The sequence below is a fragment of the Fundicoccus sp. Sow4_H7 genome (assembly GCF_052115865.1).
GTDB lineage: Bacteria > Bacillota > Bacilli > Lactobacillales > Aerococcaceae > Fundicoccus_A.
This window is the reverse complement of record NZ_JBQKME010000010.1, coordinates 1-95,523: the sequence shown is the minus strand read 5'-3', so window position 1 is coordinate 95,523 and position 95,523 is coordinate 1. Positions and strand designations below refer to the sequence as shown.

Here is a 95,523-nt window from a genome sequence, read left to right as displayed (position 1 = left end):
TGTTAAAGAAGATGGCCTAATAGAACGAACTAAATTATAGTACAAAAATAAGCCAGTATGCTTGAAACATACTGACCTAGTTTTGTTACCAACATCAAAAATTGAAGAACCTTTTTTTGTACATGGGAGAAGTGATAGAGGTATTTGCCTATAGGGTTTTGGTTTTCAGGCCTTTGTTTCTTGTTTATATCTAGCATCTAATCGTAAGTGGGAAGTGACGGGACGTCTAACAATGGCGGATAATCTCGTCGCTTCCCACTTGCATCTCAATGACCCTAAGTTCTTTTGACATCAGTTAGAATTTCATCTCAAATAAGAGAAGTGTAAGAACATCCTGTCACTTCCTGCTTAGCAGATATAATAAGAAACAGACGTTTTCTCCGTTCAAATCGTCAGATTCACCAGTATTTTTCATATCATTCATAATGAGATGTACTTAAGCTTTACATCGAAGACCATGCTGCATGCCAGCCGGAGATGGTTCCTGTAACAAAAGCAGCTGTAATGTTATAGCCACCTGTATAGCCATTAATGTCCAATAACTCGCCACAAAAGAACAAACCAGGCATCAACTTGGATTCCATACTACTCGGTTCAATTTCTTTTGTATTGACGCCACCGCCTGTAACAAAGCCTTTTTCAATTGGTTGCGACCCCGTTGCGCTAATTGGAAAAGCCTTGAGCAATGCCCACAAACCAGCGACTTCTTCCGTATCCAATTGCTTAAATGGCGTTGTGGCAGAGATATTTAGTTGGGAGAGGAGGACTTCCGCCATGCGCTCGGGCATCCATTGTTTGAGGATGGTTAGGACTTGTTTGTCGCGTTGTGATTCAGCTGCCGAATCCAAATCAGCTGCATCCAAATTAGGTTGCAAGTCTATCGTCAGCCGACACCTATCTGCTTTGGACTCGTACAAATACTGGTTTACATGGCCGGAACAGCGTAAAATCGCAGGACCAGAATAGCCAAAATGGGTGAAAATCATGTCCATCAAATGCGAAACAATCGGCTTAGCATTCCCATCCCAAACAGTTACATTCACATCACGCAAAGAAACGCCTTTAAGGATTTTGTTCGTAATAATCTCGTCATCTGAAAGTAAAGGAGCTTCAGTCGCGTACAGACGTGAAATCGTATGACCAGCTTTTTTTGCCCAGGCGTAACCATCACCAGTCGCACCGGTCCGCGGATAAGCTCGACCGCCAACAGCTAGCACAACGGATTTTGCCTCAATAATTTCTTTAGTCGCTAGTTGTACTCCAGCCACTCGACTCTTATCTTCAGTAAAAACCACTTGCTCAACTGGGCTCTCCAATAGAAAATCCACACCGAGGCGATTACAATTATCTAAAAGGGTATCACGAATGGTACGTGCAGAATCGGTCACTGGAAACATCCGTCCATGGTCTTCTTCTTTCAACATCACACCTTGATCTTCAAAAAAGGCAATAATATCTTCTTGGTTAAACTGACTTAAGGCGCTGTACAAAAACTTCCCATTACCTGGAATATGTTTAATCAACTCATCACGCGTTGTTCGATTGGTGACATTACACCGTCCGCCACCTGTTAGGATGAGTTTTCGGCCGGGTCGTTTATTTTTTTCGATAATTAAAACCCGCACACCTTGTTGTGCAGCTTGAATCGCAGACATCAAGCCACTACTTCCAGCGCCAACAACAATAACATCATATTGTGATTCAGTCATGTGCCACCTCCGATTTAGGAATCATCGTTATCAAACCATTTAAATGGTAATTCGCACCCATTTGGCGGGCAGAATGCAGACGATCATCAGTATAAGTCGAAGCTGCTTCAACCTCAATTTGTTCAGGCAGAATCCCAGCTTCAATCAATGATTGATAGTTTGCCTTTTGCATACTCATCAAAAACTTTTCGCCATGAGGATCGAAAATTTCATCACGATAAACAAAGTCCGCAAAAGCCTCATAGACATCTGCTCCTACCTCATAATTCGCCTGGTCAATCGTTGGCCCAACATAGGCATATAAATCCTCCAATTGACAAGCAAAATCATGTAACATACGCTTAATTGCTGACTGACTAATCCGTTGCACCGTCCCTCGCCAACCTGCATGCACCACCGCTTGCACCTTCTTCACCGGATCATAAATCACTACTGGCGTGCAATCCGCATATTTAATCAATAACGCCACACCCGCCTTATCCGTAATTAACCCATCCGTATCCGGAAAATTCCTTCCAATCAAATAAATATCTCCGTTACTACCGTCGGCATATGCTATATTTGCGCTATGGGTTTGAGTAGCCGTATAAATTTCATCAACGGCTGATGGAAGTTGTGCCGCTGCACGTTGGATTTCTTCTACAATACCATCGCCGATAATAGCGTGGCGGAAATTGTAGTCGGATCCTGCTATATAATTAAGTAGTCCTAATTCATTTAAAAGTTTGCTATTCATTCACATTCCTCGCGATCGTTTTCAAGTAATTCTATTGTAAAGATTTTTGGAGGGAATAACAATCTTCTTGGGTTAGGGCAGTGATATTTATTTGAAAAAAGTTCGTTGGATGGATTGACATTTGAAGGAAATACAGGTAAGATAAAGGACGGTATTGTTTGCCCCACTATAGAGCCCCGGAAACTCAATAGTATTGTCAAACAAAAGATTTACAAATGGAGGAAAACAACGTGCGTCAAACATATATGGCTAAGAAAAACGAAGTTGAACGTAACTGGGTGCTTATCGATGCAACAGATGTGCCTTTAGGTCGTCTTTCAACAGTAGTAGCATCAATTTTACGTGGTAAAAATAAACCAACTTACACTCCTCATGTGGATACAGGGGATTTTGTAGTGGTTATCAATGCAGACAAAGTTGCTTTAACAGGAAATAAAGCAGCAGATAAAATGTATCACCGTCACACTGGACATCCAGGTGGATTAAAATCAATTTCAGCGGGTGAATTACGTGATAAAAATCCACGTAAATTGGTTGAGTTATCAATCAAAGGTATGCTACCAGATACTCGTTTAGGTCGTAAACAATTTACTAAATTAAATGTTTATTCAGGTGCAGAGCACAAACATGCTGCTCAACAACCAGTTGCACTTGATATTACAGAAATTATTTAAGGAGGGAACAATCATTGGCTAAAGCACAATACTTAGGTACAGGTCGTCGTAAAAACTCAACAGCTCGTGTACGCTTAGTGCCAGGAACTGGTGTATTCACTATTAATAACAAATCAATCGAAGAATACATTCCTTTCCCTCACTTACACGAAGTTATGAAACAACCATTTGCAGCAACTGAAACATTAGGTTCATACGATGTATTAGTTAACGTTCATGGTGGTGGATTCTCAGGTCAAGCAGGGGCTATTCGTCACGGAATCGCTCGTGCATTATTAACTGTAGATCCAGATTTCCGTCCAGCATTAAAAACTGCAGGACTATTAACGCGTGACCCTCGTATGGTTGAGCGTAAAAAACCAGGTCTTAAAAAAGCTCGTAAAGCATCACAATTCTCAAAACGTTAATTTGTTATTACATCAACGTTTCAAGCACTTTCTGTTATGGCAGAGGGTGTTTTTTTTATTTGTATCTCCGCCATCATTTGTTTTCACCGTCAAATAAGATGTTTTGGCAGTGAAGGAATTTGGTTATCGTCTGTTTAAAAACCATCTCTTTGTTATGTTTTGCTGAATATGTTGACTAATATCTATAGAAATTAGAGAAGGTAAGAACAGTCCTTGGCAACAAAGTCAGAGATTTTAATAGAGTTAACAGAAACGGGTGTCAAAATAGAGGCATACTAAAATATATAAGCTCAAAATTGATAGAAAAGCTTATCTATCAATTTTGAGCTTGTTTCAAATATTTTGAATGAAGTTTACGATTGGCCATCGAATTGGAGATTTTAGGATCTTCTTATAAGGATTATTGTACGTTTTGGTAATAAAAGCATTAATTTATCGAATGCTACTCAACTTTTTTACTAAATAACGATTCCAACCTACACCTGCAAGTGTATAGAATAAGGGAAGAAACTGTATAAGATAGCGAGAACGTCCACCTTCAAAAATAAGTAAATAGAGAAAAGTACCAATAACCACTAATTTTAAAGTCAGAAGGAAAGTGTGTTGTTTCCCTTTAAAAAATGTAAATAAGATGCCCACTAGTGTAATTATCCACATAATTTGCATATAGAAACGTAAATTATTGCTCCGACTTCCTTTTTGATAATAAGTATCTCGTAAGTAATGTTGTAAAGCAGATACGGAAGGAGTTTCGGCTTCTTGTTGGATGCCATCTTTCCCCCAACCAAAATCACCACGGTCTGTATTATTAAAGTGTTTTTGAAGTAGGAATTGACTATACTCCCCATCTTTAAATGAAGTTAATCTTTCGTCAATTATACGAAAGGCTTCTGAAAATTTCTGCTCTCGATCCGGAATAGACACAATATAATTGCTATCATTACTATCATATCCACCATCATCTTTTAGACCCATCATGATAAAAAGTGGGTAAACCTTTTCTTTTGATTCATCGTATGTAACGATCGTTTGATGGTCTAGGTAGTAATTAAAAGAAACAGTTACCGTCAAAAAAGTTAAAATTGCCACACTAGCAGCAATGATATTTATTGGCTTTAAAAAGTATGTATAGCGATGTTTCTCAAAGCTTTTTAGTACGATAATAATAAATATCGCTATCAAAACAATGAGATTGGTCGGCTTAATCAAGAAGCTTATACCAAAAAATAACCCTAACCCCACACTATATAAAGACTTTAAAATTGAATTTTTTGTAGTAAAAGCAAAGGCACCCAGTAATAAAAGAATCGATTGAATAAAAAACGAAAGAATATCTGTGTAGGGAACTAAAATCCAAGGCGATATCATTAAAGATAGACTAGCTAAAGTTGTTGCAAAAAAGGCGGATTCTTCATTAAATATCCGGCGTATGGCCCAAAAAAGACTAATAATACTAAAATCAAGAAGTAATGTATTTATGGTTTGCCAGTAGAGCCAACTTGTCCCTAATCCTGGTGAGAAACTTTCAGCTAAACTCGCTAAGCCATGCATCATAAAGAAGAAAAAAGAATTGTTGGGGTTCATAGAAAGGTACAAATTAGCCGCAGTTGGATCGTTTTTTGTTAGTAAATCGCTGCTTGCTGTAAAAATTCTACCGACATCCCATCCGATGGACGTTGTAATCAGGCGAAGAACGATGAATTGATAAATCATTAATATGATAAAGACGATAGGGCCTATTATTTTTCTTTTAGACCATAAAAATTGGATAGCTTTTAAAGTGAATTTTCGTAATGAATCGATGCTTATTACAAATAATATGGCAACGATAAAAAGTACAAACCATACCCAAACAACATTTGTTAAACTTAATGGATTGGTGAGGGGATGCTTGCTCACACCATATAAAGTAATACTAATAGCGGTTATAAACAAAATATTGATCAGATAATAAAGCATATGGACGATTTTCTCAAACATAAATAGTTCCTCATTCTAAAAGCTTTAAGCTCAAATTGATAAAAAAATTTACTTTATTATACTAAAAAACCCATTGAATAGGGAAGAGTTTTGGTGAAAATTACTAGAGGGTTGTAATTACTGAAATGCGAAATGTTTATTTCATTTTAAAGCTATCTAAAATATTTTAAATAAAAATTATTTATTTCTTTGAAAACTATTGACAATTATAATAAGGTAATATATTCTTTTGACATATAGTAAGCGGTTACTTATTTATAATTAAAAGAAGTACTTATTTTTTTATTCTATATAGTAAGCGGTTACTAAGGTGTGGACAGAGGGAATATTTTTTTACCCAGAATAGTAAGTGGTTACCGCGAAAACGTGGTAATCACTTTTAGAAAGGCACTATTAGTACTTTCTAGGATGCTCATCTAACAGTAAATGCTTAAAAACACAAAATTTGCTATAAAGAAAGGTGGAATAAAACTGTAATGAAAAAAGTTGGATTTTCTTTAATACTAATGTTATTGATATTTTTTCTTTTATCAAATTCTTTGGAAATTGTTTATGGGGATGAAATGGATTTATTTGAATCTCAAGAGCTTATAGAAGAGGTTGAAGAAATACAGCAGCCAATTGAAGTTGAGGAAATACTTACAGAAGAAGATATAATTGATGCTGAAGAAATTGAAGAAGTATTAGGACAGAATAATTATTTAAATTACCTAAGTATACACGAGAATGCAGCTAAACCTAATCTAGAGATAGTAATCGAAGCAGCGGATTATTCTGATTCTAGTGAGAAACTGGAAGTTTTTACTGATTATGAGGGGATGCAAGGTCCTAGTGTTCTTAGTAAAGAAGAAGGATATATTGAATGGGAGTTTGAAGTTGCAGAAGAAGGCCTATATTCAATCGAGTTAGAGTATTATCCCTTTAAAGGAAAAGGTATGAGTATTGCAAGAGAGTTATACATTAACGGTGAGATTCCATTTGATGAAGCAAGTTACATTGCCTTTACTCGAGTTTGGGAAAATGCAACGGATGTGCAAAGAGATGTTAACGATAATGAGAGGCGGCCGTCTCAGATAGAAGCACCTAAATGGTTAACCTATTATATTGAAGACGATATGAAGTATTATGACGATCCATTTTTATTTTATTTTAAAAAAGGAACAAACACGCTTCGTTTTGAATCAGAACAGGATTATATGTTGATTAGACGTTTAACATTAAAGCCTCTTCCAGCATTACCTACTTATGAAGAAAAAGTTCAAGAATACAAAGAACTAGGTTATGTTAAAGTTCAGTTAAAGGATCCAATAAAAATACAGGCTGAAAATGCTCGGTTAAAATCTGATGCAATGTTGTATCCAACTTATGATCGGTCATCCCCGGCAACTGAACCAAGTCATCCTTCAAAAATAAGATTAAATACTATTGGTGGTTCATCTTGGAGTAAAGTTGGTCAATGGTTAACATGGGAAGTTGAGGTTCCAGAAAGTGGTTTGTATCAACTTGGAACTAAATTTTGGCAAAACTTTAAAAGTGGTCGCTATGTGACACGCACTTTGAAAATCAACGATGAAATACCTTTTGAAGAGATGCGAAATATTCAATTTAATCATGATACTTCTTGGGGAAATCTGACTTTTGGTCATACAGAGGAACCATATTTATTCTATCTTAATGAGGGAACGAACACCATTACAATGGAAGTTTCACTTGGGGATTTAGCAGAAACAATTCAAACAGTTGAAGAAAGTGTATTTACTTTAAATTTTGCTTATAGACAAATGTTAATGGTAATCGGCGGTAGTCCGGATATGTTTAGAGATTATCGTTTAGACGTAAGAATGCCAAGTGTGATTGAGTTATTAGGGGAGCAAAGGGATATATTAGAAGAGGTGTCTACTTACCTTTCTCAAACAAGCGGGCAACGTGGTGCAACTACCTCGATGTTAGATACATTAATTGTTCAACTGAATCGTATGTATAATGACCCTGATAGTATCCCTGGTAGCTGGGATGCATTTAGAAATAATATTTCAGCGTTAGGGGCCTGGGTTTTAGAAATGCAAGAACAACCTCTCCAACTCGATTATTTATATGTATTTTCAGAAAACTTACAGGAACCTGAATCTACTGCAGGTTTTGTAGATAATATCAATTATCATGTTAATTCATTTTTTGCTTCATTCACTGAGGATTATTCCAGTGTTGGAGCTCAAGAAGAAGATGCGATTCGAGTTTGGGTAAATAATAGAGATTATGGAAACATTATTAATTCTTTGGTTGAAAATGATTTTAACCTTAATTCTGATGTGAAAGTTAATATCGAAATAGTGAATGGTGCCACATTATTACCAGCTACATTGGCTGGTGAGGGACCAGATATAGCTTTACAAGTAGGGATTCGTGACCCAGTCAATTATGCAATCAGAAATGCGGTTGTTGATTTAAGTCAATTTGATGATTTTACACAAATTAGTGAAAGATTTACTCCAAGTGCTTTAACACCATACCAATTTGAGAATGGAATTTATGCTTTACCTGAGACACAAACTTTCCCAATGCTTTTTTATCGAACAGATATTTTTGAAGAATTAGGGATAGAAGCACCGAATACATGGGATGATGTTTATCAGATAATGCCATATATCCAAAAAAGTAATATGAATATTGGTATACCAATCAATGGTGTAAGTGGTACTGGAAATGTTCAAGGAGTAGATTCTACTTTATCCTCGTATACCATGTTTTTATATCAAAATGATGGATCTCTATATACAGAATTTGGCGAACAATCTCTCTTAGCAGAAGAAGAGGCTGTTCAAGCTTTTCGAGAATGGACATCTCTATATGTTAATTATTCAATTCCAGTCCAATATGATTTTGCTAATAGATTTAGAACGGGAGAAATGCCAATAGGTATTGCAGACTATTCAACTTATAATTATTTGTCAGTTTTTGCGCCTGAATTAAGGGGATTATGGGAAATGATACCTATACCAGGAACTGAATTAAGTAATGGATTAGTCAATAGATCAGCAAGTAGCTCAGGAGTAGCTAGTATAATTTTAGCAACTTCAGATAAACAAGAAGATGCATGGGAATTTTTAAAATGGTGGACCTCAGCCGATGTTCAAACAAGATTTGGTAAAGAATTAGAAAGTGTAATCGGTGTAGCAGCTCGATATGCAACCGCAAATCAGGAAGCTGCTGAACGGATGGGTTGGACAACAAGTGTTTACCGTAATCTACTTGAGCAGTGGAACTGGGTGGTTGGTAATCCAGAAGTTCCAGGTGGTTATTTCACACCACGACATGTAGAAAATGCATTCCGACGTGTTTATAACGAATTAGATGATCCGAGAGAAACAATTCTGGATTATACGGATCTGATTAATTTAGAGATTGAGCATAAGAGACAAGAATTTGGTTTGGATAATTAGAGAAAGGAACTAATAACGATGGAGTTAGAACACGTTCAAAGTACTTACGTGACAAGAAGAAATCGGATGAGCGAACTAATCAAAAATAAGAGTAAGCAACTTATAAAAGATATTCGAAAAAATAAAGTCTCTTATCTATTTTTACTGCCTTTTGGGGTTATATTTTTTGTGTTTTATTTGTTGCCAGTTCTTATATCGTTTTTCTATAGTTTTACTTATTACAATATTTTAGAGTCACCTCAATTTATTGGCTTGCAAAACTATATCAACCTATTTTTGACAGACGATTTGTTCATTCAATCAATATCTACTACATTATTATTTGCCTTAATTACCGGTCCGATAGGCTATTTAGCATCATTTTTCTTTGCATGGTTTATCAATGAGTTACCTAGGCGTATCCGATCAATATTAGTAGTAGTTTTTTATGCACCTACATTATCAGGTCAAGTATTTGTTATTTGGGGGATCATTTTTAGTGGTGATCAATATGGATACATCAATGGATTTTTAATGGAAATAGGGCTTTTATCAGAACCTATCCAATGGTTTTATGATACGGAATTTGTAGTCCCAGCACTCATCATCGTTATCTTATGGACAAGTATTGGATCAGGGTTTTTAGCTTTCGTAGCTGGTATGCAGTCATTAGATAAGACATTGTTTGAAGCGGGTTATATAGAAGGTATCTCGAATCGCTGGCAAGAATTATGGTTTATAACTTTACCACAGATGAAACCACAATTATTATTTGGAGCGGTTATGACAATTACACAGTCATTTGCCATACACGATGTGATTGTACCGTTGGCAGGATTCCCAACGGTAGATTATTCAGCTCATACAGTTGTTTCACATTTAGTAGACTATGGAACTATTCGTTTCGAAATGGGGTATGCATCAGCAATTGCAACTATACTCTTTATCATCATGGTAGGTGGAAATAAGATTATTCAGAAATTAATCGGAAAGGTAGGGACATAGATGGCATCAATTACAAAACGTAGAACTCCTAATCGTTCCAGATTTGGTGATTTCTTAAATATATTTTTCCTATTAATTTTTGCTGCCTTTATGGCACTACCTCTAGTTTTTGCAGTAAATAATGCCTTTAAACCACTTGAAGAACTTTTTCAGTTTCCACCACGTTTTATTGTGCAAAATCCAACTTTAGATAATATACGAGATTTGTATTCATTAATGAACGAATCGTGGGTTCCTTTTACACGATATATTTTTAACACTTTATTTATTACGATTGTAGGGACATTTTTACATATTATTGTAGCTTCTATGGCAGCCTTTGTCCTTGCACTACATGATTTTCCAGGGAAAAATTTGTTTTTCAGTATTGTTATTATGGCTTTAATGTTTTCGCCACATGTGACTGCAATTCCCAATTATCTAATAATGTCAGAAATTGGGTGGGTAAATACTTATTTCTCACTTATTGTGCCTGCTATTGCAGCTCCTATTGGTGTCTTTTTAATGAAGCAATTTATGGAGCAAATCCCTATGGCATTACTCGAGTCAGCAAGGATTGACGGAGCAAGTGAATTTAGAATCTTTTTTACCATCGTTATGCCAATCGTAAAGCCAGCCTGGTTAACCTTACTTATCTTTTCATTCCAAAATCTATGGAATATGAGTGGAGGAACATTTATCTATAATGAAGAATTGAAAACCTTACCAACTGCTCTTCAACAAATTGTTGCAACTGGATTTTCGAGAGCAGGTGCGGCCTCTGCAATTGCTTTGTTTATGATGATTGTTCCACTAACAGTTTTCATTATTAGTCAGAATAATGTACTAGAGACAATGGCTACATCTGGAATAAAGGATTAGGGGAGGCGTGCTATGTATAGTATAGAAAAACGATCGATAGTTTTAACTAGTCTAACTATGATACTTCTTTTAATTTTTAATTTTCCTGTAACTGTTAATGCTCGTGTTGCTTATGAAACATATTCGTATAACTATTGGCTGGATGCTGTTCCAAGTCCTCATGCTTATGTTCCTAGTTCAGTCATTTCAGGAGATAATATTGGAGTCGGAGAATTTAGTAGTCCGCAAGACTTATTTGTGAGTGAAAATGGAAATATTTATATTGCTGATACAGGTAATAATCGAATAGTCTGGTTCGACCAAAATTTTGAATTCGTCGATCAGATTGAGACTTTTGATAATGGGGATACTTTTAGTTCACCACAAGGAATTTTCGTTTCTGAAGAAAATCATCTGTATGTTGCCGATACTGAAAATCAACGTATTTTACATTTTAACGAAGAGAATGAGTTAATTAATACTTTCGATACGCCAGTTACTGACTTGTTAAGTAATACAACAGCTTTTCGTCCAACTAAAATAGCTGTTAATAAAGCAGGACAAATTTACGCCTTAGCTATCGGGGTTAACTCAGGTATTGTTGAAATTAATCCAGATGGCACTTTCCAAGGTTTTCTAGGAGCAACTGAAGTAAGTATTACTCCAACAGAATACTTTTGGCGCAGATTTATCGCTACTGAAGAACAAAGGCAAAGAATGGGACTAATACTCCCAACAGAATATAGTAACATCTTTCTAGATAATGAGGACTTTATTTATGTCAGTAGAGAAAGTGTAAGCTCCAGTAATTACGGTGATGATATTATTCGTCGTTTAAATCCATCTGGGGTCAATGTATTACGTGATTTTGGTTATGGTCCACCTATTGGAGATTATATGACTGGCGGAAGATCTAACATTAGTTTATTTGCTGATGTTACAGTGACCGATTATCACATTTATTCAGCTATTGATAGCAATACTGGGAAAATTTTTACTTATGATTATGATGGGCAACTTCTATATGTATTTGGAAGTAATGGAAATCGCTTTGGGAATTTCCAAAGTCCAGTTGCGATTGGTCATTTTAAGGATTCTTTATTTGTTCTTGATGATTATCATAATTCATTAACAATTTTTGATATGACCGACTATGGAAAATTAATTCACGATGCTAATCGACTGCATTATGAAGGAGATTATGCCCAAGTTGAGCAAAAGTGGCAAGAAGTACTTAAGCTTAATGCCAATGCAGATATAGCTTACACCGGGTTAGGGAAAGCTCAATACCGTAATGGAGAATATCAAGATGCTATGCTAAATTTTCAACTGGCAAATGATCGTGATAATTATACAAAAGCATTTTCACGCTTTAGACGTTATTGGTTAATAGATAATTTCAGTTTAATAGCGGGAGTTATTGCTGTTATTATCGGTCTGTTTTTAGTGTTCAAACTGATAAAGAAAATTCGTAGCTTTAGAACAAAAGAGGAGGTTCGACACATTTGAAATCATATATTGCTGAATTAAAATATAGTCTTCACCTTATCGTACGTCCTTTTGATGGTTTCTGGGATTTACAAAGAGAAAATAGAGGGTCATTGAAAGCAGCCTTGACCATCGTTCTTCTAACTATAATCACATATGTTTTTCGCAGACAATATACTGGTTTTTTGTTTAACTTTAATCAAATCAATAATCTAAATATAATTTTAGAAATAGTTAATATTGCGCTTCCTTTTTTCTTGTGGTGTGTAGCAAATTGGTGTCTAACCACTTTAGCAGATGGGGAAGGTACATTCAGAGAGATTGTGATAGCAACAGGATATGCCCTGACTCCTTTAGTATTGATTAACTTACCATTGATTCCAATGAGTTATTTATTAACAACTCAAGAAAGTTCGTTTTATTACTTTTTTGCTTTTTTATCCGTTTTATGGGCAGGCATACTAATAGCTTTGAGTACAATGGTTACTCATCAATATAGCATAAGTAAAACTTTTTTTACCATTATTGGTATTTTAGTCGGTATGGGAGTAATGGTATTTCTAGGGTTATTATTTACTAGTGTAATTCAACAAATTATTGGCTTCTTTCAAGTTATCTATCGCGAAATTGTTTTTAGAATCTAGAAAGGTGTGATAGAAATGAAGATTAAAGAAAAAGTTTGTATTTTGTTGTTTATACTATGTGGATTAGTTTTCGCAGAACTAAATGCTATACCATTTGCACTAGCTCAAGAAGAAGATGTCGTTACTGAATTAGAGGAGCAAGGTAAGACTATTGTTGTTGAAAACGATACATTAATACTTGCGATTGATGAAAGAAATTATTCTGTTACAATCGCAAATAAAGACAATGGTATAATTTGGTTATCTAACCCAGTAGATCCAAATACAGATGCAATTGCGACAGGTGTTAGTAAAGATAAGCTATCTTCACAATTATCAATATCATACATAAATCTCGCAGGTCAAGTCAGCACTATGAACTCGTATACAGATAGTGTCGAATATGATCAAGTGGTTATGGAAGTTATGAATGATGGTGTTAAAGTTACTTATACATTAGGTGAAGAGATTAGTGGATTTTTAATTCCAGATATCATCTCAAGTGAGCGATTCCAGATGTTTTTAGACCAAATGACAGATGAGGAACGTCGAGCGGTTGAAGATATTTATCGAGCAGATGAGGAAAATGGCATATTCGTATTACGTACAGGTACAGCTGTTTTTATTCAAGAAGAGGCTCAAGAATATTTTGCAAATGCTGGTTATACTGTGGAAGATTATCATGCGGATAACGAAGAACATGCAATTGAAGGTTCTGAAGGTGCGATCTTCGAAATACCTGTTTTATATGAATTAGATGGAGAAGATTTTATTGCATCAATTTTATCTGATGATATAGTCAACAGTGACTCATTTAACTTAACCAATATTTCATTTTTAGAATATTTTGGTACAGCTAGTGTAGAAGATGAAGGATACATCTTTGTTCCTGATGGATCAGGCGCGTTAATCTATTTAAATAATGGGAAGACCAACGCAGCTAGACACGTTGCAGATGTGTACGGCTCAGATGAATCTTTAACTTATATGCAGACAACCAGTCGCGATAAAGAAATGTCAAATCGTTTACCTGTTTTTGGGATGAAGAAGAATGACCAAGCATTTTTAGCAATAATTGAAGATGGGGATGCGTATGGTCGTATTATAGGAGATATCTCAGGAAGAGCTGATTCATTTAACAAAGCTTTTTCAGAATTTCGCTACTTACCTAATGGAAGAGCTTCACTGGATGAAATGACAGGTTCTGGAATCTTACAGCTTTATCAGCAAGAACCTTACTCAGGGAATTTTCAAGTAAGATATCGTTTTTTATACGAGGATGATGCAAATTACAGTGGCATGGTTAATTCTTATCGGGAATACTTACAAAGTAAAAATGAATTTCCTGATGTAAAAGAAAGAGAATCCCTACCATTTTATTTAGGACTAACTGGTGCGATTACTACAGATAAAAGTTTTTTAGGTATTCCTTATCAGGGAACAGAAGTGTTGACATCATATGAACAAGCTCAATTGATTATGAATCAATTATTAAGTGATTCGATTACCAATATTCGTGTGAAATATGCTGGCTGGTTTAATGGTGGCTTAAATCATAGTTATCCTTCCAGTATTAATCCTATAAGGCAATTAAATACAGATGTAAGCTTGGATGAGTTTTTAGCTTTTACTCAGAGTGTCGAAATACCTGTTTACTTTGATGTAGATTTCAGTTATGTATATCAAGATTCCCTCTGGGATGGCTTTTCAATTGAACAACAAGCTAATCGCTATTTAGATAATTCTCTTGTGACCATTCTAGATGATAGTTTAGTCTCAGGTAATGTTGGTCGAGAAACAAGTACGAATTTACCTAAATACCTATTAAATCCATCTCAATATGAATCAGTTATTGAAGATTTTATGAACGATATACCATCGGTAGCGATGGATTCTCTTTCACTTAGAACGTTAACGTCTACTTTGGTCTCTGATTTTTCAAGAAATAATTTTGTAGACCGTCAAAGTAGTCTAGATTTCATAAAAAACAGCATGACTAATTTAAAAGAGAGAACCAGTCGTTTAATGGCAAGTAACGCTAATGTGTATGCCTTAAATTATGTTGATGATATTATTCGAGTACCAATGACTTCAAACAAATATGCAATTACAGATGAGTCGATTCCATTTTACCAAATGTTACTCAGTGGTTATATTGATTTTTCAGGGCAACCATTAAATTTAACAGGTGATTATCAAGAAGAATTACTTAAGAGTATCGAGACAAATGCGGGTATATTTGTAGAATGGATTGCAGAACCAAACTATATTTTAAAAGAAACACAGCATCAAGATCTTTATTCTGTGTATTATGGGAATTGGTATGATCAAATAAAAGATTTGTATCACACTATTAATACCGAATTAGAAGCGGTTCAAGGTCAATCAATAATCTTACACCAAAAGATAGAAAATGATGTTTATGAAGTTACTTATGCGAATGGAGTAAAAGTAATTATCAATTATTCGAATCAACCGTTTCAATATGAAGGTAAAGCAGTTGAGGCCAAAGACTTTTTAGTGATTGAGGAGGTTTAGTGTGAGTAACAACCATCATAAGACAAAAAAACATAAGGCAATAAAAAGAAGAAGATTAACATTAAAACAGCAGCGTTCAATATTAGGATATTTATTTATTAGTCCGTTTATAATTGGTTTTTTATTACTATTTCTCACTCCATTAATCCAATCATTTATTTATAGTATGAACAATTTAACGGTGACTTCTACTGGATATGAATTGGATTACATTAAATGGGAAAATTATAATCAAGTGTTGAGAGTTAATCCCGATTTTGTTCCAGCTTTACTCTCAACTGTGACACAATTAGTATCTAAAGTCCCGGTTGTACTCATATTTAGCTTATTTGCAGCAAGTCTACTTAACGCTAAATTTAAAGGAAGAGCCTTTGCAAGATCCGTATTCTTTTTACCAGTAATCTTAACTTCAGGGATTATTTTAGCGATGGAAAGCTCTGACTTGTTAGTATCTTCTGCCCAATTAATTGCTGAAGATAATATGCAAAGTTCATCAGGTCAATTAATGCAGTTTTTACAATTTAGACGATTATTATATTCTATGAATATTCCACCTGCGATTATTAACTTTTTAGTTTTAGCAGTTGATCAAATTTATGAAATAGTGATAGCTTCTGGGGTTCAGATTTTAATCTTTTTGGCAGCTTTACAATCTATCCCCATAGCTTTATATGAAGCATCAACTATGGATGGAGCGACAGCTTGGGAAAATTTTTGGAAAATAACATTTCCAATGATCAGTCCACTTATCATCGTAAATGCTGTGTATTCAATTATTGATACATTTACACATCCAGATAATGAAATGATGAGTATGATTCAGACCACTATTTTTAGTCAGTCTAATTTTGGTACAGGGTCTGCAATGGCTTGGATTTATTTAGCTACTGTGGCAGTCATGCTAATTATTATGTCAGTTGTGCTAGTTAAATCACTCGCTCGCTATCAATATTAAGAAGGGAGGAACAAAAATATTGGCAGAAAAAGTATTGGAACCATCTAAAAGAAGAACGGAGTTAGATCAAGCGCAAGTCAAAAGTTATTTGCAAAAAACAGGTAATATTTTATGGATGATTGTGAGATATGTCTTGATTTTTGGAATTTGCTTTATCATTCTACATCCTCTGTTCACGAAATTTATGGTCTCTTTAATGTCTGAGGCAGATTTATATGATGCAACAGTGCAATATATACCTAGAGAAATTGGCTTTCATAATTATCTCATTGCATTCGAAGAAATGGATTATGTCGCAACTTTCTTTCGAACATTGTTGTTATCAACTATGGTCAGTCTGTTGCAACTAATTTCTTGTACCTTAGTTGGTTATGGTTTTGCAAGATTCAATTTTCCTTTAAAAAACATTATATTTCTACTTGTAATTTTATGTTTACTAGTTCCTCCACAAGTTATTATGTTGCCTTTGTTTCTACAGTTTCGTTTCTTTGATGTCTTCGGAATCTATGAAGCTTTGACAGGAAACCCAGGTGTTAATTTAATGGATACATTCTGGCCATTTGTGCTGAGCTCGTTACTAACTCAAGGATATAAAAACGGTCTCTATATTTTCCTAATGCGACAATATTTTAGAAATATGCCAAAAGAATTAGAAGAAGCAGCCTATATCGATGGGTGTGGACCATTTAAAACTTTTTATCGTATTATGGTGCCGAGCGCTGTTCCAATGTTAGTAACAGTTTTCCTGTTTGGCTTTGTTTGGCAATGGACAGATAGTTTTTACAGTGGATTATATTTGAATAATTTTAGAGTAATGTCAAATGCTTTAAGTTCGTTAGCTTCAAGTCTGATATCTAGCGAAATGACTTATGTCAGTCCTGCATTAGCATCTATGATGAATAATACAGGTACGATTTTAGTTATTTTACCACTTATTGTTGTTTATCTATTTGCTCAAAAGTACTTTGTAGAGAGTATCGAACGTTCTGGTATCGTTGGGTAATTGAATATACTAAAATAAGCTTTTTTGAAAAAATATTAATAGTAAAAGGTAAATAAAAAAGAATCTTTATCAAAACAGCTTATTTTAATAATTATATTGGAGGTGCATGAAAAAGTCTAAACTGTTGCCGTTGCATAGACATTTAATAAATGGAGGAAGAAAAATGAAAAAAATTTTTAACTGGTTAAAAGTTTTTTCTTTAGCAATGTTGTTATTAACGGTGTTCGATTTAGGAAATATGATATCTGTAGTAGAAGCAACAGAAAATGATACTGAGGATGAAGCTGCACAAGTAGAAGAACTCCCTGATTATGACTTTGGAGGATTAACATTAAAAATTGGTGCACCATGGGACAGAACAATTGATCCTAATGCGAGTGAAAGAAATGAATTATTATACGAACGTGTTCAAATGCTGGAAGAAAAATGGAATTTCAAACTAGAAGCAGTTGAACTAGGTTGGGATAATTATATCGAACAGTATATTACATCGACTTTAGCTGGAGATCCTGTAGCAGATATTGTCTATATCCTGTCACCACAACTATTCCCAAGTTTGATTTCTAATGGGATTATTTATCCAGTCAGTGACTTGGATGTCATTGATTACGATGATATTTATTGGAGTGATATTGCTAAAGATGCCAGTGAATATCAAGGGAAATATTATTCGGTAACACCAAATGGTGCGGATAATAATCGAGGCGGTATTTTTTGGAACAAAACATTATTTGATGAACTGGGATTACCAAATCTATATGAACTTTACGAAAATGGTGAGTGGACTTGGGAAAAAATGATGGAAATTGCAGACCAAGCATCTTCTGATACCGATAATGATGGAGAAATTGATACATTTGGTTTTGCTTCGCAAGATAGTGATTTGGCATGGCAGTTGATGTTTAGTAATGGACATTCTCCAATTATTAAAACTTCAACCGGAATCGAAATGGATATAAGTAGTCCAGAAGCAATAGAAGCTTTAGAATTTTATGAAAGCGTATTTATGAATTATAATCATGCTGTTCGTCAATGGCAAGAAGGTGATGAGTGGAACTATCTCTTTACTGAGTTCGCTAATGGAAATATTGCTATGATTTCTGCAGAGTGGTGGGTATCATGGAATTATTTCACTGATGGTCGTATGCAGGATGAATATGGTATGGTACCTTTCCCTACAGGACCTTCACACGATGAACCAGTGTCCGTAGGTAGAGAAGTAACTTTTGATGTGATGCTTGCAACTGTAGATCAACCTGAAGAAAAATTAATTATTTGGGATGCTATTCAAAACATCGGAACTGATGAAGATTGGGAAAGATGGATTGAAACAGGTATTCAAGGAAATGCTCGAGATAGAGAGACTGTTGAAGTTGTAAAACTATTAAATGAGCATGCTGTGGTTAATTTAATTCTTGGTTTTGGTGACATAAATTCTGCAATGAATGGGTTCTTCCAAGAATTAGCATCTGGAGAAACTTCTGTTCAAAGTGGTTTAGAAGCAATAGATGAACAAGTACAAATTTTAATTGAAGAATTTTCAACTGAAGGTATTGAATTAGACATTGAAGAAGAGTAACCATATCTAGGAGGATTAAAATGAAAAAAGCACTTAAATGGGTAGGTATATCAGCGTTGGTAACATCCTTCTTATTACCTACAGGGATGCAAAAAGTTTATGCTACAGATGATCAGACTGATAGTCAAGAAGTTGTTGAGGAAGATTTACCTGATTATGATTTTGGAGGCTTAACATTAAAAGTGGGGGCGCCTTATGATCGTACTATAGATCCAAACTCAAGCGAAAAAAATGAGCGATTAGCAGAAAGAATAGCATTTCTAGAAGAAGAATGGAATTTTAATTATGAAGTAGTTGAAATTGGCTGGGATGATTATATTGGATCTTATGTAAGATCTACATTAGCTGGTGAGCCAGTAGCCGATATAGTTTACATGTTATCACCACAATTTTATCCAAGTTTGGTTTCGAACGGTATTGTATACCCTGTGAGCCAACATGATATTATTGATTATAGTGAAGCAAAATGGAGTCAAGCATCTTATTTAGCCAGCGAATACCAAGGAGAATATTATTCTCTAACGCCAAATGGTGAATCTATTCGAGACGCAATTTTTTGGAATAAAACACTATTTGATGAACTAGGATTGCCTAATCTATATGAGCTGCATGAAAATGGCGAATGGACTTGGGATAAAATGGTTGAAATTGCAGACCAAGCAACCAGAGATCTTGATAACGATGGTACTACTGATATCTTTGGATTTGCAGGCGAAGATCTTGCATGGAAAGCAATCTATTCTAATGGGTATGAATCCATTATCAAAACGGAAGATGGAATAGATATTGATATGTCAGATGAGAAAGTGGAGGAGGCGTTAGAGTTCTACCAAAACTTTACTTCTAATTATCAACATACCATCAGAGGAATTAACTGGGATGAAGGAGAACCGTGGAACGTTAACTACACTGAATTTGCAAATGGAAATATTGCAATGATATCTGCTGAATGGTGGGTAACATATAATTATTGGACAGATGGACGTATGCAAGGAGAATATGGTATGGTTCCATTCCCTAGTGGACCATCAAATGATGTGCCTATTTCTTACGGCTATGAATCAGTCTACGATGTAATGCTTGCTACAGTAGACCAACCAGAAGAAAAATTAATAATTTGGGACGCAATTCATGATATAGGAACAGATGAAGATTGGGAAAGATGGATTCGTTCAGATATTCAATCGAACGCGATGGATCGTGAAACAGTTGAGTATGCAATGTTATTAAATGAAAATGTACGAATTAACTTAGTCCGTGGGTTCAATGATCTTAATGATACTTTCAATAGTTTCTTTGGACAATTGACTTCAGGAGAATTAACAGTACAAAGTGGATTAGAGTCGATAGAAGAGCAAATCCAAGCAGCACTTGATGATTTTGCAAAAGATGGTATAGAGTTAGAAGTAAGTGAAGAAGCTCCTGAAGATGATGGAGACGAAGCTGACGAAGCAGATGATGCTTCAGAAGAATAAGAATAACTAATACAAAATAATTAATCATATGAGGAGCTGAAAGATAAAACTTTGAGCTCCTTCTAATAAATGAAGGAGTAATTATGAATAAAATTATTAGTTCAGGGAATCTATGGCTCGATCAAAATAACAACCATATTAGTGCTCATGGTGGAGGTATCTTATACTACGATAAGGTATTTTATTGGTATGGGGAAGATAATACACAAGGTTACCTTAATTCAGTCGGCATTAGTTGTTATTCTTCGACAGATTTATATAATTGGAAGCATGAAGGAACTGTATTGAAGCAAGAACAAATGCCCCAAGAATTGCAGGCAAAAAATATGGGGAGAGTCGAACGTCCAAAAGTTATTTACAATGAAAAAACTAAAAAATTTGTGATGTGGATGCATGTTGAACAAAAAGGATATGCTTTATCGAGCGCAGGAGTTGCCATAAGTGATTCGCCGGTAGGTCCATTTGAATTTCTATTTTATGACCGTCCTGTATTGTTTGAACCAAAAGAAGGGTTCGATCAACATACTAATGAAAAAGAACTAGGGAATTCATTTCGAGATATGACATTGTTCGTTGATGATATTGATAGTGATGGAAATGGGTCTTTGGATGCTTATGTTCTATATTCTTCCGAAGGCAATTGGACAATGTATATTGCTCGTTTAAATAGTGATTATACATGGATTGATTTACCGAAAACATCAAATAGAATACGACCACAATACACAATAGATGACTTAGGAGATAAATGGTCTAGACAATTTATTAGAGAAATGCGTGAAGCGCCAACACCTTTTAAATATAAAAATCAATATTATTTAATGACATCTGCATGTACAGGATGGAAACCGAATTTAGCAGAATATGCTGTAGCCAACCACCCACTTGGTCAATTTGAAACAGTAGGTAATCCTTGTGTGGATGATACAAAAGAAACAACATTTGATTCACAGAGTACATTCGTATTACCTATTGATCCTAATAACGGTCAATATATATATATGGGTGATCGTTGGGAACCGGATGATTTAGGGAAATCAACGTATGTATGGTTACCACTGACTGTAGACAATTCAGGTGAAGTATTTATAGAATGGCAAGATGAATGGTCATATGAAAATTATTGGATAAATTAAGTTTTAGTCACAAAGAGGAGGAGTTATTAATGCCAAATCAAAACAAAGATTATACTGAAAGTAAGCTATATCTAATATCCTATTATCTATACAGCGTCATATTAACTAGTTTTTATTTTATTTTGACGAATGTATTGTTTGTAATAACTGTTTTTTTGGCATTAATTTCTTTTCAAGAAAGGTTCTTTACTGTACCGGTAATTCTAACTGCAATTATTATTTCACTTATCCCTATGGGACCTGCTTGGGCTGCAACACTTTTTTCAATGAAGTATATATTAGAGAATCAGTTTTACTCGCTCACTAAAAATTATTTTAAAGCATATAATAAATATTTCAAAAAATCTTTATTGATTTGGCTATCAATTCTATCAATATTGATCTTATCATTCATAAACTATTGGGTCATTTTATCTACTGAAACACTAAATGTTTTAATTTTTCCTTTATTTGCTATAATTTTGATAACAGTTTCTGTAGGGCTATATGTATTTCCGCTTCTAATTGATTATTCGTTAACAAAAATACAACTCTTGAAACTAGCGCTTTATTTTTCTTTTAAAAAAGTATTTTTGACGGCCTTTTTTCTACTTTTTTTAATTGGAATGGTAATACTATTTGTTTATCTTCCTCTTGCGGTAGTTATCATTGGTCCAGGAGGATTTGCTTTATGCTTACAATATTTTTGTAGAAAAGTATTCAAGAAAGTGCATGCGGAAGAAGAGCAGATGTAGTTTCAGATAAAAATACTTAGTGAGTTGTTAAATAATAATCCATTATAGTTTAAAGACTATAAAGTGAAGACGATAGAGAAGGTATAGTATGGATAAAAAAGAAATAACTATTTATGATATTGCAAAAAAAGCAGAGGTATCGACTGCTACTGTATCACGTGTTATAGCAGGGAATTATCCAGTGAGTAAAAAGACACGGGAAAAAGTTTTAAAAGTGATTGAGCTGTATGATTTTCATCCAAATGCTCTTGCTAGAAGTTTAAGTAGTAATAAAGCAAATGTAATAGGATTTATCACACCCGATATAAGAAATCCTTTTTTTTCTCAAATTTTTCTTGAAGTTGAAAGGCATGCGCATAAAGTTGGGTATTCGGTAATGTTATGTAATTCTGAAAATAATAGAGATTTAGAGTCTAAATATATTCGTATGTTGTTGGAACAGAGAACAGAAGCCATTGTGCTTTTAGGAGGTCTAATCAACGACGTTAATCCTGAAAGTGATAGGGTCAGTGAGCTCAATCAGATAGCCAAGAAAACTAAACTAGTCATGATTAATGGGAAAATTAAAGGAATCGATTGTTTTAGTATTCAAACGGATGAAGGAAAAGGGATTGAATTAGTCCTAGATCACTTGATTGAACAAGGACATACTAAATTTGGTCTGATAGGTGGCTTTAAAAGTATTACGACTACCGCAGCGAAATTATATGCTTTTAAATCAACCTTAGAAAAAAGAGGTTTGCTATTTAATCCTAACTGGGTCATATCTAGTCATTTTGATATTGAGTCAGGACAAGAAGCGCTAAAGAAACTAGTAAAAAATAATGAAGACTTGCCAACAGCTTTAATTGGAATCAATGATATGGTTGCGATAGGTATGTTAAAGGAAAATTTTAAAACAAATTTACCACCATTCACAATAGTTGGTTATGACAATACTCAGTTATCGATTGCTTCAAATCCTGAGTTAACAACTGTAGGTCACCCTTATGAAGAGATTGGAGAAAAAGTTATTGACGTAATTGTAGGAAATGAAATAGTTTCTACAGATGAAATTATACTGGAACCAAAGTTAATTATTAGAGAATCTACTCTTCACAAAGTTGATTTAAAAGATTAATAAATCTCACTCTCTTTATGGGGAGGGGTGACATTCATTCGATGAAAAAAACTAGGAAATAAAAATAGTAATTAATCTGAAATGGATAAAACTAATTGTAAACTCTTCATTGTTTGTATATCAACGATTAATACTTTTTTCAGCAGGAGATATTTATTTGTATAGTTATGCCACAAGGATTTTCTTATCTCTACAATTCCCCATCATACTTAGCTATAACTTACCCAATAACTACAACTTATCAAAATACTTCATCATAAATATGATAATATAGATAGTAACGAATAAGGAGGGGATCCTATGGCAGGACATTCCAAATGGAATAATATAAAACAGAGAAAAGGTAAAGAAGATGCCAAACGAGGAAAGATATTTGCGAAACTAGGTCGCTATATTATGGTGGCGGCAAGAGATGGGGGCGGTGATCCAGAATTTAACCCAGCCCTAAGAGCTGCAGTTGAAAAGGCGAAAGCTGCGAATATGCCTAACGATAATATTGATCGTGCCATTAAAAAAGGTACAGGTGACTTAGAAGGCGATAGCTTTGAAGAAATAACTTATGAAGGGTACGGACCTGCTGGAGTAGCTGTTTTTGCTCAATGCTTAACGGATAACAGAAACAGAACAGGATCAGAAATACGTTTTGCATTTGATAGAGGTGGCGGAAATCTAGGGCAACCTGGTTCAGTTTCTTTTATGTTTGATCGAAAAGGGATCATAGCTATTGAAAAAGATGATAACATCGATGAGGAAGAGCTAATGCTGCTTGCTATTGAATTGGGAGCAGAAGATTTTACAGCTGAAGAAGAAGGCTATGAGATTTTGACAGAGCCAACGGATTTTAATCAAGTTCGAGATGGTTTAGCTGATGAAGGTTATGAATTCGCAATGGCAGAAGTCATCTTTATCCCAAAAACAACCGTTGAATTAACCAACGAAGATGATATCAAAAATATGGAACGATTAATTGAATTGCTTGAAGACAACGATGATGTTCAGGAAGTATTTCATAATTGGGAAATGGCAGAAACTGAGTAGGAAATCAAAATTATTATGTAAATATAACCGTCAAAAACATTGTTATTAAAATGTTTATGACGGTTTTTATATTGTGATGAAGATTAAATAATAGAATACGACATTAAAGATAAACTAACAGCCTAATTTTTACAAAGTGTCTAATGTGACATTCGGATTAGACCATTTCTGGTTTCATATTCGTCAGGTCAAGCCGATTAGACAAATCTCGACATCATATCCGTCAGATAGTCCCCCGATTAGACGAATCTCTGCATCATATCCGTCAGATCAAACCCCGATTAGACGAATCTCTGCATCATATCCGTCAGATCAAACCCTGATTAGACGAATCTCTGCATCATATCCGTCAGATAGTCCCTCGATTAGACGAAACTCAGCATCATATCCGTCAGATAGTCCTTCGATTAGACGAAACTCAGCACCATATCCGTCAGGTCAATCCCCGATTAGACGGATCTCGACATCATATCTGTCAGATCAATCTCCGATTAGACGAAACTCAGCATCATATCCGTCAGATCAATCCCCGATTAGACGAAACTCAGCATCATATCCGTCAGATTGCTCTTCGATCAGACGAATCTTGGCATCATATCCGTCAGATAGTCCCTCGATTAGACGAATCTTGGCATCATATCCGTCAGATAGTCCCTCGATTAGACGAATCTCGACATCATATCTGTCAGATCAATCCCCGATTAGACGAAACTCAGCACCATATCCGTCAGATCAAGAAAATACCTAATTTTTTATCCGCTCCGCCTCGTAATCTCCAGAATCATCCGACATGGATTTCCAGCTGCTAACACATTCGTAGGAATATCTTTCATCACCACACTCCCGGCGCCGATAACCGTATTCTCACCAATGGTTACACCGCCAACAGCGGTCACTCATCCAACAAGTCACACATTATCCTCAATCGAAATTGGTAGTGCTTGAACCAAACCTTGATACGTTCCTCAGCATCAAAGGCATGGTTCGGCGTATATAAACTCACATTTAGCCCCAACAAAACATTATCACCAATTGTAATCGTAGCACAATCCAGTAAAGTACAATTCGTATTGGAATAAAAATTATCGCCAATGATTAAATTCGAACCATAGACCCAAATAAATGGTGACTCAATCCATGGATTTATGCCCAACGATGGAATCAACTTCTCAAAAAACATAACTAAATTAAAGCAATATATTATATGCAAAAAACAAATTATGCTATACTAAAACTAACATTAAAAGGAGGATATTTATTATGACAAGTGAACATTTAATTGATCCAAGAACAATGTACTACTCTGGAAAATTTCCAAAACAAGAGGAAATGCATCCTCAAGTTGAAAAAGTGATGGATCCTAAACCGGATTGTGGTGAAACTTCCTATAAAGGAAATAACAAATTAGAAGGACGCAACGCTTTTATTACGGGTGGCGATTCTGGGATTGGACGTGCAGTGGCGATTGCTTTTGCACGTGAAGGGGCCAATGTTGCAATCCAATATTTACCAGGTGAAGAAGCCGATGCAGAAGATGTGAAAAAACTCATTGAAGCAGAAGGTCGTAAAGCCCATATTATTTCAGCCGACTTCCGTGAAGAAGGAGCTGCAAAAAAAGCGTTTGACGAAGTTCTTGAAGCATTCGGGACCGTTGATGCACTAATACTTAACTCAGCCCAACAATTTGCCCGCGACGGTATGGATAAGTTAACTATGGAACAAGTTAAAGATACATTTGACGTTAAAGTCTTTAGTATGTTTGAAATTGTTAAAGCTGCCGAAGACCACTTAGCTCCAGGAAGCACGATTGTGACGACAACGTCAACACAATCTTTTGAACCAAGTCCAGCTTTAATGGATTATGCCTCTGCTAACGGTGCCGTTTCAAACTTAACCGTCAACTTAGCCAGATATTTTGCAGAAAAAGGAGTGCGCGTTAACGGAGTAGCCCCTGGTCCAATTTGGACGGCACTTCAATTGGATGAAGGCCAAGCAGACTCATATGCGGACTTTGGCCAAGATACCTTACTAGGTCGTGCAGGCCAACCGGTTGAACTTGCACCACTTTATGTTTTCCTCAGCTCCAATGACTCAAGTTTTATTACCTCTGAAATCATCGCCATTACAGGCGGAAAATCTTTAACCCTTTAATAAATACCACTGTTAAAATAAGCCTAAGCCCTCGTAATTAAAAGGGATTAGGCTTATTTTGGAGTTATTTATTCATCTGGTTAAGGTATTAACAACGATGGTTGGTTTTTTGAAGATTTCAGGAAGTGGAACATTTGAAATGATTAAATCAAATTCACTTTCGTCTATTTTTGAAAAATCCATTGATGAACCAGCATAGACATTAAATTGTATGTCTTTTACAAGTGACTCTTCAAGATATTCCTTGACCATCTTGGCATGATAGACATCTAAATCACTTAGAATTAAGAGCTTTAGATTGTTGATGGGTTTTAGTAAGGTTTAAATGAAGATTTACCCAATGATACTCGTGTAATTAAGATATAAATCGTAGATGTCTGAAACCATTGTAAGAAAATCGTTAAGTAAGGTTCACTCAAAATGTGATGGGTAGGGTAATTCATCCAGATGTCGTTCTGCAGTAAATTGGATCAGGAAAAAACGAATACCCATTTCATCTCCAGTAAATGAAAATGGCGTACTATCAATGGAAATAGTATAATTCGCTTTTAAAGCCCTTTTAATATTTGGTAACATTCAGTAAATGGTTGAACGACTGATATTTAATTTTTCAATGACTTCAGCCATCGTCAGCGGCCCAGCAAAGAACAGGGCTCCAATAAATCTAAAACTATCAGAGATTGAAAGAATACATATATAAATCGTTTGAATATTTTGGTTCGGTTTGTAGTGGAGGTTGGCTCAAGACAAAGTAAAGCAAACATTAGGCTTTGAAGATATCAAATTGTTCATGCAACTGCTAAGTAGATTAAATCAAATATAAGAAGAAGAAAAGTTATGCCACAAGATAATCGTTATCAAAAAGGGATTGTGAAATTAATGGAGTACATGGCAGATAATAATGCTGCAACATCTACTCATGCTAATATCGAAGAAAACTTAAAGGATATTGCCCCAGATGTGAGCCGTTTTATGATTGAATTTAGTTATGCAGATATTTATTCAGCTTATATCTTATATTGGTTTTCCAAAAGTTCTAAATGCGATTGAAGTAGCTAAAAAGGTTTTTAGTGAACGTGGTATAAGTGTTGATTTAGACCAAAGCAATCAATAAAATAAACCTTTCAGTCAGACTATTTCATCTGATTGAAAGGTTTTTGTTTTAAGGAGAATTAGTTTGCCATATCTTCGAGATCTTTTTCGATTTCTTTAATGCCATCGTAATCACCGATGCTTTCTAATTCTTCGATTAATTCATCTACTTCGATAACAAATGTTTGACCATTGTCTTCTTCGATGATAATTTCTTCTTTGTTTGAATTTGTTTTGATCTTTTCGTCCATCGTTGTACCTCTTTATTATATGATATAAATTAAATATATCATTTTAAAATCATTCTTAATAGAGCAAAGTGCTATGCTTTTATATAATAATTAATTAAAAATTTCTTAAATAAATTAAATGAAATTTAAATGAGTATAGACGATAGTTATTTTACTATAATCTAATCATAAAGCCTGTTTTTAACTGTGTGATTGCAAAGTTAAGATCATTTCAATGGCTTGTAAGACGTTATTTTGAGGAGCCAAGACAACATTAGCGGCGTTTTTTGTTTCTTCAAAAGCGTGATTCATAACAAAACTATAGTCTGCTTCGTTCATCAATTCAACATCATTCATGCCATCACCAAAAACCATTGTTTCGGCTTTATTGACTTCCAGTATTTTTTGCAGTTCTTGGACTGTTGTTCCTTTATGAATACCTTTGTTGGTGATATCAATCCAAGCTGCTTCAGAGGCTACCATATAAGTTTTCTCATTAAAGGCAGTTAATTTTTTGACAGTTTCAAAACAACCTAAGTTTGAATCATAGACGGTAATTTTAACATAATCTTCTTCTATTTCTTGAAAGTCATCCAGTGTTTTTACGACTGCATACGATCCACGAACTTTTTTCGCATTTACTTCGTTCACATCAGACCGGATAAAGGCTGCTGTGGGTGTACAAGCTATGATCACATGATCAGTTGCTATATTTTCTAAAGCCTGGATGATATCTTTACCCGTTTGCTTGTCCAATAGCGATTGGTAAACATATGATCCATTGTATTTAATTCGGGTGGCACTGTCACCTAAAATTCAAAGGTCTTTAGAAAGTTCTTCGCCAAATAATTCTTCTACACGCTCACATTGTTTGCCTGTGCAAACCGCAAAGATTATCTTTTGTGTATCCATCAATTGTTTAAGCTTCTTGTAATGGTCGCGGTCAAAATCACTGCTAACATTTTAAAAAGTCCCATCCAAATCTGAAATAACTAATTTTATCATCGAATCATCGCCTTTATTTTGTCATTTACACTATAAATTAGTTATAGCATATTTACCGATATTAATAAACTTCCTTAATTAAACACCTTTCAATTAATCTAATTTACTTTTTTAACTATCTATACTATATTTAAGTTACATTTAAACACTTATTAAGAGAGGTGAATCGCATGACGCAACAGACCAATATTATCCGCCAACAAAATTTAAATCATTTGCAACAATTTATGTTTACTAAAGACAGTGCATTAAAAGCAGAGATGGCTCAAGAAACAGCCTTAAGTGTGGTGACGATTAATTCCCTGGTCAAGCAACTTCTAGAAGCAAATGTTTTATTAGAAGGCGAAGCCGTTCAACAAACATTGGGGCGACCAGCTATTAAATACCACTTTAACTACGATTTGCAACATGATCTCTTAATTAGTATCCAAGAAGAGAAAAAACAAAACAAGCGTCAGCTAGTGATACATGCCCAAATTCTTAATTTAGAAGCTGAAGTTATATACCAAGAACAACGTGAGTTTTCTGAAGTAACTTTAGATTATTTTATACCTATTATCCAACAATATTTACAAAAAAGTGATAAAATCGCTAGTATCGCTCTTTCGATTCCAGGAAAAGTGTATGAGGGTAAGGTGGTTTCAAGTTGGGAAGATTTATTTGATGGATGGGATTTTGAGCTAGCTTTAGCTGAAATGACAGATGTCCCCGTAAGAATTCAAAACGATGCCCATCTTGTTACCATTGGTTACAGTTTGACAAACGATATTAGTTTAGAAGATACGATTGTTGGTATTTTTCATCCTGAAAATAGCATGCCGGGTATTAGTATTTTTTCAAATGGTCAATTAGTCCAAGGAAGGCAAAATTTAGCAGGGGAAGCAAAATATTTACCTCATTTATTACAAAATTCGCCACCTAATAATCCCGATGAAACCATTGAAAACTTATTAATGATTTTAGCAATTTATAATGCTGTGATTGCTCCCGATGCCTTTATTATCAGCACCCCCCAAGTCCAACTCACTCAAGATCAAATCACACAATCCACCTTACAACTTCAAATAAATACGCCAGATATTTATTTTGTTGATGATTTTCAAGAGTCAATGACGGCTGGCTTGCATTGGTTGGCAATCGAAGATGAGTCGTGGAAAATATAAAATCCAAATTTTTAAGAGGCTCCTTAAAAATTTGGATTTTTTACAAGTTATTTATTCAAATTCAATTAGTAAATCATTACCTTTAATTTGTTCGCCTTCGCCAACGTAAAGGCGTTTGATGACACCGTCTTGAGGTGCTTGCACACTGGCTTCCATTTTCATCGCTTCTGTTATTAATAAGACCTGATTTTGCGTCACTTGAGCCCCAACTTCAACCATCATTTTAACAACTGTTCCTGGCATGGATGCGCCAATATGTTTTGGATTTCCTTTTTCGGCTTTTTTACGAACCATTGTTGAACCTTCAACTTTTCGATCTTGGATTTCGACTTCATAAGGGAGTCCATTTAAATCAAAGTAGACTGTTCTTAAACCATTATCACGTAGTGGTCCGATACTCGTGAGTTCAATTAAGAGCGATTTCCCTGCTTCTAATTCAACGATAACTGCTTCGTTGAGTGATAAGCCATAGAAAAATGTTGCTGAATCTAAAACTTGAATATTATGGAAATCTTCAAAGAAACGCAAATAGTCTTGATATACTTTAGGGTATAAGGCATAACTCAATAAAGATTGGGTCGTTATTTCACGTTCTGGCATGAAATCATTTAAGCTTTGACGGGCAGCCTCAAAATCGTATGGTTCGATATATTTACCTGGACGATCTGTAATAAAATCGCGGCCTTTTAAAACTACTTTTTGTAATGCTTTATTCATGCCGCCTGCCGGTTGACCAATGTGCCCTTGAAAGAAGGAAACAACGGAATCGGGAAAGTCCAAGTTTAGGCTTTCATCTAAAATCGAAACTTCATCAAGACTGTTTTGAACCATAAAGAGTGCCAAGTCACCGACTACTTTTGATGAAGGTGTCACTTTCACAATATCACCTAGCAGACGATTCACTAACTTATAAGCATCCATCACTTCGCTAAAGCGTGAGCCTAAACCTAATGAATTAGCTTGAGCACGTAAATTACTATACTGGCCACCAGGAATTTCATATTCATACACTTGTGTAAAGGTTGTTTTCAAATCAGATTCAAATGGTGCATAGTATTGGCGCGTCGTTTTCCAATACTCAGCCATTTGATCATTGGCATGAAGATTAACCAATACATTTCGATCTTTGCCTTGGCGACTGTAGTATAAGGCGTTCGCATCAGGTTGTGAATTTTGCCCTGCCAAAGCAGCATTGGCTGTATCAACTACATCAACACCCGCATCAATGGCACGCGAATACATACTTAAAGCATTACTACTTGTATCGTGAGTATGTAAATGAATCGGTATATCAATTTCTTCCTTCAACGTTTTAACTAAGAGATAGGCCGCCTCGGGTTTTAAAATCCCCGCCATATCCTTAATCCCCAAGAAATGAACTCCTAAAGCCTGAATTTCTTTAGCCAACTCCACATAATAATCCAAAGTAAATATCACTGATTGTGCTGGATTTAAAATGTCACCGGTATAGCAAATAGTACCCTCGACAATTTTACCAGTTCCCAATGCAGATTCTATCGGTAATTTCATGGTTTCTAGCCAATTTAAGGAATCAAAAATACGAAAAATATCAATCCCACTTTTAGCGGTTGTTTGAATAAATTCTTCAATAACATTATCCGCATAGTTTTTGTAGCCAACAGCATTGGAAGCTCTTAATAACATTTGGAAGGGGATATCAGGAATTAATTGACGTAATGTCTCGAGCCTATGCCAAGGACTTTCACGTAAAAAATTATAGGCCACATCAAATGTCGCTCCACCCCACATTTCAAGCGAAAAATAATCTCGCATCGTATGATTCATATAAGGTGCAATGCGCACCATATCATCTGTTCGTAAACGCGTCGTCAATAATGACTGATGTGCATCACGTAAAGTCGTATCGGTTAATAAAGTATGGTCACTATTTAAAACAGCCTCTGCTACAGCTTTAGGGCCTGACTTATCTAAAATATGTTTAAAAGTAGGTCTTTCCACTGTTTGAGCTAGCGTCTTACGGCTGGCTCTTGGGGTGAATCGTTGGTCAAAAGTAGGTTTTTCGGCAACATCAATCCCTGGAAAGTTGTTGATTGTTACGTCAGCAATATAACGCAATAACTTCATGCCACGGTTTCTAGGTGGAACAAAATCAAAAAGTTCAGGGGTATCTTGAATAAAAGTTGTATCGTAGTCGCCCACATAAAATTTTGGATGATCAATGATATTTTTTAAGAAAGAAATATTCGTTGTCACACCTACAACACGTATTTCATCTAAAGCCCGTTTCATTTTAGAAATTGTTTCATCAATCGTTGACCCATGCGAAGTGATTTTTACGAGCAATGAATCATAGTAAGGGGAAATAACCGAACCACGGAAAGCATCGCCTGCATCTAAACGTAAACCAGGTCCACCGGGAGATTGGTAACCACTAATTTTGCCAGAATCAGGTGCAAAGTTATTTAAAGGATCTTCAGTTGTAATCCGGGACTGAATCGCAAAGCCTCTCACCTTAATATCTTCTTGTGCTGGCAATTGAATAGCATCACCAAATAAAGATTCACCATCTGCAACTAAAATTTGCTTTTTAACAATATCAATTCCTGTTATCGCTTCAGTAATCGTATGCTCAACCTGTATACGAGGATTGACTTCAATAAAATAGAAATCTTCAGCAGAAACTAAAAATTCAACCGTCCCTGCATTAACATATTGAACATCTTCCATTAACTGTAGAGCCGCTTGATGGAGACGATTTCTAAGTGATGGGCTTAAGCTATAAGCAGGAGCTACTTCTACTACTTTTTGATGACGACGTTGCACGGAACAGTCACGCTCATGTAAGTGGACGATATTTCCATAATGGTCGCCTAAAATTTGAACTTCAATATGTTTTGGATGGTCAATATATTTTTCGAGATATAAAAGATCATTTCCAAAAGAATTCATCGCTTCCGATTTTGTGCGATCATAAGCTTCCTGAACTTGGCTATCATCATGAACAATCCGCATCCCTTTACCGCCCCCACCACTGACAGCTTTTACAATAATAGGATAACCATGTTCGCGGCCAAATGCATAAACATCCTCGACTGAATCGATCTTACCATCACTTCCAGGTATAACTTTTAAGCCGGCACTAATCGCTGTTTCGCGAGCACGTGTTTTATTACCAAACATTTCCAAATGCTTTAGTTCGGGACCAATGAAAATAATACCTTCTTCGGCACAGCGCTGCGCAAACTGTTCATTTTCACTTAAAAACCCGTATCCTGGATGAATCGCGTCCACATTTTTAGCCTTAGCTAAAGCAATAATTTCCTCGATATCTAAATAGGCTTGTGTTGGACTCTTATCATCCCCAACCAAGTAAGATTCATTCGCCTTTTGGCGATGCAAAGTCCCAACATCCTCTTTTGAAAAAATGCCGACAGTTTGAATTCCTAATTCATGGCAAGCTCGCATAATTCGAATCGCAATTTCACCACGGTTAGCGACTAAGACCTTTTTAATTTTACGCATAATATCAACTCCAGTTTTAATCTGTCTACCCAATGATTAATCCTATTATATATGAAATGAAAAATGAAAAATACACCTGATAATAATAAATATCACTGCTATATTTATTTTAAAAGAAAAAAATTGTGAACAAAAGCACAATTTAGCTTGATTTTGATTTGTGAATTAGATAACATCTGAGTGTAACATATCACAAGGAGGAAATTTATGAAGGATTACATGGGGAAATGGTCAAAAGTTTTTGTTTTTATAATGTTAGTTGCCGGGATGATTATGCCTTCGGCACAATTTATACAAGCTCAAGAATTCACAGCTGGAAGCTACGAAGGAACTAGCCGAGGTTATGGTGGCGATATTACTGTAGAAGTAACTGTCACAGAAGATCGCATCGTTTCGATTGAAGCTGATGCAGCTGATGAAACACCAGGTATTGGTGATAAAGCGATTGAAACACTTACGAATCAAGTCATAGAAGGACAAACACTCAATCTTGATGTGGTCTCAGGCGCATCAGGTTCATCTAACGGCTTTTTAGCAGCACTAGCACTGGCTTTAGAGGCTGCAGGTGCTGATGTTGATGCCTTAAAAGAAAAAGAAGCTGAAAGTGTTCAAGAAGTTGAAACGATTGAAAGTCAAACCACAGATGTCATTGTGATTGGTGGTGGTGGAGCAGGACTAGCTGCAGCTGTCAGTGCACATGAAAATGGGGCAGATGTTATTTTAGTTGAAAAAATGCCTCGTCTAGGTGGAAATACAATTCTTTCTGGTGCTGCCTATAACTCATTTGATACAGAAAGACAACAACTGATTGAAATGACAGATTTAGAAAGACAAACAGTTGAAAATTTAATTGCAGAAGAACAAGAAGATGAATTAGTCCAATCTTGGCAAGCAACATTAGCTGAAGAATGGGATGCTTATAAAGCATCAGGTGAAACTTATTTATTCGATTCACCTTCACTGCATAAATTGCAAACATATAACGGTGGAGACAAAATGGCGGATCCAGTTTTAGTAGATCAGCTTGGTGAAAAAGCATATGAAGGTATTGAATGGCTAGAATCATTAGGTATGGGCTTTAATGACTACATGTTTACTGTTTTAGGCGGCTTGTGGACACGTGCTCATCAACCATCAGAGCCTCTAGGTACAGGTTATGTTAATGCCTTTACTCGTTATTTCGAAGAAAATTCAGGCAGTATGCAATATTTCCTAAACACTAAAGCGACTGATTTAATAATAGAAGATAATAAAGTTGTTGGTGTTATCGTTGAAAACAATGGTGAGAAAGTTGAATTAAGAGCTAGTTCAGTTATTATTGCAACAGGTGGTTTTGCAGCTAATGTTGATATGCGTGAAGAATACAATGAAAATTGGGCTTCTCTATTAGATATTAAAACAACCAACCACACAGGTGCAACAGGTGATGGTATTGAGCTAGGACAACAAATCAATGCCTCATTAGTTGGAATGAGTGATATCCAATTATTACCAATGGGCGATCCTGAAACAGGAAGTCTATCAGGAAATATTGAGCAAGGGGTACAAGATAGAATCTTTGTTAATTCAGACGGAAATCGATTTGTTAATGAAGGTGAACGTCGTGATGTGATGACGAAAGCATTATTCGAACAAGAAGATGCAATGATGTGGACGATTGTTGACCAACACTCATATCCAACGGGTGATACAACCAATAACTTTAATGAAACTATTGATGAATTAGTTGCTGAAGGTCGTGCGTTTGAAGCCGACACACTAGAAGAATTAGCCGAATTAATCGGTGTCAATCCAGATAATTTAGTAGCGACAGTGGATGAATTCAATCAAGCAGTTAACGGTGAGATTGAAGATCCATTTGGTCGAACACTATTCGATAATAAAATCGACACAGCACCATTTTATGCAGCTGCTCGTAAACCAACCGTACACCACACAATGGGTGGATTACAAATTAATGCAGCCGCACAAGTTTTAAATGAAGATGGCGAAGTCATTGAAGGACTATTTGCAGCAGGTGAAGTAACCGGTGGTATTCACGGCGCAAACCGATTAGGTGGTAATGCCTTAGCTGATATTATCGTTTATGGCCGAATTGCAGGCGCGAATGCGGCTAACGCTCAAAATATTGAATAAACCTATCCTATATAAAAAACGATCTTTGTCAGATGACGAAGATCGTTTTTTAATATTCTTAATAAAATCAAATTTATACCTCTATCCCATCTTGCTTACGGAATATTTGGAAAGCAATACATCCAAGCCCTGTGTGCGCACTAACCGTTGGCACCAAATCAATCAATTCCGTTGTCGCATGAGGAAAAGCTTGCTGAATTTTTTCACGAACAGACTTGCCGACATCAAGCGCATCGACATGGGCAACTACAACATGCCAATTAAATTGTCTTTTATTTAAAGCAGTCATTTTCTCATCAATCACATATTGCAAGGACTTCTTAAAGGTACGAACCGTTTTAACGACTTTATTGGTTCCACCTGTTTCACGATTAATTTCTAAAATAGGTTTCATCTGAACTAAATTTCCAACAATCGCATTCGTTCGAGATAAGCGACCGCCCCGTGACAAGTGCATCAAATCGTCTGGAATCAAAATGGTATTGGCATCTTCAAGCGCTGCATCTAGGCGCTTAACAATTTGATCTAACTCTAATCCCTTATTCGACAATGTCTTGGCTAATTTTAATAAATATCGCTGAATCACAGCTGTCGTTCCCGTATCGAAGAAGGTGAAGGGGATATTTAAATTTTGGGCCGTCGTATGCATAGCACTGGCCGTCCCGCTTAGGCCAGAACAAATTGGAATCGCAAAAATCTCTGTATATCCTTCATCCTTAATGCCTTGAAACAAAGTTTCGATATCAGATAGAGTAGGTAATGAAGTTTTTACTATGCGTTGTTGATGCAATTGTTGATAAACTTCAGGATAACTAACTTCTTCATATTCTTTGTAACTTTTATCATCAAATGAAATTTGTAAAGGAACACTAAAAAAACCTAAGTCTCTGTTTTGGGCTACCGTTAGCCCTGTTCCACTATCCGTCACAAAAGCGATTTTTCTCATCATTCCACCTCATATTTAGTATTGAATAGAATTTTATATACTTATATAGTTTACCATAACAAAAATAAGATATTCAATGGAATGGCCTAGCTTTAACGAGAAGGCACAAGCCTTCATAAAGGTTTAAAAACTTAAATCGTGTTACAATAGAAGTAGGCACTCTAGGTGTGATTGATGTTAAAAGTATAAGGAAATTGTCCTGTTATTTTATAAATGCAGTCGTATTAATTAAAAGGAGAGAGTTAAATGAATGAAATTCAAAAATTATTAGAACAGCTGAAGTCCTATCGCTGGGTTAATTTAACACATGAGGTTCATGAAAACATTCCCATTTATCATACCTTTAATCCTTTAAAGGAAACGATCATTTCAACGATGGAAGAATCCCGTGTGGATTCGCGTGAATATACAATTGGAACTTCTCACGGTACTCATATTGATGCACCTAAGCATTTTGCGGAAGGTAAACGTGGTATGGAAGAAATCGGCTTGAAAGAACGTGTTTTACCACTTTATGTGATTCACTTAGAAGATAAAGTTGCAGAAACACCCGGATATGCAGTCACGGTAGAGGATATTCAAGCATTTGAAGCTGAGCATGGAACTATCCCAGAAGGAAGTTTTGTGGCCTTTTCGAGTGGGTGGTATAAACGATTCCACGACAGTGATTTATTTAAAAATACAGATGAAAATGATGTGGAACATACACCAGGTTGGTCAATTCCTGCATTAGAATATCTCAGCCGTACGCGAAACGTTACCGCAATCGGCCACGAAACCTTAAATACCGATAGTGGTGTGGAAGCCGCTGAAGCAGGTTTTCTTGATGCTGAGTTATATTGGCTAGCTGAAGATAAGTACCAAGTTGAATTGATGGCCAACTTAGATCAACTTCCAGCTGTAGGGGGCATTATCTTTGTCACAATGCCACATATTCAAGATGCACCAGGCTTTCCAGCAGAAGTATTTGCAATTGTTCCAGAATAAATAATTGAATATTGAAACACATAAAGCAGGTGAAAACCTGCTTTTTTTGTGTTTATAGCTAATCATTTATTTTCTTGCGGTATTCACGAGGGGTCATTTGTGTTTGTTGATAGAATTGGCGGTTAAAACTTCTTTGTGTCTCAAAGCCCGATTCATAGGCAATATCAAGAATGGATAGTGAACTTGATTGCAGTAGTTTCTTAGCATGTGAGATACGAAGGTGTGCCAAATAATTAGGAAAACTCATTCCGATTTGATTAGAAAAAATTTTAGACAAAGTATAGACATTGCATTGGAGAGCGTCAGCAATGGACTGCAGTGAAAGGGCTTGGGTATACTGGTTATTAATGTAGGTTAATGCCCGGTGAGTTAATGATGATTCAAAAACTGTCTGATTTTTAGTCAATTGTATCTTGTTAAAGATTAGAGCAAATACTAGACTAAATCGCGCTTTAATTAACAATTCTTGCTTGTCTCGTTCTGAATGGATGGTTTCTTTTAATAAATATAATGCTTGACCGAGCTCGTGTGATATTTCAAGGCTAGGATTGATAACAGAATAATTTAATAAATACGGTTGATAGTCCGAGAGATAGTGAGGATCAATAATCATAATGTGCGCTTTATAGTCATTGGAATCGTAATAAGAGTGAATCGAGTGCGGAAAAATGATAGCCAGGGAATTTTCCTTCAAAGTAAATATCTCTTGTTCAATTTCAATTTGACACTTTCCTTGAGTAACCCAAACTAATTCTAAATCTTTATGCAAATGACGTGGAAAATTAAAGTTTTGGACCTCTAAAATATGATAAGGCTCATGGGTCCATTGAGTCTCGTAAAAAGCAAAAATATTAATCCCATCCTTTACACCAATTATTGTCTACTTTATTTATGTATCTGTCAGGTATCTTAAGCTGTTTATTGATAAAATGCAACTGAAAGCGTTATTTATTTTATAAAAGGAGTGATTTAATGAAGCGGGCTTTAATTATTCAAGGTGGCTGGGATGGTCACGAACCTCAGTTAACCAGTAAACGATTTGCACAAATGTTAATCGAAGAAGGTAATTGGCAAGTAGAAATAGAAGATAACTTAACATGTTTAGAAGACTTTGAACGTTTAGAAAAGATGGATCTGTTAGTTGCTTGTTGGACAATGGGGACCATTACTCCAGAACAATCAAGTAATGTGGTAAAAGCGGTAGGGGCAGGAATGGGCTTAGCTGGAGCTCACGGTGGAATGTGTGATGCCTTTAGAAATGATACACAGTGGCAATTTATGACTGGAGGTCAGTGGGTATCGCATCCAGGAGGAGATGGCATTGAATACCAAGTAGAAATTAAGTATGGGTCTAGCCCTATTGTAAAAGGTCTGAGCGATTTTACTGTTTGGTCTGAACACTATTATTTACATATCGATCCAGCGGTTGAGGTATTAGCGAGTACACGTTTTCCTCATCCAGATGTTCCTTATTATCACTTATCCAATAAGGCTGTGGATATGCCGGTTGCTTGGACGAAATTTTGGGGAAATGGACGGGTGTTTTATCAATCATTAGGGCATCATGATGATGTATTTGATAAGAGTCCAATGGCCCATCAATTGATGAAACAAGGTTTACTATGGGCTGGTGAGAGTAAGACGATTGTAAAAGAACAAGGTCTGACTACAGAACGGTTTGAAAATGATGCGAAGATGTATTAGGGAGGTGCTTATTAATGAAAAGAATTAAATTGGCATTTGTTGGTGTGGGGTCTATCAGTGATATTTATTTGAAAAATTTAACGGAAGTTTTTAAACAGCTTGAAGTAGTAGGGGTTTGCGATTTGGTAAGAGAGCGGGCTGAGGCAGCAGCGGAAAAATACCGGATTCCAAGGGTATATGCGGATTTGGAGGAGTTGTTGGCAGACCCAGAGGTGGAGATTGTGTTGAATTTAACACGCCCGTATGAACATTATGTGGTGACAAAGGCTGCTTTAGAAGCGGGCAAGCATGTTTATACTGAAAAACCTTTAGCGGCAACGGTCGAAGAAGGGGAAGAATTGATTCAGTTAGCGGCAGATAAGGGATTGATGATTGCAGGAGCACCGGATACTTTTTTAGGGGCATCGATTCAAACTTGTCGCAAGTTGATTGAGGATGGTTATATTGGTGAACCGATTGCTTTTCAAGCTTCGATGATTTGTCGAGGGCATGAAAGTTGGCATCCAGATCCTGCCTTTTATTACCAAAGAGGTGGCGGCCCGATGTTTGATATGGGGCCTTATTACTTAACGGCTTTGGTCAATTTGTTGGGGAAAGTTAAGGGTGTGACGAGTTTAGCTAAAAAGTCGTTTAGCCAAAGGACCATTACCAGTCAGCCGTTGATGAATCAAGTGGTCGATGTGGAAGTGCCAACGTATTTAACGGGGATTATGGAATTTGAGAATGGTGTGGTCGGTCATTTAACAACTACTTTTGATGTGGTTTATAAAGAACAAGCCCGGTTTGAAATATATGGTTCAGAAGGAACACTGATTGTGCCAGATCCAAATATGTTTGGAGACAAGGTGTATCTTTTGCGGATCGAAGATAATGAATATAAAGAAATGCCATTGTTGTTTGATTATCGTGAGAATTCAAGAGGTCTGGGAATTGCGGACATGGCCGATGCTTTAGCGAATAATCGCCAGCCACGAGTGAATGTGGAACAATTGTTTCATGTGTTAGATGTCATGGATGCATTTGAACGAAGCAGTCAAAGTAAGGCTTATGAAGCGATTGAGTCGGATTTTGAGTTGACGCCTTTGATGAAGAGAACGGCTTTAAAGGGTGTAGTGGAAGGTTGAGTTGTTATAGAAAAATTAACAAGGATTACTATTTTTACTCAATTGAATGGACACAAACTGCTACGCGGTCGGATGAAAAGATGGTTTCATCCGAGCGGTTTGCTCGCGCTCGTTTGAAAAGGTAGTTTCATCCGAGCGGTTTGTTCGCGGTCGGATGAAAAGTTGATTTCATCCGAGCGGCTTGTCTGCGGTCGGATGAAAAGTTGATTTCATCCGAGCGGCTTGCTTGCGCTCGTTTGAAAGGTGAGTTTCATCCGAGCGGCTTGTCTGCGGTCGGATAAAAAGTTGATTTCATCCGAGCGGCTTGCTCGCGCTCGTTTGAAAAGGTAGTTTCATCCGAGCGGTTTGTCTGCGGTCGGATGAAAAGTTGATTTCATCCGAGCGGTTTGTTCGCGCTCGTTTGAAAGGTGAGTTTCATCCGACCGCACATTATCCAACCAAGTTCTAAAATTTTTCAAATCAAAAGTGGTTCATTATTCAACTAGTTACAGTTGAATAATAGGCTGCTTATTTTTATGAATCGATGCATACATTACAGCTGCCTCGCGCAGCTTTTTTGATGATGTCTAATTTTTACATGAATCATCACCAAATTTCACCTTATACGATGATAGCGGTTTCAATTATGATAGAGATGAATATAAATGGTTATTATTATAAAAGGAGGGTAGTATGCAAAAAGTATCAATAATAATAGAAAAGGAGTCAACGTATGTATAAATTTAGTATTGGATTACTTGTTTCTTTGCTGTTATGTCCGCTATTTTCATCTGCGACCGTATTAGCCAATGAAGAGTCTGTATCATTAGATTATGTTGAAGCAATGGGAATGGGTTGGAATTTAGGGAACACTTTTGATGGGTTTGATGAAAATGGTGACCGTGGTGAAGAATCATGGGGCAATCCCGTTGTAACAAAAGAGCTTATTCAAAGTATTAAAGCAAAGGGCTTTGACAGCATTCGTCTTCCCTTTACAGCTCATATGCGTATAAGTGATGCTGCAAATGATTTTACAATCGATGAAGAATTCCTAAATCGTTATGAAGAAGTGGTTGACTGGGCATTGGAAGAAGACCTTTATGTGATGATTAACCTTCATCACGATTCGTGGATATGGCTTTCGGATTGGGATGGAACAACAGACTCAGATATTTATAATAAATATCACCGTATTTGGGACCAATTAGCCGAGCGCTTTAAAGATAAAGATGAGCGCGTCATGTTCGAATCCATTAATGAGCCTCAATTTAATAATACAGAAGATGAGACTGGAATTATTTATTTAACTCAGTTAAATAAAGATTTTTATGATATTGTGCGCAATAGTGGCGGAAATAATGCTGAGCGGATGCTCGTTTTACCTACTTTAAATACAGATGCTGCTCAAGATAAGTTGGATGCACTTTATGATCAAATCATTGAATTGGATGATCCTAATATTATGGCGACAATTCATTACTATAGTGAGTGGGTGTACAGTACCAATATAGGGAAAACAGGTTTTGATGAAATCCTTTGGGATGATGTTACACCGCGTTCGAGCTTGGTGGATGTTTTTGATCGAGTTCATGATACCTTTGTTGCGAATGGGATTGGTGTAACAATTGGTGAATATGGTTTATTAGGTTATGACAAAAGTAGTGAAATTAACCAGTTCGGGGAAACATTGAAGTTTCTTGAGTTTATTAACTACTATGCCCAAGAAAAACAGCTTAACTTGATGCTGTGGGATAATGGTCAGCACATTAATCGCGAAACAGCTGAATGGTATGTCGAACCATTTGGACAAATGATTGAAAACTCTATGGAAACACGTTCAGCCTATGTGAGTGATTTAAATACCTCATTTATAGAAGAAGGGCAAACTACGATTGACTTACCATTAACTTTAAATGGCCTTGAATTAATCGAAGTGAAAGATAGTAACGGTGAAACTGTCTCCTATCGTTCTAATGGTGAAGGGATATCGATCGACTTAGATGATTTTAGTGATGCCTTAGTGGAAATAGCTGATGAAGTTACGCTTGAATTTATTTTTTCAGACGGAAGTGATTGGCAACAGCATTTAGTTCGCGTGGATAAACCAGAGATATTTACTTTAGAAGAGGAAGAAATGACGGCTGTGTTAAAAATTCCACTGAATTATAATGGGCAGATATTGAAATCGGTCGAATCAAGGGATGCTGAAAATCAGCTTGTTTCCAATAATAGTTGGTGGGATTATTTAGAAAATGGTTATGAATTTGTAGCGAATCCAAACGAAAATACCATTGATTTACTTGAGAATTATACGCGTTTATTAGAAGATGGATCTTATACCTTAACGTTTAATTTCTATAATGGTGAGTCAATAAACTATCAATTAGAGGTCAATGGAAATCAAGTGAGTGGGCAAGTGAGTCAATAATTTATGAAATGAGTGATGGTGTGAGATACGAAAATCCGGTTATACGGGGCTTTAATCCAGATCCTTCTATTTGCCGCGTGGGAGATGATTTCTTTGTCGCAACAAGTACTTTTGAATATTTCCCAGGTTTGCCTATTTATCATAGTAAAAATCTGGTTGATTGGGAGTTGATTAATCATGGGATTAGTCGCCCCTCGCAGCTAAAGTTATCGACTGCTGCTCCTAATGCGCTAGGGCTGTACGCTCCAACTTTAAGGTATATTAATGAGCGGTTTTATCTTATTTGTACGAATGTGGGTGGTCCCGAAGGTTTTAATGGAAATTTTATCGTTTGGACCGATGATATTTATTCAGAGTGGTCTGATCCGATTTGGTTGGATTTGCCGGGGATTGATCCATCATTATTTATCGATGATGATGGGAAGATATATTATACCGGCACGCATGAAAAAATATACTTGTGTGAGATTGATTTAGAAACGGGTGCGACAGGTTCATTGCATGATATTTGGACGGGGACAGGTGGAAGAGATCCTGAAGGACCACATATTTATAAAAAGGATGGTTTTTATTATTTAATGATTTCTGAAGGTGGGACGACTTACGAGCATATGATTACGATGGCAAGAAGTGAGTCTATCTGTGGTCCATACGAAGCTTTTGAAAATAATCCTGTATTAACTAATCGTTCTCTTTCCAGTTCGATTCGTGCGGTTGGTCATGCAGATTTAGTCCAAGATCAAAATCAAAACTGGTGGGCGGTTTGTTTAGGTATTCGTGTGTTACCTAAGTTTCCAGTCAGTCATATTTTAGGGCGGGAAACGTCCGTCTTACCCGTTAAATGGGATGAAGGGGCATGGCCTGTTTTTGGTAAGCATGGTTCGCTAGCTACTCAAATAGAGGCTAACTTACCGGCGGAGTTGAAAGAAAGTCTATTGGATGCATCTATTTTAGCATTTGATTCATTGCATTGGACTTACTTATTTAGTCAAAATACGGAATTAGTCCAAATTGAGTCTAAGGAATTGGTTAAGTTATATGGCAATGAAGCAAATTTGGATGATCAGGCTGAAATGGCTTGGTTTGGTTTTAGGCAGGATGAATTTCATTTTTCAACAACTGTTTGCTTGGACTTTGATGCATTGGATGTTCATCAAGAATTCGGTTTGACTGTTTTCTTAAATGCTAAACATCATTATGAAATAGCGGTTAAGCGATTTGAAAAGTCAACAAAAGTAATTTTAAAACAACGGATCGGTCCTTTAAGTGCGGTTATAGCTGAGGAAGCTTTTGTTGGCAATGAAGTTGTACTGCGTTTAGTGGGGAGTCCACAAAGTTATCAATTTTTTTATGGTAAAAGTCCAAAAGAGCTTATTCTTCTTGGAGAGGGTGTGCCACATTATTTGTCAACGGAAGTTGGCGGATCCTTCACAGGAAACTTTATTGCTTTGTATGCGTCGGGTAACGGTAAGATAAGTTCACATCCCATCAGAATGTCAAAAGTTGTTCATGAATCATAAAATTGTGAAGGGGTTTCAGGACCCCTTCTTTTTGAATAGTACTTATTTTGAACTGATAAAATCGCATAATGGTCACTTGAAATATTATGGAAAAAACTTATACTAGTAGTAACCGCTTACGGTTAGCGATATTTATTTAATAAAAAGTAGATTGTGAGGATTTGTATGCAGATGATATTTGTTAATGAGAGAAGTCATTCATCGATGCCTTCATTTCATTTAAGTAATTCAAGAATTTCTTATATTTTTAGGGTAATGGAAGAGCTGAATATTTTAGAACACCTTTATTTTGGGAAAGCTATACACCATCAAACGAGCTTTGATTATTTAATTGAACGGGAAGCACGTCCATCGAATAATCAAATTGTAGGCAGCCAACTGACTTCTTTGGAACATATTCGACAAGAGTTGCCTGTTTATGGTACGACGGATTTTCGTTTGCCGGCTGTAGAGTTGACCTATCCTTCGAATGATCGGATTTCGCATTTTGAATACCTGGGTTATACTTTAGAAAATGGTAAAACAGAGTCAGAGACATTGCCAATGTTATCCGCTGAAAATGAAGAAGCCGAGAGTTTAATTATCCATACTAAGGATCGCTATAGTGATTTGAATATTGATTTAATCTACACCATTTTTAAAGATAGTGATGCGATTAGTCGCAGGCAAGTCATTAAAAATGAGGGTGAGGATACTGTTGCTATTAATCGTTTAATGAGTCTATCACTCGATTTTGATCATGATCAATTTGATTTAATCCATTTACATGGGGCATGGGCTCGTGAAACACATGTTGAAAGAGCAAGTTTAATTAAGGGAATTCAACAATTTTCGAGTGCTCGTGGTGCTTCGAGTCATCAACATAATCCATTTCTAGCCCTTGTTTCTCCTGATGCAACTGAGTTGGCGGGAGAGGCTTTTGGCTTTAATTTAATTTATAGTGGGAATTTCTTAGGTCAAATCGAAGTCGATACGTATAATGTTACCCGTGTATCGATGGGGATTAATCCCTATCAGTTTAAATGGCAGTTAAAAGCAGGTGATATTTTTGAAACGCCAGAAGCTGTTCTTGTGTATAGTGATGCTGGTTTAAATGGTATGAGCCAAACTTTCCATCAATTGTATTTGACTCATTTAGTTGATGGTGGGCCTCGACCAGATGAAGCTCCTGTATTAATTAACAGCTGGGAAGCTAATTATTTTAATTTTGATGAAGAAAAAATTATCGAACAAGCAAGGGTTGCGAAAAGTTTAGGGATTGACTTGTTTGTTTTAGACGATGGTTGGTTTGGACAGCGCGATACAGATAATGGTTCGTTGGGAAATTGGACGGCTGATAAACGCAAACTTCCTAATGGTATAAAAGGTTTAGCGGATAAGATTCATGAACTAGGAATGGATTTTGGCTTATGGTTCGAACCTGAGATGTTATCGACGGACACACCGCTTTTTGAACAACATCCGGATTGGATTTTAGGTCATCCAGAAAAAAATATCTCTCATGGTCGCAATCAATATGTATTAGATTTTACTAACCAAGCGGTCATTGATGAAATATTTAATCAAATGGATGTTATTTTAAGTGCTGGTTATGTTGATTATGTTAAATGGGATATGAATCGTTATATTTCGGAAGCTTATTCACAGCATTTAGCAAGCGACCAACAAGGTGAAGTCTTCCATCGCTATATTTTAGGTGTTTACCAATTGTTGCATCGATTCCGTCAAGCTTTTCCGAATATTTTACTGGAAACATGTGCTGGTGGTGGGGGACGCTATGATGCGGGGATGCTCAAATATGCGCGTCAAAATTGGATTAGTGATGATACGGATGCTGTTGAACGATTGAAAATTCAATATGGTGCGTCGATGGTTTATCCGATTTCGACGATGGGAACGCATGTTTCAGAAGTGCCAAACCACCAAGTGGGAAGAATGACAAGTTGGAAAATGCGTAAAGATGTTGCGCTCTTCGGTACATTTGGCTATGAATTAGATATTACTAAACTGGATGAGGCTGAAAAGGATATTGTTAAAGAACAAATTGTTGAATTTAAACAATATCAAGCCTTAATTCATCATGGGAAGTTTTACCGTTTAAGCAGTCCATTTGAATCTGATCAAACTGCTTGGATGGTTGTAAGCCAAGATCAAACGGATGCAATTGTTGGTGTTTATACAACAAGGGCAGTTCCGAACAAGCCCTATCAAAAAGTTAAATTAACGGGTTTGAATCCTGATTTTAACTATAGGGTTAAAGAAACGACAGTTGAGGAAACAGATGATCGCTTTGGGGATGATTTGATGCAAATTGGTTTATTGTTAAATACTAACCAAAATGCGCCAAAACAATCAACCAACAAAGAAGTTAGTCATAGCGAGTATAAGAGTCGTTTGTTTTACTTAAAAGCTAGATAGATTATTTCACTCACTCTGGTGCTATTGGTTTGGTGTTAGAGTGAGTGTTAATATTTATAGTGAGATGGGGTGTAGAAATGGGCATTAAGAGTAGCAAACAAAGATCTGTTAAAACTAAGTTAATTGGTATCTATGTCGGTTTGCTCATTATTCCTTTAATTTTAGTCGGTTATTACTTAAGTATCAGTATTCGTACAACCCAAATTGATACTAAAATAGAAGAAATAGAGCAAGATGCAGTCCGTACGTCAGATGAATTAAGTAATATTTTAAACACTATCGTTCGTGTATCGGATTGGATTTTCCAAGATACACGATTGATGAATATTCTTGAAACGAACTATACCTCTATTTTTCAACTGTATATTACCTATCAGAACTATAGCCAGTTTGAAGATTACATGCGCCACCATCCTGAAATTCAACATATTCGCATTTATACAGATAATCCTACTATTTTAAATGGTAACAGCATTAATCTATTGAATGCTGAAATTATTGAAACAGAGTGGTATCAAACAACTTTAGAAAAGAGGGGCCAAATTTCATGGTTTTATAACCAAGATCCCATCACAAAAAGGCCGTATTTAAACTTAACGAGAGCTATTTTTAATCAAGATAATGAAATTATTGCGGTTATGTCCATTGCCCTAAAAGATGAGGTTATTAATCGAATTATTGGTAACTCTTTGAATACATCATTGTTATTATTAAATGACCAATTAATATTTAGCCAACCTTTTGTTGAAGAGGACAGTGATATTTATTTAGATTATAAACAGTTTATCCATCAGTCGGACGAGGAAAGTATGTCTGTTAATGGTAATGAAAGCGTATCCCAGGGGGTATCGCAAGAAATCACGTTTATCGAGCATCAAATAGGTATTGAAAAGACGATGCATGATGTTTTAAAGTCAGTTGTCACGGTTCCGACAGCAGAAATCAATCAAGATGCCAATCGCGTTTTATTTAACACCTTTGCGGTGATGGTTTTCTTTTTAACGATTATGTTGAGCTTTCTTCTAGTATTTATTTGGCAGTTTGAAAAGCGTATTTTACAATTGCAGGAAAGTATGACTAAAGTTGCAAATGGAGATTTTAATATACCAAAAGAAATATCTGGAAATGATGAGCTGACAGATGTTTATCAGCAATTGTACACAACAATGGAAAGTCTGCAACAATTAATGGCGGATAAATATAATTATGAATTGAATCAGAAGACTTGGGAAATTGAAATGCAAGAAGCAGAATTTAAATTGTTAGCCAGTCAAATAAACCCTCATTTTCTTTACAATACGCTCGAAATGACGCGGATGAAGGCACTATTGAATAAGGACTATGAAGTGGTTGAGATTATTATGATTTTAAGCCGTTTGATGCGGAATTCATTAGAAAGGCAACGTGATGAAGTCCTTATTTCAGAAGATTTGAAGTTTATCGAAATGTATTTACGTATTCAAAAATTACGGTTTGAAGACCGCATACAGTATCAAATTATTGATGAAACCACTCAAAACTATGCAATTCTCCCACTACTCATTCAGCCATTAATCGAAAATGCATTTGTTCATGGTATGGAACATGTTGCTAGGCCTGTTTCAATTGAAATTCGTATAAAGGAAAAAGGAGTTCATATATCGATAGAAGTTTCTGATAATGGTGCAGGCATGACGGAGGAAAAACTCAAAGAAATAAGAGCGCTTATTGCATCGGATACTAAAAGTAATCGGATTGGTTTGAATAATATCCAGCAACGCATCATGATTTATTATGGACCACAATACAAGTTAAACATTGATAGCTCTGTTAGGTTAGGGACAGTCATTAGTTTTGAAATTCCTAAAAGAACATTGAGTGAAACGGAAGGGGACATAAATAATGTACAAAGTGCTAATCGTAGATGATGAACCAGTAGTCAGAGAAGGCATGAAGCAAATTATCGATTGGCAAAATCTTGGATTTGATTTAATAGGGACGGCTGCAAATGGCAATGAAGCTTTACAAATGATGAAGAGTCAAGAAGTGGATATCGTCATCACAGATATTCGCATGCCTGAAATTGATGGAATCGAATTAATTAAGTTGATTCGCGAAAACGACTATCACTGTGAATTTATTATCGTGTCAGGCTATTCTGAATTTACTTATGCAAAAGAAGCAATTCATCAAGGGGTATCATCTTATCTGTTAAAACCAATAGATGAAAAAGAGTTAATTTTAGAATTGGAAAAACTGGCTTCTAAAATTGAAAATAATCGACAAAAAAGTCAATCGTATGATTTTTATCAAGAGTATTCCAATATCAATCAGTTAAAAGAATTTATTATTTATGGGATTTATGAAGAACAAATTGAACTTCATTATAATGCGGATGAGTACCACTTGTTAAAAATCGATAGTAATGTTAATGGCATGTCCCATGAAAATATTATAAAAGCAATAAAAACGATCGCAGAAATGGAAATCATTCATTTTAATCATGGAGCGATGTTGTATTATCTTTTTACTGATTTTACCTATGCACAAATCTTAAAAATCATTCAACAATTAATTGAACAGGATTTAAAATTTAGTCGTAAATTAAGCTTTATTTTAAGTCAATCGACCCATGACTTTAAACAACTGTCACATTTATATCAGGAAATTAAGGATTTAAGTCAGAAAAAATATATGTATCCCAATTTAAATATATTGTCATTAGAAAGTATTGCTGAATATAAAGAAAGTTTAGCCAATCAAATTGAAATCGATAAAGCAGATATTAATACACAATTGTTTGAAGCGATAAAACATAATCAAAAAGAAATCATCCATGATTTATTAGTGACTTTAAATTATTATTATACAAAAAATGATTGGAGGGAAGCGTATATTAAAGCAGACCTTGCGTCAATGTTTACTCGCTTTGCAGAAGAGCTTGAAGATCAGATTAATCATCCATTAAAAGAAGACCAAAAGCGTTATATCGTTTCGATTATTTTAAATGAACAATCCCTTCACCAAACCTTCGAATTTTTAAATGCTATATTTAATGATTTTAGCCGGTTCTTTGATGCCGCTAAAGATAAGCACGATATCGTCGCAGAAATGAAAGAATATACTAAAAAGAATTACCATCGCAATATTACGCTGATGGATATTAGTAATGAATTAAACTATTCTTATTCTTACATCGGCAAAAAATTCCGAGCGGAAGAGAAAGTGAGTTACCGGACCTATCTAGACTCTGTCAGGATAGAACAAGCTAAATGGCTATTGAGCACGCAGCAGTATTTGGTTTATGAAATTGCAGAAAAAGTCGGCTATAACAATAGTGACTATTTCTATAAAAAATTCAAATCAATTGTTGGTATGAGTCCAAGTGACTATCAAAAACAATTTGAAATTAGTTAGGATGTTAAATATGGCCAGAAAAAATATGCTGAATTCTAGTTTATATAAATATCTCCGCTACCTATATTATTTTTTAGCAAGCAATTTGTTGTTTTTATTAATGACTCTCCCCTTGTGGGTTGTGTATATTAGCTTTCCTCCCATTTTAGAAAACACCTTGTTTTATCTATTAGGTCTTATTCCAATGGGAATGGCAATCGCTGGCTTAATGTTTGCGATGGGGCAATTAGTACGTAACAATGAATTAAATCCTGTTAAAGACTTCTTTAGAGGGTATCGAATGAATTTTAAAGAAAGTTTTATTTTTTGGATGATTCAATTAGTGATTATGACGATACTAATCGTTGACGTCTATTATTTTCTTTCTAAGGATTGGATATGGATAGCGGCTATATTTGCTATTTTATGCTTTCTCGTCTTAGTCTTTACACTAATAGGAATGTCTATCTTAGTAACCTTTGTTATTACCATTAAGAATCTTTATAAAATAACTGTTGTATTAATTTTTAGACAGTTTAAAACTCAATTATTTCTAACAGCCACCTTAATTGCATTTTTAATTATTTTGATTTCTTTTCCAAATATTGCTTCTCTTTTTACCTTTTCTATTACAGCTTTTTATTTTATGAAATCAAATAATCCACATTTTGTGGTCTTAGCGCAAGAGTTTACGAAGGAGAGTGAGGTCAATGAGTAAACAAATCAGTTGGGAAAAAATTATAACAACCATGATGATGGTAATATTACTGCTGTCAGTATTCTTTTTTAGGAAAATTAGTGCGCAGGAAGCCTTCTCAAATCCAATTCAATCCATGACATCTCCTCCTGAATCATTGGTCATATTGAATGAAGAGCAGTTGACGATTTCCTTTAATAAAGAAACAAACGAATGGTTAGCAGAGGAAGATTCTTCAATTGATCCCAATCAAATTTGGCGTTTAGTCACAGCCTTATCACAAATCGAAGGAGAAGTTTTAGAGCCAGCAGATCTTGCTAGTGAAGTTAATGTGACCTTTACTTTTATCGAAAGTGACGGTCAACAACACATTTTAAGTATCTATGATGACAATCAACATATTGCATACAATGAAGCACTAGTTATGGTAGAGGAACTTCCAGATTTATTGCGAAATTTTAGTTGGCTTGATTTGAATGACCAAATTGAAATTCCAATTGGTCAACTAGTAGAGATTCGTTACGAAGAAGATGCCGAATCATTCACATTGAATCAGGAATCTAATTTTTCAGCAGTGGAAAAAGCACCTTTTATTACAGCTTGGTTTTTACATCAAGACAAAGAAACAGTCTTTTCGATCAAATATCAAAGCTTAGAAAAAATCTATCAAGCTGTTATCAATATTCGAGGACAATTGCTTTCTGATTATACAAAAAGTAAGAATGTCAATGTCCAAAGTATTGTTGAGCTAGTTGGAAATGAAGGGGTGGAAACACTGACTTTTTATGATGACGGCGTTATGCATTTAACGAATGCTGATGAATATTATCAGATTTCCCCTAAGCTCCTCAATGGGTTTTCAATGGATGCCATGGATTTAATCGATAATTTTATTGCGTTAATTCCCTTAGATGCCATAGAAAGTGTCGAAATTAAAGGCCAAGATATTGATTTTATTTTAGATGTGGAAGCGGTGGTTGATGGAGAAAACGTCGAATTTTCCTATTTTTTAAATGACAATGAAATCGAAGAAGCGACGATGCGCCGTGCCTACCAATACCTTGCTAGTTTAGCCTACACGCGGCCAGCAACCAATGAAGAGCAAGAAATAAAAAATGACTCAAGCATTCAAATTAAATATCTCTTTCGATCTGATGGTGAAACAATCGAACACATCATTGATTTTATACCACTCAATGACAGTGAATACCTTGTGTCCAAAAACAATATCCGAGAATATGTAATATCTCAAGATGCATTGGATACCCTAGTTGATGCTTGGCAACATTTTAATAAATAAAACTAATATTATACTGTTTTAAGCTGAAATGATTAATCTTACCTCACAGACAAATTCCTATATGAAACTTGTCTCGTGAGGTTTCGTTATGAAGATAAAACGAATAACAATAATGTAATCGCTTTAATAATATAGCTAATTTTTACATGTAGGAGAACGTATTTTTGATGTGTTCATTGCAAGCGATTACATATATAATATAATTTGATAAGGCACAAGTTAGAAGGAGAGTGATTTTTTGGAAGGGGCAACAATTGCAAAAGATGCTTTGACCGTTCAAGGAACAGAACAACTGAGTAAAAAGCGTCATAAGATTACTTGGAAAAAAATTAAAGAGCAACGTGGTTTGATTTTGATGGCTTTGCCGTTTGTCATATGGATTTTAATCTTCAACTATACCCCTCTTGTAGGATGGGTAATTGCCTTTCAGGATTATAAACCTCAGAATGGTTTTTTTGGATCCGAATGGGTAGGTTTTAAACATTTTATTGATTTATTTAATGAACCCTTATTTTACACAGCATTAAAAAACACCCTTGGAATGGGTGGGTTAGGATTAGTTTTTGGTACGCTCTCATCGATTACATTTGCGCTCATGTTGAATGAGATTCGTTTTTCAAAATTTAAGCGTTTTACTCAAACAGTATCTTATTTACCTCACTTTGTTTCATGGGTGGTTGTAGCCAATATAGTTATACAATCCTTATCGCCAAGTGGAGTCGTTAATCAGCTGTTAATGTCATGGAATATGATTGATTCACCGATTAATTTTATGGCAAACCCTGATTATTTTTGGGGGATTGTCACCGTCTCGGATGTGTGGAAGGAAACAGGTTGGAATGCCATTATTTATTTAGCCGCTATGACAAGTATTGATCAAGAAATGTATGAAGCTGCTCGCGTTGATGGAGCCACTCGTCTTCAACAAATGCGACACATCACTTTACCTGCTATTCGGCCTATTATTATCGTTCTTTTGATAATGAGTATTGGAAACTTAATTAATATTGGTTTTGAAAAACAAATGTTACTTGGAAATAATATTGTTGCGGACCAAGCCTTAGTTATTGAAAAATATGCCTTAGATTATGGGATAGGAATGTTTAGATATTCCTTTGGTACGGCTATCGGTATTTTCAAGTCAGTCGTAAGTATTATCCTAATTGTTATTTTTAATAGTATTGCGAAGCGTACCGGAGAAGGACAATTAATGTAGAAAGGAGTAGAAATATGAATGTAAAAAATAGCAAAAAGAAACCCCTTCTCAAACGGGCAACAACGATTGATTATGTTTTAGCAATCGTGATGTTATTCGTGATCATCGTCACCTTATATCCGTTTTTAAATGTTTTAGCTATATCACTTAATGATGCGACTGATACAGCTAGAGGGGGGTTACATATATTCCCACGTGCTTTTACGTGGCAAAACTATCAAGAAGTATTTAGTTCAAATAATAATTTATTGTTAGCTTTTAGAAATTCGGTGTTAAGAACTGCGATAGGTACTGTTACAGCTACTTTCTCATGTGCAGTTTTAGCCCATGTCTTGAGTCGAAAAGATTTTGTTTTTAGAAGACATATCAATATATTACTAACGTTAACCATGTATGTCAGTGGTGGGTTAATTCCGGGATATTTATTAATAAGAGAATTAGGTTTGATTAATAATTTTGCGGTTTATATTATCCCAGCTTTAATAAGTGCTTTTAATGTTATTGTAATTCGTTCGTTTATTGACGATATTCCAGATGCTTTAGAGGAGTCTGCAAGAATTGATGGTGCATCGGATTTTACGATTTTTCTTCGTGTCATCATGCCACTTTGTATGCCTGTGTTAGCGACAATTGCTTTATTCGTAGCTGTTGGACAGTGGAACTCATGGTTTGATACTTACTTGTATGCACGGTCTAATACTAATTTAACCACCTTGCAATTTGAGTTAATGAAAATCATGGATAATGCTAGTTCATATACTGCTTCGGATGTTAGTCGGATGAATCAACAAGGAACCCAAATTGCTAGAACAACGCCTGAATCGATAAAAATGGCCATTACTATTATTGCTACAGTCCCGATTTTAGTTGTCTATCCATTTTTACAAAAGTATTTTGTTTCTGGACTTACTTTAGGTGCCGTAAAGAGTTAAAAAATCTCATTCCAATTTAGGAGGAATAAAATGAAAAAGAGTATTAAACAATTACTTACAGCCACAACAGCACTACTTGCTTTAAATTCAACCAGTGCTTTAGGAACACTCGCCGTTTCTGCTCAAGAAGAAACGCCAGAGCCGGTAACTCTGACATTTTTCAATGCCGACTTATCAACAGATGATCCCTTTACGAACCCGGTTGCCCAAGAAATTACCCGCTTAACAGGGGTTACTTTAGAAATTTCCCACCCGGTTGGTGGTGATGAGCAAGCTGTGCCGTTAATGATTGCTAGTGGTGACTATCCAGATATGATCTTCGCTAAAGGTGATATTAACAAAATGATTGATGCTGGAGCTTTAATTCCGCTAGATGATTTAATCGAAGAGCGCGGTGATAATATTAAAGCGATGTATGGAGACCAACTGGATCGTTTACGGAATAGTTTGGATGACCCTCAAATTTATCACTTAGGAACAGCCGGTGTTGTTAATCGTCCATTTAAGACAGCTGGGACATTCCAAATTCAATTTGATGTGCTGAAAGAGTTAGGTTATCCAGAGATTCGTACGTTAGAAGATTATGAAAATGCTTTATTAGACTATATTGAAAAATATCCAGAAATAGATGGACAAAAAACAATTGGTTTAAGTTTACTGGGTAGTGACTGGCGTTGGTTAATCACAGTAGGTAACCCATCTGGATTTGCTGCTGGTTGGCAAGATGACGGTCAATGGCATGTGGATGAAGAAACAGGTGATACAGTTTATAAATTTATGACGCCTGAATTAAAAGAATACTTTAAGTGGTTAAACCATATGAATGATATTGGCTTACTCGACCCTGAATCCTTTACACAAACTCATGATACTTATATTTCAAAATTATCAACCGGTCGTGTTATTGGGATTGCAGACCAGGAATGGAACTATAGCCAAGCCTTAGCTGTTTTAAGACAAGATGGGAAGACTAACCGTTTATTTGCACCACTTCCTGTTACTTTAAATGAAGATTTGTTGTCTCAAAGTAATCGCGACTCTGGATTTACAGGTACGACGGGTATTTCAATCACTTCGACATCAAAAAATCAGGAACGTGCCTTTGATTTCTTAAATTGGATGGCAAGTGAAGAAGCGCAAATTCTCGTTAACTGGGGTGTAGAAGGAGTTAACTACGAAATCGTTGATGGTCAACGTGTTCAATTTGAAGAAGACCGAATTAATGCTGAAACAGACCCTAATTACTCTATTAACGCTGGTATTGGTGCTTATATCTGGCCTTTCCCACAATGGGGTAATGCAGCACTAGACTCAAATGGACAAACCATTGGTCGTGATAGTGCTGATGCGATTATCGAAAACTACTCTGCTGATGAGCGCGAAGCCTTAGATGCATATGGGGTAGACCTATGGATCGATACATTCCCAGATCCTGAAGAACTAGGAATTCCAGCTCATGGTCGTGCATATGAATATGTGATTCCAGCCAGTTCAGATGCAGCCATTATCCAACAAAAAGCAGATGATTTAACAACACAACGAATTACTCAAGCCATTTTAGCAGATCCTTCAGAATTTGATGCTTTATGGGATCAAATGATTGCAGATTTAGAGCAAATGCGTATCGGCGATGCTGAAGCGGAAATGACACAATTAACATTAGACCGACTTGAACTATGGGGTAACCCAATCGAATAATCGATAAAGATTTATAAATACGCTTTTGGAAGCATAACGATTTTATGCTTAATAAAATCGCTGAGTCTAAAAGCGTATTTTTTAAGGTATTACGACAAGAGGTGATGAAACGAGTGTATGTAACTTTTGATATAGGTGGAACGTCAATCAAACACGGTCTATTTACAACCAATGGGCAATTAACTTCCAAGAGTTCTTTTGCCACACCTTTAGAGAACAAAGAGGATTTTTACCAAAAACTCATTGAACAAATAAATATCTATGCTGAAACCTATACAGTTGAAGGAATAGGAATATCCTGTCCAGGTTTTATTGATTCCGATTCTGGAACTGCGATAACGGCAGGTGCTTTATATCCCTTATACAATGAAAATATTTTGCAACAACTTCAATCACGTTTAACTAAAAGCTATCCGCTGGCTATCGAAAATGATGCTAATTGTGCGGCTTTAGCTGAACAACAAAGTGGAAATGCCGTAAGCTGTGATGATTTTGTCTTAATGACAATCGGAACAGGTATTGGCGGCGCATTAATATTGAATGGCCAACTGTATAAAGGCAATCGTTATCGAGCTGGAGAATTTGGTCAAATGTATATTGATATTGGACAAAATCCAAATAAGACGACGCATGAACTCGCTGCTACAAGTGCTTTGGTTAATAAATATCGACAATATAAGAAAATTCCTGCTGAGATAGCAATTGAAGCAGCCAGTATTTTTTCAGAAATAGATCAAGATCCACAAGTAAAAAAAATAATTAATGAATGGACAGTGAATTTAGCAACGGTCATTTTTAATATAGCGAGCTTTATTAATCCTGAAAAAATACTTTTAGGTGGTGGAATTAGTGCCAATTCTTTGTTAATACCCTTACTTTTAGCTGAACTTGAAAAGAATCCCAATTGGCATGATTTAAGTTGTCCCGTTGAAGCTTGTCATTATTTAAATGAAGCTGGTCTACGAGGGGCTTATGGTTTGATAAATCAGCAAATTGAAAAGAGAAGAGGTATGAATCATGTATCACAGTAAATTAGATCATTTTCCTGATGGCTTTTTATGGGGAGCAGCTTCTGCTGCCTACCAAGTTGAAGGTGCTTTTGATACTGATGGTAAAGGCCCTTCTGTCTGGGACGATTTTGCCCATCATTCTGGGAAAACCTTCAAAGGAACAAATGGAAATGTAGCGGTGGACCATTATCATCACTATAAACAAGATATTGCTTTAATGGCTGAACAAGGTCTAAAAGCATATCGATTTTCAGTAGCTTGGTCACGTATCATTCCAGATGGAGAAGGAGAAATTAATCAAGCCGGTTTAGATTTTTACATTCGATTAGTTGATGAGCTAATCGCCCATAACATTGAAGCTATTTTAACTTTATACCATTGGGATTTACCTTTAGCCTTGCAAGAAAAATATAATGGTTGGGAATCTCGCCAAACGATTCAAGCCTTTATTAAATATTGTCGTGTTTTATTTGAAGCCTTAGGTGAGAAAGTGAAATATTGGATCACTTTCAATGAACAAAACGTTTTTACAGCGATGGGTTACCGCTGGGAAGCACATCCTCCCATTGTTTCGGATTTAAAACGTATGTATGCAGCCAATCATATGATTAATTTAGCCAATGCAGAAGCCATTCAATTATTTCATCAGATGGTTCATAACGGGAAAATTGGTCCTAGCTTTGGTTATGGTCCCACTTACAGTCTCAATAGTCGACCAGATAATATTCTTGCTGCCCTAAATGGTCATGAAATCAACAATCGTTGGTGGATGGATATTTATTGTAAAGGGTCGTATCCAAAATTTGCCTATAAGCAATTGAAAGAATTGGGCATTGCACCAGAAGTGACAGAAGCAGATCGTGCTTTATTAAAATCTGCCAAACCGGATTTTCTTGGCATTAATTATTACCATGGTGGCACCATGCAAGAAAATCGTATTGAAAATATTTCAGAACAAGGTCAAAAAGCAAAAGAATTTTCTGCCATAGACCCTTACTTAATGCAACCGAAAGAAGAACAATCACAAGCGCCCGAAATCCCGATGTTTGAATCTGTTTCAAATCCGTATTTGGAAACAACCGCTTGGGGATGGGAAATTGATCCGGTAGGTTTTAGAGTTGCTTTGCGCGAAATTTATGCAGAATATGATTTGCCGATATTTATTACGGAGAATGGTTTAGGTGCTTTTGATACAGTCGAAGAAGATGGCAGTATTCAAGATGATGATCGCATTCAATATTTGAATAATCATATATTAGAAATGCGTAAAGCATTAACTGATGGAGTTGAATTAATTGGCTACTGCGCTTGGTCATTTACAGATTTATTAAGCTGGCTAAATGGTTATAAAAAACGTTATGGTTTTGTTTATGTTAATCGAGACGATGACAGTGAAAAAGATTTAGCTCGCATTCCTAAGAAAAGTTTTTATTGGTATCAAGATTTAATTAATCAAAATGGTTTGAATGTAACCGAGAAAATTTAGAGAAGAGGGAAATAATGAAATATTCAAATGGTGGCTGGCTAGTTAAAGATGGTTTTGAAGTTAGTTACCCAGCGCATGTGTATACGACGCGAACAAAGGAGAATACCTTAATTTTATATGCACCATTTAGACATACAACGCATAAAGGAATGTCTTTAGATGGTGGAATGATGACCATCGAAATAAATAGTCCGCTTGAAAATATTGTTGGAATAAAGACGTATCATCACAAAGGTTTTAGACGGCCTGGTCCAGACTTTGAACTTTCCACTGAACATGTTAAAGTAGAAATGAATGAAACAGATGATGCTTATGAATATATCAATCATGATTTGAAGGTAGAAGTGGCTAAAGGCGATCAATTTAACTTACGTTTTTATTATAAAGATCAATTAATTACCGAAAGTAAACCGAGAGGACAAGCTTATGTTACAGATGCCGATAATCAGCCACATGTCAGTGAGCAATTAACCTTAGGCGTTGGTGAATATATCTATGGACTAGGAGAAAGGTTTACTCCCTTTGTTAAGAATGGGCAAACCGTTGACATATGGAATGAAGACGGCGGAACGGGAACTGAGCAAGCCTATAAAAATATTCCTTTTTACTTAAGTAGTAAAGGTTATGGTGTATTCGTTAATTCACCGGATAAAGTGAGTTTTGAAATTGCGAGTGAAAAAGTTTCGCGGGTGCAATTTAGCGTGTCCGGAGAAGAATTGGAATACTTTATCATCACTGGCGATAGCTTAAAAGAAGTACTAGGACGTTATACAGATTTAACTGGCAAACCTTCAATGCCACCAGCTTGGTCATTTGGATTATGGTTAAGCACCTCCTTTTTAACAGACTATGATGAAGCAACAGTCAACCAATTTGTAGATGGGATGATTGAACGTGATATTCCTTTAGAAGTTTTTCACTTTGACTGCTTATGGATGGAGGAATTTGAATGGGTTAACTTCAAATGGGATGAAAGAATGTTTCCAGAACCAGAACAAATGCTTAAGCGTCTAAAGGATAAAGGATTGAAAATATCCTTATGGATTAATCCCTATGTTGGACAAAAGTCGCCGATGTTTGACGAAGGAATGGAGAATGGTTACTTTATTAAACGCGCTAATGGCGATGTATGGCAATGGGATAAATGGCAAGCTGGCTTAGCTGTGATCGATTTTACCAACCCAGAGGCCGTTACTTGGTATACCGATAAACTGCGTGGACTTCTAGATATGGGGATCGATTCGTTTAAAACAGACTTTGGTGAACGGATTCCAGTAGACGTTGTTTATCATGATGGATCTGATCCACATAGAATGCATAACTACTATACGCAATTATACAATCAAATTGTTTTTGAACTAATCGAAGAAGAAAAAGGTAAAAATGAGGCTGTTTTATTTGCACGTTCAGCAACCGTCGGCGGTCAAAAGTTCCCCGTTCATTGGGGGGGAGACTGTACTTCGGATTATCCATCAATGGCTGAATCCCTTAGAGCAGGTCTATCATTTGGAATGAGTGGTTTTGGTTATTGGAGTCATGATATTGGAGGCTTTGAATCCGGTTGTACCCCAGACCTATATAAGCGTTGGACCCAATTTGGATTACTTTCTTCCCATAGTCGTTATCATGGTAGTTGGGAATATAAAGTGCCATGGTTGTATGGTGACGAAGCCGTAGATGTGACGCGAGCATTCACGAAATTGAAATTAAGCTTAATGCCTTATTTAATGAAAGAATCTGTCGCAACTATTAATCAAGGTATTCCGATGATGCGATCAATGGTATTAGAGTTTTCAGAAGACCTTAATACACATACGCTTGATCGCCAATATATGTTGGGAGAAAACTTGTTAGTGGCACCGATATTTACTGAAGATGGAAGGGTTGATTTTTATGTGCCAAATGGGAAATGGACGAATTATTTAACCAACGAAGTTTATGAAGGTGGAAAGTGGTACAACCAACAATATGATTATTTCAACTTACCATTGCTCGCTCGTCCAAATAGTATCATTATCGAAGGCAATACAGATAATCAAGCTGTTTATAACTATAGTGAAGATGTTACCATTCATGTATTTGAACTAGCTGAAGGTATGGAAGTGAAAGAAAATATCTATAACTCTGAAGGTGAATGGGTTGCTGATATTGTCATTTCACGAAAAGACAATCAATTAAATATAACAGCACAAAATCTAGACTCATTTACTTTAGTTTTACGAAATCTTCAAATTCAAGAAGGACAAGATTTAACGCAAGTAGAACACGACTTAGGAACGGCAATTGTCATAAATTCAAAGACACAAACGATTTTAATATAAGAAAAAGAAGGTGTTTTATTTCAATGCAAAAACAAATACTTAATCGGATGTTATACGGCGGAGACTATAATCCAGAGCAATGGCCGAAAGAGATTTGGGAAGAAGATATGCGCTTGTTTAAAAAAGCGCATATCAATTCCGCTTCAATTAATATTTTTGCTTGGGCTAAATTACAGTCTTCCGAAACAGATTACCATTTTGAAGATCTCGATGAAGTCGTTGCCTTGTTAAGTGAAGAAGGCCACGACATTGTCATGGCAACATCTACGGCATCACTGCCTGCCTGGTTAACAAGAAAATATCCCGATGTTAACCGAACTGATTTTGAAGGACGAAAACATCGCTTTAGCCATCGGCACAATCATTGTCCAAATAGTCCTTCTTTTCAAAAATATGCTTCTGCTTTAGTCGCAAGACTGGCAGAACGCTATGCAAACCACCCTCAAGTTAAAGTGTGGCATGTTTCGAATGAGTACAATGGAGAATGTTACTGTGACAATTGTGAAAAAGCCTTTCGGGTATGGTTAAAAAATAAATATCACAGTATTGAAGCCGTTAATACAGCTTGGAACCTTAATTTCTGGGGCCATACAGTTTACAGTTTTGATGACATCGTCGTTCCTAATTACTTAGGTGATGGTGTGAGTGACAGGCAAACAGCATTTGCAGGTCTTTCAGTTGATTATCGCCGTTTTATGTCTGAAAGCTTACTAAATAACTATAAGATGGAACGCGATATTATCAAAAAATATGCTCCTGAAGCGCCTGTGACGACGAATTTAATGGGAACATTTAAAGGATTAGACTCCTTTGCATGGGCAAAAGAAATGGATATTATCTCTTGGGACAATTATCCACACTATGAGCCGGATTGGGCATTTACATCCTTATCGCATGATTTAATGCGTGGTTTGAAAAATGGGCAAAGCTTTATGTTAATGGAGTCTTCTCCTAGCCAACAAAACTGGATGCCATATAACGTACTAAAAAAACCAGGACAACTGCGTTCAATCAGCTATCATGCCGTGGCGCATGGGGCCGATACGGTTCAATATTTCCAATTAAGACAGTCTATTGGTGGCAATGAGAAATTCCATGGTTCCGTTATTTCGCATGCGGGACATGAAAACACAAGGGTATTTAAAGAAGTGACAGAAATTGGCGTAGAATCAGAAAAATTATCTGATTCAATTGTTGGTGCCACAACGCCTGCTCGTGTAGGGATCTTATTTGATTGGGATAATTACTGGGCGTTGGAATATACCAGTGGTCCTAATGTCGACTTGTATTATGTGAATCAAATTCTTCATTATTATCGTTATTTCCATCAGAATAATATTCCAATTGATATGTTAGGTTATGATGCTGATTTTTCTGCTTATGATGTCGTTGTTGCTCCCGTTCTATACATGATAAAAGATGATATTGTTGAACGGTTAGAACAATTTGTTGAAAATGGTGGGCATTTTGTGACTACTTTTATGAGTGGGATTGTTGATCAAAGTGACAATGTTATTCTTGGAGGCTATCCTGGTCCATTACGGAAGCTATTAGGCATTTGGGTAGAAGAAATTGATGCGTTAACTCCTAATCAATCTAATCATATCGTAAGTGTAAGTGCGGCAAAGGAAAATAAAGAATATTCTGGAAGCCTAGTAAGTGATATTCTTCACCTTGAAGGAGCCGAAGCTGTTATGGTCTACGATGATAATTTTTATACTGGGTCTCCAGTGGTTACTGTAAATAATTTTGGTAAAGGAAAAGCTTGGTATATAGGAACGCTACCGAATGAAAATTTAAGGGATACAATTTTAAATGAAATTGTTGACCTACAAAACATTCAAAGCCTAGGTCATACTCCAGAAAATGTAGAATTATCGATTCGTTCTAAAAATGGTCAAGATTTTATCTTTGTCATTAATCATAATTCAGAAGCGGTGAGCTTTGATGCGGACTATGCAGGTTGTACTGACCTGTTAACAGATACAACAGTCGAAAATGAACTAAACTTACCTGCTTTTGGCGTTATGATTTTAAGTAAACTGTAAAGGTAGGTACTGGTGTATGACACTATTAGCAGTTGATATCGGAGGTTCATCGATTAAATATGGTTGGTGGAAAGATTCACAATTAGTGGATGTAGACGAGTTTCCAACGCCAAGCAGTTGGAAAGAATTAAGTTTAGCTATTGAAAGATTAGTTGCGATTGATGCTTCTGTAAAAGGTTTAGCTATCAGTATTCCTGGAGTTGTAGACGCCGTAAAAGGTGAAATTAGAGGCTTTAGTGCTATTCCTTATATTCATCATTTTCCCATTGTCGCTGAGTTAGAGTCTTTATTACAGATCCCGATTGCTATTGAAAATGATGCGAATTGTGCAGCGTTGGCTGAAATTGAATTTGGCGCTGCTAAGGATGTTGATAGTGCAGCTTTCTTTATTTTAGGTTCTGGGATTGGTGGATCTGTCATGATTGATCGAAAACTGATAAGAGGCGCAAATTTATTTGGTGGTGAATTTGGATATTTATTATTAGAAAAATCGCATAACTTAAGTGGGCTTGCCAGTCCTGTTAATATTGCTAATAATTATTCAAAAGAAGAAGGGTTGATTCCGCCTATCGATGGACGACAATTATTTGACTTATCTGATCAAGGCGTCCCTTCAGCGGTTAAAGCTATTGAAGAATTTAACTACTATCTAGCTAAAGGAATATTTAATGTGTGCTTAACAATAGATCCACAAGTGGTTGTTATTGGTGGTGCAATTTCTAGTAGACCCAACTTAACCGAACCTATTAAACAACAACTTGAACAAATAAAGCTTCAACAACATGCTGAAAACCTAAGTATTGAATTAAAGGTTTGTCATTTCCAGCAGAAAGCAAATCTTGTTGGTGCAGTAGTCAATTTCAATCAATGGTTGAATAAAATATAGGAGGAAAACATGACAAAACAATTTCCAAACGGCTTTTATTGGGGGGCAGCGACTTCTGGTCCGCAAGCAGAAGGACGTTTCAATAAAAAACATACGAATGTATTTGATTATTGGTACGATACAGAGCCAGAAGCATTTTATAATCAAGTAGGTCCGAACACGGCCTCGAACTTTTACAATTCATATAAAGAAGATATCCAATTGATGAAACAGACAGGATTAAACAGTCTGCGGATTTCAATCCAATGGTCGCGTTTAATTGACGATTTTGAAAAAAATACAGTCGAACCCGATGGCGTTAGATACTACAATGCGGTCATCGATGAAATGCTCGATCAAGGGATAGAACCATTTATAAATTTGCATCACTTTGATTTACCTGTAGCGTTATACGATAAGTATGGAGGATGGGAATCGCGCCATGTGGTCGATTTATTTGTTGGTTTTGCGGAAAAATGTTTTGAATTATTTGGTGATCGAGTTAAATATTGGATGACACATAATGAACCGCTGGTGGTTGTTGAGGGCCAGTACTTATATCGATTCCACTATCCTAAATTAGTTGATGGTAAAAAAGCTGTTCAAGTAGCCTATCATTTGAATTTATCTTCAGCTCTTGCCATCAAGAAATTTAAGGAGTTTAATTTTGAACATTCTCAAATTGGAGTTGTCTTAAATTTAACTCCGACCTACGCAGCTTCAGATAGTAAAGCTGATCAAAAAGCAGCTCGGATTGCTGAATTATGGAATAATAAAATGTTCTTAGAACCAGCTATTCATGGCTATTTTCCAGAGGAGCTTGTTGAAATATTAGAAGGAGACGGCGTTTTATGGAATGCGACTGAAGAAGATTTAGCTGCTATCGCTGAAAACACGGTTGATTTCTTAGGCGTTAATTTCTATCATCCCAATCGTGTTAAAGCTCCAGATATTGCGCCTAATTCAGTTGGCGCCTGGATGCCGAATCGTTATTATGATGGCTATCAAATGCCTGGTAGAAGAATGAATGTAGATCGTGGATGGGAAATTTATCCTCAAGCCTTATATGATATCGCGATTAATATTAAAGACAATTATAAAAATATCCCTTGGTTTGTATCCGAAAATGGAATGGGCGTTTCAAATGAAGAAAAGTTTATGAATTCAGAAGGTGTAGTTGAAGACCAATATCGTATTGATTTTATACATGATCACTTATCTTGTTTACATCAAGGAATTGAAGAAGGGTCTAACTGCTTTGGTTATCATTTATGGACACCCATTGATTGTTGGTCTTGGTCTAATGCTTACAAAAACCGATATGGTCTCATCTCGAATGATATTCGTACACAAATTAAGACGATTAAGAAATCTGGTTATTGGTTTAAGAAAGTTGCGGAGAAAAATGGGATAGAGGATTAAAAAACAAATGAAAGTTTTTAAGTTAAAGGCTATTGCAATTATTTTGTGATAGCTTTTTTATTTTGGCTATGTCGAACCGGATTGCTTTTTTGGATACTTCAAAAGAAAGATTTCTTTATAGGAAATAAAAATGTGGTATTTATTTTAAAGTGTTTTAAAATATTTTTTGTTATTAAGGAAGAAGAAAAATGATATAAATGTTGATAAAAAGGTGCTATCAAGCAAAAAAACTTTTTCTTGAAACCGCTTGACAATTACAAACGAGTTAAGCTACAATAAGTATAGAATTTCTTATACAGGTAATTTAATTTCTAAAAAAGAAACTAAAGGAGAATGATTTTGGAAACAGCTTATAGAACATATTATGCAAATGGCCCTAAGGATGTCGAACATTATTCAACTACTCAATTGCGAGAAGATTTTTTAGTAGAGAAAATTTTTGAACCAGGAAAAGTTTTATTAAACTATACTCATAATGATCGTCAAATTTTTGGAGGTGTAACTCCAACAGACGGTGAATTAGAAATCGTTCTAAACAAATCACTTGGTGTTGAATACTTCTTAGAAAGAAGAGAATTAGGTGTTATTAACATTGGTGGGCCTGGAAGCATTATTATTGAAGGTAAAGAAGAACCGATGAAGAAACAAGATGGTTACTATATTGGTAAAGAAACCAAAGATGTTCGCTTTAAATCGGATGATGCATCGAATCCAGCTAAATTCTATGTTGTTTCTACACCAGCCCATCATAAATACCCAACGGTTAAGATTTCAATCGATAACATCCAACCGAAAGTAACAGGGGATGCTAAGACATTAAATCACCGTAGTATTTATCAATATATCCATCCAAATGTGTGTGAAAGTTGCCAACTACAAATGGGTTATACAATCTTATCTGAAGGTAGTGCTTGGAATACAATGCCTACACATACTCATGAAAGAAGAATGGAAACTTATCTATACTTTGATATGGAAGCTGACACACGTATCTTCCACTTTATGGGTGAACCAACTGCGACAAAACATTTAGTTATGTCAAATGAACAAGCTGCAATTTCACCAAGTTGGTCAATTCACTCAGGTGTTGGAACAAGTGATTATACATTCATTTGGGCAATGTGTGGAGAAAACATTACCTATGAAGATATGGATCACGTTGCAATGCAAGATTTAGCTTAATAAGAATTGTTCTATTAATAGAAAATATAAATAGGAGGAATATAAATGGTAGATTTTTCAATGGATTCATTTTCATTAGAAGGTAAAGTTGCCTTAGTTACTGGAGCAACTTACGGAATTGGATTCGCAATTGGTTCATCACTAGCTCAAGCGGGAGCAACTCTTGTGTTTAATGATATCAATCAAGAACTGGTTGATAAAGGATTAGCAGCTTATGAAGAAGCTGGAATTAAAGCGCATGGTTATGTTGCTAACGTAACAGACGAAGATGCTGTCAATGAATTGGTAGCGAAAATTAATGAAGATGTAGGTGTTGTTGATATTCTTGTTAACAATGCTGGAATCATTAAACGTATTCCAATGCACGAAATGTCTGCAGCTGAGTGGCGTCAAGTAGTTGATATTGACTTAACTGGTCCATTCATCATGGCTAAAGCAGTTATTCCAGGAATGATTGAAAAAGGTGCAGGGAAAATCATTAATATTTGTTCATTGATGAGTGAATTAGGTCGTCAAACAGTTTCAGCATATGCTGCTGCTAAAGGTGGCTTGAAAATGTTAACACGTAACATTGCGGCTGAATATGGTGAGCACAATATCCAATGTAACGGAATTGGACCTGGTTATATCGAAACACCACAAACAGCACCAATACGTGTTGACGGACATCCGTTCAACGAATTTATTATCCAAAAAACGCCTGCAGCTCGCTGGGGTACAACAGAAGATCTAAAAGGACCAGCTGTCTTCTTAGCTTCTCAAGCATCCGATTTTGTAAACGGACATATTTTATATGTTGATGGTGGTATTTTAGCTTCGATTGGTAAGCAACCAGAATCATAATCATAAATTAATTAAATCAATTTGCAAATAAAGAACAGCTGATATAATATTTATTTAGGCTGTTCTTTTTAATTTATATACGGGAAGGAGGAAGAAATATGACTGGAAAAAAACTTTACGGAACGGTATTGATTAAAGCAGACTTGTTGATTGAGGCATTGTATGGCGCTGATCATCCTTTAACATTAGCAGAATTAGCTGATATGACAGAATTGACACGCTCAACGGCTTTAAAAATATTAGAAACTTTGGAGCATATTGGTTATGTGATTAAAAACCAACAAACCAAAAAATACTCCATTGGATTTAAACTTATGAAATATGGGTCTCGAGAATTAAATGCGGATGATTTACAGAGTTTAGTGAAAGACCCTCTAGAGAGATTACATAAGCATTTTAATGAGACAGTTCATATGGGGATTTTTAAAAATGATCGGATTGTTACCATTGATAAATATGAATCTGCTAAGCCGGTTATTTGTATTTCTTCTGCCGTTGGAGAGACAAAAGATCTCTATAGTTCTGGAATGGGTAAGGCGGTATTAGCTGAACTTGATAATAAGAAGTTACTAAATTACTTAAATAATCATGAGTTCGTTGCTAAAACGACGAATACAATACGTGAGACGCAGAGATTATTAACTGAAATAGACGAAATTCGCTTAAAAGGTTATTCGATTGATAACGAGGAAAATGAGGAAGGTGTGTATTGTGTGGGAGCGTCTATCACACATGAAATACCGGATGGGGGCAAACAAATTATTGGAGCCTTTAGTTTAAGCCTTCCGATTTTTAGAGCAACTGATGATTTTTTAGAGGAAATTTATGAAGCAATCCTTGCAACGAAAGCCGAAATAAATGCGGTGTTTTAGTTTAGATTAATATACGGATTTGGATGATTACCGTCATTAAATAACAGCCAGTGTGATAATGTCACGCTGGCTGTTTGTGTTTCTAAAGTTATGCAGTTATCAAGCTTATTTTGTGTCTGTAATCTTTTTAACGGTATCACGTTCAATTAATTTAGAACTTATAATGATACGTTTAGAAATAGAATTACTGTTATTAATGCGATTATGGAGCGTATCGAGACCGACTTGGCCCATTTCTTCAGTAAAGATTTTCACTGTCGTTAAAGCGGGTGTTAAATATTGTGAAACGGATAAGTCGTTAATACTGATGACGCTAATATCATCTGGAACAGCAATCTTATTTTCGCGCAAAGCGTTTAATACCCCTAGAGCCATTCCATCATTAACCACAAAAATTGCCGTAGGTAACTGATCTTTGTTATCACGAATTAATTGTTGACCTAAAGCATAACCGACATCCAGGTTCGATTTTGTCGTTTCTTCGAAATAAAAAAGAGAATCATCAAAAAGCCCATGATAACTTAAAAAATCAATAAAAGTATAAATCGCCGGTGATTTATATTGACGGAAACCATGCAATGTTGCCTTGTTTTCAGCACCAATAAAAGCAATCTCACGATGCCCATTATCAATAAGGTAAGTTAAAGCTAGTTCAGCGGCTTGGACAAAATCACCATTGATAGTATCGAATTGGTTGAGTGGGTAATTAGATCCAATAAAAACAACATTTTTATGCATTTTTGCAATGGTATTAACGGTTTTTTGGTCAAATTTTCCAATAGCTAAAACCCCAGCAACATCCTCGTTTAAAACTTGGTCATTTGGAGTAACTTTTAGTAATGAAAACCCTAACTCTGCAGCACGACGCTCAACGCCAATACGAATTGACATATAATAAATATCTTCTATCTCTTCATGCATGTCTAACCACTGCACCACAGCAATGTTGGTTAGTAATTCATCTCTCTTCATTTTTTTCTCAATGTGTTTGGTGTAATTTAACTTCTCAGCTGTTTCGAAAATTTTTTGTTTTGTTTCATCTGTTACCGATAATGTAGGATCATAATTGAGAACACGTGAAACGGTCGCGATAGATAAGTCCGTTTTTTCAGCGATATCTTTGATTGTAGTCATTGTGCACATCCTTAAAGAATTTTAGTAAAATAAAAATAAAAAAAACAACTAAAACTATTGAATAAATATATAGTGTAAAGTATAATAATGAAAAAGAAAGCGCAATCATGTATTATAATACCATTTTTTAGATGTTAATCCGAGTAAAAAACATAAAATATTTAACTAAAAAAGGTGATTGAATGATCCGAACATCAAAATATGAGAACAAACAATTTGAAAGTAAAGATGACTTTAAAGAAAGCTTTTTAGACATCATGCAGCCTTTGATTGTTTTAATGAGAAATGGTCGTAAAGGCCGTATCGATTTAGGCGAATCTGGTACAGTCTATTCAGAGGATATACGACACATTGAATCATTCCTCCGCCCTCTGTGGGCATTTGGTCCTTTCCTTGTATCCTATCACAATAAAGAGTTAGAAACGATCTATCTTGAAGGGATTAGAGCAGGTGTTAATCCTGAACATCCCGATTATTGGGGGTTAGTGAATGATTATGACCAACGCCTAGTTGAGATGGCTTCCTTAGCGACGACTTTATTATTAGCTAAAGATAAGACTTGGGACTTGTTGAATGAAAAGGAACAAAATCAATTACATGCGTGGTTAATGCAAATTAATATGCATGAGATACCCAAAAGTAATTGGTTATTTTTTAGAATTTTAGTAAATATTTCAATGATGCATTGTAACAAAGATTATGATTTACAGCAAGTTTCAGATGATCTAGATATTATTGAAAATTCTTATATCGGAAATGGATGGTATTTTGATGAAAATCCTACACAAATAGACTACTATATTTCATTTGCCATTCACTTCTATAGTCTTATTTATTACAAATTTATGCAAAATCACGACAGTGAACGAGCTTTACGGTTGAAAAATCGTTCCGTTGAATTCGCTCAAAGTTTCAAACATTGGTTTGATGAAAAAGGGGAAGCACTACCATTTGGCCGAAGTTTATCCTATCGTTTTGCACAAGTCGGCTTTTGGTCTGCACTTGTCTTTGCAGATGTTGAAGCCATTCCTTGGGGCGAAATGAAGGGGATTATCAGTCGGAATATGCAGCAATGGATGGCGAAGGAGATATTTTCTCGAGATGGTGTCTTAACGATTGGCTATCATTACCCTAATTTGGTAATGGCTGAAGGTTATAATTCGCTAGGTTCTCCCTATTGGTCATTAAAGACATACTTGCTTATGGCTGTTCCGGATGAACATCCTTTTTGGAAAGCTGACCCAAAGCCCCTAACTTTACCTACAAATCAATTAGCTATTCCAGCAGCACGCATGCTAATTTCTCATAGTAAAAATCAGTTGCAGGCGTATGTGGCGGGACAATTAGAACAAAAACAAGCTCATGTGGATGCCAAATATAGTAAATTAGTTTATTCGACTACATTTGGATTTAGTGTTTCCAAAGGGTCTATTTACTATAAGCAAGGTGGTTTTGATTCTGCACTAGCCTTATCTGAAGAAAATACTTATTTTAGAAGTAAATTAGTAACAGATGAATATATCATTCATGATGATTACGTCATAAGTTATTGGCGGCCGTGGCCAAATGTTCAGATAAAAACGACGGTTATTCCGATTGACGATTGGCATCTTCGCATTCACGATATAACGAATGAACATGCGTTAACAGCTATTGAAGGTGGTTTTTCTAGTCCGGTCCACTCAACAGATACCATACGAAAAATGGAAAACGGCATTTGCTATCAATCCAGAATCGGACAATCCACACTAATAAATATCTCTGGATATCAAGATGCTCAAATTCATTATCCAGAACCGAATACGAATATATACTTTAGTCGATCTGCTTACCCTATGATGGAAGTTCGATTAGAGGAAGGAAGACATCAATTAGTAAGTTTAGTAGGAGGTAGTGTTCATTGCGAAAACGCAGAGCTACCTAGAGTAGCAATAAAAAATAACATCTTTACGATTGAATATAATGGCAAGATAAAGATTGTAGATGTAGGTGAAAACTCATAAATCAAATTAATATGACTCGTTTGATTCAAGAAATCAACAACGATACAGCTTTTTTGTTACAAGAAAATGATATACAACCAATTTCGATTGATGGCTATAAAGCTTATCTTGAAACAGGTAATCGTTTGATGTTTGAATCTGAGTACTTTAATAGACGTAGACAGCTGGTGACTTTAGCTTTGCATGTTGTAATAGATTCTGATCCAAAAGAAACTATTGCCTTACTTGAACAAGTTATCTGGGAAGTTTGTAATGAATATTCATGGGCGCTACCTGCACATTTAGAAAAAGATAGTGACAGCACTTTTTCAACTAATAGTCCATCCATGATTGATTTATTTGCTGCCGAAACAGCACAAACTTTATCTGAAATTAGAGAAATTCTTGAATATCACTTATCTAAATTCATTATAGAACGAATCGAGTATGAGATAGAAAAACGAATCTTAACCCCATTTGAGAGTAGACCATGGACATGGGAACGGTTAGACAATAACTGGAGTAGTGTAATTGCCTCTTGTATTGGCATGACAAGCTTGAGCTTAATGGATAAAGATTCGCCTCGTCTGCATGCTATTCTAGACCGTTTAGACCAATCATTTTATGCCTATTTTTCTAGCTTTAGTGATGATGGTGTTTGTGAAGAAGGTATTTCTTATTGGACTTATGGCTTTGGATATTACTGCTATTTTGCAGAAAAATATCAGAGGATATTTAATGATGAAAAATATACCAAGAATCCACTGCTTACAAATATTGCTGCTTTTCCTTTTGCTGTCCAAATTAGTGAGAAACAGTTCATTCCATTTTCAGATTCACAAATGACAACGCTACCAATCGGCTTGCTTAGTTTCTGTCAGAACACTTTTCAAGTCAATGTTCCATATGCTAATGAAGCCCCAAGTTTACATTTTGATCATTGCTACCGATGGGCACATTTATATCGGAATTTACTTTGGGCGGGAGAGATTAAAGCTCAAGTTGCAAATAAAATACATTATTTCCCTGATGCCGAATGGTTGTTGGTAAACGATAAAGAAACTCAACTTCTTTTTGCGGCTAAAGGCGGTAATAATAATGAAAGTCATAACCACAACGATGTTGGCCATTTTATTATAGGGACTCAAGATGAGCTATTTCTTACAGATTTAGGAGCAGGTGAGTATACACAAGCATATTTTCATAACGAAACGCGTTACACTTTTCTAAACAACCGATCGTTAGGTCATTCTGTTCCATTTATTAATTATACTGAACAACGCGCAGGTAGATTTGCAGCTAAGAAGACACAGTTCCAAGATAACGAAAATGGTTGGTTATTTTCGATGGAACTGGATGATGTATACAGTGAAAATGCATTTATTAATCGATTTTATCGTCAATGGCATTGGGATTATTTAAATGACGCGTTAATACTTACAGATGAAATTGAATTCAGTCGTAAAAAAGGAAATTCGATAATTCAAAACTTTGTAAGTCGTATTGAACCGGTTGTAAGGAATGATGTTATTTATTGGAAAGGGGCTGATAAGCAGTTAGAGCTACACTTTAAGAATGAAGGTGAACAAATTGTAGTCATTCCAGAAGTGATTCAAGCTCATGATGGTAAGAATCAGGAAGTGTTTAGGCTGATATTGGTGTTGTCGGATGTCAAGAGAGACTATCGTAAAGACTTGTATTTTAAACTACGGAATTTTTAAGGTGGAGTAATATGGTTGACAAATTAAATGAATTAAAAGGGGACTTGAAATCCGTCATTACAGATGAAATCAATTTTGTTTTATCAAAAATTCGAGCAAATCTACCAGTTTTTTATGACACGACCCCATGGGCTGCTTCAAAAAATATGGTTTATCAAGCAGAGCCTAATGCATATTGGACATCTAGCTTCTGGCTAGGGATGTTATTTTTAGCCAAAGAAGTCACAAAAAGCCAAGAGTTTGATGATATTATCAATAAACAGCTTGAGAGTTTTAGAAATCGTTTGGATAATGATATTGAACTTGATACCCATGACATAGGATTTTTATATAGTTTGTCTGCAGTAGCAGATTATAAAGTCAATGGAAACCTTAAATCCAAAGAGCTAGCTATAAGAGCCGCGCAGCGTCTAATGCAACGTTACAATGAAAAATCAGGTGTTATCCAGGCTTGGGGTAATTTAGAAGATGTTAATGAAAATGGGCGCATGATTATTGATTGTTTAATGAACTTACCTCTCTTATTTTTTGCTTCTGAAAACAGTGGAGATGACCAGTATCGAGTTGCTGCAACAAGACATGCTAAGCAAACACAAAAATATATTGTTCGTGACAATGCTACGACATATCATACGTATTTCTTTGATCGTCAAACTGGACTAGGTGTCAAAGGATCAACAGCTCAAGGTTTTTCAGATGATTCTTGTTGGGCAAGAGGTCAAGCTTGGGGGATTTATGGCTTTACTTTAAGTTATATCTATACGGGAGACTATAGTTTTATCGAAACTGCAAAAGAAGTGGCTGATTATTTCTTATCACAACTGCCTGCAGATAAGGTAGTATATTGGGATTTAATCTTTAATGATGGAAGCAACGAAGAGCGCGATAGCTCTGCTGCTGCTATTGCTGGCTGTGGTCTTCTGGAATTAGCAAGACAGTTACCGATAACTGATTCAAGAAGAAAAAATTATGAAGAAAAAGCACTCGAGATTATTTTATCACTGAGCCAAAACTATACGACTAAAGATTTAGAAGATTCAAATGCAGTCCTAAAGCATGCTGTATATGACAAAAATAATGATAAAGGTGTAGATGAAGCTATGATTTGGGGAGATTATTTTTATTTTGAAAGTCTCGTTCGCCTGAATCAAAGTTGGAATCTATATTGGTAAAATTAATGGAGGGAAAAATAAAAATGATGAATAAAATACTGAAAAAGACACTTTCTGTACTAAGTGTAACTGCTCTAATTGCCTCAAGTAGTGCTACATTAATGGGGAATGTTGAAAAAGTTAGTGCTCAAGAGACAACAACTTTAACATGGTCAGTATGGGATAAAGATTCAACGGTATATTACACGCCCCTGATCGAAGCTTTTGAAGCAGAAAATCCTGATATCAAGATAGAACTCTTAGATTTAGGTTCAACAGATTATATGACTGTTTTAGGAACGCAATTATCTGGTGGCGATGATAGTATTGATGTGGTTTTAGTTAAAGATACTCCTGGATATGCTGCTTTGATTAATCGTAACCAACTTGAACCATTGAATGAGTTGGCTACTGAAGTAGATTTAGATCAATATAGTGGAACAGTGGAACAAATTTCAGTGGATGATACTTTTTATGCCTTACCATTTAGAAGTGATTTTTATGTCATGTACTACAATAAAGACTTATTTGATGCTGCAGGAATGGATTATCCAGTAAACGATATGTCTTATGAAGACTATAATGCCATGATTCGCGAGGTTTCAGAAAAAGCAAGCGAAGCTTTAGGAACCAAAGTGTACGGTGGACATTATCATGTATGGAGAAGTCAAGTTCAAATGTATGGTTTGCTTGATGGACAGAATACATTAGTTTCGACAGATTACTCATTTTTACAACCATTTTATGAAACTGTTCTAAGCCAACAAGAAGATCAAATTATCCAAGACTATGCGACTTTAAAAACGTCTAGCTTACATTATTCTGCAGCTTTTTATCAAAATAACATAGCAACCATGTTACAAGGTTCATGGTTTATTCCAACCTTAGCAACAGCTATTGCTAATGGTGACAGTGAAGAATTTGATTGGGGTATGGTAACGATGCCTTTACCAGATGGTGCAGAAATTGGTTCAGCATCTGGTACAGTAACAACGATGGGGATTAGTGCTAATTCTCAGAATAAAGAAGCTGCTTGGAAATTTGTAGAGTTTGCAACAAGTGAAACAGGTTCACAAATTATTGCTGAAACAGGAACGATGCCAGCGATTCAATCTGAAGATGTAATTGATATTATTGCTTCTACTCCAGGATTCCCAGAAGATGAAGCAAGTAAGAAAGCTTTAGCTGTTGTAAATACTTTCCTAGAAATGCCATTAGATGAACATTCAGCAGAAGTGGAAACAATTTTAAACGATGCCCATGATAATATTATGACAATGAACGCAGATATCGCTGAAGAATTGCAATATGCTTCAGAACAAGTAGCCGCATTAAAACAATAATTTATGTCGCTGGGAGGTAAGTCTTGGCTTACCTCTCTTTATATCTGAAAGGGATGAATAAGAATGCAAGCACATTCATTTTCAAACAACGAAACTTCACTTGAAGTTGCCAGAAAAAAACGAAAATTAAAAGAAAGTTTAGTTGCTTATTCATTTATTGCTCCAAATTTTATTGGTTTTGCTGTCTTTACACTTGTTCCAATAATCTTCGCTATTGTTTTATCTTTTTTTGATTGGGATGGAAGTAACCCAATGGAATTTATTGGTTTTGATAACTTTGTGCGTATGTGGAATGACCCTCGTGTCCATACTGCATTCTGGAATACCATTATTTATGCCTTAGGTACTGTTCCATTGACAATTGTGACATCCTTAGGTTTAGCGGTATTACTTAATCGAAATATCAAAGGACGTAATTTCTTTAGAACAATAAGTTTCTTTCCCTATGTTGCTTCTCTTGTAGCGGTTGCAGCTGTTTGGAATATGATCTTTAGTCCTGTCAATGGTCCTATCAATCAGATTTTAAATTATTTAGGGGTAGTCAATCCTCCAAGATGGGCTGCAGATAGGGATTGGGCGATGGTAACAGTTATATTCTTTAGTGTGTGGAAACAAATGGGCTATTATATGGTTATCTTCTTAGCAGGTTTACAGGGTATTTCAAGTGAAATGTACGAAGCAGCAGAATTAGATGGCGCTAGTAAGTGGCAACAATTTTTAAATGTAACATTGCCTCAATTAAAACCAGTGATATTTTTTGTATTGATGATTTTAACGATTAATAGCTTTAAAGTATATGATATTATTTATATGATCACACAAGGTGGACCAGGAACGTCTACGCTAGTATTGGTATATGAAATTTACAATACAGCTTTTAGAAATTGGAATCTGGGTTATTCAAGTGCGATTTCCATGCTATTATTTGTCGTGGTACTAATCGTTACGGTTATCCAATTTAGAGGCGAAAAGAATTTTGCTAATGAGTGAGAAAGGGTGAAAACAGTGAAAAAAAGCAATCCAGTTTCAAAAGTGTTTATATATATCGTTTTAGGACTTGTTACAATTACGATGCTTTTTCCATTCTTATGGATGCTTTCATCCTCCATTAAATTAGATAAGGATATTTTTGCCTTTCCGATCCAGTGGATACCAGAAAAACCTGTTTGGAGTAACTATGTTGATATTTGGACCCGAATTCCACTAGCAGCATTTATAAAAAATACCGCAAAAATAACACTGATTGTAACCTTCTTGCAATTAGTAACTTCTAGTTTTGCAGCCTATGCTTTCTCGAAGCTTAGATTTAGAGGTCGCGATTTTCTTTTCATGGCTTATATAGCAACCATAGCTGTTCCGTGGCAGGCTTATATGGTGCCGCAATTTATTATGATGCGAAATTTTGGCTTAAATAATACCCATTTAGCAATCATATTATTACAGGCTTTCTCTGCCTTTGGGGTGTTTATGATGCGGCAGTTTTATCAAGGTATACCAGATTCGCTATTAGAAGCTGCTAGAATTGATGGGATGAATGAATACCAAATCTATGCAAGGATTATGTTACCCTTATCCAAGCCTGCACTTTCGACTTTAACCATCTTTACTTTTGTTAATACTTGGAATGATTTTTTAGGGCCATTACTTTATTTAACCAGAGATGAGTTAAAGACTATTCAAATTGGATTGCGTATGTTTATTACGCAATACTCTGCAGAATACGGCTTGATTATGGCGGCGTCAGTTGTTGTATTGATCCCTGTCCTAGTTGTCTTTCTTTCCCTTCAAAAATATTTTGTCCAAGGAATTGCCTCTACTGGTGTGAAAGGTTAGTATATGAATGATAGTAAAAAGTAAAGCGAGGAGTCATTTGTATTGAAGCAATTGTGGAACAATTACCGACTATGGTTAAGTGTATTATTCACGATAATAATTCTTCTTTTCGTTGGATTAGCTGTCAAGAGTTGGCAACAACCAGATTCAACTTGGAATGTATATGGAATTAATTTATTACTGACGGATGAAGAAGCGGATGAGCTTATTTCATCGTTTGTTGACCAAATAGATGAGAAAAGGAAATCGGATTTTCAATATGATATGAAACTCGACTTAAATTTTTCAATAGAAAATGATCAAGTGGATGATTTAAATCAAATGGCGGTTTATACTGCACATACAGCAGCTAAAGAAATTGATTTTCTAATAGGGACAGAAGGAGAAATAGGCCACTATATTAAATTAGGTGGTTTTTATAATTTAAGCAATACCTTAACCGCCAAGCAATTAAATGAATGGCGAGAATACTTAGTAGCTTATTCAGGTGAAGCAAGTGATATGGGATTTTATGCGGTTGATTTTAGTGACTTGTTTCCAACCAATGCTGAGAATACTGATGAAAAAATTATTGGTGCAATACCGGTAAATTCAGAACACCTGCTTGTTTCGATTGAATTTATGGGATATTTATTTGAAGTTATAAAAAAATAAATAAGGGAGGAATCAAAGTGAAGAATCTATTTCGCCTAGACCATCCAATTTGGAAGATGATGAGCTTATTATCGGATTTCTTGCTTTTAACTTTGCTATGGCTGTTATTTTCTTTACCAATCGTAACGATAGGACCTTCAGTTGTTGCATTAAATCATACGCTTATTAAAATTACGCAGCAAAGTGGACAAGGGACCATCCGTGAGTTTCTTAATGCTTTTAAATCAAATTTTAAAGCGAGTTTATTCGTTGGGATTATTGTGTTGAGTGCTTATATTATCTTATTGTTTAATATTCGGGTACTCTTATACCAGACAGATCCTGCTTTAATTTTTATATTTTTTGTTTCTATTTTATTATTAATTTTACTTAGTTTTAATTGTTTTTATTTATTCCCAATGATGGCTACGACTAAAAATTCGGTTAAAGAAAACCTTGTACTGTCGTTTTACTTAAGTATCAAACATCTAAAATGGTCTGTTTTTTTATTTGTTTCACATGCCACAATGGTATTTATAACGGTCTATATAGCTCCCTATTTATCATTCTTTATAATCGGTGGAATGGCTTATGTCAATATCACTGTATATAATTTTATTATCAAAAATAGTTTCGTAAATTCAACAACTATTTTCTAAAGTTTATGAGGTGTTTCTTTGTATGGCTGTCAGATGCAAAGGAATGCTTTTTATTTACAATTAAATCAATAAAAATAATAACCCAACCATAAAAAGTTCTTCGGACAAAAATAAATATCTATGCTAAAATAATGTAAACGCATTCTATTAATGGGGAATAATCTGATAGAAGAAAATATTGTTCAAAAAAAATTAGATACTAAGATTAAGGCAATCATCCAACGAACAATGCAGATGGATTTAACATGGGATTGGGGAACTGGAGTCGCTTATTATGGAATTTGTCGATATTATGAATTGACGAAGGATGAGAAAGTATTGGCTCAGTTAAAATCACGTATCGATGAGGTGATAGAAATTGGATTTGTTGGTCAGTGGACAGTTAATAAATGTGCAATGGGACATTGTTAAATAACATTATATGAAGCGACGAATGATTCAGTTTACTGGGATCTAATACTAAGTAAGATTGATTACTTACAAAATGATGCCTTACGATTTGCTGATAATGTGCTACAACATACTGTATCGGATGGGAATGATTTTCCAACGCAAGCTTGGGCAGATACCTTATTTATGGCAGCCATGTTTATGTTAAGAGTCGGCGTTATCATTGAAGATGAAAAACTAATTAATGATGCTTTAAACCAATACTATTGGCATATTCAGTATTTGCAAAACCGTGAAACAGGTCTATTTTATCATGGTTTTGAATATTCTAGCCAAACCCATTTATCTGGTTTTTATTGGGGGAGAGCTAATGCCTGGGCAGCTTATACTTTATCACAAGTTGGTTGCTTCTTGCCTGGGGCTTATCTCTATCCACAATTTATGGATGTTCAAGGATCGTTAGATGAACAACTATCGGCATTAAAATTTCTTCAAACCGATAACGGCCTATGGCGAACAATTTTAGACGATGAAGAGAGTTACGAAGAAATTTCTGCTTCGGCTGGTATAGCTGCTGCCATGGTAGTATGGAATAATCCTCTACATTACAAGTATATTAGTAAGTCTTTGGAAGGGATATTAAATAATATAACAGCAGATGGTCGTGTTTTAAATGTATCTGCAGGAACTGCCGTTATGAGAGATAAAGCAGGTTATCGTAAGATTTCAAAGGACTGGTTACAAGGGTGGGGACAAGGGTTAGCTATTGTTTTTCTAACAGAAGTCTTATTCAGATACCCCTTTTTACAAGCTTTTATAAATATCCCTGCATTGACTACTAACGAGGAGGACGATGATGTTTTGGCTAGATTCGAAATTTCATCGCTTGATGACTAAAGTGTTTGATTTGTTAGTCCTCAATATTTTATTTTTCCTGTTTTGTATACCCTTGTTTACAATAGGGGCGAATCTCACTGCTTTATATTCAGTAACGATGCGACTAGCAAAAAATGACGCAGCTTACCCCATAAAACTTTACTTTCAAGCTTTTAAAGATAACTTTAAGCAAGCTACCATTTATTGGCTAATGTTTGTCGTTGTGGGATTTTTACTCTATTGGGATTATCAATTGATTAAAACACATCAATTGGAGATTCAATTTCTACCTTACTTAATTATCTTTTTTCTAATATTAATTGTCTTATATGCGCAAACATGCTTTCCACTTTTAGCTCAATTCCCAAATTATTTTAAAATACCTTTTATATCTTGATCGGTTTTTTACCACAAATAATATTAATCAGCTTAATGAAGATTTTGCCAACTATTTTAATGGTTTATTGGTTTCCAAGTCAGACTCCTTATCTCTTGATGTTTTATATGTTAATTGGTTTATCAACAACAGCCTATGTTCAGTCATTTTTATTAAATCGAATTGTTAGACAAGTATTATTGCGACAAAGCGCTGAATAAATTAGGAAAGTGAGAAATGATGAAAAGAAAACCCATTGTCGAGATTCGTAAATACAATTTACCTCGGGAATTTCCTGTCTTACTATTAAGTGGCGAGGAATGGTATATTTCTGATATTCCAGCAGAAGAATTACATTTTCATAATTGTACTGAGATTGGTTTTTGTTATTCAAATAGCGGAGTTATTGAAACAGCAGATTATGTTCATCCGTTTGAAAAAGGAGATGTAACTTTTATCTCAAGTGATGTAGCTCATACAACGTATTCAACGCCTGGCCAATTAAGTAAATGGGGATATTTATTTGTGGATTTAGAGGAATTATTATTTCCATATTTTTCATCTGTTTTATCGGATCCTTCAATTATGGAAGGATGGCAAAAACTTTCGTTTAACTTTTTTAAAATATTTTCTGAAAATGAAAATGAAGACATTGCTTTTCTAGTCCCTTTAATGATAAGTGTCTTGGAGGAGAAAAAAGCAAATTATCAGATGCTTTTTCGAAGTTTGATGTTATCATTTATATTGAAACTGATTGCTGAAAATTTTTCAGATAAAGTATCACCAAAACAAAAAGATATTGTCAAAAAAACTAGAATAGAATCGAGTGTCCATTTTATCCATAAAAACTATGCTGATAGCAATTTAAGTGTCAAGCAACTTGCGCAAATGCTCAATCTAAGTTTAACTCATTACCGTCGTTTGTTTAATGAAACCATGCATACTACGCCTTTGAGTTATATTACGAGTGTCCGGATTCATGCAGCTATGCGTCGTTTAAGTTCAACCAATGACTCGATATTAATGATATCAGAGGCAGTGGGGTATCAATCTATTTCAAGTTTTAACCGTCAGTTTTTAAAGTTAAATGGGCTTACTCCTAGTGAATGGCGTCAAAATACGACAGCGATCAAGGATCATCAATTAGTTGAATATAATGGTTGGCTAGTTCCGCCAGATAATTAAAAGGGTCGAAAGGCCCTTTTTTGCTATGTTCACTGAAAAAATGGTTGAAACTGCATAGTTTCAGACTCAAAATCATTAGATGGAGATGAATGAAAGCGCTACAATATAATTATTAAATAGAAAAAGGAGAATAAGCATGCTGGATGCTTAGAAAAAATGTATTGATGAAAATATTACTTTTAAGTTCGATGCAAATATCATGGAAAGAAGCGTTAAAATCAACAATCGAAGCAGAAATCAAACAATCGATTGAAGTGGATGAAAAGCTTTGTTTTGACGAGAAGAATAACATCTTCTTGTCTGATAATTCAATCGGGAACAATACAATAGTGTTATTGTTGTTAGATAGTCAGCTACTAGAGAATCAAAACCTTAGTGCTTGGATTGAAAACTTAAACAAAAGATCACAAAAGCTCATATTAGCTTCTTCTGCTGAAAGTGATTTTACAGCAAAAGACCGTGTTAAAACTCAGAAAATTGCAAAAACTAATGGATTAGCTTTTTATGATGTTAATCGTTATATTTCGCTGGCAACCGATAGTTTTTATAGTCGAGATGCAAAAAATCAACTAGATATCCCAACTGAAATAGTTCGTTTCCTAACTTTACGCTTAACAGACGTTATATCAAGCGATGATTTATTTAATCAATATTATTACGGTGCCTGTATGTATCCCGAGGTTTGGAGTCAAGAAGTCTTTGAAGAAGATGTTAAGCACATGCGTTCTATTGGAATGAACTTCGCTCGAATTGGAGAATTTATTTGGAGTGATATTGAACCTGAAGAAGGTCATTTTGATTTAAGCATTATAGAAACAGCCTTGAAAATTTATCAAGATAATCAGATTAGTGTGTGTTTATGTATACCGACACCGACACCTCCAAGATGGCTAACCGTTAAACATCCAGAATCAAAAATTGTCAATCTTGATGGGACAATTATGGAACATGGCTCTCGTCAACATGCTTGTACGAATAATCCAGATTATCAAAAATATGCTTATCGAATGACACGACAAGTATCAAAGCTAGCAGAAAAATATGATAATGTTGTGGCTGTTCAGTTAGACAATGAATTTAAATGCCATGTGGACTTATGTTATTGTGATAGTTGTCGAAATCTTTGGATAGACTACTTGAAAGTCCACTATGAGTCCATTGAAAAACTTAATGCTAGTTGGGGCACAGCCGTTTGGAGTGAGCGTTATGATCGATTTGAAGATGTCGTACTCCCAACAACCACACCTTTTTTGCATAATTCATCTTTAATGAATGCATTTCGCAAGTTTACAGCTGAGTCATTAAACGATTTTGCCCATAATTTAACACATTTAGTACGTTTAGAAACGAAAAAAGCTGTCACGCATAATACTGCTTTTGGCTTTAATTTACTAAATGATGAATTATTTGAAGATTTAGATATTGCAGGTTTTGATACCTATGCACCATATAGCGACTATCCTGCCTTTACCTTAAATTTAGACAGATGGCGGAATGTTCGCCCTAATCGAAATGAATTCCTTCTATTAGAAACATCAACTTCACATGCAGGGCACATTGAGAATTATATTTCTCCTGCACCAGAAGGTTGGATTACAGCAGAGTTATTTACTGGCTTTGCAGGGAATTTAAAAGCTTTTACTTATTGGCATTTCCGTAACCATGCCTATGGCGTTGAACAACCTCATAGTACTGTTGTAACGACTTCGGGTGAGCCAGGAGTCGGCTATGATGATGTCGTTAAAAATGGTCAGCTTTTAAAAGAAATGACGCCATTTTTAGACGAGAGTCGTTATCAGCCGGCGAAAATAGGATTTATGTATTCAGATCATGCTAAACGTTTTTACAATATCGATCATGGTGGCTTTTATAATCATCGTGGCTTGGTGACGGAGTATTATGGTTCATTGATTCGTAAAGGAATCAATTTAGAAGTGATTCATGAAACAAGCTCTTATGAAGATTTTGATCTGATGATTGTGCCGTTTATCCGCTGGGTTAGTCCAGAAATGCTCGTTAAACTTCAATCCTTTGTTGAAACTGGAGGGAAACTCATACTTGGGCCTATGACAGGGGACCGGACAGAAGAATTAGCTTGGCCAGTAAACAATGGGTTAGGAATTGTTGGTGAATGGCTACAATTAGATCAGATTAAGCAGTACTCAGTACAAAAGATTGACTTTCATGCATCCTATAAAGAAGAAGTAAATCCATTCGCTGGATTAGTTACGCGTTTTAATACCAACGACAACTGGACTGTTTTGTTTGAAGGGCAAAATCAAGATATCATCGCAGCAAAACGAAAAATGGATAAGGGCGAAGTTATTTATTTGGGTGGGTTACCACGCTTATTAAATGAAAGCAGCCTTTGGGATAGATTTGTTGATGAAGAAATACTTGTTTTTGAAACAGATCGCCAACTTTTACGTATTGGCGATGGCTTGAAAAAGTATCGTAGGGAAACTGAAAATTCAATTCAAATTTACCTATGCAATATGTCCAACGAAACGAAGGAATACTCACTACATAAGGCTAGTCATGATTTATTGACTGGAGCAGAATTAACAGCAGGACAAGTATCATTACAAGCGTATGAATATCAAATATTAGAGTTTGAAAAATCATTGTAATAACAAATTTTTTTACAAAAGAATCTAAGAATCGCTTTTTGATTTTTAGATTCTTTTATATTATATAAAGGAGAATTGGAATGTACAAAATAAATATCACTGTTCCTAAAAATCCTTATATTCTACAAGATTTTCTGACAGAAGGATTCTATTCTGCTAACAGTCATTATTTTACAAAAGATGGTCAACCATGGATTCCGATTATGGGAGAATTTCATTATTCAAGGTATCCCAAAGAAGAATGGGGGCAAGAACTTTGGAAAATGAAATCAGGTGGCATCGAAATTATCGCAAGCTATGTTATCTGGATCCATCATGAAGAAGAAAAAGGGAATTGGCTAAGTCATGAAAACTATGACTTAAGGTACTTTATTGAACTCTGCCATAAGTTAGAATTGAAGTTTTTTTACGCGTTGGTCCTTTTGTACATGGTGAAGTAAGAAATGGTGGCTTCCCTGATTGGCTTTTGGAAGAAACCAATGATATTCGAACAAACAATCCAACTTATCAATCCTATGTTCAGAAGTTTTTTACTAATATTTATTCGATGGTAAAAGGTTTGTTTGATAAAGAAGGGGGTCCGATCATCGGTATTCAAGTCGAAAATGAATATGGTCATGTTGGTGGTGATAATGGACCAAATGGTGTAGCGCATATGGAATGGCTATATGATAGCTTGAAAGATATCGGCTTTGAAGTTCCTTATTATACTGCGACAGCATGGGGCGGAGGGATTTGGGTCAATGAAATGTTGCCAGTTTTTGGTGGCTATGTTGAATCACCTTGGGCGCAGACTACTGCAAAAATTGCGCCAAGTAAAAATTTCCTTTTTCATGCAGTCAGAGATAGTGATGACATAGCGAGTGATTTTCAATTTACACACCGAGTTGATGGACAAGATGTTGCAAAATACCCTTATACAACGGCTGAATTGGGGGGAGGTCTTCAGGTTACCCACCATCGCCGTCTCTATATTGATGGGGTTGATATTGCCCAGCAAGCAATTGCTAAATTTGCATCTGGTGCTAATTTGCTCGGTTATTATATGTATCATGGCGGTTCTAATCCGATTGGGAAGTTATCGACTTTACAGGAAAGTAAAGCCACAGGATATCCGAATGATTTACCGATTATTTCTTATGATTTTCAAGCGTGAAAAGATTAAGCAGATTGAATTGGGTGTTAATTTAGAAAATGAAGAGATTCAAGTCCCTATGTTTGATCTTGATAGTAATGAAGTTCGTATACTACCCTATAATTTAACCATTAATGGGAGTATTGTTAAAGCTAGCAACGCTCAGTTATGGGGTATGATTGACAACACACTCATCTTTGTCCATCCTAATCCTGAAAAAGCTGAGATTATTTTCGAAGGGCTAGTACCAAAGTATTTGATTTTAACGAACCATGAAATTGAAAGAAATTTCATCTTTAACAAGCAATTATATGTATCAGATTCTGACTGTTTTATATTTGATGATGAACTTATCTTGGAATATGATAAACCGACAAGTATAACAGCTTATCCATCCATGAAAAAACAAATTATAACAGTTCCATTTCCTACAAAATCATCTGTTGAAGCTGAGTTAGTAAAGGGGACAGAAGATGTAAAGGTTTATCAATTGAAGCTGTCATATCATCCTCAAGTGAAAAAGCATCTGTTAAATATTAACTTTATGGCTGACCGCTGTGAGTTATGGCAAGGAAATGATTTAATAGCAGACCACTTTATGATTGACGGCAATTGGAAAGTTTCATTGCAACGTTTTGATAATCCAAGTGAATTAATTTTGAACATATTTAAACCAACCGAAGACGTCTACTATGATTTTAAAGATATGAATCCAGATTTGGTGGAATTAAGGAGTATTGACATTATAGAAGTTCACCAAACAATCATTAGTTAATAAAAAATTCACAGTCACTGTCAGACAGCGACTGTGAATTTACGATTATTTAAAATGCATCTTTAAAGCATCTGCTTCTTGGTCATTAATTTTAATCACACTACCATGACGTTTGATGGTTTTCCCAAAATCATATTCATCCGACTTAAGTGGCTTAAATTCACCAGATGCTAAATCTGTCGATAAGGCAATGGAGTAGCCAGTTCCTTTTTTGAATTGATCTGTAATCAAAGCCCAGGTGACGCCGTCATCTAATTGATATATTTGCGGGCCTTCCACTCCTTCTAATTGTTCCAAGTAACTTGAATGAATCGGGTTATAATCACCAGTTAAATCAGTGCTTCGGTCCATAAAAATGCGACTATTTTCTTCATTTTTAGTGAATCGATAATAAAATCCTTGGTCATACACAATTGTCGTATCAATCACATCTTCTGTTTTTTCAATAAATAACTCTGGATTTGTAAATATCACGAAATCTTTTGTATATGCATAAAAAATACAATGTTTACCTTTAACTTGAGAGGCCCAAAAAACTAAAAAAGACTCTTTATAATCGTCATAAATAACTTCAGGCGCCCATAAGTTACCCGCTTCTTGAGGGGCTAATGTTACAGAACGTTCCTTAGTCCAATGAATTAAATCGTCAGATTCCCAAACGAGAATATCGCGACTGCCAGAATGAATTGCAGTTTGCCAGCCTAAGCCTTTTTCAATACGTAAATCTGTTGCAATAATAAAGTATTTATTATGTTGTTCATCATAAATAATAAAAGGATCACGTGCTCCTTTTTCACCGATTGAAGATTTTAAAATAGCTTGACCTTGATTAAGGTCTTCAAAGTTTAAGCCATCATTACTTAAACTAAAGTAGACTTGCTCTTCATCAGGTCCTTCACCGATGAAATGAACAAAAAGATACGGCATAATATACTCTCCTCCTTATTATAATTATGGATTATTCTAAATAAAATACTTCTAGTAAAGGAATAGAAACGGGGGAAGAATCAGGATTTGTATCCATGATATCCTCCATATATTCCCACCACTTTTTCATCAATGGATGTTTAGGGAGTTGGTTATACTTATCAAGGTCATCGACTTCTAAATAAGCAAATAATTGATTAGTTGATGAATGTAAATGAATCGAATAATTACTTACAGTATGTTCTTTGAGTAAGCTTTGTAATTCAGGCCAAATTTCATCGTGTCTCTTTTTATATTCAACTTCCATATTTTCTTTCAGTGACATAACAGATGTAATACGATGCATACTTTTACTCCTTTACAATTAATTTAATATGATGTTTTTCTAAATATTCTCGCCAAGCAATGTTAGGCTTGGTGTCAGTGACAATAATGTCAATTTCATCTACAGAAAAAAGATTAACAAACGACGTTTGATCAAATTTTGAAGAATCCACTAATAATATGATTTTCTTAGCACGTCGCATCATTTCGCGTTTGATATCTACATCCAGTTCATTAGAATCCATTGCAAAACCATTTTGAGAAATGGCTTTACAACTAAATACAGCATAATCAGCATTAAATTTAGACAGAGATTGTATGGCAAGACTACCCACTAATGAAAATGAATTTTTACGGAGTGTCCCCCCGGTAGAAATGAAATTAATACTCGTTGAATTGAACATATATAACAAGTAAGAAGAGTTAGTAATAACTGTTGCTTCACTTAATGAATTATCAATCCGTTTGATTAATTCAAAAACAGTAGTACTTGCATCTGCCATCAGTGATGCTCCATTCGATATTAATTTAACGGCTAAGTCTGCAATTGTTTCTTTTTCTTTTGTATGTTGGATATTACGTGTGGTATAGGGTAAATCTTCTTTAATATTTTCTTTTGCTGTAGCTCCACCATGTACTCGGTTGATTAAACCATTGTTTTCAAGTTTCAATAAGTCACGACGGATGGTTTCCTCAGTAACATTTAAATGTGACGCGAGTTCAGAGACAGTCACTGACTGTTCACTAACGATACGGTCTAATATGATTTTTCTTCGATCTACTGCTAGCATAAAAAACACCTACTTTACTGTTTAAAATAATTTTAAACAATAATGCTACAATTTACAAGAATAAGGTTGGCAAAAATTGGGGAAATGTTTTATTTTTATTTTAATTATTTGTTAATTTTGAATAATTTGGTTTTGTATACTATAATTATTATGTAAACGTTATTAACCAAAAAAACCCAAACAAAGAAAGGACGGTTAAATTTGTCTTACCACATTGCTGTAGATATTGGAGCTTCGAGTGGTAGATTAGTACTCGCTTCATTCAATGATAACAATTTAAAATTAAAAGAAATTCATCGTTTTAAATGGGAGTATTTTAAATACTGGTTTTGATTAAATTTACCTAATGACAAATGCGTTAAACAGAACAGTAGCTGATGTATTCGATACCTATGTTTATATGTTAGGTATTACTCAAGGGGCATATAGTTACAGTACGGCAGTTGGTCTATTCAAATCCGTTGTCGGTGTCATTTTGGTTTTTGGGACTAATAAATTAGCCAAATATTTTGGTCAGTCAGGATTTTATTAGGAGGTAAAAAAAATGCAAGATAGATTTAATACACCACTTGGAAAAGTGTTTGATGTTTTCAATTATATTGTAATTGGCGTTCTAGGCTTGACGATGATATTGCCTTTTATTTATGTATTGACTGCTTCATTTGTAACAGAAGCAGAAATTTCTATGCGTCCTTTTTTTCTCTTTCCCAAAACCTTTACCTTAGAATCCTATAGATATATTTTTTCGACCAATACTTTTATGCGTAGTCTTTTGGTAACTATCGTTGTCACGGTTGTAGGAACACTCGTACAATTAATTATGACATTCACTTTTGCTTATCCGTTATCGAGAAGACAGATGCCAGGGAGAAATACAATATTAAATTTAATTATTTTTGCTATGCTATTTTCAGGTGGAATGATTCCAACATTTTTATTTGTGATAAGTTTAGGGCTTATTGATTCTTATTAGGCTTTAATTTTGCCAGGTATGATTAATCCATTTAATTTAATGATTATAAAAAATCATTTTCAAGAATTACCACTAGAACTTGAAGAATCAGCTAAGATGGATGTTCTGATCTAGGTGTATTTTGGAGAATCTTTTTGCCTCTATCTAAACCGACAATTGCAACATTTTCTCTATTTTATGCTGTTGGAATTTGGAATAATTTTATGAGTGGACTCTTATATTTAAATGATAGTACTAAATGGCCAATACAAGTATTACTACGTCAAATTACAATGAGCTCCAATGCTGCAAATGCTATCGGAATATTGGATCCAAATTATATTCCACCAGAACAAGGAATTAAATTCTCTGTAATTGTTGTAGCGACCTTACCAATTTTAGTATTTTATCCTTTTTTACAAAGACATTTTACAAAAGGAAAGCTAGTTGGATCGGTTAAAGGATAAAAAAGAATGAAAATAACGTTTTTGTTATTTTCATTCTTCAGCTTTTGTAAAGTAATGTTTACGATATTCTCCCGGCGTTAAGCCGGTTTTCTTTTTGAAAATCCGATTAAAATAACTACTATTATATCCAACTTGTTGAGCCACGTCATTAATTTTCCGGTCCGAACTAATTAATAAATGTTTTGCATGACTGATTCTAATATCGGTTAAATACTCAATAAAGTTAATACCGACAATTCTTTTAAATTCTCTACTAAGTGTATATTGATCGATACCTAATTCTTGTGCACTGGCCTCAAGTGATAAGTCAGTCTCATGAAATGATTGATGAATATACTCTTGTAATGCAATAATTTGATCTTCATAAAATCGGATGATTAAACCATCTAATAATTCGTCTCGGCTAATATAATCATTTGGATATATATGATATTGTACGAGAAAAGCTGAGATTGCATCATATAGTTGCTTAATGGACTCGATTAAATGAAGTTGAATCTTTGAATGATTCATTATTTCAATAATAAAATCTGTTAATAGTTTTTTCGCTTCATAATTGTTATCGTGTTTAATTGCATTGATGATTAGTTGCTGATATTGATGAGGGTATAGCGGGAGATCAGCAATCCAATTATCTTCTACTAAAATTTGATTTGAATGTTCAATTTTTTGGAATAGTCGTATACCTAACAATTCATTATAGTAATAAGGTAAAGAGAGTAGTTCTGCAGAGGGATTAGTGAGACAAACGGTGACAAACCTTTTTATTATTAGATTAATTGTATCAAATAATTCCTTGAAATATATATTATCATCTTTGTATCGAAAATCAAAATTTGGAATAAAAATATAGATAGTATTTTCAGAAGCACTTAAAGTAGCATATTCAGTAAAATGTTTTTTGGATATGTCTTCTACTATATTTTTAAGAATAAAAGCATTAAAATTCGATGGAATGTTACTGTCATTTGGATTGATAAAATCCGTTAGTTGTAAACAAATAAGTCGATATCCTTGATTTAAGTTTTTCCAACCATTTTGTTCGAGTAATTTTAATAATTCATCTTCAGCCTGAATAATTCATACTTTTAAATATTGAGTTATTTTAGTCGTTATTTTTCAATTTTGGATCGTATTATTGAAACTTACATAAAGTATAGATATAGATCCAAAAAACGAAATTTATACTAATTACCGCTCAAACTTAAGCTAGACACCACAAAAAACAATAAAGAAATTTTTAATAAAATTATGATTATCAGTTATACTTTCCATACTATCTGCTTCAACAAGATAATTTTCATAAAATTTGACAATGACTATTATGCATGTTATTTTAAAGCCATAGATACAAAAGGAAGTGTACAGGTGATAGCATCCATGAGATTACGCAAATAAATGGCAATAGAAAACAGGCTCAATTTTCTAGATGAAATTGGCTTCTTTGTCATGCGTAACAATCTTATCGTGCGAAACCTATAAAAGAATACCCATCTGAACACAGGAGGGGTCTCTTTTCAGTACGCTTAAAATAAGACAAACCATGCAGATTGAAGCCGGCTAGCCTTCGACCTGTATTTTTTATTGCCCAAAATCAAGTTAATACAAATGGACAAATAAAATACAGGAGATGAGTAAATGAACCAATTAGTTATTGAACTCAAAAATATAGAAAAAAGTTATCAGAATAAAGACATTTTACAAATAGAGAATCTAAAAGTATATGAAAATCAAAAAATCGGAATAGTCGGTCGAAATGGTGAAGGCAAGAGCACCTTATTAAAACTAATTTCAGGTGAAATAAAACCAGATATCGGTGAAATAAACACCAAAATAGATTTTCAATATTACCGTCAAATCGAATCCGAAATCCAACCAGATTTCACAAAAATAGATGCGGAATATCTTTCGCGACTGAATGTGCCGGAACATAATATTCAACATTTTAGTGGAGGCGAACAGACAAGAATGCGGTTAGCCGAGTATTTCTCTATCTATCACTTTGGCTTGATGATGGATGAGCCAACAACACATTTGGATCGAGAAGGGATTCAGTTTCTGGTGGACCAGTTGAAATACTACTATGGCACCTTAATCGTAGTGAGTCACGACCGCTACTTTTTAGATGAAGTTGTTGATATAATTTGGGAAATTCATGAGGGTAAAATCACAGTGTATAACGGTAATTATTCAGATTATCAGGTACAGAAAGAACAAGAACGAATTGAGCAAGAAAATGCCTATGAGAATTTTTTAAAAGAAAAGAACCGCTTAGAAAAAGCCGCGAAAGTTAAACAGGCTCAAGCGGATAAGCTGAATCAAGTCAGTACAAAACAGAAAAACAAAGCCGTCAACCCAGGTAGACTAGGCTCTTCCAAACAAAAAGATACGGTACAAAAGGCAGCACATAAAGCCGCAAAAGCAATTGAAAAAAGAGTTGAGCAATTAGATGAGGTCGATCAGCTACAAACGGACAAAATAATTCAGTTTCCAACACCTAAACTACTTGAAATCCATAATGACTTTCCGATTATGGGGCAGGATGTGACCATTAAAAAAAGTGACAAAGTTCTCTTTCATGAAATTAATTTCCAGTTTCCGCTTGGAAAACGAATTGGTATCGTGGGACCAAATGGATCTGGGAAATCGACACTGCTTCAACATATTCTAGAAGAAGGTAGTGGGATAACGCTCTCTAAGAAAGTCGTCTTTTCAACTTATAAACAGATGGCTTATCAATTGAGTGGAGAAAAATCAATGGTAGATTATTTGATGGAGGATACCGAGTTTACAGAATCAATTGTTCGGAGTGTATTAAATAATTTAGGATTTAATCAAGGGGAAGTATCCACAAAAGCGATTAGCGATTTAAGTGGTGGGGAAGCGACCCGTTTAGTTATCGCAAAACTCTTCACGGATCCAAGTAATGTCATGATCTTGGATGAGCCAACCAATTTTATAGATGTGCAAACAATTGAAGCTCTAGAAAACCTAATGAAGAGCTATAATGGAACAATTTTATTTACGTCACATGATCAATACTTTACGAAAAATATCGCTGAACAGATATGGGAAATTAACAATCAGAAATTAGAATTAATCGAATATTAAACAAAGAAGTCTCCTTCGTATCGAGGGAGACTTTTTTAGAGGTTAATATTAACCTAATAATTGAATTTTTTTAATGGTTTCACTTTTACGTTTACGTAATATATTTTGAACGTCATCTACTTCATTATTCATGTCTTCGAGCATGGCAATATTTCTACGGATGGTATCGCGAGTATTCCAATCAGAAAAAATATTATCGAAGAAAATATCAAATGCACGCGACATTTGGCTTAATTCTTCATAAGCGAGAGATGTCTCTAAATCAACATCTTTTAACTCTTTTTGATAACGCTCCAAAGCACGTTCTAAATAAGCCAACTCTTTTTCTGCTTTATCGATTTTGTCATATTTCATCAAGTCAATAAAAAAGCTATCCGTAAACATATCCCAAGTAGCCATTGAGTTCGCGGAATCTAATTCTTTTAAAACACCGTTAATTTCATCAAGAACTCGTTCACCAGCTTCAATCGCTTCATTGATTTCTTTTTCTTCTTGCTCTAACTCAAGCTTTTCTTTCTCTTGCTTCGTCACTTGTTCTCTGAAAGACGGATTCGATTGCATTAAGTCTTCACGTAATAGGTTTAACTCTTCCTCACGACGAAAAACTTCTTCATCCAGTATATCAAGCAGCTCATGTGCAGACTCTAATAGAGTCGCAGCTCTATCCAATTCAACTTTTGCGTTGACTTCTTCTTTCTTTTCTTTATCCAACTTCTCATCATATGTACCTAAAATATTTTGAACAAATGTCGAAAGAGACTGCTTTTCTAACCGAGCAACATCTTTCTTTTCTTTGTGAAATTGGTCTAGCGCAAACTCATAGTTGCGGTATTTTTCCAAAAGGTGATCAGCTGCAGTTAACCTTTTCTTTAATAAACTTTTGAGTTCGATATCCAATTGTTCGTACTTTTGTAGCATATGATCCCTCCAATAATTTTTATCCGTTTTTATGTATACTTTATTATCTCACAGGAAGCGCTTTTTTACATCAGCCTAAAGAACCTGAGTAACTCATACCTCTAATTTAAGAGGCTATTTTACAAAATTAATCTGTGTGTTGAGTATTTTTTTAACTTTGTAACTTAATTCGTTCAATTTTTACAATCTAGTTATTTCAAATGTGACTTTTTACTTTATGATTCCTAATTTTGCGCACACTTCTCCCTAGGTACGTATAACTTTTCAAAAAATTAGAAGTTGTTAAATATATTGTCGAATCCGTCGGATTCGCCTAAAGATATTATAGAACTCTTCTTGATAAACATGGGAGCTAGACAACTTTAAATACATTTGTCTGGCGGTTCGTACTAATTTACCAGCGACTTTAAATAATCGAAATCGAATGGTATTCACTTGGAGTCCTCGCCACTTTTTATCAAAACAACAAGTCTTTAGGAAGTTGAAAAGATTATACGCTAGAACACTTACCATCATACGAGCGTAATTCTCAATGAAATGTGGACTATCTGTTTTATCAAAGAAGAAGCTATTTTTTGCTTCTTTAATATAGTTCTCCATTGTGCCGCGTTTCTTGTACGTTTCAAATACTCTTTTTGCGGAGATACTTTCTGAAAAACTTGTGACAATAAAAGCGTGACTGAAAAGTAATTCACCTGCTTCTCGAGTTGAACGAATACACACTCGATGCGGTTTAGACCAAGAAGCGGCTTGGTATGAAACAGAATGAAAATAAACTTCTTTTTCTTCCCAAGGATGGTTATCGTCATAAAATAAAAATTCTTCGGCTAAACGAGCTAAATTTCGATTGCTTTTCAAACGAATGACATACTGATTATTAGACTTCTCACACAATTCATAAATATCAGGAGTGGCGAAGCCACTATCGCCACGAACTAAAATATCAGTCGTTGGAACCGCTTGGCTATAGTGATCTAACAACGGTTCAAGAAATTCTTTAACGCCATTCGAAGTATATTGATTGCCTGGACGAAGCTTAGCTTTTAAGAAATCACCCGTTAAGCCATCAAATGCGACTATAGGATGGTAACCCGTTGTTCCATAGTGGGCATTATAATCGGATAGCTCTTGGTTACCGAAGGTATCTGAATGCGTTGAGTCTAAATCAATGATCAGATTTGTATCGTTGCGAACTAAACGGGCTTGATCAATTAAAACTTGATTGAATTTCTGTAAATCTTCAATTGTCTCTTCAGATATCCGATCCCAGAATCGAGAGATCGTCGGTTGTGAAGCCAAAGGCTCGTCTGAGGCGAACGTTAATAGAACGGGATCATACTGTAAAATATCTGCAGAGGTGTCTGCTTTATAACCTGCATTTAGTTGAAGAATGAGCTGTTTTAGGATTTTAGGATTCGTATGTGTACAGTATTTTCGATCATCATTAAAAGTAATTATTGCTTCAGAGAGCTGAGTAAAATGGAAAGCATCCATCAACTCATCCATGAGGGTTAAACCAGAATCACTGGATAACTGACCACCATCATGAGAAACGATTAAACTATTGTTGAATTTTATGGTATTTTCTTGTAAAGTAACCATTGAGAGAGCCCCTTTCTGTGGTTGTTTGTAGTGAAGTAACCATATCAGAAAGGGGTTCTTTTTTCATCACCTAATGGGTGATGAAGCAAATAAATGTAAAAGCGATAAAGTCAACGTTGACAAAGATTTTTAGAAGAACTATGAATTATTCAGGTTCAGAGTAATAATTAAATTCATTTCGTATAATTCGACTGATTAAACTTTGTTTAGATTTTTGTTGATTTTGTGAGCTAACTTCGAGCAGTTGATTACGCTCATCGAGTAGATTTTCCCATTGATTTCTTAAATACTTGACGGCGATGGATGTAGAATAGTCAAAATTATCATCAACTTTTACAATATCTTTCAAGAAATCAAAAATCGGTTGATATTGTTTTTTTGAATGATGAATTGTAAAATTAAGTGCGACAAATAAAGAAACCCATAACAGGTTCGTGTAAGATGTTAGTAACGACAAAAACATACACACGGAGGTCTGTTATGAGCTACGCACAT

Annotated in this window: 75 protein-coding genes and 4 pseudogenes; 59 read left to right on the top strand and 20 right to left on the bottom strand. The window is 35.4% G+C overall.

Annotated elements, in window-relative coordinates; all coding sequences use genetic code 11:
• Positions 1-443 precede the first annotated feature (443 nt).
• Positions 444-1,709, bottom strand: coding sequence for an NAD(P)/FAD-dependent oxidoreductase (locus ACTQ54_RS09920; RefSeq protein WP_441756441.1), 1,266 nt, complete (start codon positions 1,707-1,709; stop codon positions 444-446).
• The gene (pgeF, locus tag ACTQ54_RS09915) at positions 1,702-2,445 is read right to left on the bottom strand and encodes a peptidoglycan editing factor PgeF (protein WP_441756439.1); all 744 of its coding nucleotides are present in this window, start codon (positions 2,443-2,445) and stop codon (positions 1,702-1,704) included. The genes ACTQ54_RS09920 and pgeF overlap by 8 nt, the downstream gene beginning before the upstream one ends.
• Positions 2,446-2,675: 230 nt before the next feature.
• On the opposite strand from pgeF, the gene rplM reads away from it, so the two are divergent.
• Positions 2,676-3,119, top strand: a complete 444-nt coding sequence (rplM, locus tag ACTQ54_RS09910) for a 50S ribosomal protein L13 (RefSeq protein WP_441756437.1) — start codon at positions 2,676-2,678, stop codon at positions 3,117-3,119.
• Positions 3,120-3,133: 14 nt separating this feature from the next.
• The gene (rpsI, locus tag ACTQ54_RS09905) at positions 3,134-3,526 is read left to right on the top strand and encodes a 30S ribosomal protein S9 (RefSeq protein ID WP_441756435.1); all 393 of its coding nucleotides are present in this window, start codon (positions 3,134-3,136) and stop codon (positions 3,524-3,526) included.
• Between the two features lie 432 nt (positions 3,527-3,958).
• Here rpsI and ACTQ54_RS09900 read toward each other — a convergent pair whose 3' ends face one another.
• Positions 3,959-5,506 carry a glycosyltransferase family 39 protein gene (locus ACTQ54_RS09900; protein WP_441756433.1) on the bottom strand — a complete coding sequence of 516 codons (1,548 nt, stop codon included), beginning with the start codon at positions 5,504-5,506 and terminating at the stop codon, positions 3,959-3,961.
• 476 nt (positions 5,507-5,982) lie between these two features.
• Between ACTQ54_RS09900 and ACTQ54_RS09895 the strand changes: the two genes are divergently transcribed.
• The 14 genes from ACTQ54_RS09895 (at position 5,983) to ACTQ54_RS09830 (ending at position 24,459) form a co-directional block, all read left to right on the top strand.
• Positions 5,983-8,946 (top strand): extracellular solute-binding protein, encoded by a 2,964-nt coding sequence (locus ACTQ54_RS09895; protein ID WP_441756431.1) that lies wholly within the window; start codon positions 5,983-5,985, stop codon positions 8,944-8,946.
• Between the two features lie 18 nt (positions 8,947-8,964).
• A complete protein-coding gene (locus tag ACTQ54_RS09890; protein ID WP_441756429.1) occupies positions 8,965-9,930 on the top strand; it encodes a carbohydrate ABC transporter permease in 966 nt (321 codons plus the stop codon).
• Complete coding sequence (locus ACTQ54_RS09885) at positions 9,931-10,791, top strand: carbohydrate ABC transporter permease (protein WP_441756427.1); 861 nt, start codon at positions 9,931-9,933, stop codon at positions 10,789-10,791. It begins immediately after the preceding gene.
• Positions 10,792-10,803: 12 nt separating this feature from the next.
• Positions 10,804-12,279 carry a hypothetical protein gene (locus tag ACTQ54_RS09880; protein WP_441756425.1) on the top strand — a complete coding sequence of 492 codons (1,476 nt, stop codon included), beginning with the start codon at positions 10,804-10,806 and terminating at the stop codon, positions 12,277-12,279.
• Entirely contained in the window at positions 12,276-12,902 is a 627-nt protein-coding gene (locus ACTQ54_RS09875; RefSeq protein WP_441756424.1) for a Yip1 family protein, read from the top strand. Before ACTQ54_RS09880 ends, ACTQ54_RS09875 begins: the two co-directional genes overlap by 4 nt.
• Positions 12,903-12,917: 15 nt before the next feature.
• Positions 12,918-15,419 carry a DUF5696 domain-containing protein gene (locus ACTQ54_RS09870; RefSeq protein ID WP_441756422.1) on the top strand — a complete coding sequence of 834 codons (2,502 nt, stop codon included), beginning with the start codon at positions 12,918-12,920 and terminating at the stop codon, positions 15,417-15,419.
• Position 15,420: 1 nt separating this feature from the next.
• Positions 15,421-16,374, top strand: coding sequence for a carbohydrate ABC transporter permease (locus ACTQ54_RS09865; protein ID WP_441756420.1), 954 nt, complete (start codon positions 15,421-15,423; stop codon positions 16,372-16,374).
• A 19-nt stretch (positions 16,375-16,393) separates the two neighbouring features.
• Entirely contained in the window at positions 16,394-17,377 is a 984-nt protein-coding gene (locus ACTQ54_RS09860) for a carbohydrate ABC transporter permease (protein WP_441756418.1), read from the top strand.
• A 163-nt stretch (positions 17,378-17,540) separates the two neighbouring features.
• Positions 17,541-18,956, top strand: coding sequence for an ABC transporter substrate-binding protein (locus tag ACTQ54_RS09855; RefSeq protein ID WP_441756417.1), 1,416 nt, complete (start codon positions 17,541-17,543; stop codon positions 18,954-18,956).
• 20 nt (positions 18,957-18,976) lie between these two features.
• Positions 18,977-20,431 carry an ABC transporter substrate-binding protein gene (locus ACTQ54_RS09850; RefSeq protein ID WP_441756415.1) on the top strand — a complete coding sequence of 485 codons (1,455 nt, stop codon included), beginning with the start codon at positions 18,977-18,979 and terminating at the stop codon, positions 20,429-20,431.
• An 83-nt stretch (positions 20,432-20,514) separates the two neighbouring features.
• Positions 20,515-21,567 carry a glycoside hydrolase family 43 protein gene (locus tag ACTQ54_RS09845; protein ID WP_441756413.1) on the top strand — a complete coding sequence of 351 codons (1,053 nt, stop codon included), beginning with the start codon at positions 20,515-20,517 and terminating at the stop codon, positions 21,565-21,567.
• Positions 21,568-21,596: 29 nt separating this feature from the next.
• Positions 21,597-22,301 (top strand): hypothetical protein, encoded by a 705-nt coding sequence (locus ACTQ54_RS09840; RefSeq protein WP_441756411.1) that lies wholly within the window; start codon positions 21,597-21,599, stop codon positions 22,299-22,301.
• 88 nt (positions 22,302-22,389) lie between these two features.
• Entirely contained in the window at positions 22,390-23,421 is a 1,032-nt protein-coding gene (locus ACTQ54_RS09835) for a LacI family DNA-binding transcriptional regulator (RefSeq protein ID WP_441756409.1), read from the top strand.
• Positions 23,422-23,721: 300 nt separating this feature from the next.
• Positions 23,722-24,459 (top strand): YebC/PmpR family DNA-binding transcriptional regulator, encoded by a 738-nt coding sequence (locus tag ACTQ54_RS09830; RefSeq protein ID WP_441756407.1) that lies wholly within the window; start codon positions 23,722-23,724, stop codon positions 24,457-24,459.
• Between the two features lie 752 nt (positions 24,460-25,211).
• On the opposite strand, the gene ACTQ54_RS09825 is transcribed toward ACTQ54_RS09830, so the two are convergent.
• A complete protein-coding gene (locus tag ACTQ54_RS09825) occupies positions 25,212-25,355 on the bottom strand; it encodes a hypothetical protein (RefSeq protein WP_441756405.1) in 144 nt (47 codons plus the stop codon).
• Positions 25,352-25,612, bottom strand: a complete 261-nt coding sequence (locus tag ACTQ54_RS09820) for a hypothetical protein (protein ID WP_441756403.1) — start codon at positions 25,610-25,612, stop codon at positions 25,352-25,354. Before ACTQ54_RS09820 ends, ACTQ54_RS09825 begins: the two co-directional genes overlap by 4 nt.
• Before the next feature lie 107 nt (positions 25,613-25,719).
• Here ACTQ54_RS09820 and ACTQ54_RS09815 point away from each other — a divergent pair, with 107 nt between their 5' ends.
• Positions 25,720-26,610, top strand: coding sequence for an SDR family oxidoreductase (locus ACTQ54_RS09815; RefSeq protein WP_441756401.1), 891 nt, complete (start codon positions 25,720-25,722; stop codon positions 26,608-26,610).
• Positions 26,611-26,682: 72 nt separating this feature from the next.
• Here ACTQ54_RS09815 and ACTQ54_RS09810 read toward each other — a convergent pair whose 3' ends face one another.
• Both ACTQ54_RS09810 and ACTQ54_RS09805 read right to left on the bottom strand, forming a co-directional pair.
• On the bottom strand, positions 26,683-26,862 hold the full coding sequence (locus tag ACTQ54_RS09810) for a hypothetical protein (protein WP_441756399.1): 180 nt from the start codon (positions 26,860-26,862) through the stop codon (positions 26,683-26,685).
• Positions 26,863-27,186: 324 nt separating this feature from the next.
• Positions 27,187-27,321 carry a helix-turn-helix domain-containing protein gene (locus ACTQ54_RS09805; protein ID WP_441756449.1) on the bottom strand — a complete coding sequence of 45 codons (135 nt, stop codon included), beginning with the start codon at positions 27,319-27,321 and terminating at the stop codon, positions 27,187-27,189.
• Between the two features lie 126 nt (positions 27,322-27,447).
• On the opposite strand from ACTQ54_RS09805, the gene ACTQ54_RS09800 reads away from it, so the two are divergent.
• Entirely contained in the window at positions 27,448-27,660 is a 213-nt protein-coding gene (locus ACTQ54_RS09800; RefSeq protein ID WP_441756398.1) for a hypothetical protein, read from the top strand.
• Positions 27,661-27,782: 122 nt separating this feature from the next.
• Here the strand turns inward: ACTQ54_RS09800 and ACTQ54_RS09795 are convergent, their stop codons facing one another.
• Positions 27,783-27,953 carry a hypothetical protein gene (locus ACTQ54_RS09795; RefSeq protein WP_441756396.1) on the bottom strand — a complete coding sequence of 57 codons (171 nt, stop codon included), beginning with the start codon at positions 27,951-27,953 and terminating at the stop codon, positions 27,783-27,785.
• Positions 27,954-28,133: 180 nt separating this feature from the next.
• Positions 28,134-28,937, bottom strand: a pseudogene (locus tag ACTQ54_RS09790) (HAD-IIB family hydrolase).
• Between the two features lie 170 nt (positions 28,938-29,107).
• Between ACTQ54_RS09790 and ACTQ54_RS09785 the strand changes: the two are divergent.
• On the top strand, positions 29,108-30,100 hold the full coding sequence (locus tag ACTQ54_RS09785; protein WP_441756394.1) for an ROK family protein: 993 nt from the start codon (positions 29,108-29,110) through the stop codon (positions 30,098-30,100).
• A gap of 51 nt (positions 30,101-30,151) precedes the next feature.
• Here ACTQ54_RS09785 and ACTQ54_RS09780 read toward each other — a convergent pair whose 3' ends face one another.
• Entirely contained in the window at positions 30,152-33,604 is a 3,453-nt protein-coding gene (locus ACTQ54_RS09780; protein WP_441756392.1) for a pyruvate carboxylase, read from the bottom strand.
• Between the two features lie 207 nt (positions 33,605-33,811).
• On the opposite strand from ACTQ54_RS09780, the gene ACTQ54_RS09775 reads away from it, so the two are divergent.
• Positions 33,812-35,740 carry a flavocytochrome c gene (locus ACTQ54_RS09775; RefSeq protein WP_441756390.1) on the top strand — a complete coding sequence of 643 codons (1,929 nt, stop codon included), beginning with the start codon at positions 33,812-33,814 and terminating at the stop codon, positions 35,738-35,740.
• A gap of 73 nt (positions 35,741-35,813) precedes the next feature.
• Here the strand turns inward: ACTQ54_RS09775 and ACTQ54_RS09770 are convergent, their stop codons facing one another.
• Positions 35,814-36,689 carry a DegV family protein gene (locus tag ACTQ54_RS09770; protein ID WP_441756388.1) on the bottom strand — a complete coding sequence of 292 codons (876 nt, stop codon included), beginning with the start codon at positions 36,687-36,689 and terminating at the stop codon, positions 35,814-35,816.
• Between the two features lie 243 nt (positions 36,690-36,932).
• Between ACTQ54_RS09770 and ACTQ54_RS09765 the strand changes: the two genes are divergently transcribed.
• A complete protein-coding gene (locus ACTQ54_RS09765) occupies positions 36,933-37,673 on the top strand; it encodes a cyclase family protein (protein ID WP_441756386.1) in 741 nt (246 codons plus the stop codon).
• 58 nt (positions 37,674-37,731) lie between these two features.
• Here the strand turns inward: ACTQ54_RS09765 and ACTQ54_RS09760 are convergent, their stop codons facing one another.
• Positions 37,732-38,478, bottom strand: a complete 747-nt coding sequence (locus ACTQ54_RS09760; protein ID WP_441756447.1) for a helix-turn-helix domain-containing protein — start codon at positions 38,476-38,478, stop codon at positions 37,732-37,734.
• 167 nt (positions 38,479-38,645) lie between these two features.
• Here ACTQ54_RS09760 and ACTQ54_RS09755 point away from each other — a divergent pair, with 167 nt between their 5' ends.
• The 21 genes from ACTQ54_RS09755 (at position 38,646) to ACTQ54_RS09655 (ending at position 68,113) form a co-directional block, all read left to right on the top strand.
• Positions 38,646-39,377 (top strand): ThuA domain-containing protein, encoded by a 732-nt coding sequence (locus ACTQ54_RS09755; protein WP_441756384.1) that lies wholly within the window; start codon positions 38,646-38,648, stop codon positions 39,375-39,377.
• 14 nt (positions 39,378-39,391) lie between these two features.
• Positions 39,392-40,501 (top strand): Gfo/Idh/MocA family protein, encoded by a 1,110-nt coding sequence (locus tag ACTQ54_RS09750; RefSeq protein WP_441756382.1) that lies wholly within the window; start codon positions 39,392-39,394, stop codon positions 40,499-40,501.
• A 712-nt stretch (positions 40,502-41,213) separates the two neighbouring features.
• On the top strand, positions 41,214-42,908 hold the full coding sequence (locus ACTQ54_RS09745) for a cellulase family glycosylhydrolase (RefSeq protein WP_441756380.1): 1,695 nt from the start codon (positions 41,214-41,216) through the stop codon (positions 42,906-42,908).
• A gap of 20 nt (positions 42,909-42,928) precedes the next feature.
• A complete protein-coding gene (locus ACTQ54_RS09740; protein ID WP_441756378.1) occupies positions 42,929-44,428 on the top strand; it encodes a glycoside hydrolase family 43 protein in 1,500 nt (499 codons plus the stop codon).
• Between the two features lie 171 nt (positions 44,429-44,599).
• The gene (locus ACTQ54_RS09735; RefSeq protein WP_441756445.1) at positions 44,600-46,846 is read left to right on the top strand and encodes an alpha-galactosidase; all 2,247 of its coding nucleotides are present in this window, start codon (positions 44,600-44,602) and stop codon (positions 46,844-46,846) included.
• 44 nt (positions 46,847-46,890) lie between these two features.
• Positions 46,891-48,753, top strand: coding sequence for a cache domain-containing sensor histidine kinase (locus ACTQ54_RS09730; protein WP_441756376.1), 1,863 nt, complete (start codon positions 46,891-46,893; stop codon positions 48,751-48,753).
• Positions 48,728-50,242: a response regulator transcription factor gene (locus ACTQ54_RS09725; RefSeq protein WP_441756374.1), complete on the top strand. Its 1,515-nt coding sequence runs from the start codon at positions 48,728-48,730 to the stop codon at positions 50,240-50,242. Before ACTQ54_RS09730 ends, ACTQ54_RS09725 begins: the two co-directional genes overlap by 26 nt.
• Before the next feature lie 10 nt (positions 50,243-50,252).
• Positions 50,253-50,939: a DUF624 domain-containing protein gene (locus ACTQ54_RS09720; protein WP_441756372.1), complete on the top strand. Its 687-nt coding sequence runs from the start codon at positions 50,253-50,255 to the stop codon at positions 50,937-50,939.
• Positions 50,932-52,218 carry a hypothetical protein gene (locus ACTQ54_RS09715; protein WP_441756370.1) on the top strand — a complete coding sequence of 429 codons (1,287 nt, stop codon included), beginning with the start codon at positions 50,932-50,934 and terminating at the stop codon, positions 52,216-52,218. Before ACTQ54_RS09720 ends, ACTQ54_RS09715 begins: the two co-directional genes overlap by 8 nt.
• Before the next feature lie 238 nt (positions 52,219-52,456).
• Positions 52,457-53,434 (top strand): ABC transporter permease, encoded by a 978-nt coding sequence (locus ACTQ54_RS09710; RefSeq protein WP_441756368.1) that lies wholly within the window; start codon positions 52,457-52,459, stop codon positions 53,432-53,434.
• A gap of 14 nt (positions 53,435-53,448) precedes the next feature.
• Positions 53,449-54,366, top strand: coding sequence for a carbohydrate ABC transporter permease (locus tag ACTQ54_RS09705; protein WP_441756366.1), 918 nt, complete (start codon positions 53,449-53,451; stop codon positions 54,364-54,366).
• 30 nt (positions 54,367-54,396) lie between these two features.
• On the top strand, positions 54,397-56,064 hold the full coding sequence (locus tag ACTQ54_RS09700) for an ABC transporter substrate-binding protein (protein WP_441756365.1): 1,668 nt from the start codon (positions 54,397-54,399) through the stop codon (positions 56,062-56,064).
• A 104-nt stretch (positions 56,065-56,168) separates the two neighbouring features.
• Positions 56,169-57,095 (top strand): ROK family protein, encoded by a 927-nt coding sequence (locus ACTQ54_RS09695; RefSeq protein ID WP_441756363.1) that lies wholly within the window; start codon positions 56,169-56,171, stop codon positions 57,093-57,095.
• Positions 57,082-58,560 carry a glycoside hydrolase family 1 protein gene (locus ACTQ54_RS09690; protein ID WP_441756361.1) on the top strand — a complete coding sequence of 493 codons (1,479 nt, stop codon included), beginning with the start codon at positions 57,082-57,084 and terminating at the stop codon, positions 58,558-58,560. The genes ACTQ54_RS09695 and ACTQ54_RS09690 overlap by 14 nt, the downstream gene beginning before the upstream one ends.
• Positions 58,561-58,574: 14 nt before the next feature.
• The gene (gene yicI, locus ACTQ54_RS09685; protein WP_441756359.1) at positions 58,575-60,881 is read left to right on the top strand and encodes an alpha-xylosidase; all 2,307 of its coding nucleotides are present in this window, start codon (positions 58,575-58,577) and stop codon (positions 60,879-60,881) included.
• A 23-nt stretch (positions 60,882-60,904) separates the two neighbouring features.
• Positions 60,905-62,929 carry a beta-galactosidase gene (locus ACTQ54_RS09680; RefSeq protein WP_441756357.1) on the top strand — a complete coding sequence of 675 codons (2,025 nt, stop codon included), beginning with the start codon at positions 60,905-60,907 and terminating at the stop codon, positions 62,927-62,929.
• 16 nt (positions 62,930-62,945) lie between these two features.
• A complete protein-coding gene (locus ACTQ54_RS09675; RefSeq protein WP_441756355.1) occupies positions 62,946-63,815 on the top strand; it encodes an ROK family protein in 870 nt (289 codons plus the stop codon).
• A gap of 9 nt (positions 63,816-63,824) precedes the next feature.
• Positions 63,825-65,216 (top strand): glycoside hydrolase family 1 protein, encoded by a 1,392-nt coding sequence (locus tag ACTQ54_RS09670; protein WP_441756353.1) that lies wholly within the window; start codon positions 63,825-63,827, stop codon positions 65,214-65,216.
• 339 nt (positions 65,217-65,555) lie between these two features.
• Positions 65,556-66,398, top strand: a complete 843-nt coding sequence (kduI, locus tag ACTQ54_RS09665) for a 5-dehydro-4-deoxy-D-glucuronate isomerase (RefSeq protein ID WP_441756351.1) — start codon at positions 65,556-65,558, stop codon at positions 66,396-66,398.
• A 45-nt stretch (positions 66,399-66,443) separates the two neighbouring features.
• Positions 66,444-67,241 (top strand): gluconate 5-dehydrogenase, encoded by a 798-nt coding sequence (locus ACTQ54_RS09660; RefSeq protein ID WP_441756349.1) that lies wholly within the window; start codon positions 66,444-66,446, stop codon positions 67,239-67,241.
• A gap of 98 nt (positions 67,242-67,339) precedes the next feature.
• Complete coding sequence (locus tag ACTQ54_RS09655; protein ID WP_441756347.1) at positions 67,340-68,113, top strand: IclR family transcriptional regulator; 774 nt, start codon at positions 67,340-67,342, stop codon at positions 68,111-68,113.
• Positions 68,114-68,218: 105 nt separating this feature from the next.
• Here the strand turns inward: ACTQ54_RS09655 and ACTQ54_RS09650 are convergent, their stop codons facing one another.
• The gene (locus ACTQ54_RS09650) at positions 68,219-69,247 is read right to left on the bottom strand and encodes a LacI family DNA-binding transcriptional regulator (protein ID WP_441756345.1); all 1,029 of its coding nucleotides are present in this window, start codon (positions 69,245-69,247) and stop codon (positions 68,219-68,221) included.
• Between the two features lie 182 nt (positions 69,248-69,429).
• On the opposite strand from ACTQ54_RS09650, the gene ACTQ54_RS09645 reads away from it, so the two are divergent.
• From ACTQ54_RS09645 to ACTQ54_RS09580, 14 genes and pseudogenes are all read left to right on the top strand, one after another.
• Positions 69,430-71,250, top strand: a complete 1,821-nt coding sequence (locus tag ACTQ54_RS09645; protein ID WP_441756343.1) for a DUF2264 domain-containing protein — start codon at positions 69,430-69,432, stop codon at positions 71,248-71,250.
• A gap of 11 nt (positions 71,251-71,261) precedes the next feature.
• Entirely contained in the window at positions 71,262-72,950 is a 1,689-nt protein-coding gene (locus tag ACTQ54_RS09640; protein WP_441756341.1) for a hypothetical protein, read from the top strand.
• An 11-nt stretch (positions 72,951-72,961) separates the two neighbouring features.
• A complete protein-coding gene (locus tag ACTQ54_RS09635; protein WP_441756340.1) occupies positions 72,962-74,122 on the top strand; it encodes a glycoside hydrolase family 88 protein in 1,161 nt (386 codons plus the stop codon).
• A 23-nt stretch (positions 74,123-74,145) separates the two neighbouring features.
• Positions 74,146-75,444: an ABC transporter substrate-binding protein gene (locus tag ACTQ54_RS09630; protein WP_441756338.1), complete on the top strand. Its 1,299-nt coding sequence runs from the start codon at positions 74,146-74,148 to the stop codon at positions 75,442-75,444.
• 63 nt (positions 75,445-75,507) lie between these two features.
• Positions 75,508-76,434, top strand: coding sequence for a carbohydrate ABC transporter permease (locus tag ACTQ54_RS09625; protein ID WP_441756336.1), 927 nt, complete (start codon positions 75,508-75,510; stop codon positions 76,432-76,434).
• 81 nt (positions 76,435-76,515) lie between these two features.
• Complete coding sequence (locus ACTQ54_RS09620) at positions 76,516-77,277, top strand: carbohydrate ABC transporter permease (RefSeq protein WP_441756443.1); 762 nt, start codon at positions 76,516-76,518, stop codon at positions 77,275-77,277.
• 42 nt (positions 77,278-77,319) lie between these two features.
• The gene (locus tag ACTQ54_RS09615) at positions 77,320-77,931 is read left to right on the top strand and encodes a hypothetical protein (RefSeq protein ID WP_441756334.1); all 612 of its coding nucleotides are present in this window, start codon (positions 77,320-77,322) and stop codon (positions 77,929-77,931) included.
• Between the two features lie 17 nt (positions 77,932-77,948).
• Positions 77,949-78,569 carry a DUF624 domain-containing protein gene (locus tag ACTQ54_RS09610; RefSeq protein WP_441756332.1) on the top strand — a complete coding sequence of 207 codons (621 nt, stop codon included), beginning with the start codon at positions 77,949-77,951 and terminating at the stop codon, positions 78,567-78,569.
• A gap of 150 nt (positions 78,570-78,719) precedes the next feature.
• A pseudogene (locus ACTQ54_RS09605) lies at positions 78,720-79,856 on the top strand (glycoside hydrolase family 88 protein).
• Entirely contained in the window at positions 79,813-80,232 is a 420-nt protein-coding gene (locus tag ACTQ54_RS09600) for a DUF624 domain-containing protein (RefSeq protein WP_441756330.1), read from the top strand. Before ACTQ54_RS09605 ends, ACTQ54_RS09600 begins: the two are co-directional and overlap by 44 nt.
• A gap of 216 nt (positions 80,233-80,448) precedes the next feature.
• Positions 80,449-81,396, top strand: coding sequence for a helix-turn-helix domain-containing protein (locus tag ACTQ54_RS09595; protein WP_441756328.1), 948 nt, complete (start codon positions 80,449-80,451; stop codon positions 81,394-81,396).
• A 143-nt stretch (positions 81,397-81,539) separates the two neighbouring features.
• On the top strand, positions 81,540-84,026 hold the full coding sequence (locus ACTQ54_RS09590; RefSeq protein ID WP_441756326.1) for a beta-galactosidase: 2,487 nt from the start codon (positions 81,540-81,542) through the stop codon (positions 84,024-84,026).
• A gap of 80 nt (positions 84,027-84,106) precedes the next feature.
• Positions 84,107-85,182 (top strand): annotated as a pseudogene (locus ACTQ54_RS09585) (beta-galactosidase).
• Complete coding sequence (locus ACTQ54_RS09580) at positions 85,145-85,936, top strand: hypothetical protein (protein WP_441756324.1); 792 nt, start codon at positions 85,145-85,147, stop codon at positions 85,934-85,936. The pseudogene ACTQ54_RS09585 and the gene ACTQ54_RS09580 overlap by 38 nt, the downstream one beginning before the upstream one ends.
• Before the next feature lie 45 nt (positions 85,937-85,981).
• Here the strand turns inward: ACTQ54_RS09580 and ACTQ54_RS09575 are convergent, their stop codons facing one another.
• Genes ACTQ54_RS09575 through ACTQ54_RS09565 form a run of 3 tightly spaced genes read right to left on the bottom strand, consistent with a single transcriptional unit; the run spans position 85,982 to position 87,978 of the window.
• A complete protein-coding gene (locus ACTQ54_RS09575) occupies positions 85,982-86,863 on the bottom strand; it encodes a glycoside hydrolase family 43 protein (RefSeq protein WP_441756322.1) in 882 nt (293 codons plus the stop codon).
• Between the two features lie 31 nt (positions 86,864-86,894).
• Positions 86,895-87,209 (bottom strand): L-rhamnose mutarotase, encoded by a 315-nt coding sequence (gene rhaM / locus ACTQ54_RS09570; protein WP_441756320.1) that lies wholly within the window; start codon positions 87,207-87,209, stop codon positions 86,895-86,897.
• 4 nt (positions 87,210-87,213) lie between these two features.
• Positions 87,214-87,978, bottom strand: coding sequence for a DeoR/GlpR family DNA-binding transcription regulator (locus ACTQ54_RS09565; RefSeq protein ID WP_441756318.1), 765 nt, complete (start codon positions 87,976-87,978; stop codon positions 87,214-87,216).
• Positions 87,979-88,324: 346 nt separating this feature from the next.
• On the opposite strand from ACTQ54_RS09565, the gene ACTQ54_RS09560 reads away from it, so the two are divergent.
• Entirely contained in the window at positions 88,325-88,510 is a 186-nt protein-coding gene (locus tag ACTQ54_RS09560) for a hypothetical protein (protein WP_441756317.1), read from the top strand.
• A gap of 12 nt (positions 88,511-88,522) precedes the next feature.
• Positions 88,523-89,397: pseudogene (locus tag ACTQ54_RS09555) on the top strand (carbohydrate ABC transporter permease).
• Between the two features lie 30 nt (positions 89,398-89,427).
• On the opposite strand, the gene ACTQ54_RS09550 reads toward ACTQ54_RS09555, so the two are convergent.
• The gene (locus tag ACTQ54_RS09550; RefSeq protein WP_441756315.1) at positions 89,428-90,090 is read right to left on the bottom strand and encodes a helix-turn-helix transcriptional regulator; all 663 of its coding nucleotides are present in this window, start codon (positions 90,088-90,090) and stop codon (positions 89,428-89,430) included.
• Positions 90,091-91,035: 945 nt separating this feature from the next.
• Here ACTQ54_RS09550 and abc-f point away from each other — a divergent pair.
• Positions 91,036-92,508, top strand: a complete 1,473-nt coding sequence (gene abc-f / locus ACTQ54_RS09545) for a ribosomal protection-like ABC-F family protein (protein WP_441756313.1) — start codon at positions 91,036-91,038, stop codon at positions 92,506-92,508.
• 48 nt (positions 92,509-92,556) lie between these two features.
• Here abc-f and ACTQ54_RS09540 read toward each other — a convergent pair whose 3' ends face one another.
• The 3 genes from ACTQ54_RS09540 to ACTQ54_RS09530 all read right to left on the bottom strand — a co-directional run bounded on the left by ACTQ54_RS09540 (position 92,557) and on the right by ACTQ54_RS09530 (position 95,485).
• Positions 92,557-93,426, bottom strand: coding sequence for a hypothetical protein (locus tag ACTQ54_RS09540; RefSeq protein ID WP_441756311.1), 870 nt, complete (start codon positions 93,424-93,426; stop codon positions 92,557-92,559).
• 282 nt (positions 93,427-93,708) lie between these two features.
• Positions 93,709-95,028, bottom strand: a complete 1,320-nt coding sequence (locus tag ACTQ54_RS09535) for an IS1380 family transposase (protein WP_441756309.1) — start codon at positions 95,026-95,028, stop codon at positions 93,709-93,711.
• A 145-nt stretch (positions 95,029-95,173) separates the two neighbouring features.
• Complete coding sequence (locus ACTQ54_RS09530; RefSeq protein WP_441756307.1) at positions 95,174-95,485, bottom strand: hypothetical protein; 312 nt, start codon at positions 95,483-95,485, stop codon at positions 95,174-95,176.
• Positions 95,486-95,523 lie beyond the last annotated feature (38 nt).

Coding starts and splice junctions, on each gene's coding strand:
- ACTQ54_RS09920 (WP_441756441.1), bottom strand. CDS start 1,709: ATGACTGAATCACAATATGATGTTATTGTTGTTGGCGCTGGAAGTAGT.
- pgeF (WP_441756439.1), bottom strand. CDS start 2,445: ATGAATAGCAAACTTTTAAATGAATTAGGACTACTTAATTATATAGCA.
- ACTQ54_RS09900 (WP_441756433.1), bottom strand. CDS start 5,506: ATGTTTGAGAAAATCGTCCATATGCTTTATTATCTGATCAATATTTTG.
- ACTQ54_RS09895 (WP_441756431.1), top strand. CDS start 5,983: ATGAAAAAAGTTGGATTTTCTTTAATACTAATGTTATTGATATTTTTT.
- ACTQ54_RS09890 (WP_441756429.1), top strand. CDS start 8,965: ATGGAGTTAGAACACGTTCAAAGTACTTACGTGACAAGAAGAAATCGG.
- ACTQ54_RS09885 (WP_441756427.1), top strand. CDS start 9,931: ATGGCATCAATTACAAAACGTAGAACTCCTAATCGTTCCAGATTTGGT.
- ACTQ54_RS09880 (WP_441756425.1), top strand. CDS start 10,804: ATGTATAGTATAGAAAAACGATCGATAGTTTTAACTAGTCTAACTATG.
- ACTQ54_RS09870 (WP_441756422.1), top strand. CDS start 12,918: ATGAAGATTAAAGAAAAAGTTTGTATTTTGTTGTTTATACTATGTGGA.
- ACTQ54_RS09855 (WP_441756417.1), top strand. CDS start 17,541: ATGAAAAAAATTTTTAACTGGTTAAAAGTTTTTTCTTTAGCAATGTTG.
- ACTQ54_RS09850 (WP_441756415.1), top strand. CDS start 18,977: ATGAAAAAAGCACTTAAATGGGTAGGTATATCAGCGTTGGTAACATCC.
- ACTQ54_RS09845 (WP_441756413.1), top strand. CDS start 20,515: ATGAATAAAATTATTAGTTCAGGGAATCTATGGCTCGATCAAAATAAC.
- ACTQ54_RS09840 (WP_441756411.1), top strand. CDS start 21,597: ATGCCAAATCAAAACAAAGATTATACTGAAAGTAAGCTATATCTAATA.
- ACTQ54_RS09835 (WP_441756409.1), top strand. CDS start 22,390: ATGGATAAAAAAGAAATAACTATTTATGATATTGCAAAAAAAGCAGAG.
- ACTQ54_RS09830 (WP_441756407.1), top strand. CDS start 23,722: ATGGCAGGACATTCCAAATGGAATAATATAAAACAGAGAAAAGGTAAA.
- ACTQ54_RS09815 (WP_441756401.1), top strand. CDS start 25,720: ATGACAAGTGAACATTTAATTGATCCAAGAACAATGTACTACTCTGGA.
- ACTQ54_RS09810 (WP_441756399.1), bottom strand. CDS start 26,862: ATGGTCAAGGAATATCTTGAAGAGTCACTTGTAAAAGACATACAATTT.
- ACTQ54_RS09800 (WP_441756398.1), top strand. CDS start 27,448: ATGCCACAAGATAATCGTTATCAAAAAGGGATTGTGAAATTAATGGAG.
- ACTQ54_RS09795 (WP_441756396.1), bottom strand. CDS start 27,953: ATGGACGAAAAGATCAAAACAAATTCAAACAAAGAAGAAATTATCATC.
- ACTQ54_RS09785 (WP_441756394.1), top strand. CDS start 29,108: ATGACGCAACAGACCAATATTATCCGCCAACAAAATTTAAATCATTTG.
- ACTQ54_RS09780 (WP_441756392.1), bottom strand. CDS start 33,604: ATGCGTAAAATTAAAAAGGTCTTAGTCGCTAACCGTGGTGAAATTGCG.
- ACTQ54_RS09775 (WP_441756390.1), top strand. CDS start 33,812: ATGAAGGATTACATGGGGAAATGGTCAAAAGTTTTTGTTTTTATAATG.
- ACTQ54_RS09770 (WP_441756388.1), bottom strand. CDS start 36,689: ATGATGAGAAAAATCGCTTTTGTGACGGATAGTGGAACAGGGCTAACG.
- ACTQ54_RS09765 (WP_441756386.1), top strand. CDS start 36,933: ATGAATGAAATTCAAAAATTATTAGAACAGCTGAAGTCCTATCGCTGG.
- ACTQ54_RS09755 (WP_441756384.1), top strand. CDS start 38,646: ATGAAGCGGGCTTTAATTATTCAAGGTGGCTGGGATGGTCACGAACCT.
- ACTQ54_RS09750 (WP_441756382.1), top strand. CDS start 39,392: ATGAAAAGAATTAAATTGGCATTTGTTGGTGTGGGGTCTATCAGTGAT.
- ACTQ54_RS09745 (WP_441756380.1), top strand. CDS start 41,214: ATGTATAAATTTAGTATTGGATTACTTGTTTCTTTGCTGTTATGTCCG.
- ACTQ54_RS09735 (WP_441756445.1), top strand. CDS start 44,600: ATGATATTTGTTAATGAGAGAAGTCATTCATCGATGCCTTCATTTCAT.
- ACTQ54_RS09725 (WP_441756374.1), top strand. CDS start 48,728: ATGTACAAAGTGCTAATCGTAGATGATGAACCAGTAGTCAGAGAAGGC.
- ACTQ54_RS09720 (WP_441756372.1), top strand. CDS start 50,253: ATGGCCAGAAAAAATATGCTGAATTCTAGTTTATATAAATATCTCCGC.
- ACTQ54_RS09715 (WP_441756370.1), top strand. CDS start 50,932: ATGAGTAAACAAATCAGTTGGGAAAAAATTATAACAACCATGATGATG.
- ACTQ54_RS09705 (WP_441756366.1), top strand. CDS start 53,449: ATGAATGTAAAAAATAGCAAAAAGAAACCCCTTCTCAAACGGGCAACA.
- ACTQ54_RS09700 (WP_441756365.1), top strand. CDS start 54,397: ATGAAAAAGAGTATTAAACAATTACTTACAGCCACAACAGCACTACTT.
- ACTQ54_RS09695 (WP_441756363.1), top strand. CDS start 56,169: ATGAAACGAGTGTATGTAACTTTTGATATAGGTGGAACGTCAATCAAA.
- ACTQ54_RS09690 (WP_441756361.1), top strand. CDS start 57,082: ATGTATCACAGTAAATTAGATCATTTTCCTGATGGCTTTTTATGGGGA.
- yicI (WP_441756359.1), top strand. CDS start 58,575: ATGAAATATTCAAATGGTGGCTGGCTAGTTAAAGATGGTTTTGAAGTT.
- ACTQ54_RS09680 (WP_441756357.1), top strand. CDS start 60,905: ATGCAAAAACAAATACTTAATCGGATGTTATACGGCGGAGACTATAAT.
- ACTQ54_RS09675 (WP_441756355.1), top strand. CDS start 62,946: ATGACACTATTAGCAGTTGATATCGGAGGTTCATCGATTAAATATGGT.
- ACTQ54_RS09670 (WP_441756353.1), top strand. CDS start 63,825: ATGACAAAACAATTTCCAAACGGCTTTTATTGGGGGGCAGCGACTTCT.
- ACTQ54_RS09660 (WP_441756349.1), top strand. CDS start 66,444: ATGGTAGATTTTTCAATGGATTCATTTTCATTAGAAGGTAAAGTTGCC.
- ACTQ54_RS09655 (WP_441756347.1), top strand. CDS start 67,340: ATGACTGGAAAAAAACTTTACGGAACGGTATTGATTAAAGCAGACTTG.
- ACTQ54_RS09650 (WP_441756345.1), bottom strand. CDS start 69,247: ATGACTACAATCAAAGATATCGCTGAAAAAACGGACTTATCTATCGCG.
- ACTQ54_RS09645 (WP_441756343.1), top strand. CDS start 69,430: ATGATCCGAACATCAAAATATGAGAACAAACAATTTGAAAGTAAAGAT.
- ACTQ54_RS09640 (WP_441756341.1), top strand. CDS start 71,262: ATGACTCGTTTGATTCAAGAAATCAACAACGATACAGCTTTTTTGTTA.
- ACTQ54_RS09635 (WP_441756340.1), top strand. CDS start 72,962: ATGGTTGACAAATTAAATGAATTAAAAGGGGACTTGAAATCCGTCATT.
- ACTQ54_RS09630 (WP_441756338.1), top strand. CDS start 74,146: ATGATGAATAAAATACTGAAAAAGACACTTTCTGTACTAAGTGTAACT.
- ACTQ54_RS09625 (WP_441756336.1), top strand. CDS start 75,508: ATGCAAGCACATTCATTTTCAAACAACGAAACTTCACTTGAAGTTGCC.
- ACTQ54_RS09620 (WP_441756443.1), top strand. CDS start 76,516: ATGCTTTTTCCATTCTTATGGATGCTTTCATCCTCCATTAAATTAGAT.
- ACTQ54_RS09600 (WP_441756330.1), top strand. CDS start 79,813: ATGATGTTTTGGCTAGATTCGAAATTTCATCGCTTGATGACTAAAGTG.
- ACTQ54_RS09595 (WP_441756328.1), top strand. CDS start 80,449: ATGATGAAAAGAAAACCCATTGTCGAGATTCGTAAATACAATTTACCT.
- ACTQ54_RS09590 (WP_441756326.1), top strand. CDS start 81,540: ATGCTTAGAAAAAATGTATTGATGAAAATATTACTTTTAAGTTCGATG.
- ACTQ54_RS09580 (WP_441756324.1), top strand. CDS start 85,145: ATGATTTACCGATTATTTCTTATGATTTTCAAGCGTGAAAAGATTAAG.
- ACTQ54_RS09575 (WP_441756322.1), bottom strand. CDS start 86,863: ATGCCGTATCTTTTTGTTCATTTCATCGGTGAAGGACCTGATGAAGAG.
- rhaM (WP_441756320.1), bottom strand. CDS start 87,209: ATGCATCGTATTACATCTGTTATGTCACTGAAAGAAAATATGGAAGTT.
- ACTQ54_RS09565 (WP_441756318.1), bottom strand. CDS start 87,978: ATGCTAGCAGTAGATCGAAGAAAAATCATATTAGACCGTATCGTTAGT.
- ACTQ54_RS09560 (WP_441756317.1), top strand. CDS start 88,325: ATGACAAATGCGTTAAACAGAACAGTAGCTGATGTATTCGATACCTAT.
- abc-f (WP_441756313.1), top strand. CDS start 91,036: ATGAACCAATTAGTTATTGAACTCAAAAATATAGAAAAAAGTTATCAG.
- ACTQ54_RS09540 (WP_441756311.1), bottom strand. CDS start 93,426: ATGCTACAAAAGTACGAACAATTGGATATCGAACTCAAAAGTTTATTA.
- ACTQ54_RS09535 (WP_441756309.1), bottom strand. CDS start 95,028: ATGGTTACTTTACAAGAAAATACCATAAAATTCAACAATAGTTTAATC.